This is a genomic window from Streptomyces sp. QH1-20, from assembly GCF_041283565.1.
Classification (GTDB): Bacteria; Actinomycetota; Actinomycetes; order Streptomycetales; family Streptomycetaceae; genus Streptomyces; species Streptomyces syringius.
This window is the reverse complement of sequence record NZ_CP166299.1, coordinates 457,062-571,229: the sequence shown is the minus strand read 5'-3', so window position 1 is coordinate 571,229 and position 114,168 is coordinate 457,062. Positions and strand designations below refer to the sequence as shown.

100 protein-coding genes and 4 pseudogenes (2 of these 104 running past the window's edge) are annotated in these 114,168 nt (G+C 70.5%); 58 read left to right on the top strand and 46 right to left on the bottom strand.

Annotation, left to right across the window (positions count from 1 at the left end; genetic code table 11):
- The 3 genes from AB8O64_RS02685 to AB8O64_RS02675 all read left to right on the top strand — a co-directional run.
- Positions 1-93, top strand: the 3' portion of a protein-coding gene (locus tag AB8O64_RS02685) for a hydrophobic protein (protein ID WP_370417661.1). Its footprint begins 81 nt before the window's first position; only the last 93 of its 174 coding nucleotides appear in the window; its start codon lies off the left edge, out of view; its stop codon occupies positions 91-93.
- 340 nt (positions 94-433) lie between these two features.
- Positions 434-985: a hypothetical protein gene (locus AB8O64_RS02680; RefSeq protein WP_370417660.1), complete on the top strand. Its 552-nt coding sequence runs from the start codon at positions 434-436 to the stop codon at positions 983-985.
- Positions 986-1,065: 80 nt separating this feature from the next.
- On the top strand, positions 1,066-1,557 hold the full coding sequence (locus AB8O64_RS02675) for a hypothetical protein (RefSeq protein ID WP_370417659.1): 492 nt from the start codon (positions 1,066-1,068) through the stop codon (positions 1,555-1,557).
- Between the two features lie 147 nt (positions 1,558-1,704).
- Here AB8O64_RS02675 and AB8O64_RS02670 read toward each other — a convergent pair whose 3' ends face one another.
- The 4 genes from AB8O64_RS02670 to AB8O64_RS02655 form a co-directional block, all read right to left on the bottom strand.
- The gene (locus tag AB8O64_RS02670) at positions 1,705-3,972 is read right to left on the bottom strand and encodes a heavy metal translocating P-type ATPase (RefSeq protein ID WP_370417658.1); all 2,268 of its coding nucleotides are present in this window, start codon (positions 3,970-3,972) and stop codon (positions 1,705-1,707) included.
- A gap of 90 nt (positions 3,973-4,062) precedes the next feature.
- On the bottom strand, positions 4,063-4,359 hold the full coding sequence (locus AB8O64_RS02665) for a heavy-metal-associated domain-containing protein (RefSeq protein WP_370417657.1): 297 nt from the start codon (positions 4,357-4,359) through the stop codon (positions 4,063-4,065).
- An 844-nt stretch (positions 4,360-5,203) separates the two neighbouring features.
- The gene (locus tag AB8O64_RS02660; RefSeq protein ID WP_370417656.1) at positions 5,204-5,605 is read right to left on the bottom strand and encodes a TnsA endonuclease N-terminal domain-containing protein; all 402 of its coding nucleotides are present in this window, start codon (positions 5,603-5,605) and stop codon (positions 5,204-5,206) included.
- Positions 5,606-5,852: 247 nt separating this feature from the next.
- Positions 5,853-6,818 (bottom strand): isopenicillin N synthase family dioxygenase, encoded by a 966-nt coding sequence (locus AB8O64_RS02655; RefSeq protein WP_370417655.1) that lies wholly within the window; start codon positions 6,816-6,818, stop codon positions 5,853-5,855.
- A 256-nt stretch (positions 6,819-7,074) separates the two neighbouring features.
- On the opposite strand from AB8O64_RS02655, the gene AB8O64_RS02650 reads away from it, so the two are divergent.
- From AB8O64_RS02650 to AB8O64_RS02640, 3 genes are all read left to right on the top strand, one after another.
- On the top strand, positions 7,075-7,413 hold the full coding sequence (locus AB8O64_RS02650) for an Lrp/AsnC family transcriptional regulator (protein WP_370417654.1): 339 nt from the start codon (positions 7,075-7,077) through the stop codon (positions 7,411-7,413).
- A complete protein-coding gene (locus AB8O64_RS02645; protein ID WP_370417653.1) occupies positions 7,410-8,093 on the top strand; it encodes an Lrp/AsnC family transcriptional regulator in 684 nt (227 codons plus the stop codon). The genes AB8O64_RS02650 and AB8O64_RS02645 overlap by 4 nt, the downstream gene beginning before the upstream one ends.
- A 352-nt stretch (positions 8,094-8,445) precedes the next feature.
- Positions 8,446-8,769, top strand: coding sequence for a hypothetical protein (locus AB8O64_RS02640; protein WP_370417652.1), 324 nt, complete (start codon positions 8,446-8,448; stop codon positions 8,767-8,769).
- Positions 8,770-8,872: 103 nt separating this feature from the next.
- Here AB8O64_RS02640 and AB8O64_RS02635 read toward each other — a convergent pair.
- Positions 8,873-9,148, bottom strand: a pseudogene (locus tag AB8O64_RS02635) (macro domain-containing protein); the annotation flags it as partial.
- Positions 9,149-9,939: 791 nt separating this feature from the next.
- Here AB8O64_RS02635 and AB8O64_RS02630 point away from each other — a divergent pair.
- Positions 9,940-10,709 (top strand): annotated as a pseudogene (locus tag AB8O64_RS02630) (transposase).
- Between the two features lie 684 nt (positions 10,710-11,393).
- Here AB8O64_RS02630 and AB8O64_RS02625 read toward each other — a convergent pair.
- The 3 genes from AB8O64_RS02625 to AB8O64_RS02615 all read right to left on the bottom strand — a co-directional run bounded on the left by AB8O64_RS02625 (position 11,394) and on the right by AB8O64_RS02615 (position 13,597).
- The gene (locus tag AB8O64_RS02625; protein WP_370417651.1) at positions 11,394-11,801 is read right to left on the bottom strand and encodes a VOC family protein; all 408 of its coding nucleotides are present in this window, start codon (positions 11,799-11,801) and stop codon (positions 11,394-11,396) included.
- A gap of 119 nt (positions 11,802-11,920) precedes the next feature.
- Entirely contained in the window at positions 11,921-12,271 is a 351-nt protein-coding gene (locus tag AB8O64_RS02620) for a VOC family protein (protein ID WP_370417650.1), read from the bottom strand.
- Positions 12,272-12,616: 345 nt separating this feature from the next.
- On the bottom strand, positions 12,617-13,597 hold the full coding sequence (locus tag AB8O64_RS02615; RefSeq protein WP_370417649.1) for a helix-turn-helix transcriptional regulator: 981 nt from the start codon (positions 13,595-13,597) through the stop codon (positions 12,617-12,619).
- A gap of 62 nt (positions 13,598-13,659) precedes the next feature.
- On the opposite strand from AB8O64_RS02615, the gene AB8O64_RS02610 reads away from it, so the two are divergent.
- From AB8O64_RS02610 to nhaA (AB8O64_RS02575), 8 genes and pseudogenes are all read left to right on the top strand, one after another.
- Complete coding sequence (locus AB8O64_RS02610) at positions 13,660-15,162, top strand: MFS transporter (protein ID WP_370417648.1); 1,503 nt, start codon at positions 13,660-13,662, stop codon at positions 15,160-15,162.
- A gap of 149 nt (positions 15,163-15,311) precedes the next feature.
- The gene (locus tag AB8O64_RS02605) at positions 15,312-16,130 is read left to right on the top strand and encodes a VOC family protein (protein WP_370417647.1); all 819 of its coding nucleotides are present in this window, start codon (positions 15,312-15,314) and stop codon (positions 16,128-16,130) included.
- 74 nt (positions 16,131-16,204) lie between these two features.
- Positions 16,205-17,152: a Gfo/Idh/MocA family protein gene (locus AB8O64_RS02600; RefSeq protein WP_370417646.1), complete on the top strand. Its 948-nt coding sequence runs from the start codon at positions 16,205-16,207 to the stop codon at positions 17,150-17,152.
- A 72-nt stretch (positions 17,153-17,224) separates the two neighbouring features.
- Positions 17,225-18,043, top strand: coding sequence for an aldo/keto reductase (locus AB8O64_RS02595; RefSeq protein WP_370417645.1), 819 nt, complete (start codon positions 17,225-17,227; stop codon positions 18,041-18,043).
- A gap of 2 nt (positions 18,044-18,045) precedes the next feature.
- Complete coding sequence (locus AB8O64_RS02590) at positions 18,046-20,349, top strand: ATP-binding cassette domain-containing protein (RefSeq protein WP_370417644.1); 2,304 nt, start codon at positions 18,046-18,048, stop codon at positions 20,347-20,349.
- A gap of 139 nt (positions 20,350-20,488) precedes the next feature.
- Positions 20,489-20,970, top strand: a pseudogene (locus tag AB8O64_RS02585) (hypothetical protein); the annotation flags it as partial.
- 339 nt (positions 20,971-21,309) lie between these two features.
- Entirely contained in the window at positions 21,310-22,848 is a 1,539-nt protein-coding gene (locus AB8O64_RS02580) for an alanine/glycine:cation symporter family protein (RefSeq protein WP_370417643.1), read from the top strand.
- Positions 22,849-22,992: 144 nt separating this feature from the next.
- Positions 22,993-24,330 (top strand): Na+/H+ antiporter NhaA, encoded by a 1,338-nt coding sequence (gene nhaA, locus AB8O64_RS02575; RefSeq protein ID WP_370417642.1) that lies wholly within the window; start codon positions 22,993-22,995, stop codon positions 24,328-24,330.
- Positions 24,331-24,437: 107 nt separating this feature from the next.
- Here the strand turns inward: nhaA (AB8O64_RS02575) and AB8O64_RS02570 are convergent, their stop codons facing one another.
- Positions 24,438-25,334 (bottom strand): AIPR family protein, encoded by an 897-nt coding sequence (locus tag AB8O64_RS02570; RefSeq protein ID WP_370417641.1) that lies wholly within the window; start codon positions 25,332-25,334, stop codon positions 24,438-24,440.
- A 796-nt stretch (positions 25,335-26,130) separates the two neighbouring features.
- Here AB8O64_RS02570 and AB8O64_RS02565 point away from each other — a divergent pair.
- Positions 26,131-26,322, top strand: coding sequence for a hypothetical protein (locus AB8O64_RS02565; protein WP_370417640.1), 192 nt, complete (start codon positions 26,131-26,133; stop codon positions 26,320-26,322).
- A gap of 95 nt (positions 26,323-26,417) precedes the next feature.
- On the opposite strand, the gene AB8O64_RS02560 is transcribed toward AB8O64_RS02565, so the two are convergent.
- The 6 genes from AB8O64_RS02560 to AB8O64_RS02535 form a co-directional block, all read right to left on the bottom strand.
- A complete protein-coding gene (locus tag AB8O64_RS02560) occupies positions 26,418-26,564 on the bottom strand; it encodes a hypothetical protein (RefSeq protein WP_370417639.1) in 147 nt (48 codons plus the stop codon).
- A gap of 710 nt (positions 26,565-27,274) precedes the next feature.
- Positions 27,275-27,622: a MerR family DNA-binding protein gene (locus tag AB8O64_RS02555; RefSeq protein WP_370417638.1), complete on the bottom strand. Its 348-nt coding sequence runs from the start codon at positions 27,620-27,622 to the stop codon at positions 27,275-27,277.
- Between the two features lie 225 nt (positions 27,623-27,847).
- Positions 27,848-29,188 (bottom strand): Na+/H+ antiporter NhaA, encoded by a 1,341-nt coding sequence (nhaA, locus tag AB8O64_RS02550; RefSeq protein ID WP_370417637.1) that lies wholly within the window; start codon positions 29,186-29,188, stop codon positions 27,848-27,850.
- 159 nt (positions 29,189-29,347) lie between these two features.
- On the bottom strand, positions 29,348-29,539 hold the full coding sequence (locus AB8O64_RS02545; protein ID WP_370417636.1) for a hypothetical protein: 192 nt from the start codon (positions 29,537-29,539) through the stop codon (positions 29,348-29,350).
- A gap of 688 nt (positions 29,540-30,227) precedes the next feature.
- Positions 30,228-32,069, bottom strand: coding sequence for a glycoside hydrolase family 15 protein (locus AB8O64_RS02540; protein ID WP_370417635.1), 1,842 nt, complete (start codon positions 32,067-32,069; stop codon positions 30,228-30,230).
- A 471-nt stretch (positions 32,070-32,540) separates the two neighbouring features.
- On the bottom strand, positions 32,541-32,747 hold the full coding sequence (locus tag AB8O64_RS02535; RefSeq protein ID WP_370417634.1) for a DUF2180 family protein: 207 nt from the start codon (positions 32,745-32,747) through the stop codon (positions 32,541-32,543).
- Positions 32,748-33,356: 609 nt separating this feature from the next.
- Between AB8O64_RS02535 and AB8O64_RS02530 the strand changes: the two genes are divergently transcribed.
- The 4 genes from AB8O64_RS02530 to AB8O64_RS02515 all read left to right on the top strand — a co-directional run bounded on the left by AB8O64_RS02530 (position 33,357) and on the right by AB8O64_RS02515 (position 35,653).
- Positions 33,357-33,653: a hypothetical protein gene (locus tag AB8O64_RS02530; RefSeq protein ID WP_370417633.1), complete on the top strand. Its 297-nt coding sequence runs from the start codon at positions 33,357-33,359 to the stop codon at positions 33,651-33,653.
- Positions 33,650-33,886 (top strand): hypothetical protein, encoded by a 237-nt coding sequence (locus tag AB8O64_RS02525; protein ID WP_370417632.1) that lies wholly within the window; start codon positions 33,650-33,652, stop codon positions 33,884-33,886. Before AB8O64_RS02530 ends, AB8O64_RS02525 begins: the two co-directional genes overlap by 4 nt.
- A 190-nt stretch (positions 33,887-34,076) precedes the next feature.
- A complete protein-coding gene (locus tag AB8O64_RS02520; RefSeq protein ID WP_370417631.1) occupies positions 34,077-34,514 on the top strand; it encodes an NfeD family protein in 438 nt (145 codons plus the stop codon).
- 29 nt (positions 34,515-34,543) lie between these two features.
- The gene (locus AB8O64_RS02515) at positions 34,544-35,653 is read left to right on the top strand and encodes an SPFH domain-containing protein (RefSeq protein ID WP_370417630.1); all 1,110 of its coding nucleotides are present in this window, start codon (positions 34,544-34,546) and stop codon (positions 35,651-35,653) included.
- Positions 35,654-35,710: 57 nt separating this feature from the next.
- Here AB8O64_RS02515 and AB8O64_RS02510 read toward each other — a convergent pair.
- Positions 35,711-35,835 (bottom strand): annotated as a pseudogene (locus tag AB8O64_RS02510) (IS630 family transposase); the annotation flags it as partial.
- Between the two features lie 185 nt (positions 35,836-36,020).
- Between AB8O64_RS02510 and AB8O64_RS02505 the strand changes: the two are divergent.
- A protein-coding gene (locus tag AB8O64_RS02505; RefSeq protein ID WP_370417629.1) for an IS5 family transposase occupies positions 36,021-36,903 on the top strand; the annotation gives its coding sequence in 2 pieces (ribosomal slippage) (positions 36,021-36,545 and positions 36,547-36,903; 882 coding nt in all).
- A 47-nt stretch (positions 36,904-36,950) separates the two neighbouring features.
- Here AB8O64_RS02505 and AB8O64_RS02500 read toward each other — a convergent pair.
- On the bottom strand, positions 36,951-38,888 hold the full coding sequence (locus tag AB8O64_RS02500) for an MBL fold metallo-hydrolase (protein ID WP_370417628.1): 1,938 nt from the start codon (positions 38,886-38,888) through the stop codon (positions 36,951-36,953).
- Positions 38,889-39,265: 377 nt separating this feature from the next.
- Here AB8O64_RS02500 and AB8O64_RS02495 point away from each other — a divergent pair, with 377 nt between their 5' ends.
- Both AB8O64_RS02495 and AB8O64_RS02490 read left to right on the top strand, forming a co-directional pair.
- Positions 39,266-39,706 (top strand): recombinase family protein, encoded by a 441-nt coding sequence (locus tag AB8O64_RS02495; protein ID WP_370417627.1) that lies wholly within the window; start codon positions 39,266-39,268, stop codon positions 39,704-39,706.
- Entirely contained in the window at positions 39,634-40,158 is a 525-nt protein-coding gene (locus AB8O64_RS02490; protein ID WP_370417626.1) for a recombinase family protein, read from the top strand. The genes AB8O64_RS02495 and AB8O64_RS02490 overlap by 73 nt, the downstream gene beginning before the upstream one ends.
- Positions 40,159-40,592: 434 nt before the next feature.
- Here AB8O64_RS02490 and AB8O64_RS02485 read toward each other — a convergent pair whose 3' ends face one another.
- Positions 40,593-41,102 carry an O-acetyl-ADP-ribose deacetylase gene (locus AB8O64_RS02485; RefSeq protein ID WP_370417625.1) on the bottom strand — a complete coding sequence of 170 codons (510 nt, stop codon included), beginning with the start codon at positions 41,100-41,102 and terminating at the stop codon, positions 40,593-40,595.
- A gap of 239 nt (positions 41,103-41,341) precedes the next feature.
- Between AB8O64_RS02485 and AB8O64_RS02480 the strand changes: the two genes are divergently transcribed.
- From AB8O64_RS02480 to rox, 13 genes are all read left to right on the top strand, one after another.
- Entirely contained in the window at positions 41,342-42,400 is a 1,059-nt protein-coding gene (locus AB8O64_RS02480; RefSeq protein WP_370417624.1) for a hypothetical protein, read from the top strand.
- Between the two features lie 72 nt (positions 42,401-42,472).
- Positions 42,473-43,243, top strand: coding sequence for a hypothetical protein (locus AB8O64_RS02475; RefSeq protein ID WP_370417623.1), 771 nt, complete (start codon positions 42,473-42,475; stop codon positions 43,241-43,243).
- A gap of 20 nt (positions 43,244-43,263) precedes the next feature.
- Positions 43,264-44,166, top strand: coding sequence for a PP2C family serine/threonine-protein phosphatase (locus tag AB8O64_RS02470; RefSeq protein ID WP_370423769.1), 903 nt, complete (start codon positions 43,264-43,266; stop codon positions 44,164-44,166).
- Complete coding sequence (locus tag AB8O64_RS02465; RefSeq protein WP_370417622.1) at positions 44,163-45,317, top strand: hypothetical protein; 1,155 nt, start codon at positions 44,163-44,165, stop codon at positions 45,315-45,317. Before AB8O64_RS02470 ends, AB8O64_RS02465 begins: the two co-directional genes overlap by 4 nt.
- A gap of 4 nt (positions 45,318-45,321) precedes the next feature.
- A complete protein-coding gene (locus tag AB8O64_RS02460; protein ID WP_370417621.1) occupies positions 45,322-47,052 on the top strand; it encodes a dynamin family protein in 1,731 nt (576 codons plus the stop codon).
- Complete coding sequence (locus AB8O64_RS02455) at positions 47,049-47,876, top strand: C39 family peptidase (protein ID WP_370417620.1); 828 nt, start codon at positions 47,049-47,051, stop codon at positions 47,874-47,876. Before AB8O64_RS02460 ends, AB8O64_RS02455 begins: the two co-directional genes overlap by 4 nt.
- 28 nt (positions 47,877-47,904) lie before the next feature.
- Positions 47,905-48,459 carry a hypothetical protein gene (locus AB8O64_RS02450; protein ID WP_370417619.1) on the top strand — a complete coding sequence of 185 codons (555 nt, stop codon included), beginning with the start codon at positions 47,905-47,907 and terminating at the stop codon, positions 48,457-48,459.
- A complete protein-coding gene (locus tag AB8O64_RS02445; RefSeq protein WP_370417618.1) occupies positions 48,456-49,019 on the top strand; it encodes a hypothetical protein in 564 nt (187 codons plus the stop codon). Before AB8O64_RS02450 ends, AB8O64_RS02445 begins: the two co-directional genes overlap by 4 nt.
- Positions 49,020-49,027: 8 nt before the next feature.
- Entirely contained in the window at positions 49,028-51,052 is a 2,025-nt protein-coding gene (locus AB8O64_RS02440; protein ID WP_370417617.1) for a dynamin family protein, read from the top strand.
- The gene (locus AB8O64_RS02435; protein WP_370417616.1) at positions 51,049-52,305 is read left to right on the top strand and encodes an Hsp70 family protein; all 1,257 of its coding nucleotides are present in this window, start codon (positions 51,049-51,051) and stop codon (positions 52,303-52,305) included. Before AB8O64_RS02440 ends, AB8O64_RS02435 begins: the two co-directional genes overlap by 4 nt.
- Complete coding sequence (locus AB8O64_RS02430) at positions 52,292-52,750, top strand: hypothetical protein (protein WP_370417615.1); 459 nt, start codon at positions 52,292-52,294, stop codon at positions 52,748-52,750. Before AB8O64_RS02435 ends, AB8O64_RS02430 begins: the two co-directional genes overlap by 14 nt.
- Positions 52,751-52,944: 194 nt before the next feature.
- Positions 52,945-53,553, top strand: a complete 609-nt coding sequence (locus AB8O64_RS02425) for a hypothetical protein (RefSeq protein ID WP_370417614.1) — start codon at positions 52,945-52,947, stop codon at positions 53,551-53,553.
- Positions 53,554-53,778: 225 nt separating this feature from the next.
- The gene (rox, locus tag AB8O64_RS02420) at positions 53,779-55,215 is read left to right on the top strand and encodes a rifampin monooxygenase (protein WP_370417613.1); all 1,437 of its coding nucleotides are present in this window, start codon (positions 53,779-53,781) and stop codon (positions 55,213-55,215) included.
- On the opposite strand, the gene AB8O64_RS02415 is transcribed toward rox, so the two are convergent.
- Complete coding sequence (locus AB8O64_RS02415; protein ID WP_370417612.1) at positions 55,195-55,866, bottom strand: PhzF family phenazine biosynthesis protein; 672 nt, start codon at positions 55,864-55,866, stop codon at positions 55,195-55,197. The genes rox and AB8O64_RS02415 overlap by 21 nt on opposite strands.
- Positions 55,867-56,406: 540 nt before the next feature.
- On the opposite strand from AB8O64_RS02415, the gene AB8O64_RS02410 reads away from it, so the two are divergent.
- Complete coding sequence (locus AB8O64_RS02410; protein ID WP_370417611.1) at positions 56,407-57,573, top strand: glycosyltransferase; 1,167 nt, start codon at positions 56,407-56,409, stop codon at positions 57,571-57,573.
- A gap of 106 nt (positions 57,574-57,679) precedes the next feature.
- Positions 57,680-58,654 carry an alpha/beta hydrolase gene (locus AB8O64_RS02405; protein WP_370417610.1) on the top strand — a complete coding sequence of 325 codons (975 nt, stop codon included), beginning with the start codon at positions 57,680-57,682 and terminating at the stop codon, positions 58,652-58,654.
- A 686-nt stretch (positions 58,655-59,340) separates the two neighbouring features.
- Here AB8O64_RS02405 and AB8O64_RS02400 read toward each other — a convergent pair.
- The 3 genes from AB8O64_RS02400 to AB8O64_RS02390 are packed head-to-tail and all read right to left on the bottom strand — an operon-like array spanning position 59,341 to position 62,949.
- Entirely contained in the window at positions 59,341-60,117 is a 777-nt protein-coding gene (locus AB8O64_RS02400) for a hypothetical protein (protein ID WP_370417609.1), read from the bottom strand.
- Positions 60,107-61,702 carry a substrate-binding domain-containing protein gene (locus AB8O64_RS02395; protein ID WP_370417608.1) on the bottom strand — a complete coding sequence of 532 codons (1,596 nt, stop codon included), beginning with the start codon at positions 61,700-61,702 and terminating at the stop codon, positions 60,107-60,109. The genes AB8O64_RS02400 and AB8O64_RS02395 overlap by 11 nt, the downstream gene beginning before the upstream one ends.
- A complete protein-coding gene (locus tag AB8O64_RS02390; RefSeq protein WP_370417607.1) occupies positions 61,699-62,949 on the bottom strand; it encodes a hypothetical protein in 1,251 nt (416 codons plus the stop codon). Before AB8O64_RS02390 ends, AB8O64_RS02395 begins: the two co-directional genes overlap by 4 nt.
- Before the next feature lie 337 nt (positions 62,950-63,286).
- Between AB8O64_RS02390 and AB8O64_RS02385 the strand changes: the two genes are divergently transcribed.
- Positions 63,287-64,147 (top strand): hypothetical protein, encoded by an 861-nt coding sequence (locus AB8O64_RS02385; protein ID WP_370417606.1) that lies wholly within the window; start codon positions 63,287-63,289, stop codon positions 64,145-64,147.
- A gap of 74 nt (positions 64,148-64,221) precedes the next feature.
- Positions 64,222-65,094, top strand: a complete 873-nt coding sequence (locus AB8O64_RS02380) for an aldo/keto reductase (RefSeq protein ID WP_370417605.1) — start codon at positions 64,222-64,224, stop codon at positions 65,092-65,094.
- A 23-nt stretch (positions 65,095-65,117) separates the two neighbouring features.
- Here AB8O64_RS02380 and AB8O64_RS02375 read toward each other — a convergent pair whose 3' ends face one another.
- From AB8O64_RS02375 to AB8O64_RS02365, 3 genes are all read right to left on the bottom strand, one after another.
- On the bottom strand, positions 65,118-66,146 hold the full coding sequence (locus AB8O64_RS02375; protein ID WP_370417604.1) for a phosphotransferase: 1,029 nt from the start codon (positions 66,144-66,146) through the stop codon (positions 65,118-65,120).
- A gap of 134 nt (positions 66,147-66,280) precedes the next feature.
- On the bottom strand, positions 66,281-66,856 hold the full coding sequence (locus AB8O64_RS02370) for an AAA family ATPase (RefSeq protein WP_370417603.1): 576 nt from the start codon (positions 66,854-66,856) through the stop codon (positions 66,281-66,283).
- A 414-nt stretch (positions 66,857-67,270) separates the two neighbouring features.
- Positions 67,271-68,485 carry a hypothetical protein gene (locus AB8O64_RS02365; protein WP_370417602.1) on the bottom strand — a complete coding sequence of 405 codons (1,215 nt, stop codon included), beginning with the start codon at positions 68,483-68,485 and terminating at the stop codon, positions 67,271-67,273.
- A gap of 278 nt (positions 68,486-68,763) precedes the next feature.
- Here AB8O64_RS02365 and AB8O64_RS02360 point away from each other — a divergent pair, with 278 nt between their 5' ends.
- From AB8O64_RS02360 to AB8O64_RS02345, 4 genes are all read left to right on the top strand, one after another.
- Complete coding sequence (locus tag AB8O64_RS02360; protein WP_370417601.1) at positions 68,764-69,753, top strand: hypothetical protein; 990 nt, start codon at positions 68,764-68,766, stop codon at positions 69,751-69,753.
- Positions 69,754-70,261: 508 nt separating this feature from the next.
- The gene (locus AB8O64_RS02355) at positions 70,262-71,002 is read left to right on the top strand and encodes a hypothetical protein (RefSeq protein WP_370417600.1); all 741 of its coding nucleotides are present in this window, start codon (positions 70,262-70,264) and stop codon (positions 71,000-71,002) included.
- A 2-nt stretch (positions 71,003-71,004) separates the two neighbouring features.
- A complete protein-coding gene (locus tag AB8O64_RS02350; RefSeq protein ID WP_370423768.1) occupies positions 71,005-71,376 on the top strand; it encodes a peptidase inhibitor family I36 protein in 372 nt (123 codons plus the stop codon).
- A 105-nt stretch (positions 71,377-71,481) separates the two neighbouring features.
- Positions 71,482-72,282, top strand: a complete 801-nt coding sequence (locus tag AB8O64_RS02345) for a maleylpyruvate isomerase family mycothiol-dependent enzyme (protein ID WP_370417599.1) — start codon at positions 71,482-71,484, stop codon at positions 72,280-72,282.
- Positions 72,283-72,357: 75 nt separating this feature from the next.
- Here AB8O64_RS02345 and AB8O64_RS02340 read toward each other — a convergent pair whose 3' ends face one another.
- The 3 genes from AB8O64_RS02340 to AB8O64_RS02330 all read right to left on the bottom strand — a co-directional run bounded on the left by AB8O64_RS02340 (position 72,358) and on the right by AB8O64_RS02330 (position 76,654).
- Positions 72,358-72,651, bottom strand: coding sequence for a hypothetical protein (locus tag AB8O64_RS02340; RefSeq protein WP_356451757.1), 294 nt, complete (start codon positions 72,649-72,651; stop codon positions 72,358-72,360).
- A 520-nt stretch (positions 72,652-73,171) separates the two neighbouring features.
- Positions 73,172-74,659: an amino acid permease gene (locus tag AB8O64_RS02335; protein WP_370417598.1), complete on the bottom strand. Its 1,488-nt coding sequence runs from the start codon at positions 74,657-74,659 to the stop codon at positions 73,172-73,174.
- An 816-nt stretch (positions 74,660-75,475) separates the two neighbouring features.
- The gene (locus tag AB8O64_RS02330; protein ID WP_370417597.1) at positions 75,476-76,654 is read right to left on the bottom strand and encodes an MFS transporter; all 1,179 of its coding nucleotides are present in this window, start codon (positions 76,652-76,654) and stop codon (positions 75,476-75,478) included.
- A 148-nt stretch (positions 76,655-76,802) separates the two neighbouring features.
- Between AB8O64_RS02330 and AB8O64_RS02325 the strand changes: the two genes are divergently transcribed.
- Positions 76,803-77,648 carry a helix-turn-helix transcriptional regulator gene (locus AB8O64_RS02325; protein ID WP_370417596.1) on the top strand — a complete coding sequence of 282 codons (846 nt, stop codon included), beginning with the start codon at positions 76,803-76,805 and terminating at the stop codon, positions 77,646-77,648.
- A gap of 44 nt (positions 77,649-77,692) precedes the next feature.
- Here the strand turns inward: AB8O64_RS02325 and AB8O64_RS02320 are convergent, their stop codons facing one another.
- Genes AB8O64_RS02320 through AB8O64_RS02280 form a run of 9 tightly spaced genes read right to left on the bottom strand, consistent with a single transcriptional unit; the run spans position 77,693 to position 85,693 of the window.
- A complete protein-coding gene (locus AB8O64_RS02320) occupies positions 77,693-78,802 on the bottom strand; it encodes a zinc-binding dehydrogenase (RefSeq protein ID WP_370417595.1) in 1,110 nt (369 codons plus the stop codon).
- Entirely contained in the window at positions 78,799-79,611 is an 813-nt protein-coding gene (locus tag AB8O64_RS02315) for a phytanoyl-CoA dioxygenase family protein (protein ID WP_370417594.1), read from the bottom strand. Before AB8O64_RS02315 ends, AB8O64_RS02320 begins: the two co-directional genes overlap by 4 nt.
- A 48-nt stretch (positions 79,612-79,659) precedes the next feature.
- Entirely contained in the window at positions 79,660-80,076 is a 417-nt protein-coding gene (panD, locus tag AB8O64_RS02310; protein ID WP_370417593.1) for an aspartate 1-decarboxylase, read from the bottom strand.
- 51 nt (positions 80,077-80,127) lie between these two features.
- On the bottom strand, positions 80,128-80,664 hold the full coding sequence (locus AB8O64_RS02305; RefSeq protein ID WP_370417592.1) for a flavin reductase family protein: 537 nt from the start codon (positions 80,662-80,664) through the stop codon (positions 80,128-80,130).
- Positions 80,658-81,845: an acyl-CoA dehydrogenase family protein gene (locus tag AB8O64_RS02300; RefSeq protein ID WP_370417591.1), complete on the bottom strand. Its 1,188-nt coding sequence runs from the start codon at positions 81,843-81,845 to the stop codon at positions 80,658-80,660. The genes AB8O64_RS02305 and AB8O64_RS02300 overlap by 7 nt, the downstream gene beginning before the upstream one ends.
- Before the next feature lie 14 nt (positions 81,846-81,859).
- Positions 81,860-83,020, bottom strand: coding sequence for an acyl-CoA dehydrogenase family protein (locus AB8O64_RS02295; protein ID WP_370417590.1), 1,161 nt, complete (start codon positions 83,018-83,020; stop codon positions 81,860-81,862).
- Positions 83,017-83,337, bottom strand: a complete 321-nt coding sequence (locus AB8O64_RS02290; protein ID WP_365204817.1) for an acyl carrier protein — start codon at positions 83,335-83,337, stop codon at positions 83,017-83,019. The genes AB8O64_RS02295 and AB8O64_RS02290 overlap by 4 nt, the downstream gene beginning before the upstream one ends.
- Entirely contained in the window at positions 83,334-84,914 is a 1,581-nt protein-coding gene (locus AB8O64_RS02285) for an amino acid adenylation domain-containing protein (RefSeq protein ID WP_370417589.1), read from the bottom strand. The genes AB8O64_RS02290 and AB8O64_RS02285 overlap by 4 nt, the downstream gene beginning before the upstream one ends.
- Entirely contained in the window at positions 84,911-85,693 is a 783-nt protein-coding gene (locus AB8O64_RS02280) for an alpha/beta hydrolase (protein ID WP_356451778.1), read from the bottom strand. The genes AB8O64_RS02285 and AB8O64_RS02280 overlap by 4 nt, the downstream gene beginning before the upstream one ends.
- Positions 85,694-86,293: 600 nt before the next feature.
- On the opposite strand from AB8O64_RS02280, the gene AB8O64_RS02275 reads away from it, so the two are divergent.
- The 5 genes from AB8O64_RS02275 (at position 86,294) to AB8O64_RS02255 (ending at position 89,771) form a co-directional block, all read left to right on the top strand.
- Complete coding sequence (locus AB8O64_RS02275) at positions 86,294-87,160, top strand: LysR family transcriptional regulator (protein WP_370417588.1); 867 nt, start codon at positions 86,294-86,296, stop codon at positions 87,158-87,160.
- Between the two features lie 92 nt (positions 87,161-87,252).
- Positions 87,253-87,426, top strand: a complete 174-nt coding sequence (rpmF, locus tag AB8O64_RS02270) for a 50S ribosomal protein L32 (RefSeq protein WP_362213655.1) — start codon at positions 87,253-87,255, stop codon at positions 87,424-87,426.
- Positions 87,427-87,564: 138 nt separating this feature from the next.
- Positions 87,565-88,593, top strand: coding sequence for a methyltransferase (locus AB8O64_RS02265; RefSeq protein ID WP_370417587.1), 1,029 nt, complete (start codon positions 87,565-87,567; stop codon positions 88,591-88,593).
- A 48-nt stretch (positions 88,594-88,641) separates the two neighbouring features.
- Positions 88,642-89,130: a GNAT family N-acetyltransferase gene (locus tag AB8O64_RS02260; protein ID WP_370417586.1), complete on the top strand. Its 489-nt coding sequence runs from the start codon at positions 88,642-88,644 to the stop codon at positions 89,128-89,130.
- A 32-nt stretch (positions 89,131-89,162) separates the two neighbouring features.
- Positions 89,163-89,771 (top strand): HD domain-containing protein, encoded by a 609-nt coding sequence (locus tag AB8O64_RS02255; RefSeq protein ID WP_370417585.1) that lies wholly within the window; start codon positions 89,163-89,165, stop codon positions 89,769-89,771.
- A 31-nt stretch (positions 89,772-89,802) separates the two neighbouring features.
- Here the strand turns inward: AB8O64_RS02255 and AB8O64_RS02250 are convergent, their stop codons facing one another.
- Positions 89,803-92,565 (bottom strand): SpoIIE family protein phosphatase, encoded by a 2,763-nt coding sequence (locus AB8O64_RS02250; protein ID WP_370417584.1) that lies wholly within the window; start codon positions 92,563-92,565, stop codon positions 89,803-89,805.
- Positions 92,566-93,202: 637 nt separating this feature from the next.
- Here AB8O64_RS02250 and AB8O64_RS02245 point away from each other — a divergent pair.
- From AB8O64_RS02245 to AB8O64_RS02230, 4 genes are all read left to right on the top strand, one after another.
- Positions 93,203-93,769: a MauE/DoxX family redox-associated membrane protein gene (locus AB8O64_RS02245; protein WP_370417583.1), complete on the top strand. Its 567-nt coding sequence runs from the start codon at positions 93,203-93,205 to the stop codon at positions 93,767-93,769.
- A gap of 97 nt (positions 93,770-93,866) precedes the next feature.
- Entirely contained in the window at positions 93,867-94,421 is a 555-nt protein-coding gene (locus AB8O64_RS02240) for a TlpA disulfide reductase family protein (protein WP_370417582.1), read from the top strand.
- Positions 94,418-96,307 (top strand): ABC transporter ATP-binding protein, encoded by a 1,890-nt coding sequence (locus AB8O64_RS02235; RefSeq protein WP_370417581.1) that lies wholly within the window; start codon positions 94,418-94,420, stop codon positions 96,305-96,307. The genes AB8O64_RS02240 and AB8O64_RS02235 overlap by 4 nt, the downstream gene beginning before the upstream one ends.
- On the top strand, positions 96,304-97,020 hold the full coding sequence (locus AB8O64_RS02230; protein WP_370417580.1) for a S26 family signal peptidase: 717 nt from the start codon (positions 96,304-96,306) through the stop codon (positions 97,018-97,020). The genes AB8O64_RS02235 and AB8O64_RS02230 overlap by 4 nt, the downstream gene beginning before the upstream one ends.
- Positions 97,021-97,133: 113 nt before the next feature.
- On the opposite strand, the gene AB8O64_RS02225 is transcribed toward AB8O64_RS02230, so the two are convergent.
- The 5 genes from AB8O64_RS02225 to AB8O64_RS02205 are packed head-to-tail and all read right to left on the bottom strand — an operon-like array spanning position 97,134 to position 103,938.
- Positions 97,134-98,645, bottom strand: coding sequence for an MFS transporter (locus AB8O64_RS02225; protein WP_370417579.1), 1,512 nt, complete (start codon positions 98,643-98,645; stop codon positions 97,134-97,136).
- Positions 98,642-100,432, bottom strand: a complete 1,791-nt coding sequence (locus AB8O64_RS02220) for an IucA/IucC family siderophore biosynthesis protein (protein ID WP_370417578.1) — start codon at positions 100,430-100,432, stop codon at positions 98,642-98,644. Before AB8O64_RS02220 ends, AB8O64_RS02225 begins: the two co-directional genes overlap by 4 nt.
- The gene (locus AB8O64_RS02215; protein ID WP_370417577.1) at positions 100,429-101,016 is read right to left on the bottom strand and encodes a GNAT family N-acetyltransferase; all 588 of its coding nucleotides are present in this window, start codon (positions 101,014-101,016) and stop codon (positions 100,429-100,431) included. The genes AB8O64_RS02220 and AB8O64_RS02215 overlap by 4 nt, the downstream gene beginning before the upstream one ends.
- Positions 101,013-102,311, bottom strand: coding sequence for a lysine N(6)-hydroxylase/L-ornithine N(5)-oxygenase family protein (locus AB8O64_RS02210; RefSeq protein ID WP_370417576.1), 1,299 nt, complete (start codon positions 102,309-102,311; stop codon positions 101,013-101,015). Before AB8O64_RS02210 ends, AB8O64_RS02215 begins: the two co-directional genes overlap by 4 nt.
- A 52-nt stretch (positions 102,312-102,363) precedes the next feature.
- Positions 102,364-103,938, bottom strand: a complete 1,575-nt coding sequence (locus AB8O64_RS02205; RefSeq protein WP_370417575.1) for an aspartate aminotransferase family protein — start codon at positions 103,936-103,938, stop codon at positions 102,364-102,366.
- Between the two features lie 394 nt (positions 103,939-104,332).
- Between AB8O64_RS02205 and AB8O64_RS02200 the strand changes: the two genes are divergently transcribed.
- Positions 104,333-106,387, top strand: a complete 2,055-nt coding sequence (locus AB8O64_RS02200; RefSeq protein WP_370417574.1) for a penicillin acylase family protein — start codon at positions 104,333-104,335, stop codon at positions 106,385-106,387.
- Positions 106,377-106,964 (top strand): GNAT family N-acetyltransferase, encoded by a 588-nt coding sequence (locus tag AB8O64_RS02195; RefSeq protein ID WP_370417573.1) that lies wholly within the window; start codon positions 106,377-106,379, stop codon positions 106,962-106,964. The genes AB8O64_RS02200 and AB8O64_RS02195 overlap by 11 nt, the downstream gene beginning before the upstream one ends.
- Positions 106,965-107,150: 186 nt before the next feature.
- Here the strand turns inward: AB8O64_RS02195 and AB8O64_RS02190 are convergent, their stop codons facing one another.
- Entirely contained in the window at positions 107,151-108,128 is a 978-nt protein-coding gene (locus AB8O64_RS02190; RefSeq protein ID WP_370417572.1) for a hypothetical protein, read from the bottom strand.
- A 199-nt stretch (positions 108,129-108,327) separates the two neighbouring features.
- On the opposite strand from AB8O64_RS02190, the gene AB8O64_RS02185 reads away from it, so the two are divergent.
- The gene (locus AB8O64_RS02185) at positions 108,328-108,981 is read left to right on the top strand and encodes a CBS domain-containing protein (RefSeq protein ID WP_370417571.1); all 654 of its coding nucleotides are present in this window, start codon (positions 108,328-108,330) and stop codon (positions 108,979-108,981) included.
- 9 nt (positions 108,982-108,990) lie between these two features.
- On the opposite strand, the gene AB8O64_RS02180 is transcribed toward AB8O64_RS02185, so the two are convergent.
- Positions 108,991-109,878, bottom strand: a complete 888-nt coding sequence (locus tag AB8O64_RS02180; protein WP_370417570.1) for a universal stress protein — start codon at positions 109,876-109,878, stop codon at positions 108,991-108,993.
- A gap of 212 nt (positions 109,879-110,090) precedes the next feature.
- Here AB8O64_RS02180 and AB8O64_RS02175 point away from each other — a divergent pair, with 212 nt between their 5' ends.
- The gene (locus AB8O64_RS02175; protein WP_370417569.1) at positions 110,091-110,960 is read left to right on the top strand and encodes a universal stress protein; all 870 of its coding nucleotides are present in this window, start codon (positions 110,091-110,093) and stop codon (positions 110,958-110,960) included.
- Here AB8O64_RS02175 and AB8O64_RS02170 read toward each other — a convergent pair.
- On the bottom strand, positions 110,918-114,168 hold the 3' portion of the coding sequence (locus AB8O64_RS02170) for a hydantoinase B/oxoprolinase family protein (RefSeq protein WP_370417568.1). The gene runs 442 nt beyond the window's last position; 3,251 of the gene's 3,693 nt are visible here — the last part of the coding sequence; its start codon lies beyond the right edge, outside the window — the gene reads right to left on this strand; the stop codon is at positions 110,918-110,920. The two genes, AB8O64_RS02175 and AB8O64_RS02170, sit on opposite strands and share 43 nt — an antisense overlap.

The following is a 114,168-nucleotide window of genomic DNA, read 5'->3' as shown; positions in this document are numbered from 1 at the left end:
GCGGCCGTCGTGCTGATCGTCTGGATCCTGGGATTCGCCCGCCACCGTCGTGGCCGCCAAGGCGGACGCCGGTACGCCGGGAACCACCGGTAATCCACACCTGGCCCGGGCCCCCTTGCGGTACGCCCCGGGTGGTGTCCACTTGGGTGGGCACCACCCGGCAGGCACCGGTGAGGGCACGAGCCCTCAGGGGTGGACGGGAACGAAGCGGAGCGGCTTACGGGCCGAGCCAGTGAGGACAGCGATGTCCGCAGTCGTGATCACCGCCTCGATCGCCGGGGCCGCCTGTTCTATGACGTGAGCGGCAGGAACGTGGGCCCCGGGCGGCAACCCGCGTTCAGTGCCGGCTTGCGTGGTGCGCGCCCGGTTTCGGACCTGTGGGCAGGGGCAGCCGTAGTGCACGGGGCTCACTCGGCTACGAGCGGAGGACCCAATGTCCCTTATCGTCATCATCATTGCCGTCGTGCTGGTGCTGATCGTTTGCGCGGTAGCAGCGTGGATGGTCACGGCGCGCCGCCGGAAGCTGCGGGAGCGATTCGGTCCGGAGTACGAGCGGACCGTGGAAGGCAAGGACAGCCGCCGGGCGGCTGAGCGTGAGCTGCGCGAGCGCCAGGAACGCCATGACGCGCTGGACATCAAGCCGCTGCCGGCACCGGTCCGGGACCGATACGCCCAGGACTGGACCCGGGTGCAGGAGCAGTTCGTCGACCGGCCCGACGACGCGGTGCACGAGGCGGACCGGCTCGTGACCACCCTCATGAGCGAGCGCGGGTATCCGACCGAAGGGTACGAACAGCAGCTGAAGGACCTGTCGGTCGAACACGGGCGCACCCTGGAGCACTACCGCGCCGCCCACGAAATCAACGACCGCAGCAGCAGCCATCAGGCGACCACGGAGGAGCTGAGGGGCGCGATGGTGCACTACCGCGCGCTGTTCGAGGAGCTTCTCCACAACGGCGACCGGCCGCGCGAGAGCCAGGCGTGAGCCCGCCACCGGCGACTTGGGTGCGTCGAGCGGGCCCAGTCGTAGCCCGGCCGGAACCTATGACGGACGGAAGTGAAAAGATGCGCAACCAACAGACACCCCTGCCGGACGAGGGCGCTCTGTCCACGGACGACCTGGCCGCTACCCGGCAGGGCACCGGGGACGAGGCGCCGGGCTCGCCGGGCGCCCCACCGGAGTTCCCCGGGGAGGCCACCACCATCGGCCGGCAGGCCCGGGAGGTCCGGGAGGAAGATGCCGGCCGGACATCCGCCGGCGAACGCCGGGGAGCGGAACTGGCCGAGGAGAACGAGCCCCTGCTCGGCGACGAACAGAAAGAATTCCGCGCCCGGTGGCAGAAGATCCAGAGCAACTTCGTCGACGACCCCCAGGACGCCGTCAACGCGGCCGACCAGCTCGTCGCCGAGACGATGCGGGCACTGGCCACGACCTTCTCCGACCACAAGCAAGGGCTCGAAGGCCAATGGCATCGCGGTGAGGAGGTGGCGACCGAAGACCTGCGCGTCGCGCTCCAGCGATACCGCTCGTTCTTCAACCGCTTGCTCAGCACCTGACCAGCCCGGCGGGCCCGTTACTGCCGCCGCTCGTACGGGGTTACGCCCCCGGGCCTGCACACCGACAAGGCCACCGCCATGCTGCCACAGGCCGATGAACAGCACCCGCGGGTGCTGTTCATCGGCCTGTGAGCCGGTCGGCGGGGCTCAGTGTGCGCTGCGGAAGCGGCGGAGGCGGAGGCTGTTGCCGACGACGAAGACGGAGGAGAAGGCCATCGCGGCGCCGGCGATCATCGGGTTGAGCAGTCCGGCGGCGGCGAGGGGGAGGGCGGCGACGTTGTAGCCGAAGGCCCAGAAGAGGTTGGACTTGATGGTGCCGAGCGTCTTGCGGGCCAGGCGGATGGCGTCGACCGCCGCGAGGAGGTCGCCGCGCACCAGGGTCAGGTCGCCGGCCTCGATGGCGGCGTCGGTGCCGGTGCCCATGGCGAGGCCGAGGTCTGCCTGGGCCAGCGCCGCGGCGTCGTTGACGCCGTCGCCGACCATCGCGACGGAACGGCCTTCTGCCTGGAGGCGCTTGACGACGTTGACCTTGTCCTCGGGCATGACTTCGGCGATCACGTCGGACGGGGCGATCCCGACCTCGGCGGCCACTGCCTCGGCCACTGCCTTGTTGTCGCCGGTGAGTAGGATCGGCGTCAGGCCGAGGGCACGGAGCCTGGTGAGGGCTTCGGCACTGGTGGGCTTGACCGCGTCGGCGACCTCGAGCACCGCGCGGGCCTGACCGTCCCACGCCACAGCGATCGCCGTGCGTCCTGCGGCTTCGGCGGTGGCCTTCGCCTGCCGCAGGTCGGCGGGTAGGGGCAGCGCCCATTCGGCGAGGAGCTTCTCGCGGCCGACGAGGACGGCGTGGCCCTCGACGACGCCCTGGACGCCGAGCCCCGCGATGTTCGCGAAGTCCTCCGGCGTGGGAAGTTCACCGACCTTGGCGGCGGCGCCGGCGGCGACGGCCTGGGCGATGGGGTGCTCGGAGGCGTGCTCCAGGGCGCCGGCCAGGCGCAGCACCACGTCCTCGGTCTCGCCCTCGGCGAGGTGGACGCCGAGCAGGGTCATCTTGCCGGTTGTGACGGTGCCGGTCTTGTCGAGGACGATCGTGTCGACCTTGCGGGTGGACTCCAGGACCTCCGGCCCCTTGATCAGTACGCCGAGCTGGGCGCCGCGCCCGGTGCCGACCATGAGGGCGGTCGGGGTGGCGAGGCCCAGGGCGCAGGGGCAGGCGATGATCAGGACGGAGACGGCCGCGGTGAAGGCGGCGGTCCAGCCTTCCCCGGTGGCGACCCAGAAGCCGAGGGTGGCGAGCGCCAGGACGATGACGACGGGGACGAAGACGGCGGAGATCTTGTCGGCCAGGCGCTGGGCGGCGGCCTTGCCGTTCTGGGCGTCCTCCACCAGGCGGGCCATGCGGGCGAGCTGGGTGTCCGCACCGACGCGGTTGGCGCGGACCACCAGGCGTCCCCCGGCGTTGACGGTCGCGCCGGTGACCGCGTCACCCACGGACACCTCCACGGGGACGGATTCGCCCGTCAGCATGCTCGCGTCCACCGCCGAGCTGCCCTGCTCGACGATGCCATCGGTGGCGATCTTCTCGCCCGGGCGGACCACGAAGGTGTCACCGACGGCGAGTTCGGAGACGGGGACGCGGACCTCGCGACCGTCGCGCAGCACGGTGACGTCCTTGGCGCCCAGCTCCAGTAGTGCCTTGAGCGCTGCGCCGGCCCGGCGCTTGGAGCGGGCCTCGAAGTAGCGCCCGGCCAGGATGAACGCGGTCACTCCGGCGGCGGCTTCAAGGTAGATGTTGCCGCTGCCGTCGCTCCGGGAGAGCGACAACTCGAAGGGGTGCGTCATGCCGGCCATGCCGGCGGTGCCGAAGAACAGAGCCCACAGGGACCAGAGGAACGCCGCTGACGTACCGACCGAGACCAAGGTGTCCATGGTGGCGGCACCGTGGCGCATGTTGGTGAAGGCGGCCTTGTGGAATGGCCACGCGCCGTAGACGACGACCGGTGCGGACAGTGTGAGGGAGAGCCACTGCCAGTTGGTGAACTGCAGCGCGGGCACCATCGCCATGGCGATCACCGGCACGGACATGACGACCGCGGTGAGCAGGCGCTGCCGCAGAGGTGCGAGGGCGTCCGGTTCGCTCTGATCCGGCTCGGTGCCGTTGGCGACGTGGGCCGGGGCGGCGGGGGGCCGGGGAAGAGCAGCGGTGTAGCCGGTCTTCTCCACCGTGGCTATCAGGTCGGCCACCTCCACGTCGGCGTCGAAGACGACCTTGGCCTTCTCCGTCGCGTAGTTGACCGTGGCCTCCACGCCGTCCATGCGGTTGAGCTTCTTCTCGATGCGGGCCGCGCACGAGGCGCAGGTCATGCCGCCGATCGCCAATTCGACTTCGGCTGAGGCAGGGGCGGTAATGCTCATGATGCTCCTCGTGCGCGGAGGGGGCGGGGCGGGGTCGGGCCCCGGAGGACGGGCCGGCGGCGGCTCGGGCGCTGCTCCGCCGGCCGGGGATCAGCGGGCGGAGAGGTTCTCGGCCCGGCAGGTCAGCTCGTAGCCGGCCTCGTCGACGGCGGCGCCGATCAGGGCGTCGTCGGGCTCGTCGGTGGTCGTGACGGTGACCAGGCCCGCGACGACGTCGACGGTCACACCGGTCACGCCCGCTATGGCAGAGACCTCCTTGGTGACGGCGGTCTCGCAGTGGCCGCAGGTCATGCCCTGGACCTTGTAGACGGTGGTGACGCCCGCGGTCTTCTCGTCGCGCGCCGCGGTGGAGGTGGAGCAGCTGTTGTCGGGGGAGCAGCAGGACATGGGTGCCTCCGGTCGTTGATCTCTCTGTGGGTGCCCCGTGAAGCACCCTCGAAGAGATTTATACCCCCCGGGGGTATCCGATGCAACCTCTGAGACAACCCGACGCGAAGGGCTGGACTGCGCTGAACTGAGGTCAGTTTCCCCTGTTCAGGGGTGTTTCGTTCGGTTTAACCAGGGGGGTGCGCTTGGATGCGGGGGCTGGTCGTGATGCGGGCGCCGGATACCCCTGGGGGTATCTGAACGTCGACGGCCACTGCGGCAGGGGGCGACGGAATCGGCCTCGCCGTGGCGACTGACTGGTGCGCCGGAGGCCCGCCGCGTGGGGCGCCGCCTTGTCGGCGCCCCACGCTTGGGGTGGATCAGCTGACGCGGAGTGTCAGCGCCGGCGGTGTGCGGCTTGCCGCCGGTCTGGAACTGCAGGAACAGGCACCGGTTGCCGGGCTTGTCGAGCTGGGCGTGGAAGGGCAGATCGGGCCCGCCGTCGCCGTCAGACCTTGGTCTCCGGGTGGAGGTGGGCGACCGCCTTCGCCCTCGTGGAAGGCGGTCAGGTGGGCGTACGAGGAAGCTGCCTTCAAGTTCCAGACGGGTCGGGTACCGGTTCAAGAGCGCAGGACGGTTGCCGACGGTTCCAGGGCGTTGCAGGTGGCGGACTTGGACGGTCGCATGGCGCAGCTCGGGTCGGAGTTCAAGGCAGGGCCCCTCTCCGCTGTCGAGTTCGCTGGGCATCTTGGGGAGGTGGCGAGGCAGCGGGAGGAGCTGACGAGTGCCGCACCGATTCTGCACTCCAGCTCCAGGTCGACCGGGTGCCGTGCGAGATCGGCGCGCGTGCGGGCGCCGTCAGTGATCAGGAGACTCCACCCCTTGCGACGGCACAGCCCGGCCGCGGCGCGGTGCTTGGCCTGGTGATCGCGAGCGGGATGTCGCCCCGCGGCTTGGCCTCGATGAGTACGGTGCGGCCGTCGGTGGTGACGGCCAGGAAGTCGGGGTAGTGCGAGCGCCGCCGCCCGGCGTGGGTGTAGCCGAGGGCGAGGGGCTGCTCCTGGAAGGAGGTGACTTGATCGGCGTGATCCAGGAGCTGGACGACCCGCAGCTCGGTCACCGACTCGTACTGCACTTCGCGCCCCAGCTTGCCGCTGAGCCAGACGCCGGAGTGTTCGCGCTGCGGCACGCTGCGCCGGGCCGCCAGCTCCTCCGGGTCTCCAGCTGCGCCCTCTGCGCTCCGGCGCCGGTATGTCGTCCACGTCACCGTCCACCTGCAAGTCCCCGACTCTGCACGCCTGTTGCCGACCGCGAGGCGGTGGCCTGCGTACGGGAGTATGGCCGATGCGTGTTCGCGGAAGCGGGGAGGTGGCTGCACCATCGCGCGGCGAGGGCGTCCACGCGGCCGGCGCCCGGGCCTGGTAGGCCCGGCCTGCTTGCAGGCGGCGCATTGCTGTTGCGCGGATGATCCGGTGCCTGCGGATGGTCCGGTGCCCGCCCGCGCAGCGGTGCCGTTACATCAGGGCGATCTCGGCGACCTTGGACCGGACGTAGGCGCGGGCCGTGACCGGAGGGTGGGCTACCCGGCCGATCGGGGCGGGAAGCGACTCGATGACGGTGTCCGGGTCGCAGTCGTAGAAGTAGACCAGGGACATCAGCTCCTCGGACGGGGCGTCGGCAGGCGGAGCCAGTACGCGGTGGCGGCCGGAGCGCCAGCGGTCGCCGGTCCAGCGGGCCATCAGGTCGCCGATGTTGACGGTGAGTGCCTCGGGGGCGTAGGGGGCGTCCTGCCAGCCGTCGTCCTCGGTGTGGATCTGCAGACCGCCTTTGCCGGGCTGCCGGTCGAGGATGGTGACGGTGCCGAAGTCGGTGTGCGGGCCTACACGGAACTGGCCCGGCTGCGGCGTTCCCGCGGTGGTGATGGAGGGGTACCAGTTGAGGGTCAGGGTCCAGTCGGGGCGGTTGGTGTGGCGGGTGAAGAGGTCGAGCGGCCGGCGCAGGGCCGCCGCCAGGAGTTCGAGCAGTTCGTCGGCGAGCGTTCGCATGGAGCCTACGTACTGCGCGAGGAGGGGCTGCAGCGCCGGGGACCAAGACGGCCAGGCCTCCGGCAGCAATTCGGGCACGGGGCGCTCGGCAGTTGCGTCGTACGGGCCAGGGGCCATCGACCAGGTTTCCACCAGGTCGGGCGGTGTGATCAGGCCTTCCGCCTGGCCGGTGGCCACCGCTCCCGGGCCGCTCCAGCCGTACTGGCCGGCCTCCGCCAGGAACGGCATCTTGATGTCGGCCGGTTGGTGGAAGAAGGTGCGGGCCGCGGCGCGGATCGCTGCAGGCAGATCGGGGAGGACGCCATGGCCGGTGACGAGCAGGAAGCCCGCTCGCGCGAGCGATTGGTCGACGGCGGCGGCGAGACGATCGCGGCTCCGGCGGTCACCGGTCCGCCACAGCGAGAGGTCGATCGTAGGAATGGTGGAAGCACTCATGCTGCTCTTCTCCTCATTGTCCTGCCGCGTCAGCGGTGGTGAAGCGGCCCGGCCATGGTCGTCCGACGGGCGGGCGCCGCCCAGCCGTTCGCCGGGAAGTGGGAGGAACAGGCGATTCCGGCCCGGTCGGACGGGAGAATGCGGCAGGCTGCGGGCCCCGGTCGGTGCCAGGGCCGTCTATCGTCGGGTTCTGTCGTGGAGTTCACGAGTTCACGAGTTCACGCGATGGCGTGAAGGCACGGGAGGGGAGGTCGCGGTGGTGGGCTCGGGCTCGGGCACCTTCGACGCTCTGGAACTGGGGCTGTTACAGGCCCTCCAGCTCGACGGGCGCGCGGCCCTGAGCCGCATCGCACGCCGTCTGGGCGCCTCGGAACGCACGCTGGCCCGCCGCTACAGCCGACTGTGCACGCTGGGCCTGCGCGTCGTCGGCCAGCCCGTTCCGGCACGGCTGGGCATGACCCGCTGGCTGCTGCGCCTCCACTGCGCCCCCGACTCCGCGGGCTCCGTCGCCCAGGCCCTGGCCCGCCGGCCCGACACCAGCTGGATCTCGCTGGCCTCAGGGGGCACCGAGCTGTACTGCGCCCTCACCACTTGACGCCGCACGAGCGGGACGCCCTGCTTCTGGAGAAGCTGCCCCGCACCCCCGGTCTGACGGCCGTCGGCGCACACTGCCTGCTACGCCTCTTCACCGACATCACCAGTACGTGGTACGCCAACGGCATCCCGTTCGGCCCGGCCCATGGTCACGAAGACCGCGTTCCGGCACGGACCATGAGGACCCTGGAACCTCCCGAGCCCCTGTCCCTGGACGCCACCGACCGCGTTCTCCTCACCGAGCTGGCCAAGGACGGCCGGGCAGGCCTGTCCGAGCTCGCTGCCGCCACCGGCCGCTCGCCCTCCAGCGTCCAACGCCACCTCGAACACCTCAGGTCCCAGGGAGCGTTGGGCTTCTCTGTGGACTTCGCGCCCCGGCACCTGGGTTACCACTTGATGACTCACTTCTGGCTGCGAGTGGCTCCCGGCGACGTCTCGGCCGTCGGCCGCGCCCTGGCCGCCCACCCCGAAATAGCCTTCGCAGCCGCAACCACCGGTCCGTACAATCTCGTGGCCAGCGGAGTCTTCTGCGGCAGCCACGACCTCCACCACTACCTCGACCACCGCATCGGCTCGCTCCCCGGCATCCAAGCCATCGAGACCGCCCCCATCCTCCGCGAGGTCAAACGGCTCGCCTTCGGTGCCCAGCTTCCTCCGGGCCTCAGCGCTCAGCTGCCTTGACCTCAATCGAGCGTGAGGTGCGAACCTGGGCAGCACGAACGGTCGGAACAGCTGGACACATGCGCCTTGTCGGCGGCCATGGTCGCGGTGAATGGTGCCGGTCGCCGGGTCGTACGGGTCGCCTACCGCAGCCGGCTGCGGGACGAAGCCCACAGACCCTGGGGCTGGGCCAGGGCCGGGGCGGTCGGGTGCGGTGGGGGCCGTTGCAGCCTCGAGGGGCCCCAGCTCGTAGGTGACGCGCCGAAGCCGTGCCTTGATGCCCCGCTTGGGATCTTCCGGCACATCCCAGGCCAGGTGCACGCGGCGGGGGTAGTCGCCCGGGTCCGCATCGTCCTCGAGCACGGAGAAGTGCATGCCCGTGCTCGGCGCCCGGCTCGACGATCTGCTGGCTCTTGCCGATCACGTGGGCGAGGGTGGTGTCCACGAACGCGGGCGGGTCTCCGTACTCGCGGCGTTCCGAGGCGTCCTCGTTGCCTTCCTGGAGGACCGCATCGCCATCCACGGGGGCACGGAGCGCAGCCTTCAGTGGTTCGGCACCCAGTTCCGTAAGGTGCCCGGCAGAGTGTGGGAGTCCTTCCCGATCCGCGACCCCGAAGGCGTCGACCAGCGCAGGGCAGAGCTCTGCCTGGACACGCTCGCCCAGCGCGCCAGGAAGATCGTGAAGGAGTGCAGCTAGGCCGTCCCTTTCGGATCACCTTGCTGACCAGATGAAGTTGGCTGCGAGGGGGAGTCGGCCAGGAGATGGACGCGGTCTTTTTCGTACCGTGTTCCGCTCGGCGTCAGTGCCCCTGTGCGGTGAAGGCCGCGTGCGCGATCTCGTCGAAGAGGACGAAGCGGGCCTCTTCTGCGGACGTGTCCGTGGTTCGCACCGTCTCGACGGCGATGCGTGCGGCGTCGTCCATCGGCCAGCGGAAGATGCCGGTCGAGATGGCGGGGAAAGCGACCGTCTTCGCGCCCAGCTCGTCGGCGATCCGGAGCGATTCGCGGTAGCAGGAAGCCAGCAGCTCCGAGCGGTCCTCCTCCCTGGAGAACACCGGGCCCATCGTGTTGAGCATTCACCCACCACTGAGTCCCCGCTCGTAGGGCCATAACGCAGAAGCGTCCTCGCTCTGGCCGGAGCTCGTCCTGCCGACGGGGTCGGGTCGAGCTCGGGACGAGCTGAGCCATGTCCGGCTGCCCTGCGTTTCAGGAGGTCAGCGGTGGTGAATAGGCCAGTTGGACTTGGCGGTCTCTGGCGGTCGACGGCGGACTCCGGCGGCACTGATGCTGACCTCTTGCTGACTTTACTGACGGGCAATCATTTTTAGGGGAGATTACTCAACGCGATGGTCGTGCGATACAGAGGCTGATCGCTTCGAGGGATCCGTGTCAAGGAAGCCCTGCGTCGGGCGGGGGGATATTGCTCTGTGCTGACTCTCGTGGCTTCAGTCTCGTGGGAGTGTCGCTGCTCGTGCTTCCCCTCCGGCGTCGAGGTGGGCGGCGTTCGGGTTGTGCCGGTTCCGTGCTCTACCTCGTCAGAGCGCTCAGTCCGCAGCGAGATGAGCAGCTCGTTCATGCGGTGCTGGATAGTCATCCCTTCGAGGGGGACCATCGTGTGGTGGAACTTCGTCGGCCGTTCCCAACGGGAAATCGAAGAGGCTCGAAGGGACTGGGTGGAGGGTTCCCGCTTGGGCGCGCTGTCGAGGGCGAGCGGCTCAAGGGTGGCGGTTTCGCCGGAGGGGCAATTCGGCGGGCAGGACCCTCTCGAGAGCGGCAGGCTGGTGACGACGAGCAGGTTCCGTCTGCTGGTGTTACATGCCTAGCTAAAGGGTGTTGCAGAAGGCTTCAGTCTGGGCATTTTGTCCGTATGGGTGGGGTGTGGCGAGCTGAGCCGGTGTGGGTGGAGACGTTCACGGGCTTGCGGATGGACCCGTTGGCGAAGCTGGTGAAGGTGGTCCGGGAGGGGCGGGGACGGTCCGGGCGGCGGGCGTCCGTGGTGTCTGCCGCTGGCGGACCGGGTGCTGCTGGTGGCCGTGTACTACCGCACGAATCTCACGATGCGGCAGCTCGCCCCGCTCTTCGGGACCTCCCCGGCCACCGTTTGCCGGGTCATCCAGCGCCTCCGGCCGTTGCTCGCGCTGGAGCCCGCGCTCCGGCCTGTCGCGGACACCGAACGCCTGTGGATCGTGGACGGCACCCTCACCCCGGTCCGCGACCGGAAGGCGGGCGCCTCGTCGCGGAATTACCGGTTCTTGGCGAACGTGCAGGTCGTCATCGACGCAGACACCCGCCTGGTGATCGCCTCAGCCCGGCCGCCGCCGGGGAACAAGGCCGACGCCCACGTCTGGCGCGAATGGGACCTGCCGGCCGCGGCGGCCGGGACCACCGTGATCGCGGACGGCGCCTACCTGGGCACCGGGCTGATCGTCCCGCACCGCAGAAGTGCCGGACGCCCTCTCCTGCGCGGCCAGGGGGAGGACAACGCCGAACACCGACGCGTCCGGGCCCGCCGTCGAGCACACCTTCGCCCGCATGAAGAACTGGAAGAAGCTCCGCGATTGCCGCCAGAAGGGCGACGGCCTCCACCACGCCGTCCAGGCCGTCGCCACCATGCACAATCTCGCCTTGGCAGGATGAAAACAGCAGGTCAACCACCACTCAGACCTGCCCGAGAACAACCTTCTGCAACACCCTTTAGGGCGTGTCTCTTTGACGGGGTGAGCGTTGATTTTGTCAGTCCCGTTCCTATGATCAGGTGGATTTCATGAACACTCGTCGTTTCCTGCCCCGCGCTTCGCCGGCGCCGTCCTCACCGCACGGCAAGCCCGCCACCTGCCGACCAACCCCGACCTGGCCCTGTATGACAACCCTCACGCGTTGCTGACCTGCTTCTACAAACGCGACAAGGCCCTGTGCCACCGCGAAAGCACCAACAACACTCCCGCCTGGACCGCTGCGTCAGCACCTGCGCGAACGTCTCCCGAACCGACCGCCAAGCCGACCAGCTCCTGGCCGCGCGCAGCATCTGCAGCACAACGCTGCCCGGCGACAGAATCTCCGTCATGTTTTCGCGAGTGATGACCCCTGGGTAGCACTTATGACGCGGATCTGAGATCCGAGTGTGAGTAGTTGGCGCACAAGAGATGCGCAGCAAGGGCATGATGCCCCGCACAGCGCTCCTTCCTCTGTTCGCCCGTCGTCGTGGTCGTGTACGGCGCCGATCGGGCCGGGCGGCGCGCCCTGGCACGACCGGGCGGGTCACGCGCGTGGCCTCACCGTGCGCTACTTCGGCGTAGTCGCCCGTTGCGGGCCATCGGCGGGTCAGGTGTATTTGGCGAGGTCGCTGGCCTGCAGGGCGGCGTTGTCGTTGATGCCGATGATGTAGCCGTCCGGGTCCCGGAAGTAGAACTCGCGCTGGCCGTTGTGGTCGGTGACGGTGTCCTTGACGATCTCGGCGTGCTCGGCGATGCGGTCGTGCGCCGCATCGAAGTCATCGACGGCGAGGTAGAACATGCCCGTGAAGCCGACCGGGAGGTCGGCTAGGACGGGCAGCCAGTTCTTGAGGTCGGCGTTGCTGTAGAGCATTCCGCAGAACGAGCCCTCGAAGAGGAGCATGTGGATATCGTCGCCGGGGCGGGCGGTACTGGAGTCCACGTCGAAGCCGAGCTTCTCGTAGAACGCGATGCTGGTGGCGGTGTCCTTGACGCCGAGGCATGGGGCAAACGGCATGACTTCCTCCGGAGGCTTTCGAGTCGTACGGACGAGACGGTCGTCTGCATCCGAAACTTGCGGTCTCAGCTGGTGGCGCTGATGCAGAAGGGCCGGCCCGAGGGATCGAGCAGGACGGTTCAGTGCTCCCCGCCGGGATGGTGGTCGGGCTTGGTCGCGCCGAGCTCCAGCAGCCGCTTCTCCGCCGCCGCGACGTCGTCGAAGGCCAGGTCGAGGTGGAAGGCCAGTTCCTCGGCCGGCCAGTTCGGCGCCTGGAAGCTCTTGGCGGTGTAGAAGACGTACATCGCATGGCCGTCCATCACCGGGAAGGCGGCCTCGTTGCCGTCCTCGTCGGGGTATGCCTGGCCGGGCTCCCGTCCCAGCGCGGCGGCGTAGAAGGCGGCGAGCTTCTTGCCGTCGTCGGCCCAGATCGCGTAGGAAGCGACCGAGCCGGCACCCGGGCTCCTCTTCCCGTCGGTAGTGCTGGTCATGTGGGTCCTCCATCCACACCGGGTACAGGCAGACGGCCGGGCCGCCTGGCAGACGAATCGGGCGTCTCGCCATATGTCACCGACGGTAGAAGGTCTTTAGGACACCAGACGTCCTAGATGCGCCCACGGCGGCGGGCCAGGGGGAGCGAGATCCCCTCGGCCAACTCCTGCAACCCTGTCGCTCCGCCACCCGCACCATCAGACGCGACACTGGTGGCCTGCGCGCGCTGGGCTACGCCCTCCAGGTCCCCTGTCCCAGTCGGCCGCATGAGGGGCAGCCGCCCCGCGAGGGCGAGCGTGGGGAGAAAGGTGTGGTCGGCCTGATACGGCCGGGGCGGTGTGCCCTCAGTTGTGACGAGGACCGTCGACGGCTTGTAGGGAGCGCTGGTACGTCGTGCGCAGGTAGTCGATGACGGCGGGGTCGGCGTCGAGGGTGTAGTCGGTGTCGAGGGTGGCGAGGGTCTGGGCGATGCGGGGCAGGGTGTCGGCGGAGCAGTCGACGGTGCAGGTGGTGTCGTCGAGGGGTTGGATGCGGGTGGCCAGGGCCCAGGTGCGGGCGCGGATGGTGTCGGCGGGGGCGTGCACGGTGGCGATGGCGCGGTAGCGGGCGGGAGCCGTAGCGATCTTCGCTGCCACGTAGGAGGCGGGGTCGGGTCCGGGATCGGGCAGCGTACGGGGTGGGACGCGGCGTCCGGTGGGTGAGGGCGCGGTGAGGCGGTCGAGGCGGTAAATGCGCCAGTCGTCGCGCTCGGTGTCGTAGGCGAGGAGGTACCACAGGCCGCCGGAGGCGACGAGGCCGTGGGGTTCGACGCGGCGGGAGGCGCGGGTGCCCTCGCGCGGGGTGTAGTCGAAGGTGATGATTTCGTGGTCGCGGCAGGCAGCGGCGAGGAGCGCCAGGGTGGCGGCGTCGGCGCGGGGGCCGCGGCTTTCCCAGGTGATGGTGCTGGTGGCCTCCTGGAGGGCGGTGACCTGGGCGCGGAGGCGGGTGGGCAGGACTTGTTCGAGTTTGGCCAGCGCCCGCAGGGCGGTTTCCTCGATGCCGCCGAGTCCGCCTGCGGCGGTGCGCAGGGCGACCGTGATGGCCACGGCTTCGTCGTCGTCGAGCAGCAGCGGGGGCATGGCGGTGCCGGAGGCGAGGCGGTAGCCGCCGGCGTGGCCGGTGGTGGCTTCGACGGGATAGCCGAGTTCGCGCAGCCGGTCGATGTCGCGGCGCACCGTGCGGCCGGTGACGCCGAGCCGGTCGGCGAGCTCGTGGCCGGACCACTCGCGGCGGGTCTGCAGTAGGGACAGCAGGCGCAGCATGCGGGCGGGCATATCGGTCGTCATGCACGCCACTCTGCCGGACTTGAAGGACGCGAGGTGTCCTAAAAGGGTCCTAGCGTGGAGGCATGTCCGAGAACAAACCCCCCGTTTCGTCAGAAAAAGCGGTCGATCCGCGTCGCTGGGCAGCCCTGGCCGTCGTCCTGATCGCCGCGTTCATGGACGCGGTCGACGTGACCGTCGTGCACATCGCGATCCCCGACGTCCAGGCCGACACCGGCGCCTCGCTGTCGCAGATCCAGTGGATCACCGGCGGGTACGCGCTGGCCTACGCCCTCGGACTGATCACCGGCGGACGTCTCGGTGACTTGTTCGGCCGCAAGAAGATCTTCCTGCTCGGCGTTGCCGGCTTCACGCTCACCTCCTTGGTCTGCGGCATCGCGGGCAACCCCGAGATCCTGCTGGCGGGGCGTATCGCCCAGGGAGCCATGGCCGCGCTGATGGTGCCGCAGGTCCTCTCGATCATCCACGTCACCTTCCCCAAGAGCGAGCGCGGCAAGGTCTTTGGTGTCTACGGCGCGGTGATGGCGCTGGGCACCCTGGCCGGCCCTCTCGTCGGGGCACTGCTGGTGCAGTGGAACCTGTTCGACCTGGCCTGGCGTCCGATCTTCCTGGTCAACCTCCCCCTCGGTGTGGCGGGTCTGATCGCCGGCTGGCTGCTGATCCGTGAGTCGAAGGGCGAGCGGGCGCAGCGGCTGGACGGAGTCGGTGTCGTGCTGGCCACGGTGGGTCTGCTGATGCTGGTGCTGCCGCTGACTCAGGGCCGCGAGCTGGGCTGGCCGGTCTGGACGTACGTCTCGATGGCCGCTTCGCTGCCGGTCCTGGCGCTGTTCGTGGCCTGGGAGCGGCGTCTGACGCGGCGCGGCGGCTCGCCGCTGGTGGTGCTGTCGCTGTTCTCCCGCCGCAGCTTCGCCGGCGGGCAGAGCGTGCAGCTGCTGTTCGGGCTCGCCTCGGGGGTCTTCTTCCTCGCCTGGACGCTGTACCTGCAGCTCGGCCTGGGCTTCTCGCCGCTGAAGGCGGGCCTGTCGGGGATGCCGCTGTCCGCGGCGATGATGGCCGGCGCGGGCCTGTCCATGCAGGTACTGGTGCCGCGCTTCGGCCGGCGCGCCCTGCAGGGTGGTGCGCTGCTCGCGGTGGCCGGGATGCTGCTCTTCGCCGTCTTCGCCACCCGCTACGGGTCCGACATCGCGCTGTGGCAGACCATGGTGCCGCTGATCCCGATGGGCCTGGGCATGGGGCTGATCGTCGCGCCGCTGACCGACCTGGTGCTGTCCGAGGTGCCCCACGAGCACGCCGGTTCCGCCTCGGGGCTGACCAACACCACCATGCAGCTCGGCCAGGCCGTCGGCGTCGCCCTGTCCTCGGTGGTCTTCTTCGGCCACCTCGGCCCCGGCGACCCGGCCGCCCAGGCCCACAAGATGCCCGACGCCTTCAGCGGATCCCTCTGGTACGTCGCCGCAGCCTTCGCGGCCGCGTTCACCCTGCTCTTCACCCTGCCCCGTCGGGCCGGAACCGCCCCTGTGGAGCGCACGACGACGGAGGCGGAACCCGAGCCGCAGCTCGTCTCCTGACAGGTCCCATCCCTGTCACCCGCATGGACCTCACCAGGGCCCGTCCTGGCCCTGCCCTGGACACCATGCCCTCAGATCCCCGAGGGGCTTCTCGTCCCCCCGGCCGGCTGCCCAGCCGGTACGCCCCCCTCTCTCGAAAGGTTTCTCCCATGAGCTTCATGTCCCCCGGTTCCGTCGTCTGGTTCGAGATCGGTACCGCAGACCCCAAGGCGGTGCAGGACTTCTACGGTCCTGTGCTGGGCTGGTCCTTCGAGGTCGATCCGGACTCCTCCGTCGACGGCCGCACCTACACCCGCGTCATCGCTCCCGGTGCGCCGTGGCCGATGGGTGCCATCCAGCAGGGTGACACCGGTGGTGAGGTCATCAACCTGTCGATGCTGTCCGCCGACGTCGCAGCCGACGTCGACAAGCTCACTGCGCTCGGGGCCCAGGTCGTCGTCCCGGCCACCGCAGTCGGGGAGGTGACGGTCTTCGCCCGCCTGAAGGACCCGCGCGGAAACACCTTCTCCCTCTTCTCCCGCGGCAGCTCCGAGGACCTGGCCGAGCGGGCCCAGGCCACCGAGGAACACATGGAGGCATCCGCTTTCCGGCCGCAGCCCGGGTCCATGGCCTGGTTCGAGATCGGCACCGCCGACCCGCAGACCACCATGGAGTTCTACAGCGGCGCGTTCGGCTGGCGCTTCGAGAAGGACGAAACGGCGGGCGGCAAGCCGTACTTCAGCATCTTCACCGGCGGTGACTGGCCCGCGGGTGGTCTGTGGGACCACAGTTCCGGCACGGGCGGTGACTACATGATGCCGTCGATCCTGGTGACCGACGTGCCCGCCACCGCTGCCGCGGCGACGGATGCGGGGGCCCGCGTCGAGCACGGCCCGGAGTCCAACCCGGACGGACTGGTCTTCGCCCGTCTGTGCGACCCGCACGGCAACCACTTCGGCTTGTTCTCCCAGCCCACCCACACCTCCTGAACCGCTGTGTGCGGTGCAACCCCGCGGCTGCCCCGCCCCGGCCCTCCATCCATACGAGATCGAAGGAGAACCCCATGAAGATCGCACTGCTCGGAACCGGCTTCGGCCAGGCCCACGCCGCCGTCTACGCCGCCCGTGGCGACGTCGAGGTGGTGATGTTCGGCCGCGACGCGGAGAAGACTTCGAAGGTGGCCGAACAGTTCGGCTTCGCGTCCTCGACCACGATGGACGCCGCATTCGAGGACCCCTCGTTCGACCTGGTGGACATCTGCCTGCCCGTCGCTCTGCACGCCCCGTACGTGCTGCGCGCACTGGAAGCGGGTAAGCACGCCCTGGTCGAGCTGCCGCTGGCCGACAATATCGAGGACGCCCGGCGGGTCGCCGAGGCGGCCGCGCGCAGCGACAAGCACGTGTTCGTAGACATGTTCGAGCGGTTCATCCCCGCCAACCAAGCCCTGTTCGACGCGGTGCGCGAGAGCACGTACGGGCGGCTGGAACAGCTGACGCTGTGGAACCTGACCGCTCTCCTGTGGCCAGGCGCCTCGCTCGGGCTCAAGGTGCTGCCGCTCGAAGCCATGCACAGCGACATGGACATCATCGCGAGCACCCTCGGCCTGCCCCGGGACGTCACCGTCACCGCGGTGGAGCGGGACGAGAACTCCGCAGCCATCGACGCCGCCTTCCACTTCGACGGTGTGGCTGCGGCCCGCAGCTCCGTCTCCTCGCTGATGCCCATGTCCTGGGGGGCCCGCGGCGGCTACACCGCCACCTTCGAGCACGGCGTACTGGACGCCACGTCCACGATGGGGTTCGACGGCAAGCCGTCCGGCACCGTCACCGCCTACACCGCGGACGGCCCGCGCGTGCTCGAACTGCCGGACGCCGACCAGTACACCGCCATGATCGGCCACGTCATGGACGTCCTGCGCGGCGGGGCGGAGAACCAGATCGCTCCGGACAGCGTGCTGGACGCCCTCACACTCACCCTCGACATCGAGCGCAAGGCCAACACGCCGCGCTGACCCCGCCCGGCCCCCGGCGAACCCGGCCGGGGGCCCGAGCCCACACCGCTCGTCCGGAGGGAGACTTCACAGATGGAAGAGCGCACCGCCACGCTCCCGGGCGGCACCGCGATGCCCCTGCTGGGTTTCGGCACGTGGCGGTTGAAGGGCGACGACGCCTACCGCGCCGTACTGCACACCCTGGAAGCGGGATACCGGCACCTGGACACCGCCCAGCTCTACGGCAACGAGGAATCCGTCGGACGGGCCCTGGCCGACAGCGGCATCTCCCGCCAGGAAGTCTTCCTCACCACGAAGTTTGCCCAGCACCACCCGGGCAAGGAGCACGCCACCCTGAGCCGGAGCCTGGAGCGGCTCGGGGTCGAGCAGGTGGACCTGTGGCTGATGCATTACCCGCTGAAGGACCCCGGCGAACACCTTGCAGTGTGGGACGCGTTCCTGGACGCCGCCGAAGAAGGCATGGCCACAGCCGTGGGAGTCAGCAACCACTCCCTCGCCCAGCTCGACACCCTCACCGAGGCCACCGGACAGATGCCCCAGGTCAACCAGATCCGCTTCAACCCCGCCCTCTACGACCCGCGGCTGGTGACCGGCCACCGCGCACGCAACACCGTCCTCGAAGGCCACAGCCCACTACGCAAGCCCGGCCTGGACCACCCCGTCCTCACCGAGATCGCCGAGACGCACAACGCCACCTCGGCCCAGGTGGTCATCGCCTGGCACCTGGCCTACCAGGTCGCGGTGATCCCCAGATCCGCCCATCCCGAACGCATCAGCAGCAACCTCCATGCCGCCCGGCTGCACCTGGCACCCGCGGACATCGCCCGGATCGACGCCCTCAGCAGGCAGCCCTCCGGCACGGCCCGCACCCGCAATCGACAGGGAGCCTGATCATGACCAGCAACATGCCCGCGCACGGAGAGATCGTCATCACCGGCGCCCGCGTACACAACCTCCAGGACGTCTCGGTGCACATCCCCAAGGGAGTGATCACCGTGTTCACCGGGGTGTCGGGGTCGGGGAAGTCGTCCGTGGTCTTCGACACCATCGCCGTCGAGTCGCAGCGACAGCTGAACGAGACCTTCCCATACTTCGTGCGCAACCGCCTGCCCCGTTACGAGAAGCCCGAGGCCGACGCCATCGAGGACCTGTCGCCGGCAATCGTCGTAGACCAGAAGCCGCTGGGCGGCGGTTCGCGCTCGACGGTGGGAACCATGACGGATATCGCCTCGCTGATCCGCCTGCTGTTCTCCCGCGCGGGCGAGCCGTCGGCAGGGATGTCGACGGCGTACTCCTTCAACGACCCCACCGGCGCCTGTCCCACCTGCCAGGGCCTGGGCCATACCGTCCAGCTCGACCTGGACCGCTTCTTCGACACCGACAAGTCCCTGAACACCGGTGCACTGCTGTTCCCGCTGTTCAACGTCGGCGGCGTGCAGTGGACGCTGTTCACCCGCTCCGGGCTGTTCGACAACGACAAACCGCTGAAGAAGTACTCCAAGAGGGAGTGGGACACCCTCCTGCACGGCAGCCCCAAGGGGGAGGTGAAGTTCGAGCCGGCGACGCGGATGGGCACGCAGAACGTCACCTACGAGGGCATTGTTGACCGGTTCAACCGCCTCTATCTCAACCGTGACCTGTCCACTCTGTCCAAGCGCACCCGGGATGCGGTTCAGCACTTCACCACGGAGGGCGAGTGCCCCGCCTGCCATGGTGCCCGCCTGAACGATGCCGCCCTGAAGGCAAAGATCAATGGACTGTCGATCGCCGACCACATGACCATGGAGGTCAGCGATCTCATCAGAGAACTGGGCAAGGTCAAGCACCCGCTCGGCACACCGCTCGCGAAGGCCACGATCGACGCCCTGAAGCGGATCGATGCCATCGGCCTGGGCTACCTCCACCTGGGCCGCGAGACCGGCAGCCTCTCCGGCGGAGAAGGGCAGCGGCTGAAGATCGTACGCAACCTCGGCTCCAGCCTGACCGGCATGACGTACATCTTCGACGAGCCCTCCACCGGCCTGCACCCGCGCGACGTCCACCGGGTGAACGAACTCCTCGCCCAGCTGCGCGACCAGGGCAACACCCTGCTCATCGTCGAACACGACCGCGACGTCATCACCGCAGCCGACCACGTCATCGACATGGGCCCCGGCGCCGGCACGCACGGCGGCCAGGTCGTCTTCCAGGGAACCGTCACCCAGCTCCGCCACGCGGGAACCCTCACCGGCCGGTACCTGGAGGCGGCCATCCCGCTCAAGACCAGCGTCCGGACCCCGACGGGCCAGATGAAAATCAAGAATGCGGCGCTGCACAACCTGAAGAACGTCAGCGTGGAGATCCCCACCGGTGTGCTCGTCGCCGTCACCGGGGTCGCCGGGTCGGGCAAGTCCAGCCTGATCTCCGAGGTCTTCACCGCCCAGCACCCCGAGGCCGTCTACATCGACCAGGGCGCCATCGGCTCCAACTCCCGCTCCACACCCGCGAGCTGGGTCGGCATCATGGATGCCATCCGCAAGCGATTCGCCGACGCCAATGACGTGCCGGCCGGGTTGTTCAGTTTCAACTCCACCGGCGCCTGCCCCGCCTGCGGCGGCAAGGGCAGTATCACCGCCGACATGGCCTTCGCCGACCCCGTCACCACCGTCTGCGAAACCTGCGACGGCCGCCGCTACAGTGACGAGGCACTCTCCCGCCGCCTGCGCGGAAAGACCATCGTCGACGTACTGGACCTGACCTGCGAAGAAGCGACAGAGTTCTTCACCGCACCGGCCGAGAAGAAGATCCGCACCGCGCTCACGACCCTGGCGGAGGTCGGCCTGGGCTACCTCACCCTCGGCCAGTCCCTGTCCACCCTTTCCGGGGGAGAGCGCCAGCGTCTCAAGCTCGCCGGCCACCTGGGCGCGACCAGCAGCATCTACGTGATGGACGAACCCACCACCGGCCTGCACATGGCCGACATCGCCACCCTGCAACGCCTGCTGGACCGGCTCGTCGACGACGGCAACACCGTCCTCGTCATCGAACACAACCTCGACATCGTCAAACAAGCCGACTGGATCATCGACATGGGCCCCGACGGCGGCCGCCACGGCGGCCAGATCCTCTTCACCGGCACCCCCGCGCAACTGGCCAAAGACCGAAAGTCCCACACCGCCAAGGCCCTGCGTCACGACCTCGACCGGCATCAGGTCTGAGTAGCGCCCAGCTGGGGACGCGGACCCAAGCGGCCCAGCCAGATTGGACGTCGCTGTCCATTCAGCAACGCGCCGGATGTGCCGGTCCTTGAGCGGTGAGGCGGGCGACGCCCTCGTCCTTGAGGTCACGGACTTCGGCGCGGACCGCCTCACGCACCCCTACACCTCCGGTGAGCTGGACCGCATCCTCGCCGTCCTGCGCCATCTGCTCACTGCCCGGCGGACCGTTCTCGCCGTCAACGCCGCCTACATCGCCTCGCCTGCCCAAACCGACATCACCCGGACCGAGCACCCGTTCCTGCTCCAGGGCTCCTACCGCAACATGAACAAGACCGCAGAGCGGATCGTGCCCGTCATGAACGATGCCGAACTCGCCGCCGTCATCGACGACCGCTACACCGGCGAGGCACAGACCCTCACCACCGGCGCCGAGGCCAACCTCCTCAAACTTGCCGAACTGCGCGGAGTGCTCATGCCTGACGAGGCTGTCGCTGGGCCGAGGTCAAGGCGACCTACCTCCGCGCCCGGGCTCCCGGCGGCACGGACGACGACCCCCTCATCCGCGCGGTCGCAGCCCTCGGCCTGCTTGCCGACCGTATCGCCGCTGTCGAATCCGCGATCATCCACTCTCGCCCGGGCCTCCGGGGCCGACGGCAGCTCGGTCGGGATAACAATCACGTCACTGTGGCTGGTTCTATGCACTCAAAGACTGTTGATGTGATGTGCATCACTAAAGAATATGTAAAGGGCGTGCTAAGAATGCGCAACTCCGCTTTCGGCACCACCCCTCGCCGGAACAGGAGTGCCGGTACTCACCGGCCTGCATGGTCCGGGAGATCACGGTTCGAGTCCGCGAACCATGGCCCCTGGTTGCCGATCGGACAACGGCGTTCGCTCAAAGCCCGCATTCACACCCGCGCACCGCTCTGCGCCGGTTCTGCGCCATCGAGGTAAAGCCTGATGTCACTCGATTCCGTCACCCGTTCCGTCGACGAAGCCGTCAGCGGATTCTTCGAGCCCATAGCCAAATGGCTCGGCGAAGTCATCTTCTACTCCGTCCCCGTGGGCGGCACCGACCTTCCGCTGATCGTCGCCTGGCTCGTCGTCGCCGGGCTGGTGTTCACCGGCTGGTTCGGCCTGGTGCAGATACGTAAATTCCGGCTCGCCGTGGACGTGGTGCGCGGCAAGTACGACGAGAAGGGGTCGGCCGGCGAGGTCAACCACTTCCAGGCGCTGACCGCGGCTGTCTCCGGCACCGTGGGCCTGGGCAACATCGCCGGTGTCGCCGTCGCCGTCTCCATCGGCGGACCGGGCGCGACGTTCTGGATGATCCTCTGCGGCCTGCTGGGCATGGCGACCAAGTTCGTCGAGGTCACCCTGGGCGTGAAGTACCGGGAAGTGCACGCCGACGGCACCGTCTCCGGCGGCCCCATGCACTACCTGCCCAAGGGCCTCGCCGAGCGCTTCGGCGCCCGCGGCAAGAAGCTCGGCAAGATCCTCGCCGTCCTGGCCTCCGCGATGATCCTCTTCTTCGGGCTCTTCGGCGGCAACCTCTTCCAGGTCAACCAGTCCTACGCCCAGCTGGTCTCCGTCACCGGCGGCGAGAGCGGCATCATGGGCTCCTCCGCCGGCGCCCTGTTCTTCGGCATCCTCGTCGCCGCACTCGTCGGCATCGTGCTCCTCGGCGGGATCCGCTCCATCGCCTCGGTCACCGGCAAGATGGTCCCCGCCATGGCCGGCATCTACATCGTCGCCTGCCTGATCGTGATCGCGGTCAACGCCTCCGCGGTCCCGTCCGCGATCTCCACGATTATCGAGGGCGCGTTCAACCCCCAGGGCGTCGCCGGCGGTGTCCTCGGTGCGCTGATCATCGGCTTCAAGCGGGCCGCGTTCTCCAACGAGGCCGGCCTCGGCTCCGCACCGATCGCACACTCCGCGGTCAAGACCAAGCACCCCGCCAGCGAGGGGCTGGTCGCGCTCCTGGAGCCGTTCATCGACACCGTCGTCATCTGCACCATGACCGCGCTGACGATCGTGATCGCCAATCCCGCCAGCTGGGCCGAGGCCCGCGCCGGCGAGGCCGTCGGCGGCGTGACGATCACCTCCGACGCCTTCGGCACGGTCCTGCCCTGGTTCCCCTACATCCTCACCGTCGCGGTCCTGCTGTTCGCCATCTCCACCGTGCTGACCTGGGGCTACTACGGCCTCAAGGCCTGGTCGTACCTCTTCGGCCGCAGCAAGGCCAGTGAGCTCACGTACAAGGTGATCTACACCCTCTTCGCCGTGGCCGGCTCGCTGCTCACGCTCCAGACCCTGATCGACATGGCCGACGCGGTGCTGTTCATGCTCGCCGTCATCAACATCATCGGCCTCTACCTCCTCGCCCCCGTCGTCAAGCGCGAACTCAACACCTTCCTCGCCTACGTCCGTGCCCGCGATGCGGGCCAGGACACGGCCGGGGGAGACACAGACCAGGAGCCGGTGAAGACCACCGTCTGACCGCACCCCCGCGGCCCGGCTCCTCGGGGCGGGTCCGTACGCACCTCGCGCCTTTGGTGCGTACGGACCTGCCCTTTTCCCTGTGACTCACCTCGCCCCCGGGCCCTGCTCGCCTCTTGCCGACGCTCCGGAAGTACCGCCCTCATGACTACTGCCCCGCCGCCCCGGCGACCCCCCTTCCTCGGGCTCTTGTCCTGGCGAGAGCGCCGGGCCGTCACCGAAGCCCTCCGGACCGAGACGATCGGTGGCCTGGTCCTGCTGACCGCCGCCGTCGTGGCACTGATCTGGGCCAACAGCCCATGGAACGGCGTGTACGAGGACATACGCGACCTCCATCTCGGCATACCCCCGCTCGGCCTGGACCTCTCGCTCGGGCACTGGGCTGCCGACGGGCTGCTCGCGGTGTTCTTCCTCGTCGCGGGCATCGAGCTCAAGCGCGAACTCGTCGTCGGCGAATTGCGCACACCGGCCACGGCCGCCCTCCCCGTGATCGCCGCCTTCTGCGGCATGGCCGTACCCGCGGGCGTCTACGCCGTCACCGCGTGGGCGGGCGGCGGCAACCCGGACGGCTGGGCCGTGCCCATGGCCACGGACATCGCTTTCGCGCTGGCCGTCCTCGCTGTCGTCTCCACCCACTTGCCGGCCGCCCTGCGGGCCTTCCTGCTGACCCTCGCCGTGGTGGACGACCTCGGCGGCATCCTGGTCATCGCGCTCTTCTTCACCTCCGACATCAACCCCCTCGCGCTCGGCGGTGCCCTCACCGGACTCGTCTTCTTCCATCTCCTCCAGCGCTTCCGCGTCCGCGGCTGGTGGTGGTACGTGCCGCTCGGCATCACCATCTGGACGCTGACCTACCACGGCGGCATCCACGCCACCGTCGCCGGCGTCGCCATGGGCCTCCTACTGCGCAGTACCCCGGACAAGGACGAGGAGCAGTCGCCCGGCGGCCGCGTCGCACACCTGCTGCACCCCTTCTCCGCCGGCATCGCCGTACCGCTCTTCGCGCTCTTCGCCGCGGGCGTGAGCGTCTCCGGACCGGCCCTGACCGAGGTCTTCACCAGGCCCGAACCGCTCGGCGTCGCGCTGGGGCTGGTCGTGGGCAAGATCCTCGGGGTATTCGTGGGGACCTACCTCGCCGCCCGCTTCACCCGCGCCCGCCTCAACCCCGACCTCGCCTGGTCCGACGTCCTCGGCCTCTCCGTCCTCGCCGGAATCGGCTTCACGGTCGCCCTCCTCATCGGCGAACTGGCCTTCCCCGGGGCCGCCGTCGGCGAGCAGGTCAAGGCAGCGGTCCTGGTCGCCTCACTCACCGCGGCCGCGCTCGCGGCTGTGCTGCTCCGCCGTCGCAACGCGGTCTACCGGCGCCTGTGCCAGGAGGAGACCGTCGACGCCGACGGTGACGGCATCCCCGACATCTACCAGTCGGCGCCGGGGACTGGGGGCCCGCGCCATGAGGTGTTGTCGCCGGCTGACAAGCCCTGAACTGAGGGAGGCGGCTGAGGTGATGGCAAACCTGGGGACTCGAAGGCGTCCAAGCCTTCCGGCTGCCGGTACGTGGGACTGGTCATGTCGCGCCATCACCCACATCTCTATCGCTCGGTGTGGAAGTACTTTTGAGAGATGATGGATTGACGGAGCCGGTCGGTGAACTCGGGGCTGCGGGCAATGCGGTCCACGCCGCCAGCTTTATTGGTGCGTAGGGCGGATTTGAAGTTCTGCTCGATGGACTTCGTCATGCGTTCCATGAGCTCGGTGTTGAGGTGGTCGAGGTCGATGTTGAGGAGGTCGCATGCAGTGGGGCGGCGCAGCCGGGTGAGGGTGTAGGCGGAAACGGTGGCGAGCGGGTAGAGCCAGTTCTCGATGGTTTCGCCAAGTAGGGGGCGGTCTTTGGTGTACACAGTGAGGAAGCGCCGTAGGTGTGCGTGGACGTCGAGCGTCAGGCGGTAGAGGTCAAAGTTGTTGCGGGCCGAGAAGATCTGCCCGTAGTGCTTGTCATCCAGAAGGAGGGCCTCTGAGTGGCGGAGCGCTGTGTGGGGCTCGTGGAGGACAAATGCGGTGAACTCGCGTGCGAGGCGAGTCATGCTGGCGACCTGATCGAGAGGGAAGCCGAGGTTGCGGTAGTAACTTGCCCGGCGCTCGTAGCGGTAGTCACCCCCGTGGTAAAGGCTTTCCTCGATGTCCTTCTGGATGGGCTCTGTTGCTCGCAAGGCCCCGGCCGGCAACTGGGTCTGGCTGTTGGGTGCCCGGATGATCCTGTCGCGTGTGGTGCCGGACTCGGGCGCGAAGACGATCTTGACCAGCAGTGATCTGTCAAGGTGCTGGCTGCCGGTCTGGAAGTAGCTGTAGACCTCGTGACTGGTTTGGAGCCCGTTGACGATCTGCGGGTCCTTGATGACGACCTTCTTTCCCGCGATCTGTGCGGCGCCGGCGACAGTGGCGACGCCGTTGTTGAACCACCAGAAGTCCTCGCGTGTCCCGGACTTCAACCCCGATGGCGTTGTTCACCGCAGTGGAGCCTGCGTAGTCCCGGACGTTCGACTCGAACAGCTCCAGCCGTAGTGCCTTGTTGTCGGAGGTAATGAATCGGTAGTACTCGTCCAGGCGGGCCAGACAGACGCAGCCCTCGCCGAGCGAGGTGCTCATCGGGGTTTCGGAGAAGATGAGCTGCGCGACCGCCTTTGCCCCTCGTGCTGTCTGCTCACGCAGGTCCGCGGCAGTCAGGTACTCGATGGGGGCTTCGGTGTCGGAGGTGATCTTCGCAAACTCTCGGCGCAGGCGGTCACCCTTGGCCTTCACGTTCGGGTGTGGCCCCAACGCCGCTTTGCTGGCGTAGATCACTTTGACCCGGACTTGAGGGAACGATGAGGCCAGGTCCTCGAGGATGCGTCGCGTCCGCGCGCACGGGCCCCAGCCACTCCCGCACCTGCGCCCTGGCCAGACGGCTGGCTCGCGATCCGACGATCACAGTGGCCACGGCATCAACCTCCCTTTCACGAGGGGCTGTTGCCGGGATGCTACTGCCGTCGGGCGACGCCGGATTCCGACTCTTTGTCGGGGTGTTTTCCGGCTACTTTTCGGCGTTTGGGAACAAGCGGTTCGGACCTGCGCTGAGGGCCGCCTCCGACCTGCGGTGCCGGCTCCTGTGACGGTAGCACCGCGCACCGGCCGTATTCCGGGCAGGACCGCCCCCGCGCGCCAACCCCTCAGCAGTCCGAGTCACCCGCTAGCCCACAACCGGGTCCGGTCGGCACCGTCGGCCGGACCCGCAAACCGGAGCACGCATTGGCCCACCTCACCCTCGACGCCCACGCCCGCCTCGCCCGTCATCCCGAACACCCCGACGCCGTCACTGCCACCATCACCGGCTCCGGCGCCTACGCCGCCCGCGCCTTGCTGAGCGTCCACGGCTTCCAACAGGCCGACGAGCACGCGATGATCCTGGACCGCATCGGCCACGAGGAGCCCCACTTATGAGTGCGCTCACCGGCGCCGCCTTGCTGGCCGGCATCACCTGCACTAGGCGTGAGTCATCAGTTCCGGGCGGGGCCACTCCTGCTGACGCGGTTCTCTCACATCACCGGCTGGACGATCAGCTCGACGTGGTCGGCATCCGGCCACGTCTCCGCGACCTGTCCGCTCGCGCAGCTGAAGTCGCCAGTGCCACCCAGTACGGCTCCGACCGCCGTGCGCGGGTACGCACCGAATTGATTCGCCATGCGCCGATAATGGATCTGCCCACCGTGAAGTTCCAGGACGACATCGGCCAGCACGACGGGCCCCTCGGCCGTCACATCGTACTGCAACGTTGGCGTAGGCGCGTCCCGCCCCCACTCCTGAAGCGTCGAACAGGTCGAACGCCGTGACACACCGTTGGCCCGCTTCAGGGGCCTCCGGAAGAGGACTCCCTGTTCGCCGAGCGGTCAGCTTGATCATGTGCCTCGTCCACCGTCAGTCTTCAATCACTGTGCTCGGCGCGTAGGCACTGCGAGCACAGAATCCGTCGCGCCGGATACTCGTGGGCCGCCTTCCCCGCCCCCGCGCTCCGTCGCAGCTCCTGATGCTCCACCGTCGAATGCTCGCGGCATACTGCGCGCCGCCTTGACGGCATACCGCCAGGGCAGTCGTGCTTCTGCCTCGCCGGGAGCATTCGTAGCACAGCATCTCCCGTCACCGCCCGAGGTAACCTGGGGGCATTGCTTTCAACCAAGTTTAAGTCCGCATAGCGGGCCATGCGCGGGGAAGCATCCGCCGCGGCATGGCCTGTCGGCCGGTCACCTACTGATGAGTCTGCCCACGATCACCGTAAGGGCGGGTGCAGCACGAGACGCGAGGGCCACTGCAGCCCGCAAGGGGCGAACGCTGCCAGCTGGTGAATGCTCCAGGGAGCGCGAGCCGCGTTGCCAAGTACGGCGAGTCGCCCGGCGGCTCAGGACCGTGCAGCGGCGGCCGACTGTTCCAGACGGGAACGAAGGGGGGCGGCGAAGTCCTCGGCGCGGGCCAACTGGACACGGAGCTTGTCGACCTGTTCGGCGGCGGCCTGCTCGTAGGTCCGTACGCGCTCCAGGAGGGCTTCGCGCTCGTCGGCGTCCAGGCCGGTGTCGGCGTCGAGGCGGTCGGTGGCTTCCAGTAGATCGCGTATCCGGTCCAAGGTGAGGCCGAGCGGCTTCATGCGGCGGATGACCATCAGCCGCTGTACGTCGGTCTCCGTGTGCAGTCGGAAGCCTGCGCGGGCGTCTTGCGGTGTGCCGTTAGGCCCAACCGCGCCTTCCCGCACGCCCCGGCCTGCCGATGGGGGCGTTCCTGAACGACCTGAGCGCCCACCTCCACGGCAAGCCCACCGGCGAACTGACCAGCCACTACCCCCACACCACGAGCTCGCAGCGGAGGGCCCAGGCCCAACCGCCAGGGTCCTCTCCACTGCGGCCCTACGAAGGACCGTGATAGGCGCCGAAGGTCCACAGCCGGGAAGTCGCACAGCCCCGCGCCGGGACCGTGCGGTTCAGTCCACCGTGTCTCTGTCGGAACTGGTGGAAGGCTGGCTTTGGCGAGAGTAGATGTCGGGGATGCCGTCAGCGTCCTCGTCGAGGTTCTCTGCCTCCCACAGTCGACGGTAGACCACGTTACGTCGCTTGATCAGCAAAGCGGCGAGACCGGCAGCGAGAAGCGACCCGATGAGGACGGCGGCCTTGATGTGTACGGCTTCGGCGGGGTCGGGGAAGGCCAGCTCCCCGATCAGCAACGCGACGGTGAATCCGATGCCGGCCAGGACCGCGAGAGCGAAGACGTCGGCCCAGGCCAGGTCCGGATTGAGCCGGGCACGGGTGAAGCGGGCGGCGAGATAGGTTCCGGCGAATATCCCGGCGGTCTTGCCGACGACCAGCCCCAGCACCACGCCCAGCGGCTCGGGTTGGGTGAAGACCTCTCCCAGGGCGGGCAGAGAGATACTCACCCCGGCGGCGAACAGGGCGAACAACGGTACGGCGATACCTGCTGATATGGGTCGCAGAAGGTGTTCGGCGCGCTCTCCGGGCGAGGCGCTCTCCCCGGCTTGACGGTCACGGTTGGTGCGCAGGATCAGACCCATCGCGACTCCGGCGACGGTGGCGTGTACTCCGCCGTTGTACATCAGTGCCCAGATGGTCAGGCCGAGCGGTACGTACCACCACCAGCCGCGGACCCGGTACCGCTGCAGCAAGTAGAAGACGACCAGTCCGGCGAAGGCCCCGACGAGGGCGGCCGGGTTCAGGTCAGCAGTGAAGAAGACGGCGATGACCAGGATTGCTCCAAGGTCATCGACAACCGCGAGGGTGAGCAGAAAGGCTCGCAGGGCAGCGGGAAGGTGAGTGTTCAGTACGGCCAGGACCGCGAGGGCGAAGGCGATGTCGGTGGCCATCGGCACCGCCCAGCCTTCAGCACTGCCGCCCCCGGCCCACACGGTTGCCAGGTACAGGGCGGCGGGGACGGCCATGCCGCATACGGCGGCGACGACGGGCAGGGCCGCGTTGGCGGGGGTGCGCAACTCACCAGCCACCAGCTCACGTTTGAGCTCGATACCGGCGACGAGGAAGAAGATGGTCAGCAGCCCGTCGGCGGTCCAGTGCTGCACCGACAAGTCCAGGCCGAACGCGGGTATGCCGAAGTGGAAGTCGCGTATCTGCTCGTACGTGCTGTTCAGGGTGGGAATGTTCGCCCAGAGCAGCGCCACGACGGCGGCTGCCAGCAGTACTAGACCGCCGGTGGTCTCGGTGCGCAGGGCCCGCGCCACCACGGTCCGCTCGGTCCAGGGCAGCAGGCCCAGGAAGACGGAACGCTCGCGTTGGCGCTGGTCGGTAGGCGTCAAGGGAGAGACCTCCAGGAAAGCGGGCTGTGGGCGTGCGTGCCCCTGACGCCGACCAGACTTCCCGGCACACCTCGCGCCTCTCTTGACGCGTTCTTTACATACTATCGGCTGAATGTCGCCTACCGGAAGCGGGAGGGCGTCACTGTGTAAATCTCTCGCTCAGCCGAGCCTGGTGTGATGGAGCAGGTTCAAAGCGGCGGCATAGTCATCCAGGGTCCGCGCCTTGCTGTCGACCGGGTCGGGGGTGTCCGGAACGACCTCCACCGGAGGCGTGGAGGGGTGGGCGTGGGTGATCTCCAGCACGGGACCTCGCAGCGCGGCCTCGGTGAACGCGCAATCCAGCGCGCGCAAGGAGACACCTGGGACATCAACGCCCACGACGACCTTTTCAGCACGCTGGTGACAGTCTCAGTGCGGGTGATGACAACAGGGCCCGCCGCACGAGCGGCGACTTGTGCGCTGACCGACCTGAGCGGCATGCGCGCGAACACGGGACGATCTCGGTAGCCGAGGACGGTCAACACCGCGCCTGCCACTGTCTCAGTCAAGGGTGCCGTCGGCTGCCCGCGGAGCGTTCCCCCGCTTACCAGCAGCCCAGGTCATAGGGCGGTGGCGATTGGTGGCGGACTGCTGCCTGTGCGGCGCAACTCAGGGCGCTGAAGGTTCCCTCGGTGCCCAGGCCGCCCGCGCCGGCCAGGACCGGCCCGGTAACTCGTGGAAGTGCTGGACGCACAGCGACCTCTTTGCGTAGGGGTGCGACGAAACTCTCGGCCGATCTCTGCTGACCACCATCGTGTGCGATGTGGGCACCGGACGCCGCTGGGCTCCTTCGGGCTGGTCAAGCCCGCCGGGGAGTGTCGGGGGATGGGGCCAGCCGTCCCCGCTTCCGCGAGAGGGCAGTGGGCGCCTACCTGTGCAATCGACAGTCTTCCGTCAGGCAGCCGCACTCTGAGGTCGATCGGGCTTGCTGGCACGCCCGGATCCCTCAAGCACATCAACTACTGCCTGCCGAAAGCGGGGCCACTGTGCATAGCTCCGCTCAGTCGAACCAGGCGTGGGTGGACAGCTCGGGGCGGACGCCGCGCTGGGTGCGGGCGAGGATGACGGCGCTGGAGATCAAGCCGACATGGCTCAGGCCCTGGGGGAAGTTCCCGAGGAAGGAGCAGTCCGCCGGGTCGATCTGTTCGGAGAAGAGGCCTAGCGGGCTGGCGTAGGAGCACAAGGTGTCGAACAGCTCGCTGGCTTGGTCCGTGCGTCCCTGGCCGGCCAGGTTGTCCACCAACCAGAAGCTGCACAGTACGAATGCTCCTTCGGGCTGGTTGATGCCATCGGGTGATTCCCGGGGCAGGTAGCGGTACAGCAGGCCGCCTCCCGCACCCAGCCGGTCGGTGATGGCCTGGGTGGTGGCCACCATCCGCGGGTGGTCGGCGGGCAACACCCGCCGCAGGGGCAGGGCGAGGAGCGAGGCATCCAGTCCGCCTCCGGGGCCCAGGTGCTCGGTGAGGGCGTTCATCCGCTCGTCCCACGCGTCACGGAGGATACGCCCGGTGAGGGATCGCGCTTCCGCGGCCCATGTGTCGGGGTCTCCTGGCAGGTGCAGACGGCGCGCGAGCCGTGCGGCGCGGTCGAGCGCCACCTGGCACATGGCGGCGGAGTAGGTGAACGGGCGCCCCTGGGTGCGGACCTCCCAGATTCCGTGATCAGGAGACTCCCACGCGGTCCGGGCATGTTCGGCCAAGGTGACAAGGCGGTCCCACAGTTCGCTGTCCAGACGTGCGCCCGTGGCCGCCCACTGGAAAGCGCAATCGAGGATCTCCCCGTACACATCATGCTGAACCTGCTCGGCGGCGGCGTTCCCCCAGCGCACTGGTACCGACCCGCGATACCCCTCCAACTGCTCATCGATGACTTCGGGCGCGGGTGGCCGCCCGTCAATGTCGTAGACCACTCGCGGTCGGCCATCGCGTTGAGCGGCACTGAGCACCCAGGACAGGAACCCGCCGGCCTCCATCGGTAGACCGATACGGCGCAGAGCGAACACCGCGTATGCCGCGTCTCGCACCCAGGCAAAGCGGTAGTCCCAATTACGGTCGCCGCCGATGCACTCGGGCAGCGACGAGGTCGGGGCAGCGACGATCGCGCCGTTTTGGACATGGTCGAGAAGTTTGAGAGTGATCGCCGAACGACGAACCAGATCCGACCGGGGGACGTCATCGACGACCTGCGACGTCCAGCGCCGCCACACCCTGACCGTGTCCTCGATCCCGTCCCGGCCTGTCGGCCCCTGGGGCTGCCCCCGCGGTCTGCTCCAGCGCACCGCAAGCCACAGCTCTTCCCCTGCACTCAAGGTCAGCGTGCAGTCGGCTGCGGGGAGGGCACGGGATGAAGAAAGTTGCAGCGTCAGCTGCTGCCGCGAACAGGTCATCTGCCATCCGCTGTGCTCCCTGACGAAGTGCCCGCCACCACGCGGATGGACCTTCACCCGCAGGCGGACACTGCCATGGATGACGCACGCGCGGCGGATGAGCTCACCCGTGCCAGCCGGGGCATCGTGCTCCAAGTGCGCGCCACGGTTCAGGAGAAAGGCATCGGTGACCTCGACGATGCCGGTATCCGACCGCAACTCGGTCACCAGCACCCCAGTGTCCTCCACGTAGTGCTGGCGGCTCTCCCGTACCCCCTCGGGGGACAGCAGGAAATTTCCGCCGTTATGCCGGTCGAGCAGGGAACAGAACAAGGGCGGGGAATCGAAGCGCGGCACGCACATGAAGCTCACCGCACCGTCCCGGCCGACCAGCGCGCTGCCGCGACCGTCTCCGATGAGGCCGTGGTCCTCAATCGGCAGATACCCCTCTGGAACCGGCCGCCACGCGTTCCCCATGCCCTTCATATACCCGCTGCCTGGCTGGAAGTACCGGGATGTTCATGAGTCGATCGAATCGATGAACGCGGTACCTGCGGCGCCACGTCCCTCCGGCAGGCGTTGCGGTTGTTTTCTCCACCTGTCGCAGCATGCTGACAGGTGGAGGATCTCCAGGACGGCACGACCAGTTCGGCCATCTGAGATGCTCCGCAACCACGGATGTGATGGTGCTGTCGACCCGCGTCAGCAACGCCGTCGGCCCCTGCGCTGTGACCGGTGTGGGAACGGCCAGCAGGCAGGCAAAAGCCGCCAGCAGCGCGAGACCGAGCAACCGCATCGGTGACATAGAACGGCCACCGCACACAGCACACCCCCTCACAACTGATGACGGGACGACCACAGCCTGAGGGACTGCTTGGGGTACTTGTAACTCTGGGTGTCCATGGAGCTCGCCGAGGTCACCACCAGCAAACGCTGCGTCCGGGCGCACTACCCGCTGTGTTCCGCCCGACGGCACACAGGGCAGACGACGCGCCGTGCGGGCAGCTCATGAATGCTCTTGCCCACGCCCACACCCCGGCGCAGCTCCCGCTCCTCAAGGTGCACATGCTGCCGGCACAGCGCGACGCCGCACGTACGGCACACCGCCTGCGCGATGGCACTCCCGCCGACGGAATGACACTCATAGCAGTTCATCACTCACCATCACTCACATAGTGAAGGGCGCAGTCAGTACTCACCGTAACCGGAACGTCGCGACTCCACCCGGACGGTGCTGTGCTCGCTATATCCTTTGACGCTGCTCTCAGAGCTAGTCAAGCCTGCTGCCGGAAGGGGGCCGTCGGATCCGAAACCGGGCCGACAGGCTGTTGCGTCCAACTGTCCCGCACCGAGGACTTCGCCGTCGCTCTGCGGACCTGCCTGCAGCAGACCCCTACCGCGCATGTCTGATGGCCGCCGGGAAGGTCAGCCCTCCGCGCGGGACGCGGTGCCGAGAGCCTGGCGGAGCCAGCCGGTATCGGGCACCGCGGTGAGGCCAGTCGATGTTTGGTAGATCCGGTATGCCAGCCGGAACCTCGAGCTCCGTCTCTTCGGGATCGCGCACTGGGAAGCCGTATGGGCCGAAGGGTCCGACCTTGCTGGCCGCCCTGGTCCGCTCAGGGGTGCCGGCCCTGGCCCACCGGGGCCGAGGAGAGAATCAGGACTCGCATGACAGTGCGGGTCGGCCCGCGCGCTGGTCATGGCTGCCGCCGACCACCACGAGTGACTCCGCTACCCCGACTCGACGAAGGAACCTGCGCCCCCATGATCTGGCACTGGACCGGCCTCGCCGTCTTCTCCCTCACCCTGCTCCCGGCAGGGCTGGCCCTGCTCACCGGGCGAATACCAGTCCGCATGCAGGCCCGCCTGACACCGACACGCCCGCGCGGCTGGGCCCTGCTCACCCTGTCGGCCGCAGCCCCGATCAACACCATCCCGCGCCTCGCCGATGCCCCGCCCGCGATCACCCTGGCAGCAACAGCGACCGCCGCCATGACAGCGGCCGCCGGATGCGTGCTGGCCGCCGCCGCCACCTTTCGGACCGCGAAGGCCACCCCATGACGGACCCCCGTCGCAGGCGGCGCTTCGTGTGGTCGGTCACCGCCTGGTGGATGCTGCTCACCCTCATCCTCTGGCTCGTGGGCAAGGCACTGGACCAGCCTGCCTCGCTCGCTGCGTGCGCCGCCTGCGCCGCGCTGCTGGTCCTCGTCGGGGAAATCGGCGACGGGCTACGGCGGAGCCTGAGCACCCCCCGATCCGCCCAGCGACGCCACTCACGCATCTACAGGCCCTGAACCCGTCCCTCGGCCGGCGGACCACTTTTGTCGCTGTCCAGGCGTCCTGATGGGTAGACCAAGCGAGTTCCGGCAGCTTCCTCGTCTCGTTCGATGGGATGAGCTCCATTGAACGGGGCCGGGCAAGTCTGCTTACGTCCCGATTACAGAGGGTATGAGGTGAATAGGTCCCCTGAGGGAGGCTGGTTCGATGCCGTGGTTCGTATGGGTGCTCACCGCCGCGGCGCTTGGTGTCGCAGAGTTTCTCACCCTGACGGTGGTTTTCGGGTTGCTGGCGGGCGCTGCGCTGGTTGCCGCTGTAGTCGCTGGTGTGGGCATCGGCCTTCTAGGCCAGCTCGTGGCGCTCGGAGTGGCAGCGGCAGCGGGTCTCCTCATCGTCCGTCCTGTCGCGCTGCGGCACATGGCACAGGCTCCCCTTTCACGTGAGGGCAGCGATGCGCTGATCGGCAAGCGGGCCGAGGTCATGCAGGAGGTCACCGCGAGCCGCGGCCTGATCAAGATATCTGGTGAGGAATGGTCGGCTCGCGCTCTTGACGAGAATCTTGTGATCCCGGTGGGAGCGGTGGTGGATGTCATGGGGATCGAAGGCGCTACGGCTGTCGTCTACCCCCGTGAACTCCTTCCGTGAAGGGCTGAGCGCATCCCAAGGGAGGAATTGTGGATCCGGTTGTCATCCCGATTTTTGTGGCCGCGATTGTCGTCGTCTTCGTCGTGGCCGCCACGGTGCGGATCGTGCCGCAGGCACGCCGCTACAACATCGAGCGGTTCGGCCGGTATCGGCGGACGCTGCAACCCGGGCTGAACTTCGTCATGCCGGTGGCAGACCGCGTCAACACCAAACTCGACGTGCGCGAGCAGGTGTATTCGTCCGCCCCCAAGCCGGTGATCACCGAGGACAACCTCGTAGTGAACATCGACACGGTGCTTTACTACCAGATCACCGACCCGCGGGCGGCGGCCTACGAGGTCGCCGACTACCTGCAGGCGATCGACCAGCTCACCGTGACCACGCTGCGGAACGTCATCGGCTCCATGGACCTGGAGCAGACACTCACCTCGCGCGAGGAGATCAACGCCCGCCTCCGCGCCGTCCTCGACGACGCCACCGGCAAGTGGGGCATCCGGGTCAACCGCGTCGAGATCAAGGCCATCGACCCGCCGAACACCATCAAGGAGGCGATGGAGAAGCAGATGCGGGCCGAGCGGGACAAGCGCGCGGCCATCCTGCACGCCGAAGGGGAGCGGCAGGCCAAGATCCTCACTGCGGAGGGCACGAAGCAGAAGGACATCCTGGAAGCACAGGGCACCCAGCAAGCCATGATCCTGCGGGCGGACGGCGAGGCGAAGGCGGTGGAGCGCGTCTTCCAGGCCGTCCATCGCAACAACGCCGACCCGAAGATCCTGGCCTACAAGTACCTCGAGACGCTCCCGCACCTGGCGAAGAGCGACAACAACACCTTCTGGGTGATCCCGGGGGAGCTGACCGAGGCGGTTCGCACCGTCACCCACGCATTCGGCGATCAGTCGACGATGGGGCTTCCCGGTTCTGCGCAGCCGGAAGAAGCAACCACTACCGAGGCCGACGGCGCTTCGGACGGAGACGGGGCTCCGCAGTTGGAGGCAGGCTCGCCGTTTTCGCGGAACGCGGCTGCGGCGGCTGACGAGGTCGCGAAGCAGGCCGACGCCGTGGTGAGCGACGCGAAGGCCGAGGCCGAGGCCGCGAGGGCGCCCCAGGTGCCCAGCCGGGGGCAGGCGGCCGGCGAGTGAGCCAATCCGAGTGTGTCCTGGAGCATGAAACGGCTGACCCGCATAGATGTCGCGTTCGAGGGCTTGGACGGAGCGGTGGACGCTGCGCTTGAGCTTCTTCTGGGCAGCTCGGTGAACCACCGCTCGACCAGATTCAGCTTGGACGTGCTGGTCGGCGTGAAGTCCAGATGGAAGCGTCGGTGGGCCAGCCGATGACCTTGCTGCTTGCGACCTCAAGGGTGGAGAAGGGGGTCGTGGTGCCAGCCGGGACACGGTTATGACTGCGGCGTTCGGGAACAGGCACCATCGGCAGGAGCGGCTGGGACGGATCTACGGCCTGTCCGATGGGTCCCCGTGACTACCTTGCGTTGCGGTCGTTCCGGTCGGCGTGGGGCGGGGTGATCTGTCGAACGAGGAATGGGCCCGGCTGGGGCCTCACCTGCCGAAGAACGCTGGGCTCGGCGGGCGTTGGAAGAACCACCGTCAGGTGATCAACGGGATCCTGTTCCGTCAGTGGACCGGCATCCCGTGGCGGGATCTGCCGGCGCGGTTCGGGAAGTGGAAGACGGTTCATGACAGGCACCGCAGGTGGTCAGCGGACGGCACGTGGGACAGAATTCTGCGGGCCGTCCAGGCCGAAGCTGACACAGAGGGCCGCATCGACTGGTCCATGGCGAGCGTGGACTCCACCGTGAGCCGCGCCCACCAGCACGCCGCCGGTGCCCGCAAGCAGGCACCACGGAAACCCGGCAAGCGCACCCAGCCCGCCCAGCATCGCCCCGATGAAGCCCTCGGCCGTTCACGCGGCGGGCTGAGCACAAAGATCCACCTGGCTGGTGAAGGCGGGCTGCGGCCTCTGGCCCTGATGGTCACGCCCGGTCAGTGGGGCGACGCCCCACACATGATCCCGGTTCCTGGAGCGGATCCGCGTTCCCCGCCCGTCAGGCGGCCATCCGCGCACCCGATCGGACCATCTGAGGGGCGACAAAGCGTACAGCTCCCGCCACAACCGCCGTTACCTTCGGCGCCGGCAGATCAAACACACCATTCCCGAGCGCCGCGACCGGCGGACCCACCGCCAGAACCGCGGCAGCCAAGGAGGTCGGCCCACCAGCTTCGACCCATCGCGCTACGCCCGCAGAAACAAGGTCGAGCGGACCATCAACCAGCTCAAGGGCTTCCGGGCCGTAGCAACCCGCTTTGACAAGCGGGCCTACGTCTTTCACGGCACCGTGACCGTGGCAGCGGTGCGCCTCTGGTTGCGCTCGTGACCCACCGAACATTCCTTAGTAGTAGAAGCTCTTTCCGGTCAGAAGATCTACATTGGCGATGACCTTGCCGTCGACGTCGACGAGATGGCCGACTTTGGCGTCGGTCTTGACGAGAGCGGCGATATCGAGCTCACCGCGCGGTTCTGGCGCTGCTTGGGCGGGGGCGGCGACGATGAGAGCCGCCGCGAGGACAACTCCGGCGACCAGATACGACTTCCGCCGCCGGTTGCCATCCCCGACGCGGAGACGATGACGGCCGGGCCCTCCACCTCCTGGACGGCCATCGACTCCTCCACCGAGCGTGCGGCCGAGAAAGGAGCCGGGTCCAGGACGGACGCCCCGGCGTCCACCACCTCCGGCCGTATCTCGGGTGCCCGTGCGACCAGTGCCTCCTCGTAGACGCGCAGCGCGGCCAGTGCCATGGGGCTGTCCACGTACACGGGCACCGCACGAGGGAGCGCGCCGGTTCGTCGTAGCCGGGCCAGCTCGTGCAGTACGACCTCGGTGCGGTCCACGGCGAACGCGGGGATCACCACGGTCCCGCCACGCTCCAACGTCCTGTTCAGTGCTTCTCTGAACACCGCACGGCTGCTGTCGCTGTCGTGGCGCCGGTTGCCGTAGGTGGACTCGAGTAGCAGTACGTCAGCTCCGGTGAAGGGCTCCGGCGATCGCAACAGCGGGTGCACCGGTCTGCCGAGATCACCGCTGGAGGCCAGCGTGTGCCCGTCCTCCAGGGTGAGAAACGCCCATGTGGAGCCAAGGATGTGCCCTGCATGGTGCAGGATCAGCCGGGTGTCGCGGGCGACCTCCGTCTCCGCGCCCGGCTCGACGGTCCGGAACAGCCGCATCGTGCGGTCGACGTCCATCTCGTCGTAGAGCGGTTCCGCGGGGTGGTGCTTCGAGTGGCCGTAGCGGTTGCAGTGGTCGGCTTGCTCCATCTGTAGCCGGGCACTGTCGCGCAGCACGATTTCGGCGAGCCGGGCGGTGTTCGGGCTGCAGAACACGTCCCCGTGAAAGCCCTGCCTGACCAGTCTGGGCAGGTAGCCACAGTGATCGACGTGGGCGTGGGTGAGGACGACTGCGTGAACGGCCGAGGCGTCGACCGGGAAGCGCCGCCAGTTCAGGCGGCGCAGCTCGGCCGGCCCCTGGAAGAGACCACAGTCCACCAAGACCCGGACGTGATCAGTCTCGACCATGAATTTGCTGCCCGTCACGGTGCCCACGCCGCCGAGGAAGGACAGCAGCCCAGGCCGGGATCTCGCCGTCGCCTGTGAAGTGCTGGTCATCCTCACCTCCAGGATGCCAAGGACGGGCCGGTCCGGGGGCGTGTCGCCCGTCCTTCCACCGTGCCCCCGATCCACTGCGCGCGCACGGGGACCGGTGCCCGACCACAGGCTGGGAACGCCCCGTGGCAGGTCGCTGAAGGTCGCGGGCTGGAAACAGTCGGGCGGGCCGAAGAACCGGAGGGGGTCTCCGGGTGAATGGGAGCCGTGAGGGGGTCCGTGGCCGGCGCTCTCGCGTTCAAGGGCGCGGCGTAGTTGTTCGAGCTTCGGGGGCAGGAAGTGTGCGAGCCCGTAACGGTGGCGTCCGCTGTTGTAGCTGCGGATCAGGCCGCGTTGCTGCAGGGGCATGCCGTGACGGCGCCGGGTGTGCGACCCGTCGTCGCGCGTCGTCCCCGCATGATTGTGGGCGAGCGAGACCCAGAGTGCCGTGGCGCTGCCCTCGAGCGTCTCTGTCAGCTGCAAGCGGATAGGCAGCCATTGGGCGAGGGCGTCTCGGCTCAGAGGCGACAAGGAGACGAGCTCACGATCCGGTTCGATGTCCGTGCCGTGCTGCGGCCGCCGGGTGACGTGGATGCTGCTGTGATCGTCCGACAGGTGGCCGATGTGCTGGGCCGCCAGTTCGCCGGCCCGTGCTCGCGTGTCGAGCGCCACGGCCAGCACGGCGATGAGCCTGGCGTGGCCCGGGGAGACGATGCGGGACACGTCTCGGCGGAGCCGTCGCCGGAGGTCTCTGAGCTGCCGGCGCTCCGGGGTGGGTCTCAGCTCGACAGGTCCTCCACTTCCTGCGGTCAAGGTTGGAAGCCCTGCCGCTTCCCGGAGGATCTGCAAACAGGCCAGCCGAGCCACGTTCGCGGCCTCTGAGGTTGGTGGCTTCTCACCGGCGACCAGACGGCTGCGCAGCGTGCCGGTCTTCGCCACCTGGACGTAGCGCCGGAGCGTCACCTCGTCGAGCAGCCTTGCGAGACTCCACGGGACATCGCCAGGCAGTACGCTCAGCTCGAGTGCGGTGGTGAGCTCCTGGCGACGAGACGCAGCGCCGTCGGGTCCAGAAGAGGACTGAGGCCGACGAGCTTGAGGTCGTGGGCTGGGAAGAGGACATCGATGTCTCTGCTTCGCTTTCTCCGTGGCTCCGCCCCAAGGTCGGCGACTGGCTGAATGAACGGCGTGACGAGTTCGATGTCTTGTACGTCTACAAGATCGATCGCATAGCCCGATCGGTGAAGGACCTCTGCGCTCTTCTCGATTGGTGTGACGAACATGGTAAATCCCTTGTGTCGATCGAAGAGGGCTTCGATCTGTCGACTCCTTGGGGACGCACTGTTGCCAAGATCCTCGCTGTTCTTGCGGAGGCTGAGCTCGAGGCAATCAAGGCCCGGGTCCGTGCCTCTCGTGCGGCTCTCTGCGTGAGGCAGGCCGATGGGCTGGCGGCCCTGTGCCGTTCGGTCGCGTGGCGGTCAGAGAGGATGACGGCTATGCCTTGTGCCTTGACCCGGAGTACGGGCCGGTGCTATTGGAGATGATTCGTCTTTTCATGGCGGTCAAGTCGTACGGGGTTGTTGCTGACTGGCTCAATGCCGGGGGCGTCCCCACGACGGCGGACATTGCCCGCATCCGGGCAAAAGCGTCCAAGGAAAACACGCGGTTGGAGGGCGAAAGGGCGAAACCTCGGGGGGCCAGGTGGATGGCGTCCTCGGTGCGCTCCATTCTGAAGTCACGGTCTCTGCTGGGCGAGTACGTGCGCGCAGACGATACGGTCGTTCGTCAGGCCGATGGCTCTCCGGTGATGATCGGGGAACCAGTGCTCACAGAACTCGAATGGCTTCAGCTTCAGGAGGTCGTGAGCCTGGTCAAGAAGACACAGGGGCTTCGGCGGGTCTCGCCGGTACGGGGCTTTCTGTTCTGCGACGGCCCGGGGGCTGCGGTGGCTCCGCACAGCATCTTGGGGAGGTGGCGAGGCAGCGGGAGGAGCTGACGAATGCTCCTGAGGCCAAGCCGGTGGAGCGGTGGGTGGCAGTGCAGAAGCATCTCCCGGGTTGCGCAGGTGGGGGCTGTGCATGTCCTGCCCTGACCTATGCGGAGTGGTGGGGTGCTTCGACTCCGGAGGAGCGGCGCGAGAAGCTGCTGGCCCGGCGGGTGAAGGTCCATGCCGACACTGTGGGCTTGCGTTTCGAGTACGGCAAGGGCTTCCCAGCTCAGGTGCAGCTGAGTGAGATGAGATTCAACGGCTCGCATGCCAAGCCGGGGCCGGGCGCGGTATCGGTCGTCATAGACCCCGGTGCGTGGACGGCTGAGCTGATGACTCATGAAGGAGCGGTGACGACGTTCCCTCTCCCCGGGGGGACTCCGGCGGTAGCACTGGCTGCGTGAGCAGCCAGGGGTGAATGTTTCGTACCGTGTTCCGCTCGGTCAGTTCCCCTGCGCGGCGAACGCCGCGTACGCGGCCTCGTCGAAGAGGACGAAGCGGACCTCTTCCACGGACGTGTCTGTGGTCTTCACCGTCTCGACGGCGATGCGTGCGGCGTCGTCCATCGGCCAGCGGAAGATCCCGGTGGAGATCGCCGGGAAGGCCACCGTTCGGGCTCCCAGCTCGTCCGCGACCCGTAGGGATTCGCGGTAGCAGGAAGCCAGGAGGTCGGCTCGGGGTGGGGCAACGCTCCACACCGGGCCCACCGTGTGGATGACCCACCGGGCCGGGAGGCGGCCCGCCGTCGTGGCGACGGCCCGGCCGGTGGCGAGGCCCTTGCCGTAGTGGGAGGCGCGCAGATCGCGGCAGGCACTGAGGATCTCGGGGCCGCCCGCGCGGTGGATGGCGCCGTCGACGCCCCCGCCGCCGAGGAGGGAGGAGTTCGCCGCGTTGACGATGGCATCCACGTGCTGCTCGGTGATGTCGCCCCGCACGAAGGTGATGGTGGTCATGAAGCCATCTTCGCTCACCGCGCCGTCCGGCCGAAGCGAGATTTTCAGGGGCGTACGGGGACGTGACACGCTCCGCGCGCGAATGAACCCGTGCGCCCTTGTCGCGCCGTGTGCATCGGCAGGGCGAAAAAAGTCATTCCATACCACTGCCCGGTCGCTCTTCTGCTGCCAATCTGCAACCTGGACACGCCGAAACATGGGGCGGATCTTCCGTCTCCGGCAGGCCATCGGGGGATCACATGGCACGGGCGGACAGCTGCGTTCGGCCTGCCGCGCGAGCGGTTCGGCATCGGCTCCACGGGACGGTGGTACGGGTACTTCTCGCGCTGGGCGCGGTGGTGGTGTTGAGTGCGCCTTCGCCGTCGACCGGCGGCCCCGTAACGGAGTTGAGCCTGACGGCCCAGAAACTGGAGCAGACGAAGTCCGGGGGCACCCTGCTCGTCAAAGTGCCGGAGCAGCTCGACTTCAGTGGCGGCGACATCCAACAGGGTGTGCGGAGAGTTCTCAAGGCGCGCAAGGATCGCACCCTGATCGTGGACCTGACCGGCTCCCCCCGCAGCGGGGACGCCGGCACCCTGCTCCTGCTGCTGGCGAAGACACGCGTGGTCCCGGATGACTCGGTTGTCGAGCCGCTCCACAAGAGCCGAGAGGTCCTCGAGTCGCAGAAGGAGGAGCTCTGCCGAGGCGGCAACGCCGAGGTGTGCAAACTTCTGCGGCAAAAGGTACAACCGAATCAGCAAGAGATCAGGCGCCACCTGCGCTCGACCAAAGCTCTCATCCCTCAGAACCAGCAGCCCGACGCCGAGCTGACGTTGCCGGAGAAATCGCCGCCCCCGGCAGACGACAGCGCACGCCCCGACACGACCGACATCCTCCTCATCACGCTCACTGCCCTCCTCGGACTCGTCGCCCTGGCCGTGTTCAAGACCAGGCGCCCCGTCGCCGCCCCAGCCACCACCGGTCGTCCGCTCCCGCCCGGCTTCCTTCTCTCCGGGGCGCCGGCGCCCGCGGACCGGCCGTCTCCAGCGCTCACGGGCCGGCCGCGCCTGGCCGTCGTGCGGGGGCCGTCGGACGGGCCGGTGCGGACCGCGGTCGTGCGGACCTGCTTGCGGCCCCAGGGGTACGTCGAGTTCGACGGCTGGCTGCACCGAGCCACGTGGGCCGAAGCTTCTCTCACCCCGCCGGGGCCGGGGGCGAGGGTCGACGTGGTGGGCCCGGAGTCCGGGCGGCTGGAAGCCTTCGCGCCCGGCGGCCCCGGGCATACCGACGACCGCGCTCGCGGCAGTACGCCGCCCTGACGTCCGTACCGGAACATCAACGCACAACCATCGGGGGACAACGTGATATCCGGAATACCGAAGCGGCCACCCGTGCCGCCGCAGGACCTGCCCACGCAGGACATGCCCGCGTCCTTCACCGACATCGAGATCGAGAACAACAACGCCCAGCGGCTGCCGCTGCTGCTCCTCCTCGACACCTCCAGCTCCATGGCCGGTGAGCCCATCCGGCTGCTCAACGAGGCACTGGCCACCTGGGGAGATGAGATCAGGAACGACCCGGCGCTGAGCAACAGCGTCGAGATCGCCCTGGTGACCTTCGGCGGCGCGGGCATCGGCATCTGGCAGGGGCCGCACCAACTGGCCCCGGGAGCCCCGGTCAGCCCGTTCGTCCCCGCCCAGCTGTTCCAGCCGCCGCGCCTCGCCGCCTGTGGGGTCACCTTGCTGACCGAGGCGGTGGAGGCGGCGATACCCCTGGTGGCGAACCGCAAGACGGAACTGAGGCGCAAGGGCCTGCAGTACTACCGTCCGCAGGTCTGTCTGGTGACGGACGGCCTGCCGACCGACACCGCGGGCCGGGTCACCTCCGCATGGCGGCGGCTGATCCCGGTCCTCGCCGCGGAACAGCAGGCGAAGAGGTTCCGCTTCTACGCCTTCGGTATCGGCGGCATCAGCGAGTACGGGCAGCAGGTGCTGCGCGAGCTGGCCCCGACGTATCACGCCACGCTGCAGGGGTTCCCGTTCAAGGACCTGCTCCAGACCATGTCGGCCAGCGCCGGCGCGGAGCAGAGGGGAGCGGAGGAGGCGACGTTCGAGCAGCTCTTCGCCCGCTTCAAGACACAGCGTTCCGCGTGGGACGACTGAGCGACGGAGGCGGGGGCGAGGTGTCGAGGGTGGTGGGAACGGGGCGTTCCCCAGCGGCGACGTGGCGGGTGCACGGCCTGAGCGTGCGCGGATACCGGCACGTGCAGCAGGGGTTGCCCTGTCAGGACGCCTGGGGGCAGGCGTGCGCGGGGCCGCCCGGTGCCCGGATCACGGTGCTGGCCGTGGCCGACGGGGCCGGCAGCAGGCCCCGGTCCGAAGAGGGCGCACACCTCGCGATCCGGCTCGCCACCTCGGTGTTCGGACGGCATCTCGCCTCCTTCGCGACGGCGGCGGGCGAGTCGGGGGAAGTGGGGGAGCCGGGCGGGGGTAACGCCCTCGCCCGGCTCCAGCGGGACGCCTTCCGGGAGGTGGTGGAGACCTTCCTCGACGACACCCGGGAGCTGGCCGGGGACAGGGGCGGACCGGCGGACTTCGCCACCACCCTCACCGTGCTGGCGCTCGGCCCCGGTTGGGTGGGGCACACCTCCCTGGGGGACGGATTCGTGGTGCTGCGCGCCGGTGAGACGGACGGCGCACCGCAGTTCCACCTTCTGCCGCAGCCGGAGCCACCGGGGGAGTACGGCAACGAGACGACGTTCCTCAGCTCGCCGGACGCCGCATCGCGGGTACGGATCGACTGTGTCCGTGACGACGGGGTCGACGGTGTGCTGCTGTCCACCGACGGTCTGGCGCAGGCGGCCCTGTCCACCGCGGACGGACGGGGACGGCTGGTGCCCAACCGGTCGTTCGCCACCTCCGTGCTGCGGGCGCTGGACCGGCCGGGGCCGGACCCGCAGGCCGACGCCGACGACCTGGGGGCGCTGTTGCGTTCGCACCGGCTCACCGCGCTCAACGCCGACGACAAGACGCTCGTCCGGGCCGTGCGCGGAGCCCGGCGGGAGTGGGGGAGGGGCCTGTCGTGACGGGCCGGAAAGTGCGGTTGAACGGTCGGCCGGTCGTCCTGCTGGATCAGCCGCTGGGCTCGGGCCTGGAGGCGGCCGTCCATGGTGTGGAGGGCGCCGATGATCTGGTGGTCAAGGTCTACCACGAGCCCGACGCGGCCCGGGAGCACCGGCTGAGGCGGATGCTGACCCTGAGTCCGCTGGCCGGCCGCCCGGTGGGCAGTGGCCAGCCGCCCGAGCTGGCCTGGCCGGTGGGGCTCGCGTACACGGCGGACGGCGCGTTCCTCGGCTACGGCATGGGCCGCTACGCCGGTCCCGAACATGTACAGCTCACCGGGTTGTTCAGCCGTGACCAGCGGCTGCGCCGGTTTCCCGAGCAGGCCGACTGGCGGTTCCTGCTCGGCGTCTGCTGGAACCTGGCCTTCATGACGGCCCGGCTGCACCACGAGGGATTGGTCATCGGTGACTTCTCCGCCAAGAACGTGGTCGTCGACCAGAGGGGCTTCGCGACGTTCCTGGACTGCGACTCGATCGGCTTCACCGACCCGGTGACGCGCGAGGTGTTCCCGGCCTTCCTGCACACCCCCGACTACGCGTCCCCGGAACGGCTGGCCGGTGCCCCCGGCAGCGCGCACAGCGACGACTTCGCCTTGGCGGTGCTGATCTACCAGTTGCTCAGTGCCGGATACCACCCCTTCGGCGGGGTGCCCCGCGACAGCGAGGACGACGTACTGATCTCGGACAACATCACCGCCAGCCGAAGCTTCGTCGTACGGCCGGAGTCGGTGTATCTGCCGCGTGGTGTGATCGACCCGACGGTGCTGCCACCTGCGGTGCTGGAGCTGGCCCGGCAGACATTCGGGCCGGGCTTGCGGGAGGTGGCGTCACGGCCCTCGGCCCGGCATTGGCTCGAGGCACTGGAGCAGGCGAGGGCCGAGGGTGCGGTGACGACGTGCCCCACTCGCCCGCGGCACGCGCACAGCACACACCTGGCCGGCTGCCCGTGGTGCGACCGGGCCCGGCTTACCGGGCACGATGCCTTCAACCCGCCGACGGCCCCACCCGCCCCGGCCCCCGGCCCGCAGCCTACGATCCCGCCGGAGTGGCTCAGGTTCGTGGCCGTGGCGTCAGCCGTCCTCCTCGTCATCATGCTGATTGCCACGGTCAGGTGACGTGATGCGGCCGTTACCCGACCCCATGGGCACGCACGATCATGTCTTCGAGCGGATCGCCCGGGCCGTCGATCCCGCCGACCCGGCGTCCGCCGATCTGCTGGCCCTCGTCGGCTCCGCACGGGCCCGGATGACCGCACCGATGCGGGTGGCCGTGGCCGGACAGATCAAACGCGGGAAGACCACACTGGTCAACGCGCTGCTCGGTGAGGAGATCGCCGACACCGGGCGACTCGAATTGACCTTCAACATATGCGAGTTCCACCATGCCGAGCGCCCGCGGCTGCTCGTCCACTTCAAGGACGGCAGTCCCGCCAGGGAGTTACCGCCCGGTGCGCTGTCGCGGCTGACCGCGCGCGACCCCGCCGGGGCGCGGCTGCTGCGTTCCGTACGCAAGGTGGAGGTGGGCCGTCCCAGCCCGCTGTTGCGCCGCTTCCGGCTGGTGGACACCCCGGGCCTGGGCAGTGTGCACGGCACCGATGCCGAGAACACCCTGGCCTTCCTGGGCATCGACGACCCGGGCCAGCGGGCCGACGCCGCCGGAGCGCTGCGGCGGCTGGGGCGTGACGCCCGGTCGGTGCACGCCGAGAGCGCCGCCGAGATGGACCGCGCCGACGCCGTCGTCTTCGCCTTCAGCCGGGGCCTCGGCCGGGCCGACCAGCAGGCCGTCGACTCCTTCGCCGGGGCGTACGGCGCGGTGGTGAGCCCGCTGAAGGCCTTCGGTGTGCTCACCCGCGCCGACCAGTACTGGCCGCCCGCCGGCGAGACGGGCCCCGACGGACTGCCCGTCGACCCCATGGCCCATGACCCCATGGCCACGGCCCGCCGTATCGCCGACTCCTGTCGTGAACGGCCGGCCGTGCGCCGCGTGTTCCACACCGTCCTGCCCGTCGCGGGGCTGCTGGGAGTGGCGGCCCAGTGCATGCCGTCCGCCGCGTTCGAGCCGCTCGCGGACCTGGCGAAGATGCCACCGCACCGGCTCGCGGAGCTGATGGAGGACGTCAACCTCTTCTGCGTCCGCGACGACCCGTCGCTGCCCGTACCCGCCGGAACCCGGGCCGCGCTGGTGGACCGGATGGGCGCCTGGGGTGTCTTCCTCGCGTGCGGCGCCCTGCGCGACGGTCTGGGCGAGGACGCCACCCGCCGATTGCTGCTGGAGCGCAGCGGCGTCATCGGGCTGCGCGAACGGATCCTGCGGCACTTCGGCAACCGCGCCGCACTGATCAAGCTCGACCACGGCCAGCGGGAGATCGCCGAGGAGGTGGCCCGGCTGCGCACGACGGCGCAGCTCGCCGACCGGCCCCCGCCGGCCGTGGCGGGGCGGGTGGCCGGGCTGCTGGAGGACATGAGGGTCACCGACGCCGGTCCCTCCGAACTGGCCGCCCTGGCCGCCTACTACCGGGGCGGGCTGAGCCTGACGGCGGCGGAGGAGTCCCAGCTGCTGGCGGTGACCGGTGAGTCGGGGCCGAGCTGCGCCGCCCGGCTGGGCCTTCCGGCGGGCACCCCGGTGGCCACACTGCTGCGGACGGCCCGCCGCCACGCCGCGCACTGGGCCGCGCGCTGCTGCGACCCGCTGCTCGACCGGCCCACGCTCGCCGTCGCCCGCGTGGTCCTGCGGTCGTACGAGCGGGTCGCGGACCTGGTCGGCCGGGCGGAGGCGCTGCTGTACGGGGACGGCGACGAAGGGCCGGGCGGGGCGGCCAGGGACGAGACGGACGGAGGAGGCGGTCGGTGAGCTGGAGTACGTATGACGGGGGTACGGGCGCGTACGACGGGGGCGCGAACGCGTACGACGGGGAGGGATGCGAACCACTACTGGACCCGGCGTCCGACGGGGAGCTCTTCGACCCCAGGGACCTCGTGGGCACCCCGGACCCCATGGAGTGGACGGATTTCCTGAACCCGCACGACGGCGCGGAGCTCGACCACGGTGACGCCCCGGCCCTCGCGGGCGTCGCCGACCTGCCGAACTACACCCCCGCCCACAGCGACCCGCACGCCGTCGTCGGCGACCCGGGCGGCGCCATGGGCGTCTGGCATCAGCACACCGGTGAGGGCGGCTGCGCGATCGGCGCCCAGGGCATGGTCCTCGAATACCTCACGGGGGAGCGGGTCAGCGAGGAGCAGCTCACGGCGGAGGCCGCGGCCAGAGGGTGGTTCGACGGCGCGGGCACCTCGCCGGACGCGGTGGGGAATCTGCTGGAGCTGCACGGGATCCGGGTGGAGCACACCGAGGGCGCGTCCCTGGCCCAGCTCCAGCAGGTACTGAGCCGTGGCGACGCCGCCATCGTCGGCCTCGACGCGGACGAGATCTGGGCACCGGGCCACGACCTGGCCGACGACACCCTGGGAGACCTGCCGGGCATCCCCGGTCAGGACGCCAACCACGCGGTCTGGGTCACCGGGTTCGACCACAGCGACCCCGCGCATCCGATGGTGGTGCTCAACGACTCCGGGCACCCCGACGGGCAGGGTCTGATGGTCCCGCTGGACGAGTTCATGGCCGCCTGGCAGGACTCCGGCAACCTCCTGGTCACCGCCGAACGCCCGGAGGCATGACATGACACACGAGCAGAGGACCGGGCCCGTGCGACCCCCGACACCTCCCCTTCCCGACCGGCCGCCGACCGTGGCCCACGAATCCCTGGCGGGGATCTCCGCCAGGTGCGCCGCGTGGCTCGGCGCGGAACGGGACCGGATCGAGGGCGAACTGCGCGCCGCGTACGGGAAGCCGCCGGACGCGGTGGTCACCGAGCCGCGCCCCGCCCCGGACCCCGTGCCGCCCGCGGCGGCGCCGCTCATCGAGCTGCTGGACCGGCTGGCCGGACTGGCCGGCGACCCGCCCGCGGCCGACGGACCGGTACTGGACCGGGTGCGCCGGGGCGTCGTGGCCGCGCTGGCCGCCTCCGGCGTGACGTCCGTCGAGGACACCGGCCCCGTGGACCCCGCCCGCCACCATGTGGTGGCCACCCGCGACGACCCCTCCGGCCTGCTGAGCGACCGCATCGCGGAGACGGTCCGCCCCGGCTACCTCTGGCGGGACGTGCTGCTGCGGCCCCAGGAAGTCGTCTCCTACGTGCCGTACGTGGGCCCCCGGACCCCACGAGCCGAAGCCGAGCACGGAAAGCGGGACGCGCGATGACCGCCACCGACAGCGACCGCCCGAGGTCCGAGGCCCTCTGCCAGATCCTGCGCCGCTCCCGGACGTTCCGCGAACTCGCCCCGATGGAGGCGGGCATCGGCTGGCCGCTGCCCGTGCCGGTACTGCAGGACGGCGCGCCCCGCGTCTACGTCCGTCTGCCGCTGCTCGTCATGCGCCCCGACCCGGCCGGGGGCGCCGACCTCTTCCCGCCGTTCGCCACGGTGGCCCTCGACTGGTCCACCGGGCGCCTGGCCGAGTACACCGACCTGCGTTTCAAGGAGCCCGAACGGTCGCGGCGGGAGTGGGAGCGGCCTGTGGGGCGCTTTCCGCACCCGGCCGTCGAAGGGCTGTCCACCGCCGCCTACCTGGCGGAGCGCGCCCGGCTGTTCGGCCTGTACGACGAGCTCTTCGACGGTCTCGCGCACGGACGGCCGCCCGCGCGGGCGTGGGCGGGGCCGTTCGGCGAGCTGCTGCGACGGCTGCTCGAACCCTCCCTGGCCCCCTTCTACCGGCGACTGGCCCCGAGGTTCCTCGGCCGGCACCTGCCCGAGGAAAGGTGAACCACAGCGTGCGCGACAACCCCTTCGGCCGGCTGCGCGCCGACGTACTGGCCGCCTTCCCCCGGCTCACCGAGGAACTCTCCGACGAACTGGGCCCCCGTCGGCGGGAGCGGCTGGAGCAGTCCCGGGCCCGGCTGGAGCGGGGCACCTGCCACGTGGTAGTCGGCGGCGAGTTCAAACACGGGAAGTCCACCCTGCTGAACGCCCTCGTGGAGCGGCCGGGGCTGTTCCCCGTCGACGTCGACGTGGCCACGAACGTGGTCTCCACCCTCGCCTGGGGTCCCCGGGAGCGGGCCAGGGTCCACCTCGGCGACCCGGCCCGGGCCGACGGTGCCGGGCGGCACACGGAGATCGACCTCGCTGACCTCGGCGCGTACGTCTCCGAGCAGGGCAACCCCCGCAACCACAAACGCGTACGGCTGGTCGAGGTCCGGGCGCCGGTCCCGCGGCTGAAGTCCGGTCTCGTGCTCGTCGACACCCCGGGCGTGGGCAGCGCCAACCCCGAACACACCGCGGCCACCCGCGCTTTCCTGGACCGGGCCGACGGGCTGATCTTCGCCTGCGACGCCCTCGACCCCCTCACCACCTACGAACTCGACTTCCTCGACGAGGCGCTCACGTCCTGCGACGTGGTGATCGTCGCCGTCACCAAGACCGACAAGGTCCGTGACGCCTCCCCGCTGGTCGACGACGCCCGCGAGAAGATCGCCGCGCGGACCGGACGCCCGGCGGACAGCCTGGTGGTGGTGCCCGTCTCCGCCTTCCGCAAGCTCACCTGGCTGCGGCACAGGCAGCGGGCAGCGGGCCGGGAAGGAGAACGCACCGACGACCGGCTGCTCGCCGACTCCGGCTTCCCCGAGCTGGACCACGCCCTGTGGGACGGGCTGGCCACCGCCGCCGGAGCCGTCCAGCTGCGCCGGGCCCTGGACGGACTCGCTGACGCGCTCGCCACGGCGGGCTCCCCGACGGCCAACGAACTCGCCGCGCTGGAGTCGGACGCGTCCCTGCGGCGCCTCCGGCACGACATCGCGGGAACGATCGCGCGGATCGAGCGGCTGACCGCGGGCGGCGCCGAGTGGCGCACCGAACTGCGCCAGCGCTTCGAACTCGACAACCGCCGTACCCGCACCGGCCTTCAGGAGGCCTTCGACGCGGTGTCGCGCCACTACCAGGAGGCGGCCGCCGGTGGCTGCGACCCCGGATCGGAGGAACTGGTCGGCGAGGTGGCAGCAGGCATGCTCCACGCGCTCACCGAGGCCCACGAGCGGCTGGCCACGGTGGCCGTGACGCTGATGCGCGAGTTCGCCGAGCGCACCAGCCTGCGCCTCACCCCGCCCGAAGTGCCCCCACCTCCCTTCACACCCGCCGTGGCCGTCCCCACCGTGCCGCTCGACGTCCGCCCCGCCCGCGCCTTCGACCTGCTCCGCAGCGGCTGGTCGACCGGCATGGCGGGACTCGGCGCCGGCGGGCTGGTGGGATTCGTCGAGCCGGTCACCGGCTTCACCGTGGCCGCGTGCCTGGGCGTCACCGGAGTCGTCCACGGCATCCGCAACCACCGGGACGACCTGCGCGAACGCGCCGAACGGGAACGGGCCGCCCGCCTGCTCCACCTCGTCAACCAGGAGATCGCCGCCAACCGGCGACACGCCACGGAAGCGTTCCACCAGGCGTACGGGGACACCGCCCAGACGTTGACACAGGAGCTGGGAGCGCAGCTCGCGGCCCAGCGTGAATCGCTCGCCGAGTCCGCCCGCAGGCTCCAGGAAGCCACCTCACGGACCGAGGAACAACTGGAGGGGCGGCGCGACGAGCTTCTCGCCCGGCAACAACGCCACCACCATCTGCAAGGCGAACTCGACCGGCTGCGCTCCCGGATCGGGCAGTCGGCCGCCCCGACGCCCCGTCCGGACCGGCAGCCGCCGCGCCCGGCGGACCGACGCCGTGCCACCGCCGACTCCCCGGCCTCCTCGGATCCCCCGGACTCCCCGGTTCCCCACGGTCTCTTCGACCCCGGCCAGTTCGACGCGCCATGACCACCGACGCCGACCGGCCCGGACCGGTCTACGGAATCGACTTCGGCACCTGGTCCTCGGCGCTGGTCGTGCTGCGCCGCGGCCACCCGCCGCTGCCGGTGCGCGACCCCGTGAGCCCGTACGGCACGACATCCGTGCGCACCGCCGTCTGTCTGCTGCCCGACCGGTCCATGGTGGTCGGGCAGGCCGCGCACAACTCACGGCTACGGCACCCGGAGCGCTTCCGGTCGGGGTTCAAGCAGGAGTTCGGCCAGCCGTCCCCGCACCTGCTCGGCGACCGACGCTTCAGCACCGCCCAGCTGGCGACGGAGGTCCTCGGCTTCCTCGTCCGGCAGGCCCGGCGCGCCGTCACCACCGCCCCCGCCCGCGTTGTGATCACCGTGCCCGCCACCTGGGAGAGCGGCCGGCGGGAGCTGATGAGGACAGCGGCCCGAGCCGCGGGCCTCGCCCCGGAGACCATCGAGGTGTACAGCGAACCCGTGGCCGCGGCCGTGTACGCCCTGCACGACCACGACCCGGGCAGGGAGCGCACCCTCCTCGTCTACGACCTGGGCGGCGGCACCTTCGACCTGGCCATCGCGCGGGGGACCACGGAGGGCCTCACCGTCCTCGGCTCGCCCGGGGGCCTGGCCGACTCCGGCGGCATCGCCGTCGACCAGGCCGTACTCGCCCTGGTCCGCGACCGCTGCCCGCAGGCCGTGGACGACCTGCGGCGGGCGGCCACCGGCACGGACGACGCAGCGGTGCTGCGCCGCGCGACCCTGCTCCACGAGGCGTGCACCGCATTTAAACACCAACTGTCGGTCTCCTCCGAGCACTCCGACCTGCTGACCATGCTGGACCCGCCCGTCGAGATCACCCTGACCCGGGCCGAACTGCGGGACGCCATCCGCCCGCTGCTGTCGGACACCGTCGCCGAGTGCGAGCGGGTGCTGGCCGCCCACGGCCTCGACTGGGGTGACCTCGATCTCATCGTCCCGGTAGGCGGCAGCTCCCGTCTGCCCATGGTCGGCGACCATCTCGTACGGCACACGCGACGACCGGTGCTCGACGTCTCCGAGCCGGAACTCGCGGTGGCCACCGGTGCCGCGTGGCTGGCCGCCGGCACCGCTCCCGTACGCGTGACGACCTCGCCGGCGCTCCCGTCGCCCGCGCCCCGTTCCCGTCCGCTGCCACCCCGGATCGCGGCCCTGCTGGACGCCGGACTGACCGACCGCATGGTGATCGAGGCGGTGCGCCGTGCCCGCACCTGACACCGCGTCGGAAACACCGATGCCACTGGCCGCCCACTGGCGGCAGCTGGTCTGTTCCTGGGCATCCGGCCACCGATGGCCCTACGAGGCCGACGCCTCCTTCGTGACCATCGAGCGCGACGCCCCCGAAGCGGCGTGGAAGATCCGCCTGACGGTGACCACGACGGGAAACGGTCTGCTGATCGTCCTGATGACCGACGACCGCTTCCTGAAGGGGGATCAGCTCGCCCTGGCGGCAGCCGCCGCCAACGCCTGGAACACCGACAGGCTGGTCCCCATGCTGACCGTCTTCAATCTGACCACTGCCCGCCCCTACCTGGCCGGGATCCGTACCCTGCCCCTGGCCTGCGCGATCCCACGGGCGGACTTCCACACGGCCGCCGACCGATGGGTCACCGAGGCCAGCGAACTCTTCGCGTGGTGCCGCGAGGAATGCCGTCTGTGACACACGCGACCCCCGGCTCCCCCTCGCTCCCTCCCCGCCATACGACTGAACCGCCGTCGACCGGAGCCGTCCGTGCGCGGATGCCCGCCCAGGCCGGTGTTACTTATAGGACGGGTGCGAACGTGCGTGGCCCGTCCGCCGGTCGGGCACGGCCATCGTGACGATCCCGGGCTCGCCCGGTGGGAGGTTCTGGAATGAGACGTGCGCTGGCGTGGACTCCCGTCGTCCTGGTGGTGGGGATCCTGGGTACCTCGGTGGCGGTCGCCGCCGCCGGCCCGACGGTGCCCGTGCGCGGCTCGGCCGGACTGTGCCTGACCGGCCCCGCCGCGGCGGCCCTGGAGGACGCGGACATCACGATGACCGCGACCGCCCCGGCCTCCATCGACCCCGCGAACCCCACCTGCGTACGCTTCCCGATCACCCACGGCAGGGTCTCGCTCCCCCTGGAGGACGGCGGGGCGATGCTCGACGGCGGCCTGGCCTTCGCCCGCGACGACAAGAAAGTCGAACTCGACGCACTCTTCGGCCACTTGGGGAACCCGCGCACCACGGCGAAGGCATCGGTCAACGGTACGGAGAGGAAACGGATCACGTTCCTGCGCTACGCGGTGGACCTGGACCACTTCTCGGTCGGCGCCCGGAGGGTGGCTGCCAGGGACGTCCGGACCGTACTGGCCGACGATGGTTACGCCGCCTTCGACAAGGCATTCGACGGCTCACCGCTGCGGGCCGGCGAGGACATGTTCACGGTCGGCGCCACCACGGTCTTCGTCCTGCCCGAACCTCATGAGGTGACGTGGTGACGGGGTGACGTGGTGACAGACGACAAAAGGCAAGGAGAGCGTGCGCTCCTTGCCTGTCTCAATTTATAGCGCACCGGGGGGCTTGCGGCAAGGCCCGGGTCATGCCGCAGAATTGTCGATCAAGGCCGGACCTGCGGAAACGTCAACGCGGAGGTGCGCGGGTGCGTGCCGCCGGACTGCACGGAGCAGCTGGCCGAAATGCAACTTCGTTACCTGGGGGACTTTGTGATTGACGTGATCGTGGTCGGCAGCGGACCGACCGGCCTGATGCTGGCCGGCGAGCTGCGACTGCACGGTGTGCACGTGGTCGTGCTGGAGAAGCTGGCGGAGCCGACGTCGGAGTCCCGTGGGCGCGGTCTGCACGTGCGCAGCGTCGAGGTGATGGACCAGCGCGGTCTGCTGGAGCGGTTCCGCGAGGTCAGCGAGCCGTTCTCGGTCGGCGGTCCCTTCGCCGCCTTCCCCACGCCGTGGCCGGAGCGGATGGACACCGCCCACCCCTACGGCCTCGCCATGCCGCAGCCGGTCACCGAGCGCGTGCTGGCCGAGTGGGCCGTCGAGCTCGGTGCCGAGATACGGCGCGGCTGCGAGGTGGTCGGGCTGAACCAGGACGAGGACGGGGTGACCGTCGAGCTGGCGGACGGCACGCACCTGCGCTCGCGCTACGCCGTCGGCTGCGACGGCGGCCGCAGCGCGGTGCGCAAGCTGCTCGGCGTCGGCTTCCCCGGTGAGCCCCCCACGGTCGAGACGCTGCTGGGTGACCTGGAGGTGACCGAGGACCCGGCGACGGTGGCCGCCGTGGCGGCCGAGATCAGCAAGACCTACGTACGGTTCGGCGTGGTCCCCAACCCGGACGGGACGTACCGCGTCATCGTGCCCGCCGACGGGGTGGCCGAGGAGCGTGCCGCGCCGACCCTGGAGGAGTTCAAGCAGCGGCTGCGGGAGGTCGCGGGCACCGACTTCGGCGTGCACTCGCCGCGCTGGCTGTCCCGGTTCGGTGACGCCACCCGGCAGGCCGAGCGCTACCGCGTCGGCCGGGTGATGCTGGCCGGCGACGCGGCCCACATCCACCCGCCGGTCGGCGGCCAGGGGCTCAACACGGGCGTCCAGGACGCGTTCAACCTCGGCTGGAAGCTGGCCGCCGCGGTGGCCGGCTGGGCGCCGGAGGGGCTGTTGGACAGCTACCACGGCGAACGGCACCCGGTGGGCGCCCGCGTGGTGAGCAACACCCGCGCGCAGAGCGTGCTGCTGCGGACCGACGCGGGTGCGGTGGCGTTGAAGGAGATGTTCTCGGAGCTGCTGGAATTCGAGGTCGTGAACCGGTACGTGACCGAGATGATCACCGCGGTCGGGATCCGTTACGACTTCGGCGACGGTCACGAACTGCTCGGCCGGCGCCTGCGGGACGTGAAGCTGAAGCAGGGGCGTCTCTACGAGCTGATGCGCGGCGGCCGCGGCCTGCTGCTCGACCAGACCGGCCGGCTCTCGGTGGAGGGCTGGGCGGACCGGGTCGACCACGTCGTCGACGTCAGCGAGGAACTGGACGTGCCCGCGGTGCTGCTGCGGCCGGACGGCCACGTGGCGTGGGTCGGCGAGGACCAGCAGGAGCTGCTCAGCCGACTGCCGCAGTGGTTCGGCGCCCCGTCAGCCGAGCGCGCCGCCTGACGGAGGAACCACCCGCCTGGCCCGGCCCCCGACCTCGATGGTGCCATCGGGGCGGGGGAGGGTCAGGATCTGTGAGCCGCCGCCCTGACGGATGTCCAGGGCGCGGCCCTGCTCGTGGGTGAGCACGATCGCCGCCGCGCCCGTCGCCTCGTCCTCGACGACACCGTCACCGCGCCGCGGGAAGGCACGGGCGCGTACTCGTCCCGCGCCCTCGTCCTGCCACGCCCACGCGTACAGCCACCCCTCACCCACGGGCGGCGCGGGCAGCGCCTCGACCTCGGCCGGTGAGGCGAACCGCTCGGTGCGCCGGCCGGACGCCCACTCGGCCCGCCCGCGCACCCAGGTGAGGTCGCCGTCCCGGCGGACGGGGACCTCACCGGCGGGCGGGCGCAGCACGTCGGTGCCCAGCAGCCACCCCACACCGACGAGCGGATGCCCGGCGAAGGCGAGGCGGGCGGACGGCGTCCAGATGTCGACCACCCCGCGCTCGGCGTCGTCGATGAACACGGTCTCGCTGTAGCCGAGTTCGGCGGCGAGCTCCTGCCGGCTCCCGTCGCCGCGCACGGTGGTGCCGTCGCGTACGACGCCGAGCGTGTTGCCGCCCCGGCCGCCGGGACCGCCGAAGACACTGAGTACCTGGATGTCGGTCATCCCGGCATTCAACATGACCGCTCACTCCCGGGCCTGTGTCCGCCCTCGTCGCCTTCGGCGCGGCCCTCGCCGATGCCCCGTCGCCACGCGCGGATCCGGCGCAACCCCCACACGGTCAGAGAACATCCCCGGCGCGGCGACGGCCGGACTGGGAAGATGCGGGACAGCCCAAGTCCACCTGGCCGCTGCCTCGGAGACCCCGGTCTGGACCGTGTCGTACCTGGACGAGCCCCCGCCCCCGCAATCATTCGGCCGACGTGGGCGCCCAGGGCAGTCCGCCGACGAACTGCCCCGGCCGTCGACGGGCTGTTGCGCACCCCGGCGTCCCGGGGCGGTGTCTGCCATCCCTGCGCCCGGCGACTCGGCCACATGGCGGGCCCGTCCACGTGAGAGGGGACGAGGATGCGCGCTGACTCGGACCGTGTCCTGCATGGCGGCCATGGAGGAGGCCGGCAATCAACCGTCACCCGAGAGGAATCGTTTCTGTGGCTCGTGATCAGATCACCGCATACCGCATCGACGAAATACCCTGGAGTATCCGTGACCTTACGGATAGCGATCACCGCTGAGCCGATACCTTCGCATGTGACCGCGCTGGATTACGTGATCCGCCCGGCTCTTGAGCAGGGTCACCACGTCGCGCTCCACGCCCCCCATATGTTCCGCCGCGAAGCGAGGCGGCGCGGGGTGGAGTTCCGCGACGCCGGAACGAACTGGACCTGCGAGCCCGTCGTTCAACAGACGGCGAGCGAGATCTGGAAGGAGTCCGGAAACGTGCCCTTCAACCGGCACGTCTTCGGCCACCTCTGGCCGGCACAGACCGAGGCGAAGGCCCATGACCTGCTCGCCGCGTGGACACGGGTGCGGCCCGATCTGGTGATCGCCGAATGCAGCGACCTCGGCGCGCACCTCGCGGCTCGAATCCTGGAATTGCCCCTGCTCACAGCGGACAACGGCCTCGGTCCGGTCCTCCTGGATCTCTGGGACACCGACATCGCGCCCGCCCTGCTTCCCCTCTACAAGCAGCACGAGCAGGACACACCCGTGCTCCCCCCGATGCTCACCCCCGCACCGGTTCAGTGGTTCTACGGGACGCCCCCGCCCTCGGCGCGCGCGGTCGGACGCACCGTCGCGGAATTCCGGACGGCCCTTCCCGACGCGTGGCTGGACCGCTCCTCCTCCCCCTCCTCCCCCTCCTCCCGCCCGCTCGTCTACGTGAGTCTCGGTACCTTGACCACGGCGATGTCCGGGCTCCGTACCGTCATCGAGAGCGCATACCGGGAGATCATGGCCGCTCTCGCCGACATCGGCTGCGACGCGATCGTGTCCGCGGGTGACCTCGCGGAGCACCTGCCGAGCCCGGACCCCCGAATCGAGGTCGTCGAGCACGTCCCGCAGCCCGCACTCCTGCGCCGCGCCGACCTGTTCGTGACGCACGGAGGCAGAGCGTCCCTGCTCGACGCGGTGCAGGGCGCGACGCCCGTCCTGGGCATGGGCGTTCTCGCCGACCAGCCCGACAACACCGCCGCGTTCGCCCGGCGCGGCCTCGGCCTCGCGCTGGACCTCACGGCGCCGCGCGGCGAGATCGCCTCCGCCATGACGGCCGTCCTCGGCTCCTCGCGCTACAACGCCGCCATGCGCGCCGCCGAATCCGAGCTGTCACAACTGCCACCGCTCGACCTCGCGGAAGTACGGGACAGCCTCTAGAGAGAAACTGCTTCCCCAAGGCCCCCTGACGACCCGCCGCGAGGCGCCCGTGCGACGATCTCGGCAGTAACTCGCATGATTTCAGGACCATGAGAGGGAACGTGGCATGACCAACCACACGCGCCGCACTGTCCTACGAACGGCTGCCGCGACCGGCGCCCTGGCGGCGGGAACGCTCGCCGCCGCCCCCGGCGCGAACGCCGCGCCCTACGGCGGCGGACACGGCGGACATCGGCTGCCGACCTACGTATTCGTCCACGGCGCGAACAGCTCGGCCGGCGGCTGGGCGCCCTACATGCGGGAACTCACCCTGCTGGGCCACCGCACCCTCGCGGTCGACCTGCCCGGCCACGGCCCGGACGCCTACTTCCCCGCCGCCTACCAGGCGCCGCAGGACCTCGAGGCACTCAAGACGGAGCCGTCCCCGCTCGGCAAGGTGACCCTCGACGACTACACCGACCACGTGGTGGACGTCGTCCGACGGGCGCGGAGGAACGGCCCCGTGATTCTGGTCGGGCAGAGCCAGGGCGGGCTCACCGTCAACCGGGTGGGCAACGCCGTTCCCGAACTGCTCGACCGCATCGCCTATGTCGCGGCCTTCTGCCCGGTGAAGCTGCCGACCCTGCTGGACTACCTCAAGGCACCGGAAGCCAAGGACAGCCTGGCGTTCACGATCCCCGGCATCGCGACGGCGCCCGAACTCGGCATCACCCGGGCCAATTGGCGCTCGGGGGACCCGGACTTCCTGGCGAAGCTCAAGGCGGCGACGGCCGCCGGCTATCCGGACGTGGCCTTCCGGGCGCTGATCAATACCCTCGACCCGGACGAGACGGCGGGCATCGCCGTGACGGACGCCCGTGTCGACGCCGCGACCTGGGGCCGGATCCCCCGGACGTACATCCGCTTCAGCGAGGACCGGATGATTCCCCCGGCACTCCAGGACCGGATGATCGCCGAGGCGGACGCCCTGACCCCCCGCAACCGCTTCACGGTACGAACCGTCCGGGCCCCGCACATGGGCCCCTACCGACGCGCCCCCCTGGTCTCGGCACTCGCGGAGCTGGCCCGCGGTATCGCCTGAGCTCGCTCCGGCAGATGTGATTCCTCGTCAGTTCGGCCTCGCCCACGACGGTGTCGAGAGGCCGGACCGACCGGCGTCCTCGCCGATCGCGTCATGGGATGCCGTGTGTGCTTGCATGACCCTCCAACTGAGCACGGAGCTCGTGATCAGCAAGGATGCCGCGGCCACAGCCAGTACTCGGCGCGAGCGGTGCAGGCGCGACACCACGGCTATGTGCGCGAGCGCGGCGGGAAGGAGGGCGCACATCATCAGGCGGTCGCTCCAGTCGCCCTGTCCGCTGATGTCGCGGACACAACTCCCCGCACCCGGCCCGTCCCCGCACGCTTCCGCGTCATACCCGTCGGTGCCCGCGGCGACGACCACCCACCACAAGCCGCTGAGTACCAGTAGCACCCACAGCACGGGCAACGTCTTCGAGCCACCGCCTCCCTGGCGGCTCGAAGAACCCTGCCCGTCACCCTCGCCCTTACCCACGTCGGACCGCCCGTGGTGCCATTGTGCCGACCATGCCCGCCAGCGTAATCCCGGTCCCGGGATGGGTGGGCTGAGCCTGCCCCGGACAGGTTGAGGGAACCACCGAGTGGGAGATACTGGAGCTTCTCGGCCAACTGGCCCCGTTGCGATCACCGATAGGGCGTCTCCTGCATCGGGCTGAGGGACACCACCCGGCCAATGGGGGAAACCGGCTAGAGGAAGATGGCGATGGCCTGCACTTCCAGGACCGCGTCCTCGGCGTTCCAGTCCTGGACCTTGCCCAGGCAGCGCGCCGAGAACGCCCCCCGGGGCACCTCGTCGCGCAGCCCTTCCGTGGCGCACGTGACGCGTACCCGGGGGCTCTCCGGGGAAGCGCCGGGGCCGTCGGGGTCGCCGTAGGGCGCGAGGAAGACGGTGCCTTCCGGCTGCTCGCTGATCTTTCGGAACCGGCCCCTGAGCAGGACGTAGTCCTCGATGTCGCGGAGCCGGACGCTGTCCTGCGGGGCGCGGGAGCCGTGGGTGGTGGCCAGTGCCTTGAGCAGTGCCTCGTTCCGCTGGACGGTGCCGTTCACCAGGTCGACGTGGACGATGACGTCATTGCGCTCCAGCACGTCCATGATGACGCCGATCACCGAAATGGGCTCCGCCACCTCGAGATATCTGCTGACGATCTCCCGGCTGTCCCGTCTGCCGGCGCCCGCGCCGATACCGAAGACCGTGGCGCGGATGTTCCCGTCCTTGTTGTCACTGGTCCGCTGCTCGACCTCTTTCCTGAGGGCCACGGTGTACCGGCCCATCTGATATTGGTCCATGATCGCGGTGTTGTGGAGGTAGAAACAGATGCTGTAGTTCAGATTCCGCCCGGCGGGACGCCTACGGCGGCGGAGATCGCGTATCAGCAGGGCGGCGAGTGTCAGCACGCTCGCCACCGTCACCGACCAGACGAGCATCCAGGGCCACCAGACGCCCCACCACGTCTCAGTGAACACACCCACGGGTCTCCTTGAAGGCGTCGAGGAGGGAGCCGGTGGTGGCGTCGACCATGCGTCCGCCGGTCGTGCGCGCCGCGCGGTCCAGCTCCGCGGTGCCGGCCTCGCTGTACCGGACAGTGAACGTACGCACGGCTCGCACCGCTGCGGGCCGAGCCTCGTACCGGCGGACGAACGCGTCGAGCCCCATACCGGCGTTGTTCTCGCCGTCCGTCATGAGCAGGATCGACACCGGCCGCCCGGGGTCCTCCCGGACGAGGCCGGCCACCTTGTCGTAAGCCGCGTCGAGCGCCGACCAGACGGCGGTGGCGCCGTCGACCTCGCCCGACGCTATGAACGAGCGGAGTGCGTCCAGGTCCCGTTGCCCGCGATAGGTCACGGTGCGCTGGTCGAGCACCCGGCTGCCGAACCGCAGCACGGTCAGCGTCTCGCCCTGGTAGAAGCGGACGAACTTCCCCGACCGGGAGTCGTCCGCCCCGCCCAGACCGTCGAATGTCGCCCGTAACTCCGCCATGCGGGTGCCCTTCATCGATCCGGAGAAGTCGAGCAGGAATATCACCCGGGCCGGCTTCGCCTTCCCGGCGCCGCCGTAGTCCGCGAGCAGCCGGTCGACGACCTCCTGCCGGTCCGGGAAGTACAGCGCGTTGCCCACGGGATGGCGGAGCCGGGGGTCCCTGGGCACGGACGTGTCGAGCGGGCGGCGCAGCGTACGCTCCATGATTTTCTTCTGGACCGGATCGCTCCGCAGCCAGGCGACCACCTTGTCATAGGCGGCGCGTTTGGCCGGGTCGAGCAGCAGCAGCGGGTAGTCCGACAGGACCATGCCGTCCTTGGGGTAGACGACCTCCAGCGGTTCGCCGAGCCTGCCGTCCGCGTTGAGGGAGAGCAGCGACGACTCGTAGGTGATCAGCGCGTCGAGCTCGCCCTGCCGCCGGACGAAGGTGTCCGCCAGGGCAGTCGTGGACCCTTCGGTGAGGGCTTGGCCGGCGAAGAACCCACGGAGCCGGTCGCAGGAGACGTCCTCCAGGCGCAAGGCCTTTCCGGTGCCCGCGGCGGCGGTCGCCACCCCGACCAGGGCGGCCAGTCCGCTGTTGGTGCGCCGCGGGTCGGCCATCGCGAACCGCAGCGACCCGGCCGCCGCGGCGTCGGCGACGTCCGCCCACGAGATCTGCCCGTCCTTCGTGCCCCGGCGCAGACGATCGGCGACGCTCCGCTTCATGCCGATGACCACGGGGGAGAACATCGTCCGCTGGGACAGCGGCAGTTCGACCCTGCTTCCCGCACCCTTGAGTTTGAGTTGGAACCAGCGGTCGGAGGAGAGCCAGGCGAGGTCGTGGTGGTAGCGGCCGGGTGTCAGGCCGTTGCTGGCGTCCACGGTTCCCCGGTAGTCCATCCGCAGCCTGACACCGGTGTCCCGCCGCAGGTCGTCGAGGAGGGGTTTCATGTCGGCGAGTTCCGAACTGGCCAGGACGTCGAGGGTGGTGCCGTCGCCCTCGTCGGAGGAGCAGGATGTGGTGGCCGTGGCGAGCAGTGCCAGTACCACGCAGAGCGTGAGCAGCCGCGGCAGGCGGAGACCGGGCCTCATGGGGCTTGTTCCGGCAGCTCGGCGGGCGGACAGTCCCCGACGGCGGAGATCATCCGCTCGAGGAGCGCGAGCCGGGGCATCAACGACTTGGTGTCGCCCGAGCCCGCCGCGGGGACGGGTATGCCGTTGCCCTTGAGGAAGGCCGACAGTTGGTCACTGGCCACGGCCCCGGTCGGATCGAGGACCCGGAAGCCGAGCTCCATGGCCCGGCGGCGCAGACCGGGGTCCCGGACGACCAGCTCGCCGAGCCGCTCACCGTCCGGGGTGAGGGCGATGAACTGGGGCTGCGTCACGAACTGACTGCTCGGGTAGAGCAGCACCCGCTCCGAGTCGACCCTGCCGTACTGTGCCTGGAACTGGCGCTGATAGGCGAGGTACTGGTGCTCGTAGGCCACCACGATGGGGGAGATTCCCTTTCCCTCCGGCGAGCTGTAGGTCTGGAACACATCGGCGGCGGGCAGACCCTGGCGCACCAGGAGCGGCTTGATCTGCGTGGCGAGCCGGTCGGCCTCCCGCTCGGTGTCGGGGACGTCGTCGTGGTTCCGGGTGAAGGCGACCAGCCCCAGATAGGTGCCCGCCGAGTTGGACCGGCAGATGTCCGACGTCTGGGCCAGGACGGTGTTCCCATTGGTGGTGCCGTGCCGCTGGATGCCGATGTCGTTCCACCGGTTTCCGCCGTCGCGGGCCACCAGATCGAGGAACTTCGCCATGTCCAGCGTGTAGTACAGCGACCCGCCCGGCTCCTCGCTCCGCTGCGGGGTGGCGATGCCGGCGTCCCGCAGGGTCTCGGCGTACCCGCGATAGGTGGCCAGCACGATGGGGCTGACGAAGGGCCGGTGCACCTTGCTGTACTGGTTCTTCGCCGCCCGTTCGCTGGTGATCAGGTCTCCCGCGGGCTGTCCGGACGGAAAGACGAAGTCGTACGAGTCGATGTTGCGCACCGCCACCTCGCGTGAGCCCGAGCTCGTGATGTGGACCTTGATGTGATGCCGCATCAGGATGCGCCGGACCTCCTCGTCCCCGAAGAAGTCCCCCTTCGACCCCATCTTGCCTTCCAGGGTGACCACCCGCTGGAAGGGGAGCAGGAAATTCCCCGAGAGGGCGAGCAGCGCCGCGCCGGTCAGAACGGTGGCCAGCAAGGGGGCTATGACCACCAGGAACCGCCGGCGCGACCATAAGGAGGGCGCCCGGCGCTCGATGGCCAGACGCGGTTCCTCGACGGTCGATCTGCCCCCGGTGGTGGTCACGACTCCTCCTGCCCGGTCACGCCAGGACCCCCCATGCCGTGCACGCGTTGATAGGGGAGCGAGTGTGACACCGCGGGGTGGCGCGTCGCGTAATGGAGGGGAACGGGAGTGTGAACAACTGGCGCTGCCAGCAAGGTCGTTGGTGGTATCTCGGCTGACGCTTCATGTCGCTGGGCGGCCTGGTCTTCGACGCGCCGCCGGCCGGGCGCGGCGGCGTCACGATCGGCTACGGCGTGATCCCGTCGGCGCGGGGCAAGGACTGTGCCGCCCCCCCACGCTCCTGCCGCGAGACAGGCCGAAGGTAGATTGGGCCATAGCCGATCTTTCAGGAGAAACCGTGTCGCCCGCTCAGCCCCGTGTCCTGTACGTCACCGACCTCGCCTACCCGGCGAGGGGGCGGCGCTACTGCGACGAGGACATCTTCCTGTCCTCCCGGCTGCGTGACGACTTCGACATCGCCCTGTGCCACCCGTTGGACGCCGCCGCGCTGATGGACTCCTTCGACGCGGTCGTGGTCCGCAACAGCGGCCCCGTGCTGCACTACCAGGACCGCTACGACGACTTCCGCGACCGGGCGGCCCAGGGCGGCACCCTCGTCTACAACGAGCTGACGGGCAAGGCCGACATGGCCGGCAAGCAGTACCTGCTCGATCTGAGCGCGGCGGGATACCCGGTCATCCCCACCATCGACCGGCACGAGGACATCGACCGGCTGCCCCGGGTGGACGAGTACGTGGTCAAGCCGAAGCTCGGCGCGGACTCCATAGGCCTGGAGATCGTCCCCCGCGACCGGCTGGACACCCTGGAATACGGCGGCGTGCTCGTCCAGCCGCGCATCCGCTTCCGCTACGAGGTCTCGTTCTACTTCATCGACCACGCCTTCCAGTACGCCCTCCACGCTCCCCGGCCCGAGGAGCGGTGGGTGCTGGAACCGTACGAGCCCACCGCCGCCGATCTGGACTTCGCCCAGCGCTTCATCGACTGGAACACCCTCGACCACGGCATCCAGCGCGTCGACGCCTGCCGCACCCCGGAGGGCGAACTGCTCCTCGTCGAGCTGGAGGACCTCAACCCCTATCTGTCGCTCGACCTCGTACCGTCCCGCACCCGTGACGCGTTCGTCGCCGATCTGAAGGCATCGCTGCACCGCCTGCTCAGCCGGACAGGGGCCACGGAGCGGGGCGTGACCGCCGGGTAGACGGCGCTGTGACCTGCGGCATTTCCCCGCCGACGATCTGGCGGTCCCCGGCGGTGACGATCATGCTGCATCCCATGACACCCTCACCGCACTCCCCGGCGCGTACGTACGAGCTCGGCGGTACCACCACCGTCCCGCGCCTCGGCTTCGGCGCGATGCAACTGCCGGGCCGGTGGAACGGGCCCGCCGTCGACCACGCGACGGCGGTGGCGGTCGCGCGCCGCGCCGTCGAACTCGGCGCCGTGCACATCGACACCGCCGCCTTCTACTTCTCCGGAACCAACCGCGCGAACCGCGTCCTGCGTGACGCGCTCCACCCCTACCCCGGTGTCACGCTCGCCACCAAGGTGGGCCCGCTGCGCACCCCGGCCGGTGAGATGTACGCCGAGGCCGCACCCGACCAGCTGCGCCCCGCCGTGGAGCAGAACCTGCGGGAACTCGGCGTCGACGTTCTCGACCTCGTGTATCTGCGGGTGGGCCGCCTCGGATCGGCGGTCGCCGAGCCGCTCGGCGACCGCTTCGCCGTGCTCGCCGAACTGCAAGAGGAGGGCCTGATCCGGCATCTCGGTGTGAGCAATGTGACGCGCGAGCAGTTCGCCGAGGCCCGCACGATCGCACCGGTCGCCGCAGTACAGAACCGCTTCGGTGTGCTCGACCAGGAGCACAGCGCGCTCGTCGACGAGTGCGCGGACGCCGGCATCGCCTTCATGCCGTTCTTCGCGCTCGGCGGCGGTCACACCACCCTCCTCGGGGGGAACCTCCACAAGGTCGCCGAACGGCACGGTGTGACGGTGTTCCAAGTGGCCGTCGCCTGGGGCCTGGCACGCTCGCCCTCGATCGTGCAGATCCCCGGCACCAGCTCCCTCGCCCACCTCGAGGAGAACATGGCCGCGGCACACCTCACCCTCGCCGAGGACGACATGGCACTGCTGCGCACCACGCCGTGAACCAACCGGCCCGCCGCTCCCCGCTACGGGCGGTGTGACGGCAAGGGCGTGAGCTTCGGCCAGCGGGCGAGCACGCGTCGGCGCATGTCCACGCAGAGCCGGCTCACGCCGCTCAGATCGGCCCGGGCAGCGGTCATCCGGCCGACGACACCGAGCCGGTGGGCCAGGCGCTGCCGGGCGGTCGCGGTGCCCCACGCCCAGTCCCGGTCGGTGACCCGGGCCAGATGGTCGGTGGTCCCGCGCTCGGCCCGTGGGACCAGCGCGTCGCCGCGGAGCAGCCAGCCTGCGCACGCGTCGGTGAGATCACCTCGGGGGTCGGTGCCGGTCGCGGTGCGCCACGCCGAGCGGTAGGCGTCCTCGGCGCGGGCGAGGAGCGGTTCGGGGGCGGCGGTGGCGCACCAGCACGTGGGGAAGCCGATGCGGAGGTAGGCGAGTTCCATCAGGCCGTTGCCGAGAGAGGCCTGTTCGAAGTCGATGAAGCGGATCCCGTCGGTGGTGTGCAGATCGTTGCCCGGACAGGGATCGCCGTGCAGCAACGCGTACCCGGGCGCTTCGCCGAGGCGGTGCACGAGGTCGTCGAGCTGGTCGGGCGCGGGGGACGGCACGCCGGCCCCGAGCGTCTCGGCCAGCCTGAGGAAGGCGGCCACGTCGTGCTGTCCCGGGCCCGACCATGCGGGGAGCGAGCCGGCGTCCTCAGCTCCGGTCGTCGCGTGCAGGCGGGCCAGGGCCGTGGCGTAGCCGACGATCCAGTCGCCGGGCGGACGGTGGTGGTCCATGTGCTCCAGGACCAGCACGCGCTCGACGGGATCGGTGCCGAGGAGCGCGGGCACCACAGGCGGGTCGGCACGGGTGGCCAGCCGGAGCGCGGCCACTTCGCGGGCATAGCGCTCCGCGGCGTCCGGGCCCTCCACGGCCTGTTTGACCACGGCCCGCGCCCCGCCCAGCTCGACGCACCACACATGTGAGCGTGGGCTGCTCTCCAGCACGTGAGCCTCCTGGGGGCTGCCCAGTTCGGACCGCAGTGCTTCACCGAACGGCAGCCGTGGTGACATGAGTTCATCCTTCCGGGCCGAAGGCGGGCTCCGGGCCCGCCACGGACGTCACAGTAGGCCGTGGGCACGGCGGCCGGCCACGGGATTGTCCGCAGGCGCCGAGCACTTGCCGGCCGGTGCCAAGAGGGTGTCTCTCACGCCGCCGTGCACGCCTCCTCGGGGAGTCCCGGGCGGTGGCCTTCCGCGCCGAACTCCACCGCCGTCACCTGTTCGCGCGAGGTGCGGTCGAGCAGCACCACCGAGGCCGCCTCCGCCACCACGCCGGGGACCGCACCGGCGTCCGTCCCGGCCCGTGCGGACAGTGCGAGCAGCAGCCGGTCGAGCCTGCGCCGGTGACGGGCGAACACCCGGCCCGGTGCCCAGCGGCCCCGGGCCCGCTGCCCCGCGAGGGCTTCGGCGGCGCCGACGTCCAGCAGCACCAGGTGCAGTTCGCGGCCCTCGCGCCCGGCGGACCGGGCCAGCCAGCGGCGCAACCACGGCCGACTGCCGCAGTCGTGCACCAACAGCGGCCCGCCCGCGCGCACCGCGGCGCGCAGCCGGCGGACGTGTTCCCATCGTGCCCAGGGCCGGTACACCGCGTACGGCAGACGATCCGGCATCAGCGCCTGGCACGCGACGTGGACATCCCGGGGATCGACGGCCGCCGCGGCCTCGGACCACCGGCGCAGCAGGGTGCTCTTACCGCTGCCGGGCAGTCCGGAAACGACCACCACGGCACCCGCGGGGTAACACAACACGGCCGGGGCGCCCGCCCGTCCCCGGAAGTCCACCAATCCGCGTGGACGCACACCCGTCCCCCGGCCCCCGTACGGAACGGCCCGTACGTCCGCCGCGTCCGGCCTGCCTGTATCGCCCACTGCTGCCCCTTGTCCGTGCCGACGTGCCCCACGGCCTCGTACGGGCCGCCGATCGGCCCTCGAGAACCTCGCGCGTCGGCCCCCGCCGGGGCGTGAGCGGGGACAGTCTGGGAGACGTCGCGGGAAGCCCGTCGGTTTCTGCGACCGGGACATTTACGGATGGTAGGCGCAATGCCGTCGCGTCGGCCGCAAGCGGCGGGCCTGTCCGGCGGATCTTCGTGGAGATGCGAGCGGCGCTGGTGTCCGTGAGGATCCGCCGGACAGGCCCTAGGGGGAACCCGGGGTCAGAGTGATGCGGAGGAAGCGGGGCCGGTAGATGCTCGCGCGGTCGATGACGTCACGGGGGTGGAGACTGTTGACGTTGTACGAGACGACGAGCTCGCCGTGGGATGCGAGTTCCGGGTGTTCGTGGGCGTTGTAGGCGTAGACGTTCTGGTTGCGGTAGGTGCCGTGCGGTCCCGACTCGGGTGCTGTGTGGACCGTGCGGGGTGTGCTGAAGGGGCCACCGGGGGAGCGGGACCAGGCGAGTTGAAGTTCCGCGCTGAAGGGAAGGTCCGCCCGCTGTGTGAGCAGGGCGTACCAACGGCCGTGGCGGACCACGCTGAGTTCGTCCGCGGTGCGCAGCGGCTTCCCGACCGGACCGGACAGCCGGGCGGCACGCGACTCATCGGGGGACCAGGTGCCGTGGACCGTCCGGTACTGCCAGGGTCGGCGCAGGTCGGATCCGGCGACTCGGGCCAAGCGGAGGTAGTGGCCGCCGGCAGGGGCTTTCTCGGTGCCGTAGATGTAGGTGTGGTTCCGCTGCCGGTCCAGCCACGCTCCCCAGGCCGTGCGGGTCGCGGACGGCAGTGGGGTGAGTGACCGCGGCCGGGCGAGCCGGCCCTGGCCGAACCTGGCCAGGACGTTTCCCCGCCAGGCCACGTCGAGGGGACCGGGCCCGGTGCGGGCGTAGCGCGCGTAGACGACCGCGACGCCGCGGCCGTCGGGGACACCGGCCCGGGCCCAGTACCAGTGGCCGTGGCCGGACACCAGGGACGCGGGACGGCCGGAGGCGTCCCGTCCGGTGACGGTGCGGGGGCCGGCGGCGCTCCACAGCACGAAGCTGTTGTGGATGAAGGGCGTCGGTCCGCCGTCATGGGTGGTGGGTGGGCGGGAGCCGTCGGGCCGTACGGTGCCGAGGAAGGTGTCGGAGAAGATCCAGAGTTGACCGGCGGACATCGGTACGGAGTAGGTGCTGTCACCGCCGGTCCAGTGGTGCGGTGAGCGGCCGTGTTCGGCGTACCCGGTGAAGGCGTCGTTCAGCGCCTGGAGCGGGCGTACCCCGGTGACTCGGGGCGGACTCGTGGCGGGCCGCGGGGCGGGTGGCAGGAACGCGCAGATCGCGGCGAGGGCCGCGAGCGACAGCGCACGCGACGCCCGCGATCCGGCCGCGGGTGCGAGCGCGTCGCGGATCCGGCTCCACGGCGACGGAGGCATTGTCATGGCAGGACCAACGAGTCGGTGGGGCCGGCGGTTGCGGCCCGCTCGGCGGCTCATGGCGCCCGCCCGTGGCCGGCTGCCAGGGCGAGCCGGTAGTCCGAAAATCGCTTTGACATGCCCGCTCTGAGTGGCATTTAGTTCTATTTACTAGGACCTCTTCAGTTTGGGAGCACGTCATACTTACGAAGCGCAAAGGACTGGCGGCCGCGGGATTCGTCGCCCTGATAACGGCCGCGTCCGTTTCCTGCGGACCCGCCGAGCAGCTCAGTGCGGGAGCGAAGGTGCAGCGCGCCTTCGACAAGCTGGGACAGCAGAAGTCCCTTTCCGCGGACATCAGCCTTGACGCGAACGCGGACGAGATCTACGCCGCGCTGAAGGACACCGACGACTTCGAGCGCCGCGACGCCGACCTGCTCGAAGGCCTGAAGCTCACCTCTGCCTCCGCGTTCGACAAGCCGCTCAAGGACGTCAAGAGCGGCGACGAGAACGGCTCGGGCGCCTTCAAGCTGGCGAAGAACGACGGCAAGGCCCTGGTGGAGGTCCGCTGCATCGGCAAGAAGTACTACGTGCGCGGTGACCTCAAGGCTCTCTCGGAGCTGCCTTCCTCGAAGGGCCGCGACGGCAGGGCGGGGATCGATGAACTCATGCGGAAGGTGGACGAACTCCCCTCCTCCATGGGCGCGGTCAAGAACGCCGTCAAGGGCGAATGGGTCGTGCTCGACGCCGACGCCTTCAAGGAACTGGCCGAGAAACGCGGCAAGAGCAGGAACGGAGGCCGGGGCGAGGCAGAGCAGCTCGATCCGAAGAGCCGGCAGCAGCTCTTCGACGCTGTGCGGAAGGCGCTCGGGGACAACGCCGAATTCAAGGCCGCCGGCAAGAGGGACGGTGCGGACCACGTGAAGGTCACCGTGCCTGCGAAGAAGGTCGCCGAGGACCTCGCCAAGGCCCTGGAGCCGCTGCGGAAGAAGCTGGGCAAGGAGGGCAAGCCGTCGGGGGCGGAGGGCGCCCCGAAGAAGGACATCACCGTCGATGTGGCGATCAAGAACGGCATGGTCTCCGCCCTGACGCTCGACATGTCCCAGCTGGACGAGAAGGTCAAGGGGAAGCTGCCCGTGGTCATCGGCCTCCAGGGTGGGGCGGGCGGCGTCATGGCACCGTCCGGCGCGCAGGAGCTGAAGCCGCAGGACCTCGTCGCGGCGATGATGCGCCTCGCCATGGACAGGATGGGCGAGCGCGGCTCCCCGGACGGCGCCGACGGCTTGGGGATCTGACCCCGGAGCCCGCGACCGCCCGCCCGGTCCGCCTTCCCTCACCCCCGCCCCCGCGGTTTCGAAGCCGCCGTGGGGGCGGGGGTGAGGCGATGACCGAAGCGCCCGGCCGGACCGGGGAGTTGGTGCGCGTCGCCGCGCGGCTGCTCGCGTTCTGGAACGACAAAAGGCGCCCCCCGCAGGCCGCTACGCCGCCGCCCCGGCGGCCTCCGGACGTAGCACCGGGGCTTCGGCCAGCGAGCGGAGTCCGGACCCGCGCCCGGAGCCCGGCCGGCCTCGAAACCGGCCCTCCTTTCGGAACAGGTCCCCTTCGAGTGACACACCGAATGGCGGCCCCACTCACGGGAATTCATGGTGGCAGCGCCCCGGCCACGACGTACGGGGTTCGCGACACCACGGGAGTTCTCTTGTTCCGCAGACGCGCCATGCCCGCCGTCCTCCGCGCGGCCCTCGTTCCGGCCTTCCACAGGGGAGCCGGCAGTGATCCGATGGGTTGCCGGGTCGGCTGAACGTGCGACTCCTCCGCGCCGTGTGCGTCGCCCTCACCGCACTGGTGGTGGCGGGCTGCGCCGCGCCACCGGCCGAACCCCGCAGACCCGGCATCCCGGCCTCCGCGCAGGCCCGGGATGATCTCATCAAGTCCGCCCAGCGCACCCTCGTCACCCGCTGCCTCGCCGAGCGGGGACTCACCCTGCCGACCGCGCGGACGGCGAAGGCGGGGGACGCCGGTGTCCATGACCGGCGGCTCCAGGACGCCCTCTTCGGCACCGGCCGCCGTGAACTGTCCCTCACGCTCGCCACCGGGTACACCATCACCGCCCACACGGACGGCTGCCAGGCCGCCGCGCAACGTGCCCTCTACGGAGACCAGCGGAGCTGGTTCCGGGCCCAGGCCACCGTCAACAACCTGCGTGCCGAGGCGGGCGCCCGGATGGCTGCCGACCCGCGCTTCCGCGCCGCCCTGGCCCGGTGGAACCGCTGCGTCACCCCGCCCGGCGCCGCACGCCCCGAACGCCCGGCCCCCGCGGTCACCGCCCGCTGCGACCGGGAGAGCGGCCTCGCCGACGTCCGTGCCCGACTGGAGCCGGCCCGGCTGGCCGAGGTGCGGGCCCTGCGGCGCGACCAGCTCACCACCTACGCGCGACTGCGCACCCGCGCACTGCACCGTGCGGTGGAACTCGCCACCGCACAGCCCGCCCCGCACACCGATGCGGACCCGCGTACCCCTACAGAAGGGCATGACCACTCATGAACATGAAGAGGATCGCCACCTCTGCCGCCGCTGTGCTCCTCGCCCTGACCGGCGGACTGGCGATGACCACCCCGGCGGGCGCTGCGGACTGCCCGAGCGGACACTTCTGCGCGTGGACCGACGCCAATTACGGCGGACAGCGGGCCAACTGGAGTGGTGACGACGGTTGGTGGGAGAGCTACATCGCCGACGAGGACTCCTCGTGGGCGAACCACGGCATCTCGGGGCCGGGCGTCAAGGACCACGTGAAGGTGTATTCGAGGGCGCACCAGGGCGGGTACATGACGATCTGCGTGGCCCCGGGGCAAGAGGTCGGTTACAACGGGGCGGCCAACGACAACGGCGACTCCCACACCTGGGCCATGGGCTGCTGAAGGCCATGCGCCCGACGGGCCCCGCGACGCTGTGGAGCGGGGCCCGTCGCGGCCGGATCGCGTCGGTGCTCCCCGGGCAGGGCGGTGCAAGGGCAGAGTGGGGCCATGGACTACCTCCCTCATTTCCGGCGCGAGGTCCTGGCGTTCGAGGCCGCGGCCCGCCGGGCGGCCGAAGCCGATGTCGCCCCTCCGGTGCCCTCCTGCCCCGGCTGGTCGGTCTCCGAGCTGGTCGGGCATCTGGGTGCGGTGCACAGGACCGTGGCCCGCGTCATCAGGGAACGGCGTCGCGAGCCGCTGGACGGCACGGACCTCAGCACCCTCGAACTCCCCGCCGACCGCGTGGGGTGGCCGACGGCGCTGGAGCACGCGCCCGCCGACCGTGGCCCGGTTCCGGCGAGCCTGATCGACTGGTTCGGCGACGGTGCCTCGGCGCTGGAGACACAGTTCAGGAGCGCCGGCAGTGATGAGCCGGTGTGGACCTGGTCGCGGGAGCAGACCACCGGCTTCTGGCTGCGGGTCCAGGCGATCGAGGCGGCCGTGCACCGCTGGGACGCCGAGAACGCGATCGGGACCGCCGCGCCGGTCGCGTCCGAGCTCGCGGCGGACGCGGTGGGCCAGACCTTCGAGGTCATGGTGCCGGCCCGGCGGGCCGCGGGAGCCGCCCCGCCCGGATCGGGCGAACGGTTCCGGTTCCGTCGCACCGACGGCACCCGGGCATGGACGGTGCGCTTCGACGGCGACGACGTCCGGCTCGACGACGGCAGCGGCCCCTGTGACGTCGAGCTGGCCGGTACGGCGTCGGACCTGATGCTGTTCCTCTGGCACCGGATCCCCGTGGACCGGCTGGAGGCGCACGGGGACCGGACTGTACTCGACCGCTACTTCACCCTCGTTCCGCCCATGTGACGGTAGGGCCGGGGCCGGGCGCGCGACGTCCCACGGTGCTCACGCGGGTCCGGGGAACCCCAGCCGGGGCGGGTGTCACCCGATGACGACGTTGTGGGCCGGAGTGACCTCGGGGCGCAGGTCGCCGTATCCGAGGTCGGCCAGGATCGGACCGAGCACGGTGGCGAAGGTCTCGAACGCCTCGGGGGACTCCCAGACGTCGGTGACCCGCCATCCCCCCTCGACCGGCCCGGAGGCGTGTGCGAGCAGACCGGGCACCGGCAGATCGGCCGTGCTGGTGAAGCCGTGGCCGTCGGTGACGCGTTCGATGCACTTGTCGTAGAGGTCCTGAGCCGCGCCGGGGGCGTTGAACGTAACGATGATGGCCATGGCGGTTCCTGTCTCTCGCGGTGTCGGCGGATCCGGAGCGTGCCGTGCGACCTGCCCGCCGGGCCCCGTCGTGAACCGGGCCCGGCGTGACCGACCCGCCCCTCGGCACCCCCTCTGGCTCCCCGGCCCGTGGCCACGGCATCCCCGGCCGTGACGGCTTGTCGGCGCGTTGGCCCCCCCGGCCGGAGGCTCGGGGCGCGGGCGTGAGGGACGGACGGGCTCACCGCTTGTCGCGCGCCCGGCGCCACCGCTTCCGGGCACCCGCGCGATCACGGCCTTCGTCTCTTCGGGCCCGGCCCCTCCCGGCCCGGCAACGGAGCTCGGTGCCCCACGGGAGCCCCACACGGCCGCGTAGGCCCCCCGGAGCCCCGACCGTGACCCCAGGGGCCCGGGGACGCGGCCAGGGGCCCGCGAACGGCGAAGGCGCCCACTCCGGCCTGTGCCGGGAGTGGGCGCCTTCGTGGCTGTCACGGGCCGTGGGGCCCACGCGCGAGGGCGCGGGTCCCGTGGCCGGTGGGGGCTAGGCCTTGTCGGCCCCGGCCTGCTGCAGCTCGGTCTCCTGCTTGACGCGGGCGACCTTGCCGCGGACGACGAACCAGCCGCCGACCAGCGCTGCCGCGATGAGCGGCAGGCACAGCACGGTGGTGCGGCTGGCGCCCTCGTCGGCCGCCATCAGACCCAGCACGCTCGCCAGGAAGACCAGCGTGATGATCTGGGTGTACGGGGCCCAGGGCAGCTGGTAGGAGGGGCGGGCGAGCTTGCCTTCCTTGGCACGCTTCCAGAAGAGCAGCGAGCAGAGCATGATCATGCCCCAGGTGCCGATGATGCCGATCGCGGCGAAGTTCAGCACGATCTCGAAGGCGTTCTCGGGGACGACGAAGTTGAGGCCGACGCCGAGGACACAGAAGAACGCGGTGAGCAGGATGCCGCCGTAGGGGACCTGGCCCTTGTTCATCAGACCGGTGAACTTCGGGGCGGAGCCCGACATGGCCATCGAGCGCAGGATCCGGCCGGTCGAGTAGAGACCCGAGTTGAGGCTGGAGAGTGCCGCGGTGAGGACGACGAGGTTCATCACGCCGGCCGCGTACGGGACGCCGATCTTGCCCAGGACGGTGACGAAGGGGCTCTCGTCGCCGGTGAAGGCGGTGTAGGGCAGGAGCAGGGCCAGCAGGATGACCGAGCCGACGTAGAAGAGACCGACACGCCACATGATCGAGTTGATCGCCTTCGGCATGATCTTCTCGGGGTTCTTGGTCTCACCCGCCGCGACACCGCACAGCTCGACCGAGGCGTAGGCGAAGACGACACCCTGGATGACCATCAGCATGGGCATCAGGCCGGAGGGGAACAGGCCGCCGTTGTCGGTGATGTTGGCCAGGCCCGGGGTGGTGCCGCCGACGTCGTGCTGGGTGACCAGCAGGAAGATGCCGATGAACATGAAGAGGACCAGTGCGCCGACCTTGATGATCGCGAACCAGAACTCCATCTCGCCGAAGTACTTCACCGAGATCAGGTTCACGGTGAGGACGATCGCGAGGGCGATCAGCGCGAGCACCCACTGCGGGATGTCGCTGAACATTCCCCAGTAGTGGGTGTAGGTGGCGACGGCGGTGATGTCGGCGATGCCGGTGGTCGCCCAGTTGAGGAAGTACAGCCAGCCGGCGGTGAACGCGCCCTTCTCGCCCATGAACTCACGGGCGTAGGAGACGAACGCGCCGGAGGACGGGCGGTACAGGACGAGCTCGCCGAGCGCCCGGACGACGAAGAAGGCGAAGACGCCGCAGACGGCGTACGCGATGAAGAGGGAGGGGCCCGCGTTGGCGAGGCGGCCGCCGGCGCCGAGGAAGAGGCCGGTGCCGATCGCTCCGCCGATCGCGATCATGTTGACGTGGCGGGACTTGAGGTCCTTGCTGTAGCCCGCGTCTCCGGCGTCGACGTGCGTGGACGTCGTCGTCGGGGCGGATACATCGGGCTCGGTGCCGGCCGCAGTGAGGGTGCGGTCACTCATGTATGTCTTCGCCTTCATTGGAGGGGGGAGCAGGATCGGGCCGTACGACGCCGCCGAGGGTGATCTCCGTGTGCGGGGACGGGCGGCCTGAGCGGCCGACCACCCGGCACCGCTGAGCGGCAGCCTCGACGATGGCCCGGTGCCCGGGAGACGGCTGGCGACGCCGCTTCCCGAGGGGTTCGGAAGGGATGGACCGGTGGGCCCGGGGTGTCCCGGTCGCTCTTCGATATCTCATCGATGATCTTGGGGGTGCCGGTTGGCCGAGGCCCGGGTGATCAGGACGTGGAAGAAGGCGCCGAGCACCCCGGGGGATGGATTCGGACTTCTCTTCCCTGTCTTGATCAGTTCTTGTGGTGAGGACGCTCGCCGGGGGCTAAGCGCCGTCGGCGCCCCGAGGGGCGCGGAGGCCGAACACCTGCGGGGTGTGTCGTGCCTCCCTGGTGGCAGACAGCGTTGCCGCGGGGAGCGTGCGCCCCGGGGCGTGGCCGAGCACCGCTTCCGTGGCGCTGACGCGCCCCGGTGCTCCGCCGGCTGTCTGACAAGTCCATGCGGTGAATGGTGTGAGGCGCGCTAGGTAATCGTCAAGAGTTTACGAAAACTTGATTTTACCGGCTACTCACGGTAAGGCCTCCCTGGTCAGCGGCTTCCTACCCGGTAGTCACCGCTTGGTACGCATACGCGCCAGTGACGCAAGACACGCCCTCTTGGGCAGGTGTGGGGCATTCCTCACGGTGAAAACACGCGATAAACGCACGGCGAGGAGGCCGCGGCCCATCAGGGCCGCGGCCTCCTCGGTCGTATCCGCCGCCCGCCGGCTCAGCGGTAGCGTGCGCGCCCGACGCCGGCGGCGATGGTCAGCGGGACCGTCAGCACGGCGGCGATCAGGAAGAGGGTGCGGTACGCGTGATGGTCGGCCGCCCCCGCGGCGAGACCGCTGGCGAGCGCGCTGCCGACGTACAGGGCCACCCCGAACATCGCCACCCCGGTCGCCCGGGCCGTCGGGGCGAGCACCGTCGCCCAGGACTGGACCGTGGAGTGCATGAACGACCAGCCGCCCCCCAGTAGCAGTGCCGTCACCACCAGCGCGGGCACGGACAGGCTCACCGCGGCGATCGCGTAGGCCGCGGCCATCTGTACCCCGCCGGCCAGGATGATCATGGCGGGGCTCCACCGGCCGACCAGCCGCTTGACGAGCTGAGCCGCCGCCATGGACCCCACCCCGTAGAGCGCGGACACCGCACCCGCCACCGCGGTCGGCACCCCCCGGGACTCCAGGGCCGGGGCCAGATAGGTCAGGAAACCCAGCAGCACCGCCCCTTCCAGCAGGGCGACGGCCATCACGTACCACTGCCAGCGTGAGCGCATCACCACCCGGATCGGGGCGAGCAGCGAAGGTGTGGGCTCACGCTCGGGCTCGGCCAGCCGCCGCAGGGCCACCGCGAGGTACGCGGCGAACACACCCGGCAGCGCGAATACCAACCGCCAGCTGACGTAGTGCGCCAGCGCCCCCGCCACCACGGTGGCCACCGCCGTGCCCAGGGCGAACGCCGTCATCAGCTCACTGAGCGGGCGCTGCCGGACCTCGGCGGGCACCGTGTCGCCCACGTAGGTGAGCGAGGCCGCGATGGACGCGGCGAAGAAGGCACCGGCCACCGCCCGGGCCACGATCAGCATCGTGGCATTGGTGGCGGCCGCCGACGCGAACGCCGCGAGGGCCGCGCCCGTCAGCGAGAACCGCATCACCGCGACCCGGCCCACCCGGTCGCTGGCTAGCCCCCACACCGGCTGCATCAGCCCGTAGCAGAGGTAGTAGCCGCTGGCCGCGAGCACCATGGTGGGCAGCGGGACGCCGAGCCGGGTGCCGATGACCACCAGCATCGGGGCGATGCAGAAGCGGTCGAAGTTGCTGATGAACCCGGCCGCACGCAGCAGCCGTAACGAAGCCGGCGGCAGGCCCGTGGGCGGCGGGGCGGTGGGAGCGGTCGTCGTGGTCACGGGAACGGTGTCCTTCCTTCAACTCTTCAACCGGACACCCCAAGCCCATCACCCGGCCGGACCCCGATCCCCGCTCAGCCGATTACCATCACTCACAGCCTGCGAGGCAGCGGGCAGGGGCGAGATGACGGGTGGGGGAGCGGGCGGGATGCCGGGGAACGGAAACGGCGACGGCACGGACCGCAGCACCCCGCGCAAGGAGCTCGGCGCCTTTCTGCGCTCCCGCCGGGAACGCCGCACGCCCGCGGAGATGGGCCTGCCGGGATCACCGCGCCGCCGCACCCCCGGGCTGCGCCGCGGCGAAGTGGCCGGTCTGGCCGGCATCAGCGAATCCTGGTACGCCTGGCTGGAACAAGGCAGGGTCCGCACCTCGGAACAGGTCCTGCGCTCGGTGGCGCGCGCCCTGCGCCTGGACGAGGCGGAGACCGCGCACGTGCTCTCGTTCGTCGAGGACACGGCACCGGAGGAACCCGCACCGGGGTGGGTGTCACGCAATCTGCTGTCGCTGGTGGAGGCGATGGCACCGAACCCGGCCGTGGTGATCGACCCGCACTGGGACCTGCTGGCGTGGAACACCGGATACGCGGCACTGCTCACCGATCCGGCACGGCTGGCGCCGAAGCAGCGCAATCTGCTGTGGCTGGTGTTCCGGTGGCCACCGAGCCGGAGCCTGCTCGCCCAGTGGGAACCGGAGGCGCGAAGCCTGCTCGGACAGTTCCGCGCGCACGCCGCCCGGCACCCCGACGACCGGCGGTACGCCGAGATCGCGGGCGAACTCATGGCCGACCCCGACGCGGCCCGCTGGTACGAAGAGCGGGCGATCGCCGACTTCCAGCCCGCGGTGCGGCACTTCCGGCACCCCACGGCGGGCGATCTGCGGCTGCGCTACGTCAAGCTCGCGGCGGTCGAGGAGCCGGGCCATCACTTCCTCGCCTACCTGCCCGACGACCGGTCCACCGGGGCCGGGCTGCGCACGCTCACCGGACAGGCGTGAGAGCCGCCCGTCACCGGGCGGCTCTCACCTCACTGATCGCGGGGTCAGCTCGTCAGGACCGCCTTCATCACCGACCCGTCGGCCACGGCGGCCAGCGCGTCCGCGTGCCGCTCCAGCGGGAACGACGTCACCAGGCTCGCGAGGTCGAAGCGGGCCGCGAGCGCGGGCAGCAGCCGCACGTACTCGACGAGATGGGCTCCGGTGAACGCCCAGGAGCCGATGACGTCGAGCTGGCGGTAGACGATCTGATGCGGGTTGATCAGCGTGTCACCCGCGTCCGTGTACTGGCCGATGACCAGATAGGACCCGCCCCGGCGGGCCAGGGTGAGGCCCTGCGCCACGGCCGCCGGAACACCGGCGCACTCGATGACGAGATCCGCCCCCGCCCCGCCGGTGGCGGCCCGCACCTCGGCGAGGACGCGTTCGGGGTCGTCGGCGCCGGCGATGTCCAGGTGCGCGTCGCCGATGCCCGCCCTGGCCGCGCTCTCCAGCCGTTCGGCGGGCCCGCCGACGAGGATGACCTTCGCCGCCCCGGCGAGCTGGGCGAAGGCCGCCGCGGCCAGCCCGACGGGCCCGCTGCCCTGGACCACCACGACCTCGCCGAGCCGTACGGGCCGGCGCTCGTACAGGGCGTGCACCACGGTGGGGCCCGCGCAGGCCAGTGACATGGCGGCGAGCGGATCGACGCCCTCGGCCGCCTTGACCACGGTCGTGCCGGGGTGCAGCACGATGTGGTCGGCCCAGGACCCGGCCAGCTCCGGGCCGTCGTCCAGCGACCGGTTGACGCCGTACGTGCGGCGGTTCTCGCACAGCGTCGGTTCGCGGTGCAGCCGGCACGGCGGGCAGACGCCGCAGGCGATGGAGGAGGCCCACATCACCGCGTCGCCCGGGGCGAGTTCCGCGCCGGTGGCGTCCTGGTGCGTGCCCGGCCCGAGCTCGCGCACCACACCGAGCCCCTCGTGGCCCAGCACCAGCGGGGTGGGGATGGCCAGATGCCCTTGGCACAGATGCAGATCGGTGCCGCAGACCCCGCCGTGACCGCAGGCGACGATCATGCCGCCGTCGGGGGCCGGCGGTATGGCGAACTCGCGCAGCGAGAGGGGCCGGCCGAACTCCTCCAGGACGACGGCGCGACCGGTCCGCGCGCCGGTCACGCGGTCACCGTCCGGAGCGAGTCGAGGAACGGCTCCGGCAGGGGACGCAGCGGCTCGGTGTCGCGGCACACCACGTACTCCGGCCGCTGCCCGCCCGGCGCCTCGGGCAGATTGGTGACGTCGTTGTAGGTCGCGATGAGCAGCCGGCGGGCGAAGGGCGACATGTTGGGCGCCGACCCGTGCACGATCTCGGGCGAGAAGAAGACCACGGACCCCGCGGGCCCCTTGGGGCTGGTCATGCCGTGCCGGTCGACGTGCTCGGCGAGCTGCCGGGGCGTCAGCGAGATGTCGTCCGGATCGAGGTGCTGCTCGGACTTGGCGTCGGCCTTGCGGCTCTCGCGCACGAGGCCGCCCCGGTGGGAGCCGGGCACGAAGATGACCGGGCCGTTGAACTCGGTGACGTCGTCGAGGAACACCCCGATGTTGACCTGCCGCGGCGCGGGCAGCCCGTCGGCGATCCGCCACGCCAGATAGTCCTGGTGCCACGCCCACCGCTCGCCGCCGAAGGCGGGCTTGGCGTTGATTTTGAACTGGTAGACGTACACGTCGTCGGTGAGCAGCTGCTGTACGGGGCCGAGCACCCGGGCGTCGCGGATGAGCCCGGCGAACTCCGGCTGCCGGTGGTGCGAGGCGTAGACCGCGCGGACCTCCGCACTGTCGTCCTCGACGACGAGGTGGGGACCGGGCACCTCGCAGTCCCGTGCGAAGGACTCGCGCAGCCGCTCCACTTCCCGCTGGTCCAGCAGGGACTCCATCACCAGGAAGCCGTCCCTGTGGTACTGGTCCACCTGTCGCTGATGCAGACGCATGGTTCTCCTTGGTTCGTCGCGGGTTTCGTAGGGGGTTCGCGCCGCGGGTCAGCCGGCGACGAGGTCGCCGCGCTTGAGCCCGGAATCCGCGGGGACGGCGGCCGGGTCGCCGCCGAGTTCGACGATGGCGTTGTGCTCGTCGACGAAGACGACGCTGGGTACGAAGGAGCGGGCCTCCTCGTCCTTCATGGCGGCGTAGGCGATGATGATGACGCGGTCACCGGGGCTGATCAGCCGTGCCGCGGCGCCGTTGATGCCGATGACACCGGAGCCGCTCGGCCCCTCGATGACGTAGGTGGACAGCCGGGAGCCGTTGTCGATGTCGACGATGTCCACCTTCTCGCCCGGCAGCAGATCGGCGGCCGCCATGAGATCCGACGCGATCGTCAGCGAACCGACGTAGTGCAGGTCGGCCTGGGTGACGGTGGCGCGGTGGATCTTCGACTTCATGAGGGTGCGGTCCATGGGGAACTCGAATTTCCTTGTCGTAAATGGTGATGAGGGCCCGAAGGCCGTTCAGGCGGGCCAGGTGACGTACCGGCGCATGCCGTACAGCAGTGGCGCCGTGGTGCTCCCGCCGGAGGCGGCGGGGTCTTCGGCGACCTCCGTCCGCAGCACCTCGCCGATCACGACGGTGTGGTCGCCGGCCGGTACGAGACGTTCGACGCGGCACTCGGCGAGGGCGTGGGAGTCCTCGCGCAGGGCCGGCAGCCCCGTCGCGGGGGCGGGCTCCCAGGGGACGCGGGAGAAGCGGCCGGCGGTGCGGCTCGCGAAGGCTTCCGCCGCCCGCCGCCCCGTCCCGTGCAGGAAGTTGACGACGAAGGCTCCCCGCGCGGCGAGGACGGGCAGGGTGCTGCCGGTGTTCGACGCGCACACCAGCAGCATCGGGGGATCGAGGGACACCGAGCACACGGCGGTGCACGCGAAGCCGTAGGGCTGCCCGGCCGCGTCCGCCGAGGTGACGACGGAGACGCCGCCGGGGTGGGCGCCCATCAGGGCGCGGAAGGCGTCCGGGGTCACGGGGGCGGTGGTGCCCGCGAGGGGGCTCACCATGCGAAGGCCCGCGCGTCGTAGAGGTTGATCCCGACCGCCGCCTTGCCGAGGTACTCCAGGCACTCGTGCGGCTTGGCGGGCATGACGGAGGAGAACGACACCTCGCGGATGAGCCGTTCCAATGGCTGGGAGCGGCTGACCGCCGCCGAGCCGCAGATCCGCAGGGCGTCGTGGGCGAGCTCGGGGCCCACCTCGCCGACGATGTATTTGGCGGCGTGCACCATGGCGTTGGCCTCCATGCTGCCGCGTTCGGCGTCGACCAGATCGCCCGCCTCGTGCACCAGCGCCCGGGCGGCCCGCAGCCGGGCGGACATCCGTCCCAGGTCCTGCTGGAGCACCGGGGACGCGGCGCGCGTGTCGGAGGCGGCCACGTAGTCGGCGGTGTAGCGGTAGACCGCCTCGGCGATGCCCAGATAGGCGCCGGTGTATCCGGCGATCATCCAGTGCGGTTCGCGGACGAGCTTGAACAGCGACATGCCCTCGACGCCGAGATAGAGCCGGGAGCGTGGCACGGGCACGTGGTCCAGGGTCATCGTGGCGGTGCTGGTGCCGTTCATCGCGGACATGCTGTGCACCGGGCCGAAGGTGATTCCCGGGTCGTCGGCGGCGACGACGAAGTGCGAGATCTCGCTGCTGCCCTCGGTGCCCTCGGCGCGGGCCGCCACGACGTAGTAGTCGGCGATGCGCGCCAGGGAGACGAAGGACTTCTCGCCGGTGATGACGTAGGTCTCGCGGTCCTCGCTCAGGGTGTAACTGGTCCGCACCTCGCGGAGTTTGGCGCCGCGGCCGGCCTCCGAGGTGGCGGACGCGAACAGCTTGCGGCCGCGGACCACCTCGTCGTTCATCCAGGACCGGAAGCGGTCGGCGGCGGGCGGCAGTGGGGTGGCCGCCGCGTCCGCGAGCGCCCCCATCACGACGTTGTGCATGTTGAAGCCGAGCGCGGCGGCGCCGTTGTGGGCGCCCAGTACGGCCAGTACGCGGGAGTACCCGCCGTAGCCGAGGCCCGCGCCGCCGGCCTCGCGGGGCAGGAGCAGCCCGAGCAGCCCGGCTTCGCGCAGGATGCGGTAGGTCTCCTGGCCGTCGGTCAGTCCGGCGTCCACCCCGGCGGCCAGTGGCGCGAGGGCCGCGCCGGTCTCCTCGGCGAGCTTGAGGATGTCGTCCATGTGTGTCGGCAGCGTCATCGATGTCCTTCGGGTCAGTTCTCGACCGGGAGGCCGAATTGACGGGCGATACCCACCCGCAGCAGATCGTTGGGGCCCGCGTAGGTCAGCGCGGCCATCGGGCTGTGCAGGTCGGCGGGGAGTTCGGAGTCGGCGATGAAGGCGCGTACGCCCGACAGCGCGGTGGCGTGCTCGGTGAGGCGCACGTAGTCCTCGGAGACGGAGATCTTGGTCAGCGCCGCCTCCGCCGCCAGCTGCCGGGCGGGGGTGCCCGCGTCCAGCAGGGCGGCCATCGCGTACAGCTGCACACGGGAGCGGTGCAGGGCGAGTGCCATCTCGCTCACCCGGGCCGCCACTTGATGGCTCGCCCCCATCCGGCGCCCGAAGTGGTCGCGGCCGGACGCCCATTCGACGATGCCCCGCAGGGTGCGGCGCATGGGGCCGAGGGCGTAGCCGAGGATGACGGCCCGCTCCCAGGCGGTGGTCGAGGACATCACCGCCAGCCCCGACCCCTCGTCGCCGATCAGGGAGCCGGCGGGCAGCCGGGCGCCTTCGAAGACCAGCTCGCCCATGGGAACGCTCGGCAGTGCCGTCTTGGTGAAGGACTCGGCCCGCACCACGCCCGGGATGTCGAGCGGGAAGAGGAAGGCCGACAGGGCGAACGGCGAGCGGCCCTCGCCGGTGCGGGCGAAGACGATGGCCCGGTCGGCGACCGGCGCGGCCGTGATGAACGTCTTCGCGCCGTCCAGGACGAAGCCATCGCCCTCGCGCCGGGCCCGCGTCCGCATCGAGAAGGGGTCGCTGCCGCCCGAGCGCTCGGTCAGCGCGTGGCACAGGAGCGTGCCGCCGTCCTGCACGTCCGCGATCGCCCGCCACGCGTCCTCGGGCAGGGCGGCACGCAGCGGGAACTGCATGCCGAACACCTGGGAGGCCAGGGCGTAGCAGATGCCCGGGTCGGCGCCGGCCAGCCCGATGCCCTCGATCATGGCCAGGGACCGGGTGACCGGTCCGGGGCCGGTGTCGTCGGCTGCCGCCAGGCGCAGCACGCCGAGGTCGGCCATGGCCTGCCACTGCGTCCGGAAGCCCGCCTCGCGCACCTTCTCCACGACCGGCCCGGCCAGTTCGCGGTAGGTGTCGACGACCTCCTCGGCCGCCTTCGGTCCGGTGCGCAGCAGCAGATCGGCGGGGGCGCTCACGCGTGCGCTCCACCGGTGGCCCGGTGGTCCTCGACGGCGGACCAGAGGGCCTGGGGGGTACGGAAGTTGGCCGCCACGATCTCGGTGTCGGGCAGCGCGATCCCGGCCTCCTTGTCCAGCGCGGCGACGATCTCCATGATGGCCAGCGAGTCCAGCAGGCCCTGTTCGAGGAGCGGGGTGTCGGGGGCGAGCAGCGCGGGCGTCTCGCCCCGGCCCCAGGTGATCTTGCTGCTGATGAGGACGCAGAGGTCTTCGACGCTGTTCATGTCCCGGGAGGCGGGCGACGCGGGGGACACGGTGGGGTTCGCGGTGGTCATACCAGGCTCTTCTCGGTGGTGGCGGGTGTGACGGACGGTGCGGCGGTATCGCCGCTGAGGGCGCGGCGGTCGACCTTGCCGCTGGTGAGGGTGGGCAGGGCCGCGACGGGGATCACCCGGTCGGGCAGCATCCGCTGGGGCAGGACGGCCCGCAGCTCCGCCAGCACGTCCCGCTCGGTGGCAGCGGTCTGGGCGTAGGCCCAGATCTCACCGGCGTGCGGGGCGTCCTTGGCGACGACGGCGGCGGTGGCGACCTGGGGCAGGTCCAGCACGGCGCTCTCGACGTCGAGCAGATCGATGCGGTGACCGCGCCGCTTGACCTGGGAGTCGCGCCGGCCGCGCAGGAAGACCCGGCCGTCCTCGGTGATCCGGCCGATGTCGCCGCTGGCGTACGCGCGCCGGGTGGTGCCGTCGCGGAAGGCCGCGGTGACCGTGGGGTCCCGGAGCGCGCCGCCCTGCAGATAGCCCTGGAAGACGGTGGGGCCGGCGATGTGGATCTCGCCTTCGCCGTCGGTGGGCCGCCCCTCGTCGTCGAGCACCTCGATGGTGACCCCGCCGATGCCCCGGCCGATGGTCAGCTCCTGGTCCGCGGTCCAGTCGGCCGGCATGCGGAAGTAGGTGCACGCGTTGGTCTCGGTGGGCCCGTAGAGGTTGTAGAAGGGCACGTCGCCCAGGAGTTCCAGATACCGCTCCAGCAGGTGCGGGGCGAAGGGTTCGCCACCGAAGGCGGCCACCCGCAGCGACGGCGGTACGGCTTCGGCGAAGCCGCCCTGCTGGAGCATGCCGTGGTACAGCGAGGGCACGGCGACGAAGGCGGTGACGCGCTGTTCGTGGAGCCAGCCGACGACGTCGCGCGGGAAGGCGCGCAGCAGGTCCGGCATGAGGACGGTGCAGGCGCCCACCGCCGCCGCGCTGAAGAGGTCGAAGGTGGTGAGGTCGAAGGTGAGCGCGGCCTGCGAGCCGATGCGGTCGGTCTCCGTGAGGCCGAACTCCCCGGCGGCCCAGAGCGCGTAGTGCGCGACGTTGGTGTGCGAGAGCAGCACGCCCTTGGGCCAGCCGGTGCTGCCGGAGGTGAAGAGGATGTAGCCGCCCCGGTCCGTGGGCGGGGGCAGCGGTGCGGGGTCCGCCGGGGCGGTGACCCGCAGCCAGTTCAGCCCGTGCGCCAGCGGTCCTTCGGCGGGTGGTGCGCTCCCCTCGCCCGCCTCCTCGACGGCCCGTCGGCACGCGGTGAGGGACCGGTCCGTGGTGAGCAGCAGGGAAAGGCCGGCGTTGCGGGCCATCCGCGCGGTACGGGCCGGAGGGTCGGCGACGTCGAGCGGGGCGACGACGGCGCCCGCGCGCAGCGCGGCGTAGAGGGCGATCACCGTCGCCGGGGTCTTGGCGGCGTACACCCCGATCCGTACGCCCGGTCCGGCTCCGACGGCGGCGAGCTCGCTCGCCAACTGCCCGACAGCATGCTCCAGTTCGGCGTAGGTCCAGCTCTCGGTGCCTGCCACGAGCGCGGGGCGACGGGGATGCGCCACCGCGGACCGGGCCAGGAGGGCGTCCAGCCGTGGGGTGTCGGTCTCGGTGGTCACGAGAGTGTCTCCACGGGTCGCGCGCCGAGTCCGTACTCGGCGAGGAAGGAACGGGTGGTGTCGGCGACGAGGTCGGGGCAGACGAGATGGGGGTAGTGGTCGCACCCCTCGGGCACCAGCCGCCGCACCACCCCGGAGACCGAGCGTTCGACGGCGTCGAGCTGGTCGAGGGTGCCGTACTCGTCCCGGTCGCCCTGGATCATGAGGACGGGCGCGGTCACGTCGAGGTCGTCCTCGATGCTCCAGTCGCGGAACTCCGGGGAGAGCCACACCCCGCTCCAGCTCTCGAAGACCGAGCGCGGGTCGTCGTGCACCAACGCCAGCTTCCTGGCCAGCGGACCGGCTTCGTAGGAAGCCCGGGCCGCCTCGATGCCCAGCCGGTTCTGGTCCTCGAAGTACATGTGCGGCCCCATGGCGACGACCGCCTCGACCGGCCGTACGGAGGCGTACAGCAGCGCGATGGAGCCGCCGTCGCTGTGCCCGACGAGGACCGGGCTGCGCACCCCGAGCAGGTCCAGCAGCTCGGGCAGCACCTCGTGGGCGTGCTCGTGCATATAACGCGGCGTCCGCGGCCCGCGGGCCGGCCCGGAACCGCCGCTGCCGTGCCGGGAGTACACCAGCGCGCGACGGCCGGTGGCCGCGGCGAGACGGGCGGGGAACCGTCCCCACGACGCCACGCAGCCGAGCCCGCCGTGCAGGAAGACCAGGGGCGGCAATAGCGGGTCGCCGTCGAGGAATACATGCTCGACGGGGCCGCTTTGTGTGTCGACTACCGGCACATCAATACCCTTCTCAGTGGTCTGTTCGTCCCGTGCGGCCCCGTCTTCGGAACAACGGTGCGCACGCATGCGGGAGGGGATGCATAAAAGGAGATACAGAGAGCCGTGGCAGACGGGTGCATCACGAAACCACGGGTCTGCGACAGGAATCGGAGCATTGCTTCCGATAGAGGTGTCGTGGGTCCGCCTCATGACATGTCGGACATCTTTTGCATGATGTACGGCGTGCTGCCCGCTGTGCTGTCAGGCAGGGCGGGAGGAGGCCGGACGCCGAGGGTGGACGCGCTGAATACGCCTGCCCTGTCTGCTACTTCACTGGTCGGCGCCGTCTCCGGCGACATCCGGACGGCTCGCGGTCGACCCGGTTGGCCATTTCTTTAATGACTCTTGGGTGCCGCATTGATTGCCTATGGGCAAGGCAAGGGAAAATCCGCACTGTCAACCCCCGTCAACTTTCTTGGCGCACACCTGACGGAACGGATGACGAGGCATCATCGACGCGCTTCGTACGGGAATCCGTTCGCCCGGTGCATCAACAAGACTAGGCAGACCGCATCGATCGGAGAAATACGTTTGCCGTATCGCCTATGCTCTGGCCGTATGGGTGTTGAACTACGTCATCTCCGCAACTTCTTGGCCGTCGCAGAGGAAGGCGGTTTCACCGCGGCCAGCAGACGGCTGCACCTCGCACAGCCGACGCTGACCCGGAACATCCGGACGCTGGAGGACCTCCTGGGCGTCCGCCTCTTCGACCGCAACACCCGCAGGACCGACCTCACCGCGAAGGGGCGCGAGTTGCGGGACGCGCTCACCCCGCTCCTGCAGCAACTCGACACCGTGCTCGCGGACATCCGCGAGGAGGAGACGCTGCGCCTGGGGTTCAGCTGGGGGCTGCCCGACGGGTTGTCGGCCGTGGCCGCCCGCTTCGAGAGCGAGACGGGCGTCGAAGTCGAGTTCGTGCGCTGCGACACCCCGCTGGCCGGGCTGGACACCGGCATGGTCGATCTCGGGCTGCTGCGCGGCGAGACCCTGCCGCCGGGGGTGCGCGGGGTGTTCCTCTTCGAGGAGCCGCGGGTCGCCGCCGTACCCCGCCCCGGGCCGCTGGCCGACCGTGCCGCGCTGAGCTGGGCGGAACTGGCCCACTGGCCCCTGGTGGTCAACACGGTCAGCGGCACCACCTACCCCCACATGTGGCCCGAGGGCGGGCGCCCGGAGGTCGGTGCGGAGTGCCGCAACTACGACGAATGGCTGGAGAAGGTGGCGGCCGGCCATGGTGTGGGCACCGCCCCGGTCTCGGCGGCCCGGCGCTTCACCCACCCCGCCGTGCAGTTCGTCCCGCTCAGCGGCGCACCCACGGTCCGCACCCATCTGGCCTTCCCCTCGCACGGTGCGCATCCGCAGGCCGCCCGGCTCGCCGACGACGCCTGGCGGGCGGCCGCCGAGCTGCTCACCGAGGCGGCCGGCTGAACCGCCACCGCGAGCTCTGTTGAAGATGGGATTCATGTTCATGTAGCTTTCGCTGTGTCGTCGCCCCATCACGCCCCCAGGAGGTCTCACCGATGGCCGTTCCCAAGCGCCGTATGTCCCGAAGCAACACCCGGCACCGCCGGGCCCAGTGGCGGGCGAGCGCCCCTCAGCTCGTGCCGATCGTCGTCGAGGGCCGCGCCTACCAGGTGCCCCGGCGGCTGGCGCGCGCCTACGAACGCGGTCTCCTGCCCCTGCCGGGCAACTGACGGCCCCGGTCGCGCGTCCCGCCCGAGCCCGTCCCGCCGTGGCGCACGACGCGCCCTGGCGGCCCGGCTTTTTCCGGTCCATGGTGGGGGCTGCATCCCATCTTCCCCTCATGGCACAGGAATTCAGGAGGCAGCCCCGTGGACGCCACTCGACCGGCCCCCGGTGACCAGGAATCCCTCACGCTCCGGCTCACCGAGCACGCCCTGGGATATCTCCACTCCGCAGCGCTCCGGGTGGCGGCGCGCATCGGCATCGCCGACCACCTCGCCGACGGTCCGCGCACCCCTGAGGAACTCGCCGCCCTCACCGGCGTCAGCGCCCCGCACCTCCAGCGGGCATTGCGCCTCCTCGCCACCCGCGAGGTGTTCCGCGAGGACAAGGACGGCGCCTTCCACCTCACACCAGCTGCGGAATTCCTGCGCTCCGACGCACCGACGTCGATGCGGGACGGCGTCATCATGCTCACGGACGAGACGTTCTGGAAGCCCGCAGGGCGGCTCGAGGACACCGTCCGCGCGGGGCACACCGTCTTCGAAGAGATCTTCGGCGCCCCGTTCTTCGACCACCTCGCGCGCGTACCCCGGGCCGGCGAAGCCTTCGACACCGGCATGGCGGGTCTCTCCGACAGTGAGGACGACGTCGTCGCCGCGGCCTGCGCCTTCCCGGCGACCGGCACGGTCGTCGACATCGGCGGCGGCAGGGGCGGTCTGCTGCGCCGGGCGCTCCTGCGCCACCCCGGGCTGACCGGCGTGCTGTACGACCAGGAAGCGGTCCTGCGCCACCACCACCTCGACGACCCGGCGCTCGCGGGGCGCTGGGAGGTCAGGCCCGGGGACTTCTTCGCGTCCGTACCGGACGGTGCCGACGTCTATCTCCTCAAGCGGATCCTCCACGACTGGAGCGACGAGGACTGTCTGCGCATCCTGCGCGCCTGCCGCGCGGCGATGAAGGACGGCAGCCGTCTGCTCGCCATCGACGCGGTGATCGTGCGGGACAACGCCCCGGACCTCGGCAAGACGCTCGACGTGCTGATGATGACGTCACTGAACGGCCGGGAGCGTGGCGAGCAGGATTTCCGGCGGCTGCTGGCCGAGGCGGGGCTGAGGCTGACCCGGGTCCTGCCCACGCCGTCGGCGATGTCGATCGTGGAGGCCACCGCCGTGTGAGGACCGCGCGGGTGAGGGCCGTGCGCTGAGGTGAGTAATACTCTCCCCATGACTTCACGCATTACGGGTGGGGGTCGTGGGGCCCGTGATACGGCCGTGCGGGTCGCGCGGGCCACCGCACGGGACGCGAAGCGCCTCACCCGGCTCATACGCGCCTCGAAGGCCTACGAGGGCCGGTACGCCCCGATGGTCGCCGGATACCGGGTGGGTCCCGACTACATCGAGACCCACCGGGTCTTCCTGGCCGTGGACGCTGACGACCGGCTGCTCGGCTTCTACGCCCTCGTACTCGACCCGCCGGAACTGGACCTGATGTTCGTCGCCGACGCCGCGCAGGGGCTGGGCATCGGACGGCTGCTGGTCGAGCACATGCTGGGCGAAGCGCGCGGCGCGGGCCTCGCCGACGTCCGGGTCGTCTCACATCCGCCCGCCGAGGGCTTCTACCGCAGCGTGGGAGCGCGATGGGTCGGGACCCGGGCCGCGAACCCGCCCGCCGTGCTGTGGGACCGGCCGGAGCTCGTCTTCCCCGTCGCGTGAACCCCACAGGCACAAGGATTGAGGAGTACGGCATGCGGGACGGTCTCCGGGAAGCGTTCGACTTCATCGCGTTCAGCGCTCGGCTGCGCGAAGTCGAACGTCACAACAACGCCACCGCCGACCGGAAGGAGAGCGTCGCGGAACACTCCTGGCACCTGGCGATGGTGGCCTGGGTCCTGCATCGGGACTTCGAGCGCGAATGCGGACACGCGCTGGATCTGGAGCGGATGCTCAAGATGTGCCTGATGCACGACCTCGTGGAAATCGAGGCGGGTGACCCCTCGGCGTGGACGACCCGGCACAGCGCCGAACACACCCACGACAAGGCCCGGACCGAGGAGGAGGTCGCCCGGCGCCGCTTCACGCCCCTTCCGGGCGGCTTGGGCACCGAATTCCTCGCCCTGTGGCACGAGTACGAGGAGGGCGTCACACCGGAGGCCCGGCTGGTGCGCGGTGTGGACCGCCTCAACCCCGCGCTGATGCGCTATCTCACCGGCCAGGGCTGGCAGGACGTCGGCGCGGACGCCGCGGCGCTCGACGACCTCCAACTCCCGCGGGTGCGGGTGAGCGAGACGCTCACGGCGCTGTACGAGGAGGTCCGGGACGCCGCCGTGCGCCAGGGCCTGCTGCCCGCCTCCTGAAGCCCCGGCCGGCGGCCGCCGCCCGGGGGCGTCAGGGCAGGAGCTGTTCGGCCCAGATGACCTTGCCCTCGGGGGTGTACCGGGTGCCCCAGCGTTCGGCGAGCTGGGCGACGAGGAAGAGGCCGCGGCCGCCCTCGTCCTCGGCGGCCGCGTAGCGCAGGTGCGGCGAGGTGCTGCTGGTGTCGGAGACCTCGCAGATGAGGGTGCGGTCGTGGAGCAGCCGTACGCCGATCGGGCCGGAGGCGTAGCGGATGGCGTTGGTGATCAATTCGCTGAGGATCAGCTCGGTGGTGAACACCGTCTCCTCCAGGTCCCACCGCGTCAGCTGCCGGGTGACGTCGGCGCGTGCGCCGGCGACGGCCGCGGGGTCGGAGGGCAGTTCCCAGTCCGCGACCCGGTCGGGCTCCAGGACCCGGGTACGGGCCACGAGGAGGGCGATGTCGTCGCTCTGGCGGGCGGGCAGCAGGGCGCCGATCACCGCGTCGCAGACCTCCTGGGGCGTCCGGCCGGGCTGTGCCAGCGTGGTGCGCAGGATCTCCAGGCCGACATCGATGTCCCGCTTGCGGTCCTCGATGAGCCCGTCGGTGTACAGGACCAGGCTGCTGCCTTCCGGCAGCCGCAGCTCCGCGGCCTCGAAGGGCAGACCGCCCAGGCCGAGCGGCGGGCCGGCGGGGATCTCGGGGAAGTCCACCGTGCCGTCGGGAGCGACGACCGCGGGCAGCGGATGGCCGGCCCTGGCCAGCTGGCAGGTCCCCGACGCCGGGTCGTAGATCGCGTACAGGCAGGTGGCGCCCGCGATCGTGGCCTCCCCGCCCGCCGAGGCGGCCTCCGCCTCCTGGTCGATGCGGCCGACGAGTTCGTCGAGGTGCCCGAGGAGTTCGTCCGGCGGCAGGTCGAGGGTCGAGAAATTCTGTACGGCCGTGCGCAGCCGGCCCATCGTGGCGGCGGCGTGCAGACCGTGGCCGACCACATCACCGACGACCAGGGCGACGCGGGTGCCGGACAGCGGGATGACGTCGAACCAGTCACCGCCGACCCCGGCCTGGGCGGGCAGATAGCGGTAGGCGATGTCGAGGGCGTTCTGCTCGGGCAGCCCGCGCGGCAGCAGGCTGTGTTGCAGGGTCACCGCCATGGCGTGCTCGCGGGTGAAGCGGCGTGCGTTGTCGATGCAGACCGCCGCGCGGGCCGCCAGCTCCTCGGCCAGCGACAGGTCGTCCTCCTCGAAGGGCTCGCTCTCCCGCGTGCGCCAGAAATTGACGATCCCCATCAGCACGCCCCGTGCCTTCAGCGGGACGGTGATGAGCGAGTGGAAGCCATAGTCCAGGACCGCCTGGGTGCGCTCCGCGTCCTGGGTGCGCCAGTCGGGGGAGGACGCCAGATCGGTCACGAGCACGGGGTGGCCGCCGACGAAGCCCGTGGCCTGCGGGGTCGGCGCGGCGAACGTGATCAGCTCGCCGGCGCGGTACAGCGGATGGTCGTCCGGGGTGCCCGTGAGCGCCACGCGGCGCAACTGCGGTGCCTCGCCCCCGACCCCCGCGCGCGGCTCCTCGCCGCGCAGTACGGGCTCGGCGAGGTCGACGGTGGCGTAGTCGGTGAAGCGGGGAGCGGCCACCTGGGCGAGCTCCTCCGCGGTGCGCTTGACGTCCAGGGTCGTACCGACGCTCACGCTCGCGTCGTACAGCAGCCGCAGCCGGCCGCGCGCGGCCTCGGCCTTCCCCGCCAGCGCGCGCAGCTCGGTGGAGTCCCGCAGGGTGGCCACGCTGCCGGGCGGGCCTCCGCGGCGGTCCGTCGGCCGGTTGTTCACCGCCAGCAGCAGCTCCCCTACGGGGAGCACCTCGTCGGTGGCGACGCGGCGGGACACCAGAAGTTCGGCCATCCGGGGGTCGAGGCCGAGTGAGGTGACGTGCCGCCCCTCCACGTCCGGGGGCAGGTCGAGCAGCCGCCGGGCCTCGTCGTTGGCGAGCAGGACACGGCCGTCGCCGCCGACGATGACCACGCCTTCGCGCACCGCGTGCAGCACCGCGTCGTGGTGCTCGTACATCCGGGTCATCTCGGAGGGCCCGAGACCGTGGGTCTGGCGCCGCAGCCGTCTGCTCACCAGCGCCGTGCCGGCCGTGGCCAGGGCCAGCCCGGCGCCGCCGGCGCCGAGGACGACGGGCAGCTGCCGGTCGAACGCGCTGCTCACCGCGCTGACCTTGATCCCGGACGAGACCAGGCCCACGACCGTGCCGCGGGGGTCCTTCACCGGGACCACCGCCTGCACCTCTTCGCCGAGCGGCCCGTCGACGCTCTCGACGGTGACGCGGCCCTCCTGCGACGGTCCGATCGTGCCGATGAACTCCTTGCCGATCAGCTCCGGTCTGGGGTGGGTGTAGCGGATGCCGTCCCGGTCGGTCACGACGACGAAGTCGACCCCGCCCTCCATCCGGGCGGCCTCGGTCAGCGGCTGGAGCACCGCGCTGGGGTCGGGGCCGCGCAGCGTCTCGACCAGTCCGGGCGAGTGGGCGAACGTCTGGGCGGCCGCCAGCGAACGGTCGCGAGCCGCCTGAAACCTGTCACTGCGGGCCTGGAGGAGCAGCGTGACCACTGCGGCCACCACGAGCAGCAGCACGATCAGAACCTGGAGCACGAACATCTGCCCGGCGACGCTGCGCGAACCCGCCACGGCCCACAGACGCCGCGCCGACGGCACCCGCGAGCCGTGGCGCGTGCGCCGCTCACGCCGGCTACCTGGGCGCCGACCGGCGAACCAGCGGCCCGAGAGCCCCCAGGACCGGCCCCGGATTCGGGCCATACCCCATGTCTACCCCGCCCCCTTCCGCGACGCGAACGATATGCGCGAAGCCGGTAAGGCGGAAGCCGCCGGAAATCGAATGCAAGTGCGCATTTTGCTCGGTGATGGCGGCGCGTCAAGGACGATTCCGGCTGACCGAAGATCGTCCGGCGGAACAGGCCGCGCCCCGCGCACGACCGGAAACAGCCCTATCCGCCCCGGGGCAACGCCGTGAGACTCAAGCGGCGAAAGCACCGGATGCTCGCCCGATCACGTGAGGAGTGTGCACATGTACGCGAAGCTCACAGCGTTAGGCAGCCGGGTTCTCGGGCTGTTCGTGCCCGGGATCGACGCCGCGGCGGCGGAGATCCTCGCCTGCCGCAACTACCCGGCCTGCTGGCAGTGCTCCGGTAAGTGCGGCTACAACGCACCCTGCTACGCCTGCTGCAACTCGTCAGGTTGTCCGACTGTGATCTGTCACTGCTAGCAGCCCCACCAGGGAGGAGTCGCCGGTCGAGGGATACCGCCGCTGTCGGGCACGGACGCACGGGCCGCACTGGCCGGAACCGTGCGCTCCGGCTCCGGTTCCCCCGGTCGGCGACGCCGCCCGCCGGGCGCGGGCGCGCTGACGGCGACGACAGCTGGAGGAGGCAGCCGGGTGGGGTATGTGGCGCTCGGGATCCGTGCTCTGCTCGGGGCGGTGTTCCTCGCCTCGTCGATCGGCAAGGTGACCGGGCGGGGAGCCTTCGGCCGGTTCGTCTCCTCGGTGGGGGACATGCGGGTGGTGCCACGGCACCGGGCCCGCGCGGTGGCGCGCACGGTGGTGTGCGCCGAGTTCGTCGTGTGGCCGGCGCTCATGGCCCCGGTGCCGGCCGTCGCCGTGGCGGGGTTCGCGGTCGCCGCGGGACTGCTGGTGGCGTTCGCCGCCGGTATCGCGCTCTCGACGCGGCGTGGTGCGCGGACGCCCTGCCGCTGTTTCGGGGTGTCCGCGAGCCCGCTCGGACCGCGGCACATCGTCCGCAATCTCGTTCTCACCGCGCTGGCAGTCATCGGTGCGGCGGCCACCCTGCTCGATTCCGGAGCGGCCGGACCGGCCGGTCCGGGCGGCGCGGTCGTGGCGGTGTCCGGCGGCCTGCTGCTGGGCGCACTGGTGGCGGTACTCGACGACGTTCTCGACCTGTTCCGGCCCGTGGACCGGGCCTCGGGCCCCGCTCGCGGCCGATGAGCCGTGAGCCGGTGAGCCCTGGGGCCGATGAGCCGTGGGGCCGATGAGTCCCGAGCCGATGAGTCCTCAAGTCGATGAGTCCTAAGGAGACGACGACATGCCCGTCATGATCGCGGCAGTGGTGCTGGTGGGGACGCTCTGCACACTGGACCTGATTCTTACGCTGGGTGTGATCAAACGGCTGCGGGAACACACCGCGCTGCTGTCCGAGGTGTCCGGCAACCTGCCGGGCAGACCCCCTGTCCTCGCGGTGGGCGCGGAGATCGGCGAGTTCACCGCCGTCACCGTCGACGGCGAGGTGCTGACCCGTGCATCGCTGGCCGGTGACACCTTGGTCGCGTTCTTCTCGCCCAACTGCGAACCGTGTCAGGAGATGCTGCCGAAGTTCGTCGCCCACGCGCGGACGGCGGGCGGCGGCCGGGACCGGGTGCTGGCCGTGGTGGTCGGCACCACCGACCGTGCCGCGGGGCAGGTCGCCGAGCTGAGCCCGGTGGCCCGGGTCGTGGTCGAGGGCAGTGACACCGCGCTGACGTCCGCGTTCGAGATCAAGGGGTTCCCGGCGCTGTTCGCGGTGGCCCCGAACGGCGACGGCCGGCCCGTGATCGCGGACAACCGCGTACAACTGCTGGACACCCCCACCGTGGTGGCATGAGCGGGCCGTCGCCCCAGGAGCCAGGGAGTGCCGAGGCGCCGGGCCGCCTCCCGTCGGTTGGACGGATCGTCGCGGCGGGCGCGCTGGTGGCGAAGGCGGCACCCGGCACCTTCGGCGCCTATCTGGCGCTCACGCTCTGGGCGGGCGCGCTCCCGGTGGTCACCGCGTGGCTGACCAAGCTGATGCTGGACGGCCTGAGCGGTGGCGCCTCCCTGGGGCGGCTGGTCGGCCTGGGCGCCGGCCTCGCCGCGGCGAGTGTCGCCCTCGGGGTCCTGCCGCAGGCCGGCCAGTACCTGCGCGCGGAACTCGGCCGCAGGGTGGGACTGCTCGCCGAGGACCGGTTGTTCACCGCGGTGGAGGGCTTCGCCGGTCTGGGACGGTTCGAGAACCCTCGCTTCCTGGACCGGCTGAGGCTCGCGCAGAGCGCCGGCGGGGGCACCCCCGGCCAAGCCGTCGACGGCGCCATCGGCACGGCCCGGGCAGCCCTCACGATCGGGGGATTCCTCGGATCGCTGTTCCTGCTCAGCCCCTTGATGACCCTGTTGGTGCTGGCGGCCTCGGTGCCCACCCTGCTGTCCGAGATCGCGATGGCCCGGCGCAAGGCGCGAACGCTGTGGGACATCGGCCCGATCGAACGCAGGGAGATGTTCTACAGCGAGCTGCTGTCCAGCGTGGAGGCGGCCAAGGAGATACGGCTGTTCGGTATCGGTGCCTTCCTGCGGCACCGGATGCTCGACGACCGCCGTACCGCCAACGCCGCGAAACGCTCGGTGGACCGACGCGAGGCGTCGGTCCAGGCGGGGCTGGGGCTGCTCGCCGGGCTCGTCTCCGGCGGCGGTCTGCTCTGGGCGGTGACGGCCGCGCACGCCGGGACCCTCTCGGCGGGCGACGTCGTGATGTTCGTGGCCGCCGTCGCCGGAGTGCAGGGCGCGCTGGCCACCCTGGCAGCCGAAGTCGCCCGTGCCCACCAGGCGTTGCTGATGTTCGAGCACTACCTCGCCGTGACGGAGGCCGGACCGGATCTGGCCGTGCCCCGGCGGCCCACGCACCTGGAACCCCTGCACCGTGGCATCGAACTACGGGACGTCTGGTTCCGCTACTCCGAGGAACACCCATGGGTGCTGAGGGGCGTCAGCCTGCGCGTCCCGCACGGGGGAGTGCTCGCCCTCGTCGGGCTGAACGGCGCCGGGAAGTCCACCCTGGTGAAGCTGTTGTGCCGGTTCTACGACCCCGACCACGGCGCCGTGCTGTGGGACGGTGTGGACCTCCGCGCCGTCGACGTGGCGGAGCTGCGGCGGCGGATCGGCGCGGTGTTCCAGGACTACATGCACTACGACATGACGGCGGCGGAGAACATCGCCCTCGGCGACCTGACAGCTCTCGACGACCGCCCGCGTATCCGGGCCGCCGCCCGGCGGGCGGGCATCCACGACAAGCTCGCCGGCCTGCCGCACGGATACGACACACTGCTGTCGCGACGCTTCTTCATGGAATCCGACAAGGACGACCCGGAGACCGGTGTCGTCCTCTCCGGCGGACAGCGCCAACGGCTCGCGCTCGCCCGGGCGTTCCTTCGCGACCGACGCGATCTGATGATCCTCGACGAGCCCTCGGCGGGGCTCGACGCCGAGGCCGAGCACGAGATCCACACCGCGCTGCGCGCCCACCGGGGCGAGCGGACCAGCCTGCTCATCTCGCACCGGCTCGGGGCGGTACGCGACGCCGACCTCATCGCCGTACTGGACGACGGAAGGATCGTCGAACAGGGCCCGCACGCCACCTTGATCGACGCGGGCGGGCAGTACGCGCGCCTGTTCGCCCTCCAGGCCGCCGGCTACCGGGCCGACGGCGGCAGCGAACCCGCACCCGACGGGGAGCGCACATGACGAACCGTCCGGGGCCGGACCCCCGCGAAGGACGGATGCTTCCACCGGCCGCCCCCCTGGCGCCGCCCCACCCCGCGCCGTCGGCCCGTCACACCACCCGCGGGCGCCGCGCGCCGTTCGTACGGGTCGCGACACCGTTGCTCGCCCTCCTGACGGTCGGTACGGCGGCGCTGCTGCGCGCCGGTACGGGGCCGTGGGCGGTGCTCTGCGGCGCGGCGACGATGACGACGGGCCTGGGACTGCTCCTCTCCGCGGTGGCCACGCGCCGATTCGTCACGGTCACCGTGCGCGGGGCGAGCATGGCACCGGCCTACCGCGACGGGGACCGGGTTCTGGTGCGCCGCGGAAACAGGCCCCCGGTGGTGGGGCAGGTGGTCGTGGCCGAGCGGCCGGCGAAGGACGGCACATGGGCCGCACCACCCCTGCCGCCCACCGCCACGGCGGCCGAGGTGCACGGACGGCAATGGCTGATCAAACGCGTGGCCGCGGTGGCGGGCGACCCGGTGCCGTCGGCCGCCCTGCCCGGCGCGCGGGTGCCGGAGGGCGGCCTGGTCCTGCTCGGGGACAACCGGGCGGTCAGCTTCGACTCGCGTGACGTGGGGTACTTCCCGACCGACCGTGTGCTGGGGACGGTGCGGCGGAGGCGTCCCGCCTGCGGCGGCGGGCGCCCTGCGGGCGCGTCCTCAATCGCCAGCCGGGCTGGTTGCGGCTGAGCTCAGCGACCAAGCCCGTCCGGCGATTGAGGACACAGCACAGCAGCCCGTCCGGCGCTCGAGGACACCGCCGCGCAGCGGGGGTGCACCCGCGAAGACCCGGCCGGCCAGGCCTATGCCTCCCCGGCGTCCCCCTTCCGCCGCTCGGCCCGGTGCAGCAGCAGCGCCGCGAGAGTGCCGCCGAGGAGCACCACGGCCGCTCCCGCCAACTGGCTGGTCCGCAGCCCCGAGGCGAACGCGTCCAGCACGTCCGCCCGCTCCCCCTCCGTGCGGGCGTCCGCCAGGGCTGCCGGAAGGGATCCCGCGCCGGCGAGGCCCACCGGGAGCAGGGCGGTGAAACGGGAGTTCATCACGGCGCCCAGGACGGCCACCCCGAGGCTGCCGCCGAGTTCGGACATGGTGCCGTCGATCCCGGCCCCGGCCCCGGCCTTCTCCGGCGGAATCGCCCCCATGATGGCCTCGGCGATGGCCGGGTTGGCGAGCGCGCATCCCGCGCCCATGAGGACGAGGCCGGCCAGCAGCACCCCGTAGCTCTCCGCCGGGAAGGCCCCGACGACCGCGAACCCGCCCGCCAGCGTCCCCACACCGAGGGCGATGGCGAGCGGCAGCCCGAGCCGGCGCAGCAGCCGGGTCGAGATCCCGGTGAAGTTCAGGGCGACCACCGTGAGCGCGAACGGCGCCGTCCGCAGGCCCGCCTCCAGCGGGGTGTAGCCGCGGACGAACTGGAGCTGCTGGGTGAGCAGGAAGAGCGCACCGGCGCTGCCGAAGGTGATGAGGACGACGCCCACGACGGCCCCCACGAACCGGCGGTCGCGGAAGAAGGCAAGGTCCAGCATGGGGTGCGGGACACGGCTCTCCCAGAGGGCGAAGGCACCGAGGACGAGCACTCCGCCCAGGGCCGGCAGCAGCACCCGGCCCGTGCCCCAGCCGTGCTCGGGCCCCGAGACGACCGCGAAGACAACCGCGGCCATGCCGAGGGTCGACAGCAGCGCGCCGAGCAGGTCGGGCCGCTGCCCGGCCGCGCTCTTCGACTCGGGCACCAGCGCCCAGGCCGCGACGAGGCCGAGCAGCACCACCGGGATGTTGACCAGGAAGATCGCCCCCCACCAGAAGTGGGCGAGCATCACACCACCGAGCAGGGGGCCGGCGGCGAAGCCCAGGGCGTTCACCGCGGCCCACACCCCGATCGCCCGCAGCCGCTCCTCGGCGTCGAAGATCTGCATGACGACGGCGAGGGTGGTGGTCAGCAGCAGGGCGCCGCCGACGCCCATGCCCGCACGGGCCGCGATCAACTCGCCGGTGGAATCGGCCAGCCCGGCCGCCAGCGAGCCCACACCGAACAGCGCGAGGCCGACGAGCAGCATCTTCTTACGGCCGTAGCGGTCGGCGGCGCTGCCCCCGGCGAGCAGCAGCCCGGACTGCACGAGCGAGTAGGCGTTGATCATCCACTGGACGTCCGCGGTGCTCGCGCCCAGATCCCGGGTGAGGGACGGGACCGCCACGTTCAGGACGGTGTTGTCCAGCAGCACGGTGAGCTGCGCCAGGCAGATCACCGCGAGGACCAGCCACCGGGTGGGGAGCCGGGCCCCGGTCGTGGTCCCGGTGGTGCCCGTGGTCACCGTCACGGCCGGGACCGCGGGGCGAAGCGGGCGAGGGGATTGGTCAGGTCACCCACCAGTTGCAGGGCGGCCGAGGGGTCCGCCAGGTCGACCATCTGCTGGTTGTCGCGCAGCTGCAGCCGGTTCAGGCACGACAGCGCGAACCGCTCCGCGAACAGGTCGTACTGCTCGAACTTCCCGGCCAGGTGCGGGACGGACGCCTGGTAGTCGTGGACGCACTCGGCGACGGTCCGCCAGAAGGCCTCCTCCTCCAGGACGCCCTCGGTGGCCAGGATGCCGTTGAGGTAGCGGAAGAAGCAGTCGAAGACATCGGTGAAGATCGACAGGAGCTTCATGTCCTCGGGCACCTCGGCCCGCACGCGCCGGACCTCCGGCGGCAGGGCGGCGTCCGGGTCCATCACGACGATCTCCTCGGCGATGTCCTTGAAGATCACCCGCTCGACCGTGCCGCCGTCCAGGACCAGGATGACGTTCTCGCCGTGCGGCATGAAGGCCAGGTCATAGGCGTAGAAGCTGTGCAGCAGCGGCGTCAGGTACGCGTCGAGGTAGCGCCGCAGCCACACCTCGGGCGCGAGCCCCGACTGCTCGATCAGGGCGGCCGCCAGCGAACGGCCCTCGTGGTCGGTGTGGAGCAGAGCGGCCATGGTGGCCAGACGCCGGCCCGGTTCGAGACCGGCGACGGGGCTCTCGCGCCACAGTGCGGCGAGCATCTTGCGGTAGGGGGAGTGGCGGTCGGTGGCGGCTTCGTACTGGCGGTGGTGGTAGCCGACGGCCGCCCGCTCGCGGATGACCGACAGGCCCGTCCGGCGCAGGATCTCGTCGTGGTCGACGAGGTGGGCGAGCCAGTCGTTGATGGCCGGGGTCGCCTCCATGTACGCCGCCGACAGGCCCCGCATGAAGCCCATGTTCAGCACCGACAGGGCCGTCTTCACATAGTGCTTGGACGGGGCGCTGGTGTTGAAGAAGGTACGCACCGACTGCTGGGCGAGGTAGTCGTCGTCGCCGGGGCCGAGACAGACCAGGCGCTGCCGGGCGAGCTCGGCGGCGAAGGTCACCGACAGCTTGTTCCACCACTGCCAGGGGTGCACCGGGATGAGGTGGTAGTCGGCCAGGTCCAGACCGAGGCCGGACATGGTGTCACCGAACCGGGCGAGGGCCGGCTCGCCCAGCTCCGCGCGCATCAGGGCGTCGTAGTCGAGGCCCGCGCCCGCGCTGAAGGTGGAGTGGTCGCGGTGGGCGGCCAGCCAGATCAGCCGGACGCGGCTCGCGGTCTCGGGGGCGTACGCGTGGTACTCGTGCACGCCGAAGCCGAGCCTGCCGTTGTTGGCGACGAAGCCGGGGTGGCCCTCGGTCATCCCGGTCTCGATCGTCTGGAAGTCCGCCCCGGCCAGTTCGGCGGCCGTGATCCGCGGCTTGCCGAGCTTGTAGGCCGTGCCCGCCAGGGTGGAGCTGATCTCCTCCAGATAGACCGGGAGGATCCGCTCGGTCAGACCGAGCGTGTCGCGCAGCTCGATGTGGAAATCGAGGGCGTCCAGCGGGAGTTCGGCGTCACCGCGGTGCCGGGTGATGCTGTCGGCGTCGATGTGCCAGTGATCGAGGGCCAGCAGACGGGCGGCGAAGCGGTACTCGACCGACCCGTCGTCGCCGCGTACGACGTAGCGGCCGTCCGGGGTCCGCTCGGGGGTGAGCAGTCGTTCGTGGGAGAACTCGGCGAGTGCCTTGCGGAGCAGCTGCCGGTTGGCGCGGTCCCAGGCGTCCGGGGTCAGATGCGAGACGGCTTCACGGGGGTTCACGCGGTCACTCCTCGGGTGGCGGCCGGTTCGGTGGCACGCAGGAACCGGTCACGGGTGCAGATGCTCAGCAGCGCGTCCTTCTCGGGCTTCGAGATCGTGCGCAGGGCCTCGAAGCCGACGGCGGCGTTGAGCGTGTGGACGGCGGTGTTGCGGATGTCGGGTTCGACCACGACGCGCCGGGTCGCCGGGTCGGCGAAGAGCCACGCCATGACGGTGGTGAGCACGGCACGGGTGAAGCCGTGCACCGGGGTGTCGGCCGGCGCGCACAGGAAGTGCATGCCCACGTCGCCGGGTCGCGGTGTGTACAGGCCCACCAGCTCGACCCGGGCGGGGTCGTAGCGTTCGGCCAGGAAGGCGGGGCGGCCGTTCCGCAGCCCGATGAAGGCATCGTGGTGCGGATGCTCGGTGATCTCGCGGTACGCCTGGGCGACCTCGGCCACGTCGGCGTCCTGCATCATCCAGAACGACGCCTTGGGGTGGGTCACCCAGCCGTGCACCAGCGCGGCGTCGGCGGCCGGGTCGAGCGGGCGCAGGGTGAATTCACCGAGCCGCTCGTCGGTACGGGTGAAGACGGTCTCGTTCATCGGACGACACCCTCCGGCGCCCCGAACTCCTGGAAGGCGATGGACTTCTCCACGGGGTAGTGCTCGCGGCCGAGCAGCTCCCGGATGATCCAGGAGTTGCGGTACGGGCCCATGCCCAGGTCGGGGGAGGTGATGCTGTGCGTGTGGGTACCGGCGTTCTGCAGGAAGACACCGCGTCCGGTGACGTCGATGCTGTAGTTGCGGGCGACGTCGAAGCGCCCGTGCCCGTCCCAGCGGATCCGGTCGTGCAGCGGCTCGAGGAAGGCCGGCGGGCGGTAGCGGTAGCCGGTGGCCAGGACGAGGCCCTCGGTGGTGAGCGAGAAGTCCCGCTCCTGCTCCACCTGGCGCAGACCGAGGGTGTACGCCCCGGCCGCCTCGTCGTAGGTGGCGCTCTCCAGCGCGGTGTTGGTCATCAGCCGGGTGGGGACCGGGCCCGTGACGCTCTTCTGGTACAGCAGATCGAAGATGTTGTTGATCAGCTCCGCGTCGATGCCCTTGAACAGGCTCTTCTGCTCGGCCTCGATCCGGTACCGGGTGTCTTCCGGGAGCGCGTGGAAGTAGTCCACGTACTCCGGGGACGTCATCTCCAGCGTGAGCTTGGTGTACTCCAGCGGGAAGAAGCGCGGGGACCGGGTGACCCAGTTCAGCCGGTAGCCGTGGGTGTCCGCGTCGCCCAGCAGGTCGTAGTAGATCTCGGCCGCGCTCTGCCCGCTGCCGACGACGGTGATGCTCTCCTTGCGCTGCAGCTTCGCCTTGCCCTCCAGGTAGCCGGAGTTGTGCAGGAAGTCTCCGCCCAGGTCCTGGCACGCGTCGGGGACGTACGGCGGGGTGCCCGTGCCGAGTACGAGGTGCCGAGCGCGGTGCGTCGTGCTCTCGCCGGTGGCGGTCTTGACCGCGTGGACGGTGTAGAGGCCGTCGCCCTCGTCGTACTCGACGGAGGTCACCTCATGGCCGAACCGGACGCTGCGGAGCTTGGCCGCGGCCCAACGGCAGTAGTCGTTGTACTCACTGCGTACGGGATAGAAGATCTCGCGTATGTAGAAGGAGTACAGCCGTCCGGATTCCTTGAGGTAACTGAGGAAGGAGTACGGGGAGGTGGGGTCGGCCAGTGTGACGAGGTCGGCCATGAAGGGGGTCTGCAGCGTGGCGGAGTCCAGCAGCATCCCCGGGTGCCAGTCGAAGTCGGGCTTGCTCTCCAGGAAGAGGCCGTCGAGTTCGTCGAGCGGTTCGGTCAGACAGGCGAGGCCCAGATTGTAGGGGCCCAGCCCGATGGCGATGAAGTCATGCGTGGACATGGGGATCTCCGTGCGGGGGGAAGAACAGGCAGGCAGGCGGGGGAGGGGGTGTTCAGCCGGCGCGGTGGCGGAGCTCGGGGGCGAGCCGCTCGTTCACGTACCGGCCGGCGTGCTCGGCGAGGAGGTCGAGGACGTGGGCGATGTCGTCCAGCGAGGTCTCCGGGTTGAGCAGGGTGAATTTGAGGTAGTGACGGCCGTCGACCTTGGTGCCGGCCACGACGGCCTCGCCGGAGGCGGCCAGTGCCTCACGGGCGAACAGATTGGCCCCGTCGGCCAGGTCCCGGGCCGGGCCCTCCGGCGGCAGGTAGCGGAAGACGACGGTGCTCAGCTGGGATTTGGTGACGACCTCGAAGCGCGGGTCGTCGGTGAGCAGTTCCCAGGCCTCGGCGGCGCGGTCGATGACCTCGTCGAAGAGCGCGCCGACGGCGTCGGCGCCCATGATGCGCAGCGTCAGCCACAGCTTGAGCGCGTCGAAGCGGCGGGTGGTCTGGATGCTCTTGTCGACCTGGTTGGGGATGCGCTGCTCGGCCATCCGGGCCGGGTTGAGGTAGTCGGCGTAGTAGGTCGCGTGCCGCAGCACGGCCCGGTCGCGCACCAGGACCGCGCTGGAGCTGACGGGCTGGAAGAAGGACTTGTGGTAGTCGACGGTCACGGAGTCCGCGCGCTCGATGCCGTCGAGCAGATGGCGGCGGGTGGGGGAGACGAGCAGTCCGCAGCCGTAGGCCGCGTCCACGTGCAGCCACAGTCCGGCCCAGTCGCACAGATCGGCGATCTTGGGGAGGGGGTCGATGGAACCGAAGTCGGTGGTGCCCGCCGTGGCGACGACGGCCATGACGATGAGGTCGTCGGCGTGGCAGCGTTCGATCTCGCGGGCGAGGGCGGCCGGCCGCATGCGCCGCTCGGGGCCGGTGCCGACGGCGATGACCGCGTCCTGGCCGAGGCCGAGCAGTTTCGCCGACTTCTGCACGCTGAAGTGACTGGCCTCGGATGTGAGAATGCGCAGCCGCGGCAGGATGTCGTGCCGGGCGAGCGGGGTCGCTGAGTTCTTGGCGGCGAGTGCGCAGGCCTCGTCGCGGGCGAGCAGCAGCGCCTGGAAGTTGGACTGGGTGCCGCCGCTGGTGAAGATGCCGTCGGCGTCCTGGCCGAGGCCGATGCGTTCGGCCGTCCAGTCGATCAGGCGGCGCTCGATGAGCGTGCCACCCGCGCTCTGGTCCCAGGTGTCGAGCGAGGAGTTGACGGCGGTGAGTACCGCCTCGCCGAGCAGGGCCGGAATCACCACCGGGCAGTTGAGGTGCGCGAGATAGCGCGGGTGGTGGAAGTAGACGGCGTCGCGCAGATAGACGTCCTCGAGTTCGTCGAGGGCGGCCGTGGGGTCGTTCAGGGGCTGTTCCAGGTCGATCCGGTCGATTTCGGACGCGAGCCGGGTGGGGGATATCCCGGTGAACGGCCGCTCGGTGCCGGCGATGCGGGCGGCCACCCGGTCGACGCCGTCGGCGAGTGAGCGCCGGTAGTTCTCCACCGTGCGGTGGTTGAAGAGGTGCGGACTGGCGCCCGCCGCCCCGGCCCCCGGGGCCTGTGTCCCGGCTCCTGCCGAAGGGGCTTCGGCGATGTGCCCCTGGAAACTCATGATCTGTCCTTCCGGTCACGAACGTGATCGACTTAGGTAAGGCTAACCTAACTTACTTCGAGGTTGTGAAGCGTCGGTCGTGCGGTGAGCTGGTCTTTTGGGTGGCGCGGGGGGATGTTGCACACGCGAGGGGTGTGCGCCCGGAGATGGCGACGTGGATGCGGAACCCGGGAGTCGACTTAGGTTAACCTAACCTAAGTTTCGTCCTGGGCGGGTGCTGCCGCACCGCTCGCCGACCGCATCCCGGCCCCCGTGCGTCCGCGCTCAAGCAGCCCCGGATTCAGGGCAGTTCGGTGACCGGGCGCGGTCCCGTGGGTAGCCGACATTCCGGCCGCACCCGCCGCCCCGCCGACACCGGCGGGGCCGTACCGGCGCATGGCGCCAAGGAGACAATGTGAGCATCGAGGTCTACCGGGACGCTTGGGGGATCCCGCATCTGCGGGCCGACAGCGCCACCGCACTCGTCTTCGCCCAGGGCCGCACCACCGCCGTGGACCGGGCCTGGCAGCTCGAGGTCGAACGACACCGGTCACAGGGCAGCACCGCTGCCTTTCTGGGCGCGGACGCCATCGGCTGGGACCGGTTCGCCCGGCAGGCCCGGCTGGACGACACCGCCCGGCGCTGCTTCCAGGGCCTCGACGAGGACACCGCCGCCTGGGTCACGGCCTACGTCGACGGGGTCAACACCGGCCTCGCCGAAGGGGCTCGGCGGGCGGGGGAGTTCACCACGACCGGGCTCGCTCCGGGGGTGTGGGAGCCGTGGACGCCGCTGGCGGTCTGGCTGTCCCACCACATCCTCTTCGCCGGATTTCCCGCCAAGCTCTGGCGCGAGGAGGTCGCCCGCCTGCTCGGCCCCGGGATGACCGGGCTGTTCGCCACCGACGGCCCCGCCGGCTCGGGGAGCAACGGCTGGCTGGTCACCGGCGACCGCACGGTCACCGGGGCCCCGCTCATCGGCGGCGACCCGCACCGGTTCATCGAGGACCCCGGCATCTACCAGCAGATCCACCTGGCGTGCCCGGAGTACGACGTGGTCGGACTGGCCGTCCCGGGCGTCCCCGGCATCGCCCACTTCGGCCACACCGGCGGCGTGGCCTGGGCGATCACCAACGCCATGGCCGACTACCAGGACCTCTACGAGGAACGGCTGCGCCGCCGCGGAACGGACGTCGAGGTGCTCGGCCCGCACGGCTGGCGGCCCGCCGCGGTGCACATCGAGACCATCGACGTCGCCGGGGGAGACCCAGTCGAGGTGGAGGTGATCGAGACCGAGCGCGGCCTGGTCGTGATCGGCGGCCCGGACGACGCCCGTGCCATCAGCCTCCGCTGCCCGCCACGGGTCCGCGGGGACCTCGGCTTCGGTACGCTGCCCGCGCTGCTGCGGGCCACCACCGTCGCCGACGTGGACCGCGCCTTCGACCAGTGGGCGGAGCCGGTCAACGTCGTACAGGCCGCGGACACCGAAGGCGGACTGCTGCACCGCGTCGCGGGCCGGGTCCCGCTGCGGCACCCGGACAACCGGCTGCGTGTCGTGCCGGCATGGGTGCCCGGTCACGATTGGCAGGGATGGCACGAGCCGATGCCGCGCGCGGTGGTCGACGACATCGCGGTCATGGCGAACGAACGGAGCCTGGCGGCACCCCTGGGCACCGAGTTCGCCCCGCCGCACCGGGCTGACCGGATACGTCACCTGCTGGAGGCGTCCACGTCCTGGTCCGCCGAGGACATGGCGGCCGTCCACACCGACACCCTGCTGGCCTCGGCCCGGCCCCTGCTGGACCTGCTGGCCGAACTGGGCGGGCTGAGCGACGAAGCCCTCCGGCTGCGGGAGCGGCTGCTGCGCTGGGACCGCAGGATGGAGGCCGACAGCACGGACGCCGGAGCGTACGCCGCCGTCCGGGCGACGGTGGTGCGACGGCTGGCCGCTCACCCGGCACTGGCCGAACTGTCCGGGCCCGCCCCGTACCCGGACCTGTTCCTGCCGTGGCTCGCCCTCGTCCCCCGGGTCGCGTTCGCGCTGGAGCACCTGCTGAACGATGACGTGCTGCCCGGCGTCGACAGGGCCGAACTCCTGCGCGCGGCCGTCGAAGAGGTGGCCTCCGCGGCGGACGTCCCCGCGTCATGGGGGACGACGCATCGGCTCGCACCGTGGCAGTCACTGCCCGGTGAGGAACCCGGAGGATGGCCGGGGCTCTCCGGTGACCACGACTGTGTGCTGTCCACCTCCAGCGTCCCCGGTGTCACCGACCTCAGCGCGCGCGGTCCCGCGGCGCGCTACGTCTGGGACCTCGCGCGGCGTGAGGACAGCCGGTGGGTGGTCCCCTTCGGGGCCAGCGGCGTACCCGGCGACGCCCACCACCGGGACCAACTGCCCCTGTGGCTGCGGGGAGAACTCCTCCCCGTGGTCACCGACTGGAACCTTCTGACCGAGGAGCGACATGATTTCTGAGACCCCCACCCACCGGACGGCCGTGCACGAGCAGGTGGTCGAGGGTTTCGGCACGGTACGTGTCGTCCCTGTGCACCCCCGGGCCGACCTCGATGTGATCCACGCGTGGGTCGGTCAGGAGCGGGCACGTTTTTGGGGCATGCGGGAGGCGGACCGCGAGCGGGTCCTGGAGATCTACGAATACCTGGATTCCCTCCCCACCCACCACGCCTATCTCCTCCACCGGGACGGTCGGCCCGTCGCGCTCTTCCAGACCTACGAACCGGAGTCGGACCCGGTCGGCGCGTGCTACGACGTACAGCCCGGCGACTTCGGAATCCACCTCCTGATCGGCCCCGCCGAGGGCGAGCCGGAGCGGGGCTTCACCGACACCCTCCTCTCCGTGTTCCTCACCTTCGTCCTGGCGGACCCCGGCAGGCGACGGATCGTGGCCGAACCGGACGCCCGTAACGCCAAGGCCATCGCCCGTCTCACGCGGGCGGGCTTCGTGCCCGGACCCGAGATCGACCTTCCCGAGAAGCGGGCACGGCTGGTTTTTCTGAGCCGTGACACCTTCCTGGGCCGCGACGGAGGATGAAGCCGACGGCTTCCGGGCACCGCACCCGGATCCACAAACACCGCTACGGGGGGATGGTCGTCAGCGGGGTCGCGGACCGGGTGTCCGAGCGGGTGGATTCGCAGGAGCCGGCCCGCCCCGCCGGCCGGCCGTAGCGGACGCCCGGGGCGGAGGGCTCCCGCCCGGCCCCGGGCGGGAGTCCTCCGCTCACGGGCGCGACGAAGTGCCGGTCAGGCGCACCGTGCTGAGAATCTTCCGTACCGTCGCGTCCGGAACCTCCTCCTTCACGCCCTTCACGCCGTGGAACGTCCAGGACACGAAGTCACCCTTGGAGTCCTTGAAGGCGAACGTGGTGCCCTTGCCGTCGGTATCGCACTTGCCCTTCTTCCCGACACCGGAGGACGTGGCCGTCGCCACGCTGCCGGTGATGCCGGACGCCGTGGTGAAGGATTCCACGGCACCGGGCTTGACCTTGGACCGGTCCGGCTGGGCGTAACCGCCGTAGATCCACTGGCTCACATTGAGGCGGGCGGCCTCCTCGGTGCTCTTGGCACCGTTCTCACCACGGGAGCCGGCGGCGGCGATCGGGGTGTTCTCGGTGGTGCCGTTCCTGTCCTCGTCGGACGTGCACCACTCCTCCTCCAGTACCGCCGGGGCCAGGAAGCCGACGAGGGGGGTGTCCTCCGGGTCCTTGTTGTCGGAGACGTAGCTGGCCCAGTCGGGATCCTTGCGCTGCCAGTTCGCGGGAACGTCGAAGGCGATACCGCGCTTGGGGTTCACCACGACCTTCCAGCCGGGAACCACCGGCTTGGGCTCGTCACCGCGGCGTCCGTCGTCGCCACCCGTGGGCGTCGGCCCGGATGTCCCGGGCGAGGCGGACCCGGTCGGTCCGGGGCTCGCCGCGTCGTCCTTGTCACCGCCCAGGACCAGAAATCCGGTGACGCCGGCGGCGATGACGACAGCGGTCGCCACGGCGACGGCGATGACCGTCGTGCTCTTCCCACCGCCGCGCGGCGGCGGTGCCGCGGCCGGGGTGGCCGGGGCGATCCACGGCGGCGCCTGCTGCGGCTCCCGGTACGGGTTCGGCTGCGTGGGCTGCTCGTGCGGATTCGGCTGTCGGTACGGATTCGCTTGCGGGTCCTGCGGGTTCTGTGCGCCCCCGGCAGGTGTCTGTCCTGGCCACATGACGAGTCACCCTATGCGGGGGCCGTCCGACAGGGCGCGTCAGGGCCCGTCAGCCGGGCGGCGTCGCTTCGTGGTGACGGCGAGGGGCGCCGGGGCGGCGCACCAGGAAAACGGTGCCTTCATCGCTGACGCGGCCGCGCGGAGGGAGACTGATACCGGGCGGCCGTCCGGCCGCCGCGAGCGCGTGGAATGAGACGGCATGCAACACCAGACGGTGAAGGACGTGATGACCCAAGAGGTCGTCAGGGTGGTACCCGAAACGGGCTTCCGCGAGATCGTGACCCTGCTGACCGAGTTCGACATCACCGCCGTCCCCGTCGTGGACGTCGACGACCGGCCCGTAGGAGTGGTGTCCGAGGCGGACCTGATGCGTACTCAGGTGGCCCAGGACGACACGGAATCCGATCTGCCGGCCCCACCGCCCGGCCCCGCGGCGGTCACGGCCGGGCAGCTGATGACCAGCCCCGCGGTGTGCACCACACCGGACGTGAGTGTGGTGGCCGCCGCGCGCGTGATGGCCGGCCGGCACGTCAAGCGGCTGCCGGTGGTGGACGGCCACGGACGACTGGTCGGCATGGTCAGCCGGGGCGACCTGCTGAGGGTGTTCCTCCGCGACGACAAGGCCATCCGCACCGAGATCGTCGAGGAGGTGCTCGACGACGTGACCGGCGTCAGCCCCGCCGCCGTGGGCGTCGAGGTGGAGCAGGGGCTGGTGGTGCTCAGCGGCACGATCGAGCCGCCCGAACTCGTCCCTCTGGTGTTGCGCCTGTGCCGCGCGGTCGACGGCGTCGTGTCGGTCACCGACCGCACGAACGGGGCGCTCGCCCGGGCGGAGGCCGCTTCCGAGTCCTGACCCAGTCCCTCACTCGTGAGGGGCGACCGCCACGGGGCACGGAGCGTGATGGAGGGCGGACTGCAGTACGGGGCCGATGCGCTGCCCCAGGGCGGTGCGGTGCCCCTGCCGACGCCCCATGACGAGCAGCCCGGCCCCGGCCGCCGCCTTGATGATCACCCGGGTGGGGCTCTCCAGGTGCACGCTCTCCTTCACCTCCACCCCCGGGAACTTCTCCCGCCACGGACGCAGCGCGTCACCGAGCAGCTTGCGCGCGTCACGCGTCAGGTCCTCCACCACGTCGGGGTCCATGCCCCAGGGGGCGTATGCCTGCACAGGAAGCTTTCCCGCGTGGACGGCGTGCAGCGGGACACCGCGGCGGGCGGCGTTCGTGAAGGCGAACTCCAGGAGACGGTCGCACGGGCCCTGCAGGTTCAGGCCCACGACCACGTCACCGTCGGCGGCCGGGGGAGTCGCCTGTGCCGCCGTGTCCGCCGTGTCCTCCTGAGCACGGACGAGCACCACGGGGGTGTCGGTGTGCGCCACCACGTGCAGGCCGATGTCGCCGAGGAAGAAGGCGGCGACAGGCCCCATGCCCCGGGAGCCGAGGACGAGCAGGTCCGACTCCGCGGCGGCGGCCAGCAGTGCCGGGGCGGGGTCCTCCGCCACCAGTTCCTCGGTGACGGGAAGCTCCGGGTAGAGCTGGTGGACCTCCCGTTGAGCATCGTCGACGATCTTCTTCGACCAGTAGTCCCGGTCGCTCTCGGCCGTGGTCTTCTCCCCCGCGGCGGAGAGCAGGACCCACGCGTGGAGCATGCGCAGTGGGCAGCCGCGCAGCCGCGCCTCCTGCGCCGCCCACAGGGCGGCGGAGCGACTCTCCGGAGAACCGTCGAGCCCTACGGTGATGACGGGGTCCATGACGAGTGCCTCCATCTCCTCGGGATCACTTCGGCGTCCCTCCGGGCGGGAACCGGACGAGAGGACTCGGGGTTCCTCCCCCCTCCCATCATGCGGCGGTCGGCGGCGGCCCGCTCAGGGGCGGCCCGCTCAGGGATCCCTCGCACCCCGGGCCCCGGAGTGCGACCGTGGTGATGAGGCCTTTGCGGCGATCGCGGAGAGTTGGTGGAATCATGGAGATTCCGGTGGTCGTAGGGGTGGACGGGTCGGAAACCGGGCTGCGGGCGGTGGACTGGGCCGGGGAGGAGGCGCTGCGTTTGGGCCTGCCCCTGCGCATGGTCTATGCCTCTTTGTGGGAGCGCTACGAGGGCGGTGGGCCCCCGGATCCGGAGCGCCCCTCCGAACGGGTCCTCGCCGATCACATCGTCTCGGCCGCGATGGAACGCGCCCGTCGGCAGGCCCCCGAGATACGCATCTCCTCGCTGATCCGGCCGCAGGACGCCGTGACGGCCCTCCTGGAGGAAGCCCGCTCGGCCACCATGGTCGTCGTCGGCTCGCGGGGCCGGGGCGGGCTCGCCGGGCTGCTCCTGGGCTCGGTGAGCCTGTCGCTGGCGGGCCGGTCCCACTGCCCGGTGGTGGTGGTCCGCGCGCGGCCCGACCCCGCCACGGAAGCGCGCGGGGTGGTGGTCGGGGTCGGCGGTGCCGCAGAGAGCGGGCAGGCCCTCCGGTTCGCCTTCCGCGAGGCGGAGACCCGCCGATGCCGACTGGTCGCGATCCGGGCCTGGCGCTCCCCGATGCACCGCCCCATGGGCAATCCCCTCTTCACGGGCGATCCGGTGGCCGCGCACCAGCGGGAGGCCGCGGACATCCTGGACGACGCCCTCGCGGGCTTCGAGCGCAGCCATCCCGACGTGGACGTGCACCGCGAGACCGTGGAGGGATCCGCGCACCACGCGCTGCTGGAGGTGGCCGCCACCGCGGAACTCCTGGTCGTCGGCGCGCGGCGGCTGTCCGGGCACGGCGGTCTTCAGCTCGGTCGGAGCAACCACGCCGTCCTGCATCACGCGCCCTGCCCCGTCGCCGTCGTCCCCGAGAGGGTGTGACGGGCGCCGGCCGCGGGGGCACCGCCCGGTCCCGGGGTGCCGTATCCGCCGCCGCCCGGCGTCCGGACCACCAGCACATCGCCGGTCCCCACCTCGACGGAGTCGCACCCGGCCATCGGCACCGTGCTGCCGTCGGCGCGCTCCACGTGGCTCGCGCCCAGGGCACCCGAAGAGCCGCCGGCCATGCCGTAGGGCGGCACCCGGCGGTGACCGGAGAGCACGCTCACCGTCATCGGCCGAAGGAAGCGGATCCTGCGCACGGCGCCGTCGCCGCCGCGCCACCGCCCCGCACCACCACTGCCGTGCCGCACGGTGAAGTCCTCCAGCAGCACGGGGAGACGCCATTCGAGGACCTCGGGGTCGGTCAGCCGTGAATTGGTCATATGGGTCTGCACCACGGACGCGCCGTCGAACCCCTGGCCCGCGCCGGAGCCGGAGGCGACGGTCTCGTAGTACTGGTGGTGCTCGTCGCCGAAGGTGACGTTGTTCATGGTGCCGGAGCCCTCGGCCTGCACGCCCATGGCGGCGTAGAGCGCTCCGGTGATGGCCTGGGACGTCTCGACGTTGCCCGCGACCACCGCGGCCGGGTGGACCGGTGCCAGCATCGAGCCCGGCGGGATCACGATGCGCAAGGGACGCAGACAGCCGTCGTTGAGGGGAATGTCGTCGGCGACGAGGGTCCGGAAGACATAGAGCACGGCGGCCGTCACCACCGAACTGGGTGCGTTGAGGTTCGTGTCCAGCTGAGATGACGTCCCCGTGAAGTCCACCGTCGCCGTGCGGTGTTCGCGGTCCACCGAGACACGCACGGCGATGACCGCACCGGAGTCCGTCTCGTAGCGGTACGCGCCGTCGTCGAGCGCGTCGACGACCCGGCGCACGGCCTCCTCCGCGTTGTCCTGGACGTGGCGCATATAGGCCTGCACCACGTCCGGGCCGAAGTGGCCTATCATCTTGCCGACCTCCTCCACGCCCTTGCGGTTGGCGGCGATCTGGGCGCGCAGGTCGGCGAGATTGGTGGCCGGGTCGCGGGACGGGTAGGGCGCCCGCGTCAGCAGCCGCAGCGTCTCCGCCTCCCGCAGGACGCCGTTCTCGACGAGCAGCCAATTGTCGAACAGCACCCCCTCCTCGTGGATCTCACGGCTGTTCGCCGGCATGGAACCGGGCGTCAGCCCGCCGATCTCCGCGTGGTGACCGCGGGAGGCGACGAAGAACAGGATCCGCGCGTCCCCGGCCCCCGTCCGGCCGGCCCCGTCGTCGAAGACCGGGGTCACCACGGTCACGTCCGGCAGATGGGTGCCGCCGTGGTACGGATCGTTGACCGCGTAGGCGTCGCCGGGTTTCATGGCCCCTGCGCGGCGGCGGATGACTTCCTTGACGGTGGTGCCCATCGAACCGAGGTGCACCGGGATGTGCGGGGCGTTGGCGACGAGATTGCCGTCGGGGTCGAAGAGGGCACACGAGAAGTCGAGCCGCTCCTTGATGTTGACGGACTGCGCCGTCGACTCCAGCCGCGCGCCCATCTGCTCGGCGATGGACATGAAGAGATTGTTGAAGATCTCCAGGAGGACCGGATCGGCCGTGGTCCCGACCTCGGCCTCGGCGGGGGCCGCCACGCGTTCGACGAGCAGATGCCCCTCCGGGATGACGGCCGCGTGCCAGTCCCTCTCCACGACCGTGGTGGCGTTGGCCTCCGTGATGATCGCCGGGCCGGTCACGGACGTGCCGGGCCGCAGGCGTTCCCGGCGGTGGAGGGGGACCTCCCGCCAGGCACCGTCGGTGAAGAGCGACGCGGTCTCCTCGGCCGTGTCCTCCCCGATGGGACCGCCGAGGCCACCGAGATCGGGCTGCGGCGTGAGGCCGGTCGCCTCGACGGACACGGACTCGACGACGACCGGGCGGTCCATGAGGAAGGAGTACATCGCCCGGTGGCTCGTCTCGAACGCCGCGGTCATGCCGGCCGGGTCGGTGAGCTCGACCGGCACGGTGGTGTCGGTGCCGTCGTAGCGCAGTCGCGCGCGCCGCGTGATCCGGACGCGCTCGGCGGGGACGTCCTCGTCGAGGAGTTCGGCGCGCGCCGCCGACTCCAGCTCCCCGGCGACCGCGGTGATCCGCTCCATGTGTGCCCCGTCGAGCGGCACCTCCACCGACTGCTCGCGCATCGCCGTGGTGTCGGCGAGGCCGATGCCGAGCGCGGAGAGCACACCGGCCATCGGCGGCACGAGGACCGTGCGGACCCCGAGCGAGTCGGCCACCGCGCACGCGTGCTGGCCGCCCGCGCCACCGAAGGTGGTCAGCGCGTACCGCGTGATGTCGTGGCCCTTCTGGACGGAGATGCGTTTGATCGCGCTGCCGATGTTCGCCACGGCGATCCGCAGATACCCCTCGGCGACCTGCTCGGGCGAACGACGGTCGCCGGTACGCGCGCTGATGTCCTCGGCCAGCTCGGTGAACCGCCGCCGCACGATCTCACGGTCCAGGGACAGGTCGCCGTCCGGCCCGAACACATGGGGGAAGTGCGCGGGCTGGATCCTGCCGAGCATCACGTTGGCGTCGGTGACGGTCAGCGGGCCGCCGCCGCGGTAGCAGGCGGGCCCCGGGGCGGCACCGGCCGAGTCCGGGCCCACCCGGTAGCGGCTGCCGTCGAAGCGCAGGACCGACCCGCCGCCGGCCGCCACGGTGTGGATGTCCAGCATGGGGGCCCGCAGCCGGACACCCGCCACCTGCGTGGTGAACACCCGCTCGTACTCGCCCGCGAAGTGCGACACGTCGGTGGACGTGCCGCCCATGTCGAAGCCGATCACCTTCTCGAAGCCCGCCAGCCGCGACATGCGCACCATGCCGACGATGCCGCCGGCCGGACCGGACAGGACCGCGTCCTTGCCGCGGAAGTGTCCCGCTTCGGCGAGGCCGCCGTTGGACTGCATGAACATCAGCCGCACGCCCCGCAACCGGTCGGCGACCTGCTCCACATAGCGCCGCAGGACCGGCGAGAGATAGGCGTCGACGACCGTGGTGTCCCCCCGGGGCACCAGCTTCATGAGCGGGCTGACCTCGCTGGACAGTGACACCTGCGGGAATCCGATCCGCTCGGCGAGAGCCCCGATCGCCCTCTCGTGCGCCGGGTGCAGATGGCTGTGCAGACACACCACCGCCACCGCGCGGATACCGTCGTCGTAGGCGCGCCGCAGCTCCGCGGCCAAGGGGC

Excerpts from the sequence above, each read along its gene's own strand:
- AB8O64_RS02255 (WP_370417585.1), top strand. The coding sequence starts at position 89,163 with ATGCGGGACGGTCTCCGGGAAGCGTTCGACTTCATCGCGTTCAGCGCT.
- AB8O64_RS02315 (WP_370417594.1), bottom strand. The coding sequence starts at position 79,611 with ATGCGTCTGCATCAGCGACAGGTGGACCAGTACCACAGGGACGGCTTC.
- AB8O64_RS02580 (WP_370417643.1), top strand. The coding sequence starts at position 21,310 with ATGTCACTCGATTCCGTCACCCGTTCCGTCGACGAAGCCGTCAGCGGA.
- AB8O64_RS02240 (WP_370417582.1), top strand. The coding sequence starts at position 93,867 with ATGCCCGTCATGATCGCGGCAGTGGTGCTGGTGGGGACGCTCTGCACA.
- AB8O64_RS02290 (WP_365204817.1), bottom strand. The coding sequence starts at position 83,337 with ATGACCACCGCGAACCCCACCGTGTCCCCCGCGTCGCCCGCCTCCCGG.
- AB8O64_RS02275 (WP_370417588.1), top strand. The coding sequence starts at position 86,294 with ATGGGTGTTGAACTACGTCATCTCCGCAACTTCTTGGCCGTCGCAGAG.
- AB8O64_RS02610 (WP_370417648.1), top strand. The coding sequence starts at position 13,660 with ATGTCCGAGAACAAACCCCCCGTTTCGTCAGAAAAAGCGGTCGATCCG.
- AB8O64_RS02445 (WP_370417618.1), top strand. The coding sequence starts at position 48,456 with ATGACCGCCACCGACAGCGACCGCCCGAGGTCCGAGGCCCTCTGCCAG.
- AB8O64_RS02180 (WP_370417570.1), bottom strand. The coding sequence starts at position 109,878 with ATGGACCCCGTCATCACCGTAGGGCTCGACGGTTCTCCGGAGAGTCGC.
- AB8O64_RS02415 (WP_370417612.1), bottom strand. The coding sequence starts at position 55,866 with ATGACCGACATCCAGGTACTCAGTGTCTTCGGCGGTCCCGGCGGCCGG.
- AB8O64_RS02665 (WP_370417657.1), bottom strand. The coding sequence starts at position 4,359 with ATGTCCTGCTGCTCCCCCGACAACAGCTGCTCCACCTCCACCGCGGCG.
- AB8O64_RS02425 (WP_370417614.1), top strand. The coding sequence starts at position 52,945 with ATGAGACGTGCGCTGGCGTGGACTCCCGTCGTCCTGGTGGTGGGGATC.
- AB8O64_RS02250 (WP_370417584.1), bottom strand. The coding sequence starts at position 92,565 with ATGGCCCGAATCCGGGGCCGGTCCTGGGGGCTCTCGGGCCGCTGGTTC.
- AB8O64_RS02210 (WP_370417576.1), bottom strand. The coding sequence starts at position 102,311 with ATGTCCACGCATGACTTCATCGCCATCGGGCTGGGCCCCTACAATCTG.
- AB8O64_RS02590 (WP_370417644.1), top strand. The coding sequence starts at position 18,046 with ATGACCAGCAACATGCCCGCGCACGGAGAGATCGTCATCACCGGCGCC.
- AB8O64_RS02345 (WP_370417599.1), top strand. The coding sequence starts at position 71,482 with ATGGACTACCTCCCTCATTTCCGGCGCGAGGTCCTGGCGTTCGAGGCC.
- AB8O64_RS02480 (WP_370417624.1), top strand. The coding sequence starts at position 41,342 with ATGGCACGGGCGGACAGCTGCGTTCGGCCTGCCGCGCGAGCGGTTCGG.
- AB8O64_RS02305 (WP_370417592.1), bottom strand. The coding sequence starts at position 80,664 with ATGGTGAGCCCCCTCGCGGGCACCACCGCCCCCGTGACCCCGGACGCC.
- AB8O64_RS02640 (WP_370417652.1), top strand. The coding sequence starts at position 8,446 with ATGCCCGTGCTCGGCGCCCGGCTCGACGATCTGCTGGCTCTTGCCGAT.
- AB8O64_RS02675 (WP_370417659.1), top strand. The coding sequence starts at position 1,066 with ATGCGCAACCAACAGACACCCCTGCCGGACGAGGGCGCTCTGTCCACG.
- AB8O64_RS02375 (WP_370417604.1), bottom strand. The coding sequence starts at position 66,146 with ATGTCACCACGGCTGCCGTTCGGTGAAGCACTGCGGTCCGAACTGGGC.
- AB8O64_RS02380 (WP_370417605.1), top strand. The coding sequence starts at position 64,222 with ATGACACCCTCACCGCACTCCCCGGCGCGTACGTACGAGCTCGGCGGT.
- AB8O64_RS02300 (WP_370417591.1), bottom strand. The coding sequence starts at position 81,845 with ATGACGCTGCCGACACACATGGACGACATCCTCAAGCTCGCCGAGGAG.
- AB8O64_RS02460 (WP_370417621.1), top strand. The coding sequence starts at position 45,322 with ATGCGGCCGTTACCCGACCCCATGGGCACGCACGATCATGTCTTCGAG.
- AB8O64_RS02525 (WP_370417632.1), top strand. The coding sequence starts at position 33,650 with ATGACGGACCCCCGTCGCAGGCGGCGCTTCGTGTGGTCGGTCACCGCC.
- AB8O64_RS02670 (WP_370417658.1), bottom strand. The coding sequence starts at position 3,972 with ATGAGCATTACCGCCCCTGCCTCAGCCGAAGTCGAATTGGCGATCGGC.
- panD (WP_370417593.1), bottom strand. The coding sequence starts at position 80,076 with ATGGACCGCACCCTCATGAAGTCGAAGATCCACCGCGCCACCGTCACC.
- AB8O64_RS02175 (WP_370417569.1), top strand. The coding sequence starts at position 110,091 with ATGGAGATTCCGGTGGTCGTAGGGGTGGACGGGTCGGAAACCGGGCTG.
- AB8O64_RS02595 (WP_370417645.1), top strand. The coding sequence starts at position 17,225 with ATGGAAGAGCGCACCGCCACGCTCCCGGGCGGCACCGCGATGCCCCTG.
- AB8O64_RS02680 (WP_370417660.1), top strand. The coding sequence starts at position 434 with ATGTCCCTTATCGTCATCATCATTGCCGTCGTGCTGGTGCTGATCGTT.
- AB8O64_RS02600 (WP_370417646.1), top strand. The coding sequence starts at position 16,205 with ATGAAGATCGCACTGCTCGGAACCGGCTTCGGCCAGGCCCACGCCGCC.
- AB8O64_RS02560 (WP_370417639.1), bottom strand. The coding sequence starts at position 26,564 with ATGGCGAATCAATTCGGTGCGTACCCGCGCACGGCGGTCGGAGCCGTA.
- AB8O64_RS02335 (WP_370417598.1), bottom strand. The coding sequence starts at position 74,659 with ATGAGTGACCGCACCCTCACTGCGGCCGGCACCGAGCCCGATGTATCC.
- AB8O64_RS02260 (WP_370417586.1), top strand. The coding sequence starts at position 88,642 with ATGACTTCACGCATTACGGGTGGGGGTCGTGGGGCCCGTGATACGGCC.
- rpmF (WP_362213655.1), top strand. The coding sequence starts at position 87,253 with ATGGCCGTTCCCAAGCGCCGTATGTCCCGAAGCAACACCCGGCACCGC.
- AB8O64_RS02235 (WP_370417581.1), top strand. The coding sequence starts at position 94,418 with ATGAGCGGGCCGTCGCCCCAGGAGCCAGGGAGTGCCGAGGCGCCGGGC.
- AB8O64_RS02655 (WP_370417655.1), bottom strand. The coding sequence starts at position 6,818 with ATGAGTGCTTCCACCATTCCTACGATCGACCTCTCGCTGTGGCGGACC.
- AB8O64_RS02205 (WP_370417575.1), bottom strand. The coding sequence starts at position 103,938 with ATGAGTTTCCAGGGGCACATCGCCGAAGCCCCTTCGGCAGGAGCCGGG.
- AB8O64_RS02230 (WP_370417580.1), top strand. The coding sequence starts at position 96,304 with ATGACGAACCGTCCGGGGCCGGACCCCCGCGAAGGACGGATGCTTCCA.
- AB8O64_RS02625 (WP_370417651.1), bottom strand. The coding sequence starts at position 11,801 with ATGCCGTTTGCCCCATGCCTCGGCGTCAAGGACACCGCCACCAGCATC.
- AB8O64_RS02540 (WP_370417635.1), bottom strand. The coding sequence starts at position 32,069 with ATGGGGAACGCGTGGCGGCCGGTTCCAGAGGGGTATCTGCCGATTGAG.
- nhaA (WP_370417642.1), top strand. The coding sequence starts at position 22,993 with ATGACTACTGCCCCGCCGCCCCGGCGACCCCCCTTCCTCGGGCTCTTG.
- AB8O64_RS02535 (WP_370417634.1), bottom strand. The coding sequence starts at position 32,747 with ATGAACTGCTATGAGTGTCATTCCGTCGGCGGGAGTGCCATCGCGCAG.
- AB8O64_RS02195 (WP_370417573.1), top strand. The coding sequence starts at position 106,377 with ATGATTTCTGAGACCCCCACCCACCGGACGGCCGTGCACGAGCAGGTG.
- AB8O64_RS02435 (WP_370417616.1), top strand. The coding sequence starts at position 51,049 with ATGACCACCGACGCCGACCGGCCCGGACCGGTCTACGGAATCGACTTC.
- AB8O64_RS02520 (WP_370417631.1), top strand. The coding sequence starts at position 34,077 with ATGCCGTGGTTCGTATGGGTGCTCACCGCCGCGGCGCTTGGTGTCGCA.
- AB8O64_RS02395 (WP_370417608.1), bottom strand. The coding sequence starts at position 61,702 with ATGAGGCCCGGTCTCCGCCTGCCGCGGCTGCTCACGCTCTGCGTGGTA.
- AB8O64_RS02350 (WP_370423768.1), top strand. The coding sequence starts at position 71,005 with ATGAAGAGGATCGCCACCTCTGCCGCCGCTGTGCTCCTCGCCCTGACC.
- AB8O64_RS02605 (WP_370417647.1), top strand. The coding sequence starts at position 15,312 with ATGAGCTTCATGTCCCCCGGTTCCGTCGTCTGGTTCGAGATCGGTACC.
- AB8O64_RS02185 (WP_370417571.1), top strand. The coding sequence starts at position 108,328 with ATGCAACACCAGACGGTGAAGGACGTGATGACCCAAGAGGTCGTCAGG.
- AB8O64_RS02365 (WP_370417602.1), bottom strand. The coding sequence starts at position 68,485 with ATGACAATGCCTCCGTCGCCGTGGAGCCGGATCCGCGACGCGCTCGCA.
- AB8O64_RS02485 (WP_370417625.1), bottom strand. The coding sequence starts at position 41,102 with ATGACCACCATCACCTTCGTGCGGGGCGACATCACCGAGCAGCACGTG.
- AB8O64_RS02620 (WP_370417650.1), bottom strand. The coding sequence starts at position 12,271 with ATGACCAGCACTACCGACGGGAAGAGGAGCCCGGGTGCCGGCTCGGTC.
- AB8O64_RS02325 (WP_370417596.1), top strand. The coding sequence starts at position 76,803 with ATGCCGGGGAACGGAAACGGCGACGGCACGGACCGCAGCACCCCGCGC.
- AB8O64_RS02340 (WP_356451757.1), bottom strand. The coding sequence starts at position 72,651 with ATGGCCATCATCGTTACGTTCAACGCCCCCGGCGCGGCTCAGGACCTC.
- AB8O64_RS02190 (WP_370417572.1), bottom strand. The coding sequence starts at position 108,128 with ATGTGGCCAGGACAGACACCTGCCGGGGGCGCACAGAACCCGCAGGAC.
- AB8O64_RS02405 (WP_370417610.1), top strand. The coding sequence starts at position 57,680 with ATGACCAACCACACGCGCCGCACTGTCCTACGAACGGCTGCCGCGACC.
- AB8O64_RS02215 (WP_370417577.1), bottom strand. The coding sequence starts at position 101,016 with ATGAACGAGACCGTCTTCACCCGTACCGACGAGCGGCTCGGTGAATTC.
- AB8O64_RS02615 (WP_370417649.1), bottom strand. The coding sequence starts at position 13,597 with ATGACGACCGATATGCCCGCCCGCATGCTGCGCCTGCTGTCCCTACTG.
- AB8O64_RS02530 (WP_370417633.1), top strand. The coding sequence starts at position 33,357 with ATGATCTGGCACTGGACCGGCCTCGCCGTCTTCTCCCTCACCCTGCTC.